Annotated in this window: 92 protein-coding genes and 1 other RNA gene; 35 read left to right on the top strand and 58 right to left on the bottom strand. The window is 39.3% G+C overall.

Going from position 1 to position 86,343, the window contains the following annotated elements; genetic code table 11:
* Window positions 1-264: 264 nt before the first annotated feature.
* The gene (katG, locus tag ACXIUD_RS17860; RefSeq protein WP_458054009.1) at window positions 265-2,496 is read right to left on the bottom strand and encodes a catalase/peroxidase HPI; all 2,232 of its coding nucleotides are present in this window, start codon (window positions 2,494-2,496) and stop codon (window positions 265-267) included.
* Between the two features lie 266 nt (window positions 2,497-2,762).
* Between katG and xseA the strand changes: the two genes are divergently transcribed.
* From xseA to ACXIUD_RS17845, 3 genes are all read left to right on the top strand, one after another.
* Entirely contained in the window at window positions 2,763-4,085 is a 1,323-nt protein-coding gene (xseA, locus tag ACXIUD_RS17855; RefSeq protein ID WP_458054008.1) for an exodeoxyribonuclease VII large subunit, read from the top strand.
* Complete coding sequence (gene xseB / locus ACXIUD_RS17850) at window positions 4,060-4,263, top strand: exodeoxyribonuclease VII small subunit (protein ID WP_458054007.1); 204 nt, start codon at window positions 4,060-4,062, stop codon at window positions 4,261-4,263. The genes xseA and xseB overlap by 26 nt, the downstream gene beginning before the upstream one ends.
* A 119-nt stretch (window positions 4,264-4,382) precedes the next feature.
* A complete protein-coding gene (locus tag ACXIUD_RS17845) occupies window positions 4,383-5,087 on the top strand; it encodes a DUF6089 family protein (RefSeq protein ID WP_458054006.1) in 705 nt (234 codons plus the stop codon).
* Window positions 5,088-5,091: 4 nt separating this feature from the next.
* Here ACXIUD_RS17845 and ACXIUD_RS17840 read toward each other — a convergent pair whose 3' ends face one another.
* Window positions 5,092-5,568 (bottom strand): DUF2147 domain-containing protein, encoded by a 477-nt coding sequence (locus ACXIUD_RS17840; protein ID WP_458054005.1) that lies wholly within the window; start codon window positions 5,566-5,568, stop codon window positions 5,092-5,094.
* A 63-nt stretch (window positions 5,569-5,631) separates the two neighbouring features.
* On the opposite strand from ACXIUD_RS17840, the gene pdeM reads away from it, so the two are divergent.
* Genes pdeM through ACXIUD_RS17800 form a run of 8 tightly spaced genes read left to right on the top strand, consistent with a single transcriptional unit; the run spans window position 5,632 to window position 11,241 of the window.
* Window positions 5,632-6,285, top strand: coding sequence for a ligase-associated DNA damage response endonuclease PdeM (pdeM, locus tag ACXIUD_RS17835; protein ID WP_458054004.1), 654 nt, complete (start codon window positions 5,632-5,634; stop codon window positions 6,283-6,285).
* A gap of 52 nt (window positions 6,286-6,337) precedes the next feature.
* Window positions 6,338-7,228, top strand: a complete 891-nt coding sequence (locus ACXIUD_RS17830) for a cell division protein FtsX (RefSeq protein WP_458054003.1) — start codon at window positions 6,338-6,340, stop codon at window positions 7,226-7,228.
* Between the two features lies 1 nt (window position 7,229).
* Window positions 7,230-7,439, top strand: a complete 210-nt coding sequence (locus ACXIUD_RS17825; protein WP_458054002.1) for a DUF3098 domain-containing protein — start codon at window positions 7,230-7,232, stop codon at window positions 7,437-7,439.
* Window positions 7,440-7,441: 2 nt separating this feature from the next.
* Window positions 7,442-8,236: an undecaprenyl-diphosphate phosphatase gene (locus tag ACXIUD_RS17820; protein ID WP_458054001.1), complete on the top strand. Its 795-nt coding sequence runs from the start codon at window positions 7,442-7,444 to the stop codon at window positions 8,234-8,236.
* A gap of 19 nt (window positions 8,237-8,255) precedes the next feature.
* Window positions 8,256-8,930, top strand: a complete 675-nt coding sequence (truB, locus tag ACXIUD_RS17815; RefSeq protein ID WP_458054000.1) for a tRNA pseudouridine(55) synthase TruB — start codon at window positions 8,256-8,258, stop codon at window positions 8,928-8,930.
* Window positions 8,927-9,874: a bifunctional riboflavin kinase/FAD synthetase gene (locus ACXIUD_RS17810; RefSeq protein ID WP_458053999.1), complete on the top strand. Its 948-nt coding sequence runs from the start codon at window positions 8,927-8,929 to the stop codon at window positions 9,872-9,874. Before truB ends, ACXIUD_RS17810 begins: the two co-directional genes overlap by 4 nt.
* A gap of 3 nt (window positions 9,875-9,877) precedes the next feature.
* Window positions 9,878-10,576: a CoA transferase subunit A gene (locus tag ACXIUD_RS17805; RefSeq protein ID WP_458053998.1), complete on the top strand. Its 699-nt coding sequence runs from the start codon at window positions 9,878-9,880 to the stop codon at window positions 10,574-10,576.
* A gap of 5 nt (window positions 10,577-10,581) precedes the next feature.
* Window positions 10,582-11,241 (top strand): 3-oxoacid CoA-transferase subunit B, encoded by a 660-nt coding sequence (locus tag ACXIUD_RS17800; RefSeq protein WP_458053997.1) that lies wholly within the window; start codon window positions 10,582-10,584, stop codon window positions 11,239-11,241.
* A gap of 57 nt (window positions 11,242-11,298) precedes the next feature.
* Here ACXIUD_RS17800 and ACXIUD_RS17795 read toward each other — a convergent pair whose 3' ends face one another.
* The 18 genes from ACXIUD_RS17795 to ACXIUD_RS17710 form a co-directional block, all read right to left on the bottom strand.
* Window positions 11,299-11,523: a CDGSH iron-sulfur domain-containing protein gene (locus ACXIUD_RS17795; RefSeq protein WP_458054014.1), complete on the bottom strand. Its 225-nt coding sequence runs from the start codon at window positions 11,521-11,523 to the stop codon at window positions 11,299-11,301.
* A 71-nt stretch (window positions 11,524-11,594) separates the two neighbouring features.
* Entirely contained in the window at window positions 11,595-12,152 is a 558-nt protein-coding gene (locus ACXIUD_RS17790) for a fasciclin domain-containing protein (protein WP_458053996.1), read from the bottom strand.
* 181 nt (window positions 12,153-12,333) lie between these two features.
* Window positions 12,334-13,551, bottom strand: a complete 1,218-nt coding sequence (locus ACXIUD_RS17785; RefSeq protein WP_458053995.1) for an ATP-grasp domain-containing protein — start codon at window positions 13,549-13,551, stop codon at window positions 12,334-12,336.
* Between the two features lie 3 nt (window positions 13,552-13,554).
* A complete protein-coding gene (locus ACXIUD_RS17780) occupies window positions 13,555-14,979 on the bottom strand; it encodes a leucyl aminopeptidase family protein (RefSeq protein ID WP_458053994.1) in 1,425 nt (474 codons plus the stop codon).
* 27 nt (window positions 14,980-15,006) lie between these two features.
* On the bottom strand, window positions 15,007-16,176 hold the full coding sequence (locus tag ACXIUD_RS17775) for an alpha/beta hydrolase-fold protein (protein ID WP_458053993.1): 1,170 nt from the start codon (window positions 16,174-16,176) through the stop codon (window positions 15,007-15,009).
* A gap of 29 nt (window positions 16,177-16,205) precedes the next feature.
* Window positions 16,206-16,694, bottom strand: coding sequence for a hypothetical protein (locus ACXIUD_RS17770; protein ID WP_458053992.1), 489 nt, complete (start codon window positions 16,692-16,694; stop codon window positions 16,206-16,208).
* On the bottom strand, window positions 16,691-17,407 hold the full coding sequence (locus tag ACXIUD_RS17765) for a 16S rRNA (uracil(1498)-N(3))-methyltransferase (protein WP_458053991.1): 717 nt from the start codon (window positions 17,405-17,407) through the stop codon (window positions 16,691-16,693). Before ACXIUD_RS17765 ends, ACXIUD_RS17770 begins: the two co-directional genes overlap by 4 nt.
* A gap of 177 nt (window positions 17,408-17,584) precedes the next feature.
* Window positions 17,585-19,336 carry a DEAD/DEAH box helicase gene (locus ACXIUD_RS17760; RefSeq protein WP_458053990.1) on the bottom strand — a complete coding sequence of 584 codons (1,752 nt, stop codon included), beginning with the start codon at window positions 19,334-19,336 and terminating at the stop codon, window positions 17,585-17,587.
* Window positions 19,337-19,709: 373 nt separating this feature from the next.
* On the bottom strand, window positions 19,710-19,970 hold the full coding sequence (locus ACXIUD_RS17755; protein WP_458053989.1) for an acyl-CoA-binding protein: 261 nt from the start codon (window positions 19,968-19,970) through the stop codon (window positions 19,710-19,712).
* Window positions 19,971-20,116: 146 nt separating this feature from the next.
* Window positions 20,117-21,403 (bottom strand): citrate synthase, encoded by a 1,287-nt coding sequence (locus tag ACXIUD_RS17750; RefSeq protein WP_458053988.1) that lies wholly within the window; start codon window positions 21,401-21,403, stop codon window positions 20,117-20,119.
* Window positions 21,404-21,703: 300 nt separating this feature from the next.
* On the bottom strand, window positions 21,704-22,123 hold the full coding sequence (locus ACXIUD_RS17745) for a BrxA/BrxB family bacilliredoxin (protein ID WP_458053987.1): 420 nt from the start codon (window positions 22,121-22,123) through the stop codon (window positions 21,704-21,706).
* Between the two features lie 19 nt (window positions 22,124-22,142).
* Window positions 22,143-22,484: a DUF59 domain-containing protein gene (locus ACXIUD_RS17740; RefSeq protein WP_458053986.1), complete on the bottom strand. Its 342-nt coding sequence runs from the start codon at window positions 22,482-22,484 to the stop codon at window positions 22,143-22,145.
* 1 nt (window position 22,485) lies between these two features.
* The gene (locus tag ACXIUD_RS17735; RefSeq protein ID WP_458053985.1) at window positions 22,486-22,923 is read right to left on the bottom strand and encodes a SufE family protein; all 438 of its coding nucleotides are present in this window, start codon (window positions 22,921-22,923) and stop codon (window positions 22,486-22,488) included.
* Complete coding sequence (locus ACXIUD_RS17730; RefSeq protein WP_458053984.1) at window positions 22,920-24,143, bottom strand: SufS family cysteine desulfurase; 1,224 nt, start codon at window positions 24,141-24,143, stop codon at window positions 22,920-22,922. Before ACXIUD_RS17730 ends, ACXIUD_RS17735 begins: the two co-directional genes overlap by 4 nt.
* A 5-nt stretch (window positions 24,144-24,148) precedes the next feature.
* A complete protein-coding gene (sufD, locus tag ACXIUD_RS17725) occupies window positions 24,149-25,420 on the bottom strand; it encodes a Fe-S cluster assembly protein SufD (RefSeq protein ID WP_458053983.1) in 1,272 nt (423 codons plus the stop codon).
* 11 nt (window positions 25,421-25,431) lie between these two features.
* Window positions 25,432-26,193: a Fe-S cluster assembly ATPase SufC gene (sufC, locus tag ACXIUD_RS17720; RefSeq protein WP_458053982.1), complete on the bottom strand. Its 762-nt coding sequence runs from the start codon at window positions 26,191-26,193 to the stop codon at window positions 25,432-25,434.
* Between the two features lie 31 nt (window positions 26,194-26,224).
* On the bottom strand, window positions 26,225-27,670 hold the full coding sequence (gene sufB, locus ACXIUD_RS17715; protein WP_458053981.1) for a Fe-S cluster assembly protein SufB: 1,446 nt from the start codon (window positions 27,668-27,670) through the stop codon (window positions 26,225-26,227).
* 248 nt (window positions 27,671-27,918) lie between these two features.
* Window positions 27,919-28,386 carry an Lrp/AsnC ligand binding domain-containing protein gene (locus tag ACXIUD_RS17710; protein ID WP_189583264.1) on the bottom strand — a complete coding sequence of 156 codons (468 nt, stop codon included), beginning with the start codon at window positions 28,384-28,386 and terminating at the stop codon, window positions 27,919-27,921.
* Between the two features lie 247 nt (window positions 28,387-28,633).
* Between ACXIUD_RS17710 and ACXIUD_RS17705 the strand changes: the two genes are divergently transcribed.
* Both ACXIUD_RS17705 and ACXIUD_RS17700 read left to right on the top strand, forming a co-directional pair.
* Window positions 28,634-29,209 carry a hypothetical protein gene (locus tag ACXIUD_RS17705; protein ID WP_458053980.1) on the top strand — a complete coding sequence of 192 codons (576 nt, stop codon included), beginning with the start codon at window positions 28,634-28,636 and terminating at the stop codon, window positions 29,207-29,209.
* A 108-nt stretch (window positions 29,210-29,317) separates the two neighbouring features.
* Window positions 29,318-31,225, top strand: a complete 1,908-nt coding sequence (locus tag ACXIUD_RS17700) for a M14 family metallopeptidase (RefSeq protein ID WP_458053979.1) — start codon at window positions 29,318-29,320, stop codon at window positions 31,223-31,225.
* A gap of 281 nt (window positions 31,226-31,506) precedes the next feature.
* Here the strand turns inward: ACXIUD_RS17700 and ACXIUD_RS17695 are convergent, their stop codons facing one another.
* Window positions 31,507-32,979, bottom strand: a complete 1,473-nt coding sequence (locus ACXIUD_RS17695; RefSeq protein WP_458053978.1) for an FAD-binding domain-containing protein — start codon at window positions 32,977-32,979, stop codon at window positions 31,507-31,509.
* Between the two features lie 37 nt (window positions 32,980-33,016).
* On the opposite strand from ACXIUD_RS17695, the gene ACXIUD_RS17690 reads away from it, so the two are divergent.
* A complete protein-coding gene (locus tag ACXIUD_RS17690) occupies window positions 33,017-33,304 on the top strand; it encodes a TIGR03643 family protein (protein ID WP_458053977.1) in 288 nt (95 codons plus the stop codon).
* A 61-nt stretch (window positions 33,305-33,365) separates the two neighbouring features.
* On the opposite strand, the gene ACXIUD_RS17685 is transcribed toward ACXIUD_RS17690, so the two are convergent.
* The 3 genes from ACXIUD_RS17685 to ACXIUD_RS17675 form a co-directional block, all read right to left on the bottom strand.
* Window positions 33,366-33,932, bottom strand: coding sequence for a DUF3109 family protein (locus tag ACXIUD_RS17685; protein ID WP_458053976.1), 567 nt, complete (start codon window positions 33,930-33,932; stop codon window positions 33,366-33,368).
* A 56-nt stretch (window positions 33,933-33,988) separates the two neighbouring features.
* On the bottom strand, window positions 33,989-34,453 hold the full coding sequence (locus tag ACXIUD_RS17680) for a DUF4442 domain-containing protein (RefSeq protein ID WP_458053975.1): 465 nt from the start codon (window positions 34,451-34,453) through the stop codon (window positions 33,989-33,991).
* Window positions 34,454-34,643: 190 nt separating this feature from the next.
* On the bottom strand, window positions 34,644-37,091 hold the full coding sequence (locus ACXIUD_RS17675) for a TonB-dependent receptor domain-containing protein (protein ID WP_458053974.1): 2,448 nt from the start codon (window positions 37,089-37,091) through the stop codon (window positions 34,644-34,646).
* A gap of 324 nt (window positions 37,092-37,415) precedes the next feature.
* Here ACXIUD_RS17675 and rnpB point away from each other — a divergent pair.
* Window positions 37,416-37,805, top strand: an RNA gene (gene rnpB, locus ACXIUD_RS17670) — RNase P RNA component class A.
* A gap of 24 nt (window positions 37,806-37,829) precedes the next feature.
* On the top strand, window positions 37,830-38,987 hold the full coding sequence (locus ACXIUD_RS17665) for a sigma-54-dependent transcriptional regulator (RefSeq protein WP_458053973.1): 1,158 nt from the start codon (window positions 37,830-37,832) through the stop codon (window positions 38,985-38,987).
* 187 nt (window positions 38,988-39,174) lie between these two features.
* On the opposite strand, the gene ACXIUD_RS17660 is transcribed toward ACXIUD_RS17665, so the two are convergent.
* A complete protein-coding gene (locus ACXIUD_RS17660) occupies window positions 39,175-40,170 on the bottom strand; it encodes an acyl transferase (RefSeq protein ID WP_458053972.1) in 996 nt (331 codons plus the stop codon).
* 70 nt (window positions 40,171-40,240) lie between these two features.
* Here ACXIUD_RS17660 and ACXIUD_RS17655 point away from each other — a divergent pair, with 70 nt between their 5' ends.
* Entirely contained in the window at window positions 40,241-40,915 is a 675-nt protein-coding gene (locus tag ACXIUD_RS17655; protein ID WP_458053971.1) for a hypothetical protein, read from the top strand.
* A 7-nt stretch (window positions 40,916-40,922) separates the two neighbouring features.
* Here ACXIUD_RS17655 and ACXIUD_RS17650 read toward each other — a convergent pair whose 3' ends face one another.
* The 4 genes from ACXIUD_RS17650 to ACXIUD_RS17635 all read right to left on the bottom strand — a co-directional run bounded on the left by ACXIUD_RS17650 (window position 40,923) and on the right by ACXIUD_RS17635 (window position 44,982).
* On the bottom strand, window positions 40,923-42,077 hold the full coding sequence (locus tag ACXIUD_RS17650; RefSeq protein WP_458053970.1) for a methionine aminotransferase: 1,155 nt from the start codon (window positions 42,075-42,077) through the stop codon (window positions 40,923-40,925).
* 266 nt (window positions 42,078-42,343) lie between these two features.
* On the bottom strand, window positions 42,344-43,279 hold the full coding sequence (locus ACXIUD_RS17645; RefSeq protein WP_458053969.1) for a hypothetical protein: 936 nt from the start codon (window positions 43,277-43,279) through the stop codon (window positions 42,344-42,346).
* Window positions 43,280-43,335: 56 nt separating this feature from the next.
* A complete protein-coding gene (locus ACXIUD_RS17640; protein ID WP_458053968.1) occupies window positions 43,336-44,226 on the bottom strand; it encodes a mechanosensitive ion channel family protein in 891 nt (296 codons plus the stop codon).
* 51 nt (window positions 44,227-44,277) lie between these two features.
* Entirely contained in the window at window positions 44,278-44,982 is a 705-nt protein-coding gene (locus tag ACXIUD_RS17635) for a murein L,D-transpeptidase catalytic domain family protein (RefSeq protein WP_458053967.1), read from the bottom strand.
* 414 nt (window positions 44,983-45,396) lie between these two features.
* Between ACXIUD_RS17635 and ACXIUD_RS17630 the strand changes: the two genes are divergently transcribed.
* The 10 genes from ACXIUD_RS17630 to hemL all read left to right on the top strand — a co-directional run bounded on the left by ACXIUD_RS17630 (window position 45,397) and on the right by hemL (window position 54,361).
* Entirely contained in the window at window positions 45,397-45,810 is a 414-nt protein-coding gene (locus ACXIUD_RS17630; RefSeq protein WP_458053966.1) for a 6-pyruvoyl trahydropterin synthase family protein, read from the top strand.
* A complete protein-coding gene (folE, locus tag ACXIUD_RS17625) occupies window positions 45,767-46,465 on the top strand; it encodes a GTP cyclohydrolase I FolE (protein WP_458053965.1) in 699 nt (232 codons plus the stop codon). The genes ACXIUD_RS17630 and folE overlap by 44 nt, the downstream gene beginning before the upstream one ends.
* Before the next feature lie 97 nt (window positions 46,466-46,562).
* Complete coding sequence (locus ACXIUD_RS17620) at window positions 46,563-47,243, top strand: SDR family NAD(P)-dependent oxidoreductase (protein ID WP_458054013.1); 681 nt, start codon at window positions 46,563-46,565, stop codon at window positions 47,241-47,243.
* Between the two features lie 76 nt (window positions 47,244-47,319).
* The gene (locus ACXIUD_RS17615) at window positions 47,320-47,583 is read left to right on the top strand and encodes a hypothetical protein (RefSeq protein WP_458053964.1); all 264 of its coding nucleotides are present in this window, start codon (window positions 47,320-47,322) and stop codon (window positions 47,581-47,583) included.
* Window positions 47,584-47,601: 18 nt separating this feature from the next.
* Complete coding sequence (locus ACXIUD_RS17610; protein ID WP_458053963.1) at window positions 47,602-48,045, top strand: hypothetical protein; 444 nt, start codon at window positions 47,602-47,604, stop codon at window positions 48,043-48,045.
* Window positions 48,042-48,674, top strand: a complete 633-nt coding sequence (locus ACXIUD_RS17605) for a flavin reductase family protein (RefSeq protein WP_458053962.1) — start codon at window positions 48,042-48,044, stop codon at window positions 48,672-48,674. Before ACXIUD_RS17610 ends, ACXIUD_RS17605 begins: the two co-directional genes overlap by 4 nt.
* A complete protein-coding gene (locus ACXIUD_RS17600; RefSeq protein ID WP_458053961.1) occupies window positions 48,671-49,678 on the top strand; it encodes a ligase-associated DNA damage response exonuclease in 1,008 nt (335 codons plus the stop codon). The genes ACXIUD_RS17605 and ACXIUD_RS17600 overlap by 4 nt, the downstream gene beginning before the upstream one ends.
* A 68-nt stretch (window positions 49,679-49,746) precedes the next feature.
* Window positions 49,747-51,276: a glutamine-hydrolyzing GMP synthase gene (gene guaA / locus ACXIUD_RS17595; RefSeq protein ID WP_458053960.1), complete on the top strand. Its 1,530-nt coding sequence runs from the start codon at window positions 49,747-49,749 to the stop codon at window positions 51,274-51,276.
* A gap of 126 nt (window positions 51,277-51,402) precedes the next feature.
* The gene (locus tag ACXIUD_RS17590; protein ID WP_458053959.1) at window positions 51,403-53,058 is read left to right on the top strand and encodes an ABC transporter substrate-binding protein; all 1,656 of its coding nucleotides are present in this window, start codon (window positions 51,403-51,405) and stop codon (window positions 53,056-53,058) included.
* Between the two features lie 10 nt (window positions 53,059-53,068).
* Window positions 53,069-54,361, top strand: coding sequence for a glutamate-1-semialdehyde 2,1-aminomutase (gene hemL, locus ACXIUD_RS17585; RefSeq protein WP_458053958.1), 1,293 nt, complete (start codon window positions 53,069-53,071; stop codon window positions 54,359-54,361).
* 66 nt (window positions 54,362-54,427) lie between these two features.
* Here hemL and ACXIUD_RS17580 read toward each other — a convergent pair whose 3' ends face one another.
* A complete protein-coding gene (locus ACXIUD_RS17580; protein WP_458053957.1) occupies window positions 54,428-55,471 on the bottom strand; it encodes a DUF3667 domain-containing protein in 1,044 nt (347 codons plus the stop codon).
* Between the two features lie 137 nt (window positions 55,472-55,608).
* Between ACXIUD_RS17580 and ACXIUD_RS17575 the strand changes: the two genes are divergently transcribed.
* The gene (locus ACXIUD_RS17575; protein ID WP_458053956.1) at window positions 55,609-55,953 is read left to right on the top strand and encodes a Spx/MgsR family RNA polymerase-binding regulatory protein; all 345 of its coding nucleotides are present in this window, start codon (window positions 55,609-55,611) and stop codon (window positions 55,951-55,953) included.
* Between the two features lie 266 nt (window positions 55,954-56,219).
* On the opposite strand, the gene ACXIUD_RS17570 is transcribed toward ACXIUD_RS17575, so the two are convergent.
* Window positions 56,220-57,167, bottom strand: a complete 948-nt coding sequence (locus tag ACXIUD_RS17570) for an NAD-dependent epimerase/dehydratase family protein (protein ID WP_458053955.1) — start codon at window positions 57,165-57,167, stop codon at window positions 56,220-56,222.
* A gap of 142 nt (window positions 57,168-57,309) precedes the next feature.
* On the opposite strand from ACXIUD_RS17570, the gene kbl reads away from it, so the two are divergent.
* Both kbl and ACXIUD_RS17560 read left to right on the top strand, forming a co-directional pair.
* Window positions 57,310-58,506 (top strand): glycine C-acetyltransferase, encoded by a 1,197-nt coding sequence (gene kbl / locus ACXIUD_RS17565; RefSeq protein WP_458053954.1) that lies wholly within the window; start codon window positions 57,310-57,312, stop codon window positions 58,504-58,506.
* Between the two features lie 128 nt (window positions 58,507-58,634).
* Complete coding sequence (locus tag ACXIUD_RS17560; protein ID WP_458053953.1) at window positions 58,635-58,898, top strand: DUF6364 family protein; 264 nt, start codon at window positions 58,635-58,637, stop codon at window positions 58,896-58,898.
* A 77-nt stretch (window positions 58,899-58,975) separates the two neighbouring features.
* On the opposite strand, the gene ACXIUD_RS17555 is transcribed toward ACXIUD_RS17560, so the two are convergent.
* The 6 genes from ACXIUD_RS17555 to ACXIUD_RS17530 all read right to left on the bottom strand — a co-directional run bounded on the left by ACXIUD_RS17555 (window position 58,976) and on the right by ACXIUD_RS17530 (window position 68,697).
* Window positions 58,976-59,575, bottom strand: a complete 600-nt coding sequence (locus ACXIUD_RS17555; RefSeq protein WP_458053952.1) for a hydrolase — start codon at window positions 59,573-59,575, stop codon at window positions 58,976-58,978.
* Between the two features lie 5 nt (window positions 59,576-59,580).
* On the bottom strand, window positions 59,581-61,848 hold the full coding sequence (locus ACXIUD_RS17550; RefSeq protein ID WP_458053951.1) for an efflux RND transporter periplasmic adaptor subunit: 2,268 nt from the start codon (window positions 61,846-61,848) through the stop codon (window positions 59,581-59,583).
* 280 nt (window positions 61,849-62,128) lie between these two features.
* A complete protein-coding gene (locus ACXIUD_RS17545) occupies window positions 62,129-63,658 on the bottom strand; it encodes a TolC family protein (protein WP_458053950.1) in 1,530 nt (509 codons plus the stop codon).
* Window positions 63,655-64,047, bottom strand: a complete 393-nt coding sequence (locus ACXIUD_RS17540; protein ID WP_458053949.1) for a four helix bundle protein — start codon at window positions 64,045-64,047, stop codon at window positions 63,655-63,657. The genes ACXIUD_RS17545 and ACXIUD_RS17540 overlap by 4 nt, the downstream gene beginning before the upstream one ends.
* A gap of 132 nt (window positions 64,048-64,179) precedes the next feature.
* Window positions 64,180-68,052, bottom strand: a complete 3,873-nt coding sequence (locus ACXIUD_RS17535; protein ID WP_458053948.1) for an efflux RND transporter permease subunit — start codon at window positions 68,050-68,052, stop codon at window positions 64,180-64,182.
* A 264-nt stretch (window positions 68,053-68,316) separates the two neighbouring features.
* On the bottom strand, window positions 68,317-68,697 hold the full coding sequence (locus ACXIUD_RS17530) for an HYC_CC_PP family protein (RefSeq protein ID WP_458053947.1): 381 nt from the start codon (window positions 68,695-68,697) through the stop codon (window positions 68,317-68,319).
* Between the two features lie 198 nt (window positions 68,698-68,895).
* On the opposite strand from ACXIUD_RS17530, the gene ACXIUD_RS17525 reads away from it, so the two are divergent.
* Window positions 68,896-69,135, top strand: a complete 240-nt coding sequence (locus ACXIUD_RS17525; RefSeq protein ID WP_458053946.1) for an AbrB/MazE/SpoVT family DNA-binding domain-containing protein — start codon at window positions 68,896-68,898, stop codon at window positions 69,133-69,135.
* Between the two features lie 14 nt (window positions 69,136-69,149).
* Window positions 69,150-69,455 (top strand): type II toxin-antitoxin system PemK/MazF family toxin, encoded by a 306-nt coding sequence (locus ACXIUD_RS17520; RefSeq protein WP_458053945.1) that lies wholly within the window; start codon window positions 69,150-69,152, stop codon window positions 69,453-69,455.
* Between the two features lie 20 nt (window positions 69,456-69,475).
* Here the strand turns inward: ACXIUD_RS17520 and ACXIUD_RS17515 are convergent, their stop codons facing one another.
* The 10 genes from ACXIUD_RS17515 to ACXIUD_RS17470 form a co-directional block, all read right to left on the bottom strand.
* Window positions 69,476-69,700, bottom strand: coding sequence for a nuclear transport factor 2 family protein (locus ACXIUD_RS17515; protein ID WP_458053944.1), 225 nt, complete (start codon window positions 69,698-69,700; stop codon window positions 69,476-69,478).
* Window positions 69,701-69,769: 69 nt separating this feature from the next.
* Window positions 69,770-69,904 carry a hypothetical protein gene (locus tag ACXIUD_RS17510; RefSeq protein ID WP_458053943.1) on the bottom strand — a complete coding sequence of 45 codons (135 nt, stop codon included), beginning with the start codon at window positions 69,902-69,904 and terminating at the stop codon, window positions 69,770-69,772.
* Window positions 69,905-70,007: 103 nt separating this feature from the next.
* Entirely contained in the window at window positions 70,008-70,922 is a 915-nt protein-coding gene (locus tag ACXIUD_RS17505) for an energy transducer TonB (RefSeq protein ID WP_458053942.1), read from the bottom strand.
* Between the two features lie 152 nt (window positions 70,923-71,074).
* Window positions 71,075-71,638, bottom strand: a complete 564-nt coding sequence (locus ACXIUD_RS17500) for a GNAT family N-acetyltransferase (protein ID WP_458053941.1) — start codon at window positions 71,636-71,638, stop codon at window positions 71,075-71,077.
* 88 nt (window positions 71,639-71,726) lie between these two features.
* Complete coding sequence (locus tag ACXIUD_RS17495) at window positions 71,727-72,203, bottom strand: hypothetical protein (protein ID WP_458053940.1); 477 nt, start codon at window positions 72,201-72,203, stop codon at window positions 71,727-71,729.
* Between the two features lie 79 nt (window positions 72,204-72,282).
* Window positions 72,283-72,834: a DUF6557 family protein gene (locus ACXIUD_RS17490; protein WP_458053939.1), complete on the bottom strand. Its 552-nt coding sequence runs from the start codon at window positions 72,832-72,834 to the stop codon at window positions 72,283-72,285.
* A gap of 116 nt (window positions 72,835-72,950) precedes the next feature.
* Window positions 72,951-73,178 (bottom strand): Fic family protein, encoded by a 228-nt coding sequence (locus tag ACXIUD_RS17485; protein WP_458053938.1) that lies wholly within the window; start codon window positions 73,176-73,178, stop codon window positions 72,951-72,953.
* 365 nt (window positions 73,179-73,543) lie between these two features.
* Entirely contained in the window at window positions 73,544-73,960 is a 417-nt protein-coding gene (rhuM, locus tag ACXIUD_RS17480; protein ID WP_458053937.1) for a RhuM family protein, read from the bottom strand.
* 35 nt (window positions 73,961-73,995) lie between these two features.
* The gene (locus ACXIUD_RS17475; protein WP_458053936.1) at window positions 73,996-74,328 is read right to left on the bottom strand and encodes a hypothetical protein; all 333 of its coding nucleotides are present in this window, start codon (window positions 74,326-74,328) and stop codon (window positions 73,996-73,998) included.
* 250 nt (window positions 74,329-74,578) lie between these two features.
* Window positions 74,579-75,907, bottom strand: a complete 1,329-nt coding sequence (locus ACXIUD_RS17470; RefSeq protein WP_458053935.1) for an ATP-binding protein — start codon at window positions 75,905-75,907, stop codon at window positions 74,579-74,581.
* A 197-nt stretch (window positions 75,908-76,104) separates the two neighbouring features.
* On the opposite strand from ACXIUD_RS17470, the gene ACXIUD_RS17465 reads away from it, so the two are divergent.
* The 3 genes from ACXIUD_RS17465 to ACXIUD_RS17455 are packed head-to-tail and all read left to right on the top strand — an operon-like array spanning window position 76,105 to window position 77,865.
* Complete coding sequence (locus ACXIUD_RS17465; RefSeq protein WP_458053934.1) at window positions 76,105-76,548, top strand: transposase; 444 nt, start codon at window positions 76,105-76,107, stop codon at window positions 76,546-76,548.
* The gene (locus tag ACXIUD_RS17460; protein ID WP_458054012.1) at window positions 76,545-77,375 is read left to right on the top strand and encodes a transposase; all 831 of its coding nucleotides are present in this window, start codon (window positions 76,545-76,547) and stop codon (window positions 77,373-77,375) included. Before ACXIUD_RS17465 ends, ACXIUD_RS17460 begins: the two co-directional genes overlap by 4 nt.
* A 22-nt stretch (window positions 77,376-77,397) precedes the next feature.
* Complete coding sequence (locus ACXIUD_RS17455) at window positions 77,398-77,865, top strand: transposase (protein ID WP_458054011.1); 468 nt, start codon at window positions 77,398-77,400, stop codon at window positions 77,863-77,865.
* Window positions 77,866-78,123: 258 nt separating this feature from the next.
* Here ACXIUD_RS17455 and ACXIUD_RS17450 read toward each other — a convergent pair whose 3' ends face one another.
* The 11 genes from ACXIUD_RS17450 to ACXIUD_RS17400 all read right to left on the bottom strand — a co-directional run bounded on the left by ACXIUD_RS17450 (window position 78,124) and on the right by ACXIUD_RS17400 (window position 86,184).
* The gene (locus ACXIUD_RS17450; protein ID WP_458054010.1) at window positions 78,124-78,354 is read right to left on the bottom strand and encodes a protein NO VEIN domain-containing protein; all 231 of its coding nucleotides are present in this window, start codon (window positions 78,352-78,354) and stop codon (window positions 78,124-78,126) included.
* A 601-nt stretch (window positions 78,355-78,955) separates the two neighbouring features.
* Window positions 78,956-79,339, bottom strand: coding sequence for a hypothetical protein (locus ACXIUD_RS17445; protein WP_458053933.1), 384 nt, complete (start codon window positions 79,337-79,339; stop codon window positions 78,956-78,958).
* 4 nt (window positions 79,340-79,343) lie between these two features.
* A complete protein-coding gene (locus ACXIUD_RS17440; RefSeq protein WP_458053932.1) occupies window positions 79,344-80,351 on the bottom strand; it encodes a virulence RhuM family protein in 1,008 nt (335 codons plus the stop codon).
* 2 nt (window positions 80,352-80,353) lie between these two features.
* The gene (locus ACXIUD_RS17435; protein ID WP_458053931.1) at window positions 80,354-80,524 is read right to left on the bottom strand and encodes a DpnD/PcfM family protein; all 171 of its coding nucleotides are present in this window, start codon (window positions 80,522-80,524) and stop codon (window positions 80,354-80,356) included.
* On the bottom strand, window positions 80,511-81,290 hold the full coding sequence (locus ACXIUD_RS17430) for a DpnI domain-containing protein (RefSeq protein ID WP_458053930.1): 780 nt from the start codon (window positions 81,288-81,290) through the stop codon (window positions 80,511-80,513). Before ACXIUD_RS17430 ends, ACXIUD_RS17435 begins: the two co-directional genes overlap by 14 nt.
* Window positions 81,291-82,262 (bottom strand): DNA adenine methylase, encoded by a 972-nt coding sequence (locus tag ACXIUD_RS17425; protein ID WP_458053929.1) that lies wholly within the window; start codon window positions 82,260-82,262, stop codon window positions 81,291-81,293.
* A complete protein-coding gene (locus tag ACXIUD_RS17420) occupies window positions 82,252-82,452 on the bottom strand; it encodes a hypothetical protein (protein ID WP_458053928.1) in 201 nt (66 codons plus the stop codon). Before ACXIUD_RS17420 ends, ACXIUD_RS17425 begins: the two co-directional genes overlap by 11 nt.
* The gene (locus ACXIUD_RS17415; RefSeq protein WP_458053927.1) at window positions 82,449-82,739 is read right to left on the bottom strand and encodes a helix-turn-helix domain-containing protein; all 291 of its coding nucleotides are present in this window, start codon (window positions 82,737-82,739) and stop codon (window positions 82,449-82,451) included. Before ACXIUD_RS17415 ends, ACXIUD_RS17420 begins: the two co-directional genes overlap by 4 nt.
* Window positions 82,740-83,079: 340 nt before the next feature.
* The gene (locus tag ACXIUD_RS17410; protein ID WP_458053926.1) at window positions 83,080-84,393 is read right to left on the bottom strand and encodes a hypothetical protein; all 1,314 of its coding nucleotides are present in this window, start codon (window positions 84,391-84,393) and stop codon (window positions 83,080-83,082) included.
* A 169-nt stretch (window positions 84,394-84,562) separates the two neighbouring features.
* Window positions 84,563-85,531, bottom strand: coding sequence for a RhuM family protein (gene rhuM / locus ACXIUD_RS17405; protein ID WP_458053925.1), 969 nt, complete (start codon window positions 85,529-85,531; stop codon window positions 84,563-84,565).
* Window positions 85,528-86,184, bottom strand: a complete 657-nt coding sequence (locus ACXIUD_RS17400) for a hypothetical protein (protein ID WP_458053924.1) — start codon at window positions 86,182-86,184, stop codon at window positions 85,528-85,530. The genes rhuM (ACXIUD_RS17405) and ACXIUD_RS17400 overlap by 4 nt, the downstream gene beginning before the upstream one ends.
* Window positions 86,185-86,343: the final 159 nt, after the last annotated feature.

The following is an 86,343-nucleotide window of genomic DNA, read 5'->3' as shown; positions in this document are numbered from 1 at the left end:
AGGGAGTACACGAAAATTAAAAATTAAACATAAACAAATAATATCACACCCGAATCCGACCTCGAAGAGATCAAATGTTTATAGCTAATTTCAACCCAGATAGCCACATTCGACCCTGCCTTTTGCCGGCAGGCGGGCCCATTCGGGGTCGTACCCTATCCTAGACATATCCCTATGATAAACATGTGATTCCACTGGGATCGGTAGAGAATAAAAAAGACGGCCTCTCAGCCGTCTTTTTTATTACCAATTACTTACCATGAATTACTTCACATCAAAGCGATCCAAATTCATCACCTTATCCCAGGCTTTGATGAAATCTTTGACGAATTTCTCTTTGGAATCATCCTGAGCATATACCTCGGCAATGGCTCTCAACTGAGAATTAGATCCAAATACCAAGTCAACTCTTGTACCTGTCCACTTCACTTTGCCAGTCTTACGATCTCTACCTTCGAAGGTATCAGGCTCCTTGCTGGAAGCATTCCAAGCAGTGCTCATATCCACCAAATTCACAAAGAAATCATTGGTCAATTGACCCGGTCTATCGGTGAATACCCCGTGAGTAGAACCATTGTAGGTAGCACCTAAAGCACGCATACCACCCACCAAGACAGTCATTTCAGGCGCACTCAAGGTCAACAATTGTGATTTATCCAACAACATTTCCTCATCAGGTACCGTGAAAGCAGCTTTTCTATAATTTCGGAAACCATCAGCCTCAGGATTCAATACGGAGAAAGACTCCACATCCGTCAATTCCTGTGTGGTATCATTTCTGCCAGCTGTAAATGGTACAGTCACATCAAAACCAGCATCTTTTGCTGCTTTTTCAACCGCTGCACAACCACCCAAGACAATCAAATCTGCCATGGATACTTTTTTATTGCCAGTCTGAGAAGCGTTAAATTCCTGTTGTACTTTTTCCAATGCACCCAGTACTCTATTCAATTGATCAGGCATATTCACTTGCCAGAATTTCTGAGGAGCAAGTCTGATTCTAGCACCGTTGGCACCACCTCTCAAGTCCGAGCCTCTGAAGGTAGAAGCAGAAGACCAAGCTGTATACACTAATTCGGATACAGACAAACCTGTTGCCAAGATTTTTCCTTTCAATGCCGCCACGTCTGCATCATTGATTACTTCAAAATCAACCGCAGGAATTGGATCTTGCCAGATCAAATCTTCTGCAGGCACCTCAGATCCGATATAACGGGTTTTAGGCCCCATATCTCGGTGAGTCAGCTTAAACCATGCTCTTGTGAAGGCATCTGCAAATTCCTCTGGATTTTTGTGGAAATGCTCGGAAATCTTACGATAAGAAGGATCCTCACGCATCGCCATATCTGCGGTAGTCATCATAATACCAACTTTCAACGATGCATCCTCAGCATCCGGCGCATGATCTTCGGGCTTTAGATTTTTAGGAACCCATTGATGAGCACCCGCGGGACTCTTGGATAATTCCCACTCATAGCCTAGCAACACATCAAAGTAACTCATATCCCAAGTCGTCGGTGTTGGCGTCCATGCACCTTCAATACCAGAAGTGATGGTATCTCTACCCATTCCACTCTTGTGAGCACTTTTCCAACCAAAGCCCATTTGCTCCATCGGCGCACCTTCTGGCTCCGCACCTACCAAAGCTGCATCTCCGGCACCATGCGCCTTACCAAAAGTATGTCCACCTGCTGTCAGAGCTACTGTTTCGTAGTCATTCATCGCCATACGGGCAAATGTCTCACGGATGTCTTTTGCAGAAGCCAATGGATCAGGATTGCCATCCGGTCCTTCTGGATTCACATAAATCAAACCCATCTGCACCGCTGCCAATGGATTCTCCAAATTTCGTTCTCCTGTATAGCGCTTATTGCCTAACCAAGTATCCTCAGCACCCCAATAGATATCCTCTTCTGGCTGAAATATATCTTCTCTACCACCTGAGAAACCAAATGTTGGAAGTCCCATAGACTCTATCGCCACATTTCCTGCAAGGATAAACAAATCAGCCCAAGAAATTTTATTACCATATTTCTGCTTGATTGGCCATAACAATCTTCTAGCCTTATCCAAGTTGCCGTTATCAGGCCAGCTATTCAAAGGAGCAAATCGCTGATTACCCGTGTTAGCACCTCCACGACCATCACCGGTACGATAGGTACCTGCAGCATGCCATGCCATCCGGATCATAAATGGTCCATAATGTCCGTAATCTGCCGGCCACCAGTCCTGAGAAGTAGTCAGTACTTCCTCCAAATCTTTTTTCAACTGTGGAAGGTCCACTTTCTTAAATTCCTCCGCATAATTGAAATCTTCTCCAAGCGGATTGGATTTCGGAGCATGCTGATGCAAAATATTCAAATTCAACTGATTGGGCCACCAATCTTTGTTCATGGTGCCACCTGCTCCTAATTTTGTGTTTGCTCCGTGCATCACAGGACATTTTCCTGCGGCTCCATTACCTGTTGCTGTGGCGTAATCGTGATGTTTATCCATATTTTTTCCGTTTATAAAGGGTTTATGTGTGCTAAAATATTAATTATTTTTCTGTATGCAATTTAAAACTCAATTGATAAAATCTATAAGTGATCATGCTTTTTCTATCATTGCTCGATAAACTGATTAAAAGATGTACTTCAATACTTACGGGAAAACCCTAGTGTAGGGTTTGGGCACTTAAAACTTCCTGAAATAGTTGTGGCACTATCAAAATCCTTCCCTTAGACTTCCAAGTTACGAATAAAAGACCATATTTTTGTTCTATGCAAGAAGCTATTTCATTGGTTACGCTCAATAAAATAATCCGAGACACCCTCGATACACAATTAGAACCTAGCTATTGGGTTATTGCTGAAATCGGAGAGTTGAAAGCGGGTCCAAATGGGCATGCTTACTTGGACTTATTGGAAAAAGAAGGAAACCAAACACTAGCAAAAATCAGAGGTACCATCTGGTCATATTCCTATCGAACGGTTGCTTCCAAATTTCAACAAGCCACAGGGCAACGATTACAGGCCTCTATGAAAATCCTTGCCTCTGTTACCGTAACCTTTCACGAGGTTTACGGAATCAGTCTCAATATCAAAGACATAGATCCTGCCTATACATTGGGGGAACGGGCCAAACTCCGACAGGCTATCATAGACCGATTGACACGAGAAGGTTTGATGGAGCAAAACAAGCAACTCAGCCTACCAATCGTACCTCAACGGATTGCAGTAATCAGTTCACCACATGCGGCCGGATATGAAGACTTTATCAATCAACTGCAACATAATAGTTACGGCTACCGCATTCATACAACACTCTTTCCATCTGTGATGCAAGGAGCGGAAGCGGGTAATTCTATCCGTGCTGCGGTCAATCTAGCTATTGCCACTGCAAATTTTGAGGCGATCGTACTAATCAGAGGTGGAGGAGCAGCCTTAGACTTGGAATGCTTTGACGATTATGCATTGGCTAAAACCCTTGCTGAGAGTCCTATACCTGTCCTGACAGGAATCGGACATGAGCGGGATGAGACAGTCGCAGACATGGTGGCACATACCAAACTCAAAACACCTACAGCAGTGGCGGCTTTTCTTTTGGATGGTTTTTTGGAATTTGAAGAAAACTTGCTTGTACTGCATAAGCGGATGGAACGCACTGTCTTTTTGCATTTACAGCATCAAGGCAAATTACTGGATCAGCATGAATTGCGAATCCAAAACCATAGCCGTCAAGAAATCAAACGCAGTCAACAACAACTGCAACAGCTACAGCATTCCCTCAAACTATGGACTGGGCAGGCGCTTAAGATTCAGTCCCTCCATATTCGGGAATTACACACAGCGGTTCAAAAATCTTGGAAGCGATTAGTAGAAGGTAAACAGCAACATTTAGAACAAATCGCTAAAGACATCTTTCGGCTGGATCCCCAAGAGCACTTCAAAAGAGGATATACCCGGACTGAGATCAACGGGACACCACTTCAACAACAAACACCCGCCGCAGGAGACTCCATGGTCACCTACACCGGTAAACAACGCATTGAAAGTATCATTCAACAAATCAACACAGATGAACCCACAGGAACTAAGTTATGACCAAGCGCTCATGCGACTTCAAGAAATCGTAGAAGCTCTGGAAAAAGGAGAAAAAGGCATGGATGAATTAACCACCTTGGTAAAAGAAGCTTCTGAACTGATGAAATTTTGCAGAAAAAAACTCCGCATGACCGAAGAAGAAATCAATCAGGCCCTGCAAGGAGATGCTGAAAATTAATTCCCAACTGTCACTTGACCAAAACGGAGCAATTTCAAATGAAATATCGAAGAAATTTGGGTGAAAAACTAGATTTTTTCGGCATGTTTGTAAATACTCGGCAAAATTCAAGTGTACGCATGAAATCAGTGAGTTTGATAAACAGAATCTTGTTTGCTTGTATAATAGTCTGCATCAGTCTATCAGCGCAAGCTCAAAGCTTTCACAGGGAGTTGATGCCCAAAACAGGGGTTTTTTCTATCGGCCTAGGCCCCTCATTTATTTACGCTGACAACGGAGCACAGTACCATCAACGAAACTTTGAAATCAATCCTGCATTCACAGTCGCTTACAGCAATCGCTTTTCTGAGCGCTGGGCATTAAGAGGAACTGGAGGATTGCAAATCATTGAGAGCGGTGGTGATCCAAGTCAAAATGCACAAAGAAGATGGCAAGAAAGCGGAGGGGCTTTTAGATTTAATGGGATGGCATACTTTGCGGATGTGATGCCTGTATTCTATTTCATCCCCTTTCTCAATCATATGAACCGTCCTCAAGTGAATTTCTATACAGGTGCGGGACTGGGAGTAATACACGTCCGACGCACAGAATATTTTAGCTTCGACCCCTCAGAAACAGGTTCTCAAACAAACATCACAACAGGCTATGTACCAGTAAGATTAGGTATTGATTTTAGAGTGGGTTCGCTTGATGATCTATCCTTAGAGTTAGGCGTATTGCTTTCATTTACCGACTATCTGGACGGAAATGCCGGTTACAATGAATTTTACGATCACTTGATCCATGGACAAATCAAATACAAGCGATTTTTAAGGAGTCGTTGAAATTTTACTTGGCTTTGTACCATTCCACTGTTCTTCCAATCATAGAAAATCCCACAAAACCACGTACCTCTAACACATCTGAATTCTTCTTTTTGATGGTACTAGAATAGTATTTACCATTGCGCGGATCATAAATCTTACCCTCTTCCCATACCCCGTTTTTATATTTAAAACCTTCAATCAGCTTTATACCTAAAATAGGTTGGTTGCGCTTACTTTTGTCCGCATTATTAGCGTCTAAAATAGGTTTACCATTTTCTGTTGGCTGCTCCAACCAAACAACCTTACCTGAATAAGTACTCCCTTCTTTATAAATTTCAATTTTAGCATCCCGCTCCGTGGTATACCATTCCCCTAAGATTGCATCTGCCTGTTGTGCGTAAATGGTGAATTGAACCAAAAAGAATGGGAGAGTAAAAGCAATTTTCTTAAACATATGCATAAGTTTGTGGTGTAAAAAAGAAGTTTTTCCTTCTTTCAAACGGAGAACTATTCAAATTGTTGAATGGAAAAACAGGAAGTTCTCCAAAAGTAGTTCAAAAGCATGCAAACAGTTACGTGGGAGAGAATAGCATTTAATTTATTACCCGAGAAAGCTATTTTCATACCTCAGGAAAAAAGTCTCTTGATCGCCGACGCTCATTTTGGTAAGGCCGCACATTTCCGCAAGGCAGGAATTCCTATTCCCGAAACCTTGCATGAAGAAGATTTAGTCAAAATCCAGTCTCTTATCCATCAATGGAATCCAATAAAGGTGTACTTCTTAGGAGATTTGTTTCACAGTGATCTCAACGAATCTTGGTTTGCTTTGGAGAATTTTTTAGCACAATTTCCAAGCGTACAATTTGTCTTAATCAAAGGGAATCATGACATCCTCCCTCCTGCCATCTATCAAGCCTCTAATTGGGAAATTATCCCGGAACAATTGGAATTGGGCAACTTGCTTCTGACACATGAACCATTGGAAAATATTCCGTTAACAAAGTTTAACCTCTGTGGACACATTCATCCAGGGATCCGGCTACATGGAAATGGGCGTCAAAAAATAGCTCTACCTTGTTACTTTTTCAGTCCAAATCAGCTCATACTACCTGCATTTGGAAGATTTACAGGTCTTCATATATTGTCATGCACCAAAAACAATCAAGCCTACGTTGTAACAGGAAGTCAGGTGATAGAAGCTAATTTAAAGTCTTAGTGTTTGTTTAATCGCCTTTGCTGAGTAATTTTGACATTTATATCACTATAACATGAGCCGCAATCAACGGAAGAAAACGAAACTAGGTAGATTCAAATTTACTTCTGTGCTATTCAGCACGACGCTCTCACTTTTTATTTTGGGCTTGTTTGGGGTGATTGTAATCCAAGCAAAGACCTTGACAAAAATTATCCGGGAAAACATTGAGATCCAAGTTTTCCTAAACAAGAATCTGGAAGAAAAAGATATCCAACGCATCAGTACTACCTTAAAAAACAAACCCTATATCATCCAAAAGGAGGATGGTTCGGGCTTTAAATACATTTCACAAGAAGAAGCTGCCAAAGAGTTTTTGGAAAACACAGGGGAAGATTTTACTAAGTTTTTGGATGACAATCCACTCCGGGACTCATTTACTTTGGCCATTGCAGAAGAATACCAAACATCCGAACTAATTGCCGACATCGTAGAGGAGTTAAGACTTATCGAAGGAATTTTTGAAGTTACCTACATGGCAGATTTGGTGGACTCCATCAATCAAAACCTAACCAAAGTAGCCTTGGTATTGGGTGGCTTCGTATTGATTTTGATCTTTACAGTGATCATGTTGATCAATAATACTATAAAATTGGCCCTGTTTTCACAGCGTTTCCTTATCAGAAGTATGCAGCTTGTAGGGGCTACACGAGGATTTATACGAATGCCATTTATTTCAAGAGCATTTTTATTTGGGATTGCCTCTGGAGTATTAGCCTCAGCTTTACTATATGGAATTATAGAGTATACCAAAGCGAATATAGATGGTTTTGCTTTGTTGCAGGATTACACTTTGCTCTATGCCTTATTTGGAGGGTTGGTAGTGATAGGTGCAATCTTATCGGTCTTGAGTACCTTGCAAGCAGTTAACAAGTATTTAAACATGTCTTTGGACGAATTATATTAAGATGGAAAATTCACACATGCCTTTTTCAAAAAAGAACTACCAATTGATGTTGATTGGACTTGGGATCATCACCTTGGGTTTCGTCCTCATAGGTTTGGACAAAGAACCTCATGGGTTTGGATTTTTGGGCTTAACCCTTGGACCAATCGTGACACTTGCTGGATTTATTTTTCAGTTTTACGCTATTTTCCACAAACCGAGTAATAAATAATCATGGATTTAATCGATGCTATCATCCTTGGAATTATTCAAGGATTGACAGAATTTTTGCCTGTTTCGTCCAGCGGACATCTAGAATTAGCCGGGGCCTTACTTGGAGAAAGTAAGCTACCGGAAGAAAGTCTGTTATTTACTGTAGTCTTACATGCAGCCACCGCCTTGGCGACGATAGTGGTTTTCAGAAAAGACATTGGGGAAATTTTAGCTGGTTTGTTCAAATTTCAATGGAATGAAGAAACCCAATTCTCTGTAAAAATCATCTTGTCCATGATTCCGGCTGTGATCATCGGATTGTTTTTTGAAGAGCAATTGGAACAGTTTTTTGGAGGACAAGTCATGTTTGTGGGCTTTATGTTATTGGTCACGGCAACCCTACTATTTTTGGCCGATAAAGCCAAGAATACAGATAAAAGCGTTAGTTTCAAGAACGCTGTCTTGGTAGGACTTGCACAAGCCGTTGCCATGCTTCCTGGTATTTCTCGTTCGGGAGCTACTATCTCAGCTTCCGTGTTGTTGGGAATTGATAAAAGTAAAGCAGCTCGTTTTTCTTTCCTGATGGTTGTTCCCTTGATTTTGGGAAAAATGGCTAAAGACATTTTAGATGGAGCACTTGCCTACAACAGCGATAGCTTCGGCTATCTTTCTGTAGGCTTTGTAGCTGCTTTTATTTCAGGTTATTTTGCCTGTACCGTGATGATCGCATTGGTGCGCAAAAGTAAACTGACGTACTTTGCCATTTATTGTACCATTGTCGGTTTAATTGCCATAGCAGCTGGATATTTTAATTAATCAAGTAATCCCAAATTTGATGGAACAAATCCCCTACGGAGAAGTATTCTTGATTAATAAACCTTTGGAATGGACCTCATTTGATGTGGTCAAAAAAGTACGCAATGCACTCAAGATTAAAAAAGTGGGGCATGCAGGCACATTAGACCCTTTAGCAACCGGTCTATTGATCGTCTGCGCCGGCAAAATGACCAAGTCCATCGAAACCTTTATGGGGCAGGAAAAAGAATACACGGGCACCTTCGTCATCGGAGCGACAACCGAAAGCTTTGACCTAGAAAAGGAAGTCATTCCTGTTGCAGACCCCTCTCATATTTCCTTAGAAAATGTGATGGATGCCGCAGCCCAATTAACCGGCGAAATCATGCAAGTACCGCCCATGCACTCTGCTATCAAAGTAGATGGCAAACGTGTATATGAAGCAGCACGAAAAGGACAAGAAGTCATCATTGAGGCCCGGCCTGTCAAAGTTTCGGTTTTCGAAATCACCAAATTTGAAAACCCTGTCATCCATTTCCGTATAGTATGCAGTAAGGGTACATATATCCGAAGCCTTGCTCGGGACTTGGGGGAACTGTTGGGTGTAGGCGCCTATATGTCTTCCCTATGCCGAACAAGAATCGGTGAATTTCTGTTGGAGAATAGTGAGGAATTGCCCGAGCTTATTACCAAAATTAAGGAACGTACTTCATGAAGATATACGAGGGATTAGCAGATTTTGCCCCAATCACCAACGCTGTTGTCACGAGTGGAACCTTTGACGGAGTTCATTTGGGCCACCAAAAAATCCTTCAGCGCATCCGCAAGATTGCAGATGAAATACAAGGTGAAACAGTCATGATTACTTTTTGGCCTCACCCACGATTAGTTTTAAAGCCTGACGATCATCAATTGCGGTTATTAAGCACTTTTGAGGAAAAAGCCAAACTACTCCGAGAAGCAGGCATTGACCATTTGCTCACCATCCCTTTTACCAAAGAGTTTTCCAACCTCTCCTCAGAGGAATTTATTCAAAAAATACTCATTGAAGGCATACAAACCAAGCGGTTGGTGATAGGATACGATCATCGCTTTGGAAAAAATAGAGAAGGCGGTTTTGATTATTTGAAGGCAAATTTGGCCAAGTATCCATTTGATTTAGAAGAAATTGCAAGGGAAGATGTAGATAATGTGGGCGTATCAAGCACCAAAATCAGAAAAGCATTGGAGTCAGGACGTGTGGATATCGCCAATGAATATTTGGGTAGAGATTACGAGTTGAATGGAATCATCATCAAAGGGCAGCAATTGGGTAGATCCATTGGTTTTCCAACAGCCAATATCCATATTCCTCATGATTATAAATTGATTCCTGCTGATGGTGTGTATGCTGTGGAAGTATGTGTAGAAGGTGAACGGTATCAAGGAATGTTGAATATCGGCAACCGTCCCACAGTCAATGGTGACACACGGACGATAGAAGTGAATATATTTGAATTTAGCGGAGATTTATATGACAAACGTGTAAGCGTTTATTTAAAATCTTATCTTCGCTCAGAAGTAAAATTTGAAGGATTGGATTCATTAAAAGCTCAGTTGGAGCAGGACAGGATAGCAGCATTGCAAGTATTGACCAATCATTTAACTAAATCCAAATAACACATGATCAATAAAACTGTAGCGAATGCAGCAGAGGCGGTGAAAGATGTTTTCTCCGACGCTGTGCTGATGTTTGGCGGTTTTGGGTTATCCGGTCTTCCGGAAAATTCCATTGCTGCACTCCTCGAAAAAGACCTTAGCGGTCTTACCTGTATTTCCAACAATGCCGGTGTGGATGATTTTGGTATCGGTCTGATGCTCAAAAAACGCATGGTAAAGAAAATGATCTCTAGCTATGTCGGAGAAAATGCTGAATTTGAACGTCAACTCCTGAGTGGGGAACTGGAAGTAGAATTGATCCCTCAAGGGACCTTAGCTGAGCGTGTACGTGCCGGAGGAGCAGGAATTCCTGCTTTTTTCACTCCTGCAGGCGTAGGAACAGAAGTAGCGGAAGGAAAAGAAATCCGTGAATTTGACGGGAAATTATACTTAATGGAAAGATGGTTGAGAGCCGATTTTTCATTTGTCAAAGCGTGGAAAGGAGATACTTCCGGAAATTTGATTTTCAAAGGAACTGCCAGAAACTTTAATCCTATGATGGCAGCAGCTGGTAAAATCACCATTGCAGAAGTAGAAGAATTAGTTCCTGCAGGAGAGTTGGATCCTAATCAGATTCATACACCTGGAATCTACGTACAACGGATCTTCCAAGGTGTGAACTATGAGAAGCGAATCGAACAACGAACCATCAGAAAATCCTAAAAGCCATGTTATCAAAAGATCAAATAGCCCAACGCATCGCACGAGAGGTGAAGGGTGGACAATATATCAACCTAGGCATTGGAATCCCTACCTTAGTAGCCAATTACATTCCTGAAAACCTAGAGGTGGTTTTACAATCAGAAAATGGTCTATTGGGAATAGGTCCATTTCCTACGGAGGCTGAAATAGATCCTGACTTGATCAATGCAGGAAAGCAGACCATTACCATGGTTAAAGGTTCTGCTTTGTTCAGTTCAGCGGAGTCTTTCGCCATGATACGTGGTGGTCATGTACAGTTGACTATTCTAGGTGCCATGGAAGTATCCGAAAATGGAGATATTGCCAATTGGAAAATCCCTGGAAAAATGGTGAAAGGTATGGGAGGAGCAATGGATTTGGTGGCTTCTGCAGATAACATTATTGTGGCCATGCAGCATTGCAGTAAAGATGGTAAATCTAAATTGCTAAAAGAATGTAGCCTTCCGATTACGGGTATCCGTTGTGTAAAGAAAATTGTATCCGATTTAGCAGTTCTCGATGTACTGCCTGAGGGAGGTTTCAAATTATTGGAAAGGGCACCGGGAATTAGCGTAGATGAAATCATAGCCAAGACCGAAGGCAAACTGATAGTAGAAGGAGAAATTCCTGAAATGAAGTTTGACTAAGTGGTTTAAAATATTCATTAAAAAATCCCAAGTTAAGATAACTTGGGATTTTTTTGATTAGACTTTTTTAGGAGGTAAATCAAATGCAACTGCGGTATGTTCAAAACCATTGCGATGAGAGCCATCACAAAATGGTTTATTGTTGGAAAGTCCACAGCGACAAAGCCCTAAGACTGTTCTTCCTTGAAGACCATAGGCATTCCCTTGATTATCGACTATTTCAAAATCTCCCTCAATTTTGAGTGAGCCATTTGGATTAACTGTTATTTTTGTTGACATAATGCGTTTTTTCTTCAAATACGCTATACAATCTCAAATTTCAAATAGTTCATGTAAAATATTTATTTGCTAACTTATACTGGCCTCGGAACTAATATCCTAGAAGTCAAGTATGCAATCCCATTTTTAAAACTTGCTCCATTGAGGTTAACAACGACCTCCCCTCCAGAACCATCTACAATAAAGCCTCTAGGAGGATTGGTTGTTCGTCGAAGTATAATCGGCAAGTCAGTTATAGTTCTAAAAAGGTTATCCCCCTCAGGAAGACTTTGAAACCTTACCACTTCGTTAATAACATGGTAGGATAAGAACGCCTCCAAAACATCTTTTCCTGCTATTTCAATAGCCTCCTCCAATGAATTTGTATTATATGCCTCACGAAAAGCTGTAAAAGCACCTGGAGAAGGTTCCAAAAATGTGATATCTTCCATTTGTTCTAATGATTCCCAAAATTCAGGGATAGCATCGAGGAGCACATCCATATCAGGATTTTGAATATTTCTTAGATACTCTATTAATGTCATGGCCTCTTCTTCCACCTCAAGCTGAGGTTCCTCCTCTGAAACGCAAGAAACTATTGTGGCAAATCCGAGAATTACCAGTAAAACGAAGTATTTCTTTAGGTTTAGCATACTATTTTTTCGTTGGTTTATAAATTAACAATCGAATAAAATAGCAAAAGGTTACAAAATAGACTAAAAAAAACACCAAATCTAAATTAACATCCTAACAGAATACTAATTATGACTTGGTGAATTATCAAATTTAAAGAGACAATTAGAGTTTACATTTCAACTGCCTCAAATGCTGGTTTTAGTGGAATTTCTTTACTTTCTCTTGCTCTGCCACCGTCGAAAAATCTCTACTCAATCGCTCTGCATATTCATCTAATAACTGTAGCACACGTTCCTTTGAATCTGACTTCACAATCAGGCCAGCATGATAATCCAAAGGCACTCTGAAGCACACTTCAGGATCATTAAAATTAGAGAGATCTGGATCCTGGAACTTAGAAAGCGTCAACACAATACCCGCATAGCCTTTTTTCACGGATGGTAATTGATAACCTAAACCTTTTGCTTTAGCATCCTCAATCAAGGCCCACTCGGACCATAAATTTACATCAGAAGCTGCATCCACCATTTCCGCCAAATGCGCCCCTCCTACTCTTGAGGAAGTTTCCAAGAAGTAAATCTTTCCATCTTCCCGTCCTTTGATAAATTCGGTATGTGCAGCACCAGTTTTCATCCCGAAGGCTTTCATAACTTGTTTATTTGCCTTTTGAATGGCTTTGTCATCGGCAGAACCGTATGGAATGTTGGCACTTCTGAAAATCCCCCCACCTTGGGAAATCTCCATAGGTGTAGCCAAATAGCGTGAAACCACGCAGAATATCACTTTATCATCCAAATTTAAGCTATCCGCATGGTAAACATCTCCGGGCATAAACTGCTCTACCAGATACCTTACTCGGTTGTCTCCCAACTCATGGATATTAGCCCATAAACTATCCTTATCATGTACTTTGATGATTCCGTGAGCGGAAGCCTCTGAGCGTGGTTTGAGCACCCAAGGAGCGGGAACAGTATCTGCAAAATGATTGATTTCTTCGTCATTGAACAAGGGAGAAAAAGGGGGAACCAAGACTCCCTCATCCTTGGCTTTCATACGCATGGCCAACTTATCACGGAAGTAGCGCCCAGTGGTCTGACCCATACCTGGAATTCTAAGGCTTTCTCTCAGAAAGGTTGCCTTCTCTACATCATAATCATCCAGGGCTACAATTGCATCGATTTTATTAGCTTTCATAACACCAGCTACTCCGATCAATAGCCTGTCCAAATCCCAATCTAAATCCTGACCCGGCATATAGAAAATCTCATCTATATATTCGTGCGGCCAAGCACTATCGCGTAATTTTTCAGATGTCACCAAGAATACTTTATTCCCGGCTTTTTTTAAGGATGTCAAAAAGGCACCTCCTTTAAAATAGTTAGAGATGCACAAAAAGGTTTTAGGTTTGCTGCTCATGGTTTAAAGATTTTTCAACAATTTAAGGAATAAATGCACACCATACGCAGTAGCATGCTTGGTTTTTGCAAATTCAGAATCTCCAAAAGCTGTCCCGGCAATATCTATATGTGCGTAGGCCTCATGCCCTTCGGTGAAAAATTCCAAAAATTTGGCTGCAGTAATAGCCCCTGCAAAAGGCTTTCCATGATAATTCTTGATATCTGCGATGTCCGAATCCATCTCTGACTGATAAGTGTCCCACATCGGTAAAGGCCACATGCGCTCACCCACTGCATCTCCAGCTTCTTGCAATTGCTTGAGCAATGCTTCATTCTTTGAAAATAAGGCTGCACAGGAATACCCAAAAGTACCCACAGCACTACCTGTCAAGGTAGCAAAGTCAATCAAGAGCTCAGGCTTATAATTTCTAACCATATAAGTCAGGCCATCGGCCAAAATCAAGCGCCCTTCAGCATCTGTATCTATGACCTCAATTGTTTTTCCACTGTAACTACCAATCACATCTGATGGCAGATAAGCGTTTGAATCCACTGCATTTTCCACACATGGAACAATAGCTGTTACTCGATGAGGAACGCTCAAAGAAGCTACCAATTGTATGGCTCCCAAAACGGTGGCGGCTCCTCCCATGTCGCATTTCATGTGAACCATCCCTTGGGTTTTGATATTCAGACCACCCGTATCAAAGGTAACCCCTTTCCCAACTAGACCTACATGCTTTTGTGCATGCGATGGATGATAATCTATGATAATAAATCGCGGTGCCCGCTTACTTCCTTGTCCGACCGAAAGAAACGCTTTCAAGCCCTGTTCTCCCGCCTGAACCTCATCCAAAACCTGCACCGAAACACTCGCTAGCTTACCTAGATTAAGTGCCCAATCTGCCAAAAACTGTGGAGTCACGGTATTGGCAGGTAAATCTACCATTCGGAACGTCTCCAACTGGGCCGCTGCAATCTTCTCCGCTTGAATCAATAATGCATCTGCGTTTTCTAATTCGGTTTTGATTACAAAACTCAAGGAACTCCAATCCTTCAGACCCAAGTCTCCACTTTTGAAATGGGACAAACGATAAGTCCCTAATTTAAGACCTGTTACCATTGCCTCAAGCATCCAAGCATCCGACGCAGATGACAAATCGAGTACATGAGACCCGTTGAGAAGATCAGAATTTTTTGCAGTTAATCGTCGGAAACTGTTTTGAACAGACTTAAAATCCGGTTCTTTTCCTAAGCCAACCAAAATAAAAAGTTTTCCCAATGACTCAAAGGAGTACATACTGTCTTTCTTGCCTGCAAAAAGGTTTTTATTGATCACAAAAGAGTTGTCTTCCCAAGAAAACCGAATGCTTTCTGACTCCAAAAATGGCACAATTATTCCCGAAATATCGAAAGAGGTACTTGCAGACTGAATTGAAAATTTCATATAAGATTTATTTATTTGAATCACTAATTATTCCTCCTCGGAATCTTCTAGGACATCCCCCGCCCGATCTGCAAAAAACAACCACTCCACAGCCTTAGGGAATTCATCGGACCAATAGGTTTCAGAATGTTTTCCTTCCATATTGATGGATAATTGGATATTCATCTTGGACTGAGCCCCTTCATGTTTGAGCAGTTTCTTTCGGAATTTTTTTACGTGCTTGACCATGGTCTCAGACTCGTCTCCACCTGCATACAGGTATATTTTTGTTTCCATAGGTTCAAAAAAATCCAAAAAAGAAAATTTGAGTTTTGGAATAACCCATAAGGAGGGTGAAAAAACCATGAGCTTTCCAAAAACTTCTGGATACATTAACCCTGAGAAAATCGTAATCAAGCCCCCCATGGAACTCCCTCCTATCCCTGTATATTGACGCTCTGGTTTGGTTCGGAAATTTTTATCTACAAAAGGCTTCAGTGTGTCTGCCAAAAAACGCATGTACTTCTTTCCTTGCCCTTCTCCTAGCAGCGTTTTTCCAACATTGTACTCTACAATACGTTCCTTTTCGGCATGTTCAATGGCAATCACGATGATTTTTCCAATACCATAATCAGACATGACGGCCAATTTCTTATCAATCTGCCAATTCCCATAGGGAGAATTTTCATTAAATAGATTTTGGGCATCCTGCAAGTACAAGACTGGGTATTGTTCATCCGAAGTATCATAATCATGCGGCAACAATGCCCAAACTTTACGCTTTTTGTTCAGTTGAGGAATCTCAAACTCTTCGGATATCAAGTGAACCTTCGGTAATTGAGAGGGTCTATAAGGCAACCAGTTTTTCCTCCATCGGGGCACATATTCTTTCTGTGTACCACTCTTCTTTTGACAGAAACGATTGGGGGTTTTGTTTCCATAGCGATCGATCTCTACCTCAGACCAATCTCCTTTTGTGAATTTATATACCAATTCTTCCGGAAAATGAAAGTCGGACGAAAACTGGTATTGATACTGCCCTTTGGTCAGGCGCTGCATCATAAATCGCCTGTCCTGAGTTTGCCAGTTATTGAAATTTCCGGAAAGATATACAGGCCTAGGATCATCCTCATCTGTCTGAAGCAGAATGGTCAAAGAATCTACCGATAATGTTTCTTCCTCGGTAGACTCCAAAGGCTGTTGACTATCTGAATGCATGTGTAAGTACCTGTGAATAATTTATTTAGTTAAAATCTTACGGGAGAAAGTCGCTGCAATGGTTCTTGGATCATAATATAGGACTCACCTTCTTTGGCGTGGCAAGCATTACAGGCAGATGTAAAAGCTCGGAAACCGATGATAAATTCTTCTTTATTTTTCTTCTCGATAATTGCCTCTATGGCAGGAATAGCTTCTTCCATAAATGCTTCGGCTGATTCTGCCCTAACAGGTCTTCTTTTCAAGCCATCCTCCATCGCTTCGATGATGTGCTCTATTTGATGCTCCGCATAGCCCCAGTTTTCATCCATACCGGCCCAATAAAGTTCAGAATAACGGTAGGAAACTTCCACCATGGTTTTGCTAAACCCACCTAACTGATGGGCGATCTCATCAAATTTTTCCTGATTAGTGCCTGTAAGCCACCCATCTTCTCCATGTGAAGAGTTAGTGTCTGCTGGTGTTTGGCAAAATTGAAATAGAGCAAGAGTAATGCCCGCTAGTATAAATTTTTTCATGGTATAAATGATGTGTTTTTTAACTGCAAGGTATGCACAGCTGCTACACCAGCTGTCTCGGTCCGTAAGCGTGATTTTCCCAGAGAACATGGCAAGAAGTGATACTGAAATGCCATTTCGATTTCTTCTTTAGCAAAATCCCCTTCTGGTCCAATTAATACCATATAGGATTGATTTGGTTCAGCTTTTTCAAACAAATGTCTGGTATTTTCCTCATCAATATAGGCAATAAATCGCTGATATGTATCAAAACGTGCCTCTTTCAATACTTCCTCCAATGGTTTTAAACCATTGATCTTAGGAAAATGGTATTTCAAACTCTGCTTACAAGCTGCGATCACCTTTTTTTCCAATCGATCCATCTTGAGAAAAACCCGCTCCGAGTGCTTGGATTCGATAAAAGTAACCTCATGAACTCCAATTTCTGTGATTTTTTCTAGCATCCATTCCATTCGATCTAGATTCTTCGTAGGACAAATGGCCAAATGAATATGGAAATCATCTTCCGGCTGATAGTGACGTTGCTCTACCTGTATCCTTGCCTTTTTGGGATTAGCATCGATGATAGCCCCATGGAGCAAACATCCTTTCCCATCAGTAAATTGTATTTTATCCCCTTTGCTTTTGCGAAGCACTTTAATGAGGTGTTTGGATTCTTCAGCATCTAAGTCAAAGGTATTATCCAACGTTTTTTCGTGGTAGAAAAGCTGCATAAGCCGTATTTCAAGTCTTCAAATGGTTGGCTTTACTGTTTATCAGTATGGAGAGTTAAATTTACATAGTCTTGTCGGTAGTGCCAATCAATTTGACAGATAAAAAAAGCACAGCCCCTGCGGAGCCGTGCTTTCTATCACTAACCTTTATAAACTAATTAACCTATAATGAATTTCTTAGCCTTTGGATATTTCCATGTTTACAGACTTACCTTTGATGGTATTGTTTTTCATCACTTTAATGATATGGTCTGCATCCTTGGAAGGTACATCTACGAAAGAGAAGTTATCAAAGATATCGATACCGCCAATGCTTCTTCCTGGTACCCCAGCTTCACCTGCAATGGCTCCTACGATGTCATTTGGTCTAACACGGTCTTTTTTACCTAGATTGATAAATAAGCGTGCCATTCCTGGCTCTCTTGCGACTTTTTCTCTCGGTCCTCTTCTCTCAGAACGGTCACCACCTCTATCGGATCGCTCGGATGTTCTTTCGCGACGTGCACCTCTTTCTGGTCTACCACCTCTATCAAAACGATCCCGCTCTCTACCACCTCTTTCTGTACGCTCTCTTCCACTTCGCTCTCTACCAAGATCGATTTCAAAGTTTTGATCTTCCATTTCATGAACAGCATCAGCCATTTGAATTTTGATCAATCCCATCATCACTTGCTCCATGGTCAAACCTTCAGCCAACATCTGACCGATCGTTTCTTCATAGAAGCTATTATCTTCTTCCTTACTCAATTGCTTATAGACATCCTTAATTAATTGATCCTTTTTCAAGGCAATCAAATCTTTTACAGATGGTGGAGACATTTTGGTAATGGAAGTCTTGATGAATTTCTCCAAATCTCTCAGTTTGAATAAATCTTTTCTTCCAGTAGCAAAGCTAATAGCAGCTCCAGATTTACCAGCACGACCGGTTCTACCAATTCTATGCACATAATTCTCCTCATCCAATGGTAGATCAAAATTGAATACTGCTTCTACATTGTCCACATCTATACCTCTTGCCGCTACATCAGTAGCTACTAATACAGACACATGACCTTTACGGAATTTAGCCATTACTTTGCTTCGCTGGGCTTGAGATAAGTCCCCATGCAATGCTTCTGCCATAATGCCTCTTGCAATCAGTTCTTCTGTCACTTCATCTGTGGTACGCTTGGTATTACAGAAAACCACACTTAACGCAAACTGATTTAAATTGATCAAACGTGACATCAACTCAAGTTTTAGAGGTGATTTTACCTCATAATATACTTGAGAGATATTTTCAACTGTCAATTCTTTTCTTAAAACTTTAACAATCTCTGGATTAGACTGGTACTTTTTAGTTAAGTCCATGATTGGCTTAGCCATCGTAGCAGAGAAGAATACTGTCTGTCTTTCATCCGGACATTCGCTCAAGATGGTTTCGATATCATCTCTGAAACCCATGTCCAACATTTCATCTGCCTCATCCAATACAATGATTCCTACATGATCCAATTTCAATGTACCACGTTCCATGTGATCCATGATACGACCAGGAGTACCAACGACAATATGTACACCTTTTTTCAAGGATTTGATTTGTCTGTCGATAGCTTCTCCACCATAAATACAAGTAGAAGAAAGCCCTCTTTTGTATTTTGATAATTTTACAATTTCACCTTCTACCTGAACGGCTAACTCACGCGTTGGGCATAAGATTAGCGCTTGAGGCTTGTTGAAGTCTGTATCAACCTGATCGATGATTGGAATAGCAAAAGAGGCTGTTTTACCAGTACCAGTTTGCGCCTGTCCAATGACATCACGGCCACTAAGCAACAAAGGGATAGATTGTGATTGAATGGTAGAAGGATGGGTATAGCCCATATCTTCTACTGCCTTAAGGATCTCTGCAGATACCCCAAGGTCTGAGAATAATAATTCTTTTTCCATGAAATTTGCCTTACTTTTCTGAACCATGAGCTCCTGAAGTAACCCAAGTCAAGCGACAGTAAGGAAACCACGGTTAGAAAAATGTTATTGTTTAAATCGGGTGCAAAGATGTGGGAAATAAATTGGAAAACCAAATTCCATTCAAAAGTTTTTGAAACAATGTAAGGGAAAACTCTGAATATTTTTTATAAAATTCGGCAGTACTCCTTTTTCAAACCAACAAAACGAAATATAATTCCTTAAAAGAAGGTAAAAATCAGGTAAATTATTCTGATAATTCAAAAATCCCACAGAGCTATTGAAACACAATGTTCTGTGGGATTTTACTTATCCATCGTTGGATATATTCATTCTATTAAATGAAAAATTCCAATTACATGTATTTTCCTGCGAGCGTATTGACCAATTCAATGTATTCGGAAGCTGCCTCATCCTTCTCTTTTCCTTTCAAAGCCAACCAAGCATTATACTTGGCAGCGGCTACGAAGTCGAAACCTCCTGGTCGTTCGCTTGTGTTATCTCCTTCCGTGGCTTGTTTGTACAAACTGTATAATTTCAACAACTCCTCATTACTTGGTTTGCTGGTAAATTTTTTGGTTAAAGCTACTGCTTCATCTAAATTAGTTGCATTCATAAGAAACTCATTTATTAATTTTGGGTTTCCAAATATACAGAAAAAAGATTTCACGTAGGCATTAAACGGACCATAAACTAAAAAAGAGACCAAGTTTTTCAACCGGTCTCTTTTTTAAAGTAAAAGGCTTGCTTATCAAAGCATTATTACCTCTTGTTCATAGAAACATAATCGCGTTCTGTTTCGCCTGTATAAATCTGACGAGGTCTTCCGATTGGTTCTCCATTCTCTCTCATTTCTTTCCACTGCGCAATCCATCCTGGAAGACGCCCCAAAGCAAATAGCACCGTAAACATGTCTGTTGGGATACCTAAAGCTCTGTAGATGATTCCTGAGTAGAAGTCAACGTTTGGATATAAGTTTCTATCGATGAAATATTGATCATTCAAAGCAGCGTATTCCAATTCCTTGGCAATGTCCAATACTGGATCATTGACTCCAAGTTTACCTAATACATCGTCGGCAGCCTTCTTAATGATTTTCGCTCTTGGATCAAAGTTTTTGTACACCCTGTGTCCAAAGCCCATCAAACGGAATGGATCATTTTTATCTTTTGCTTTATTCAAATATTTCTGAGCATCGCCACCATCAGCTTTGATAGCTTCTAACATCTCAATTACAGCTTGGTTAGCCCCACCATGCAAAGGACCCCATAAAGCATTGATACCCGCAGAAATCGCTGCGTAGATACTAGCTTGAGAAGAACCTACAATACGAACGGTAGAGGTTGAACAGTTTTGCTCATGATCTGCATGCAAGATCAATAATTGATCCAAGGCTTTGGCAACAACTGGATCTACATCATAACGCTCAGCTGGCAGCGCAAACATCATTTTCAAGAAGTTGGAGCAGTAGTCTAAGCTATTATCTGGATAATTCACAGGGTGCCCAACTTCATTTTTGTAAGCCCAAGCGGCGAATGTTGGCATTTTTGCCAAAAGACGGATAATGCTAAGGTTAACTGCCTCTTCATTTCTATTTGGGTCCAATGACTCTGGATAGAATGCAGTTAAAGAACAGATCAAGGAAGACAATACGCCCATTGGGTGAGAATTGGAAGGAAAACCATCCAAGATCTTCTTGATATCCTCATGCACCAACGTATGTGTAGTGATATCTCTGCTGAATTTTTCGTATTCCTGCTGGGTAGGCAATGAACCATATATCAATAAATAAGCCACCTCAAGGAAAGATGACTTTTCAGCCAAATCCTCAATTCTGTAACCTCTATATCTTAAAACTCCTTCCTCTCCATCCAAAAAAGTAATAGAGCTGGTAGTTGAACCCGTATTTTTGAAACCTGGGTCAATGGTAATTAATCCGGACTGTGCACGAAGCTTTCCAATATCGATCGCTTTTTCGTTTTCCGTACCTTCAATAACAGGGAGTTCGTACTCCTTGCCTGCATAAGATATCTTAGCAAATTCAGACATATATGTTTTGTTTATTTACAGTTTATTGTTTTCCTGATACTTTAACTTAATCTGAGCCCTTAAGTTAGTAAAATCGGGTATTTTTTGCACGATTAATTACACAAGTGACAAGCATCTGTGTACAAGTACAAAATACACCTATATTTAACGTTTTGCTTAGTCTCCAACAAACCTGCTGATTTCAGCGAAATTTAGCTGATTTCATAGGCTACGCAAATCAATTTACCAACGAATCTCTTTTAAAAAGGTTAAGTGTTTGCTATAGTTTTTTAGCATAAAAAAAGCCCCGTAGGGCTCTGATTACTTACAGAAATGCTCGAAAACCTCCACTAAATGGTCGCCGATCATTTTAGCATTTCTACCTTCGATATGGTGCCTTTCGATGAAGTGAACTAATTCACCATCTTTGAACAAGGCCATGGAGGGAGAAGATGGAGGATATGGCATGTGCATCTCTCTCACTTTTGCTACTGCATCGCGATCGTTTCCAGCGAAAACGGTTGCCAAAGTAGTTGGCTTTGCATCACTTTGCTCCAATGCATAGCGAACACCCGGTCTGGCAGCACCTGCTGCGCAACCGCACACGGAATTGATAACAATAAAGGTGGTTCCTTTATGGTCTTTCAAATGATTTTCTACATCTTCGGCAGTCCTGAATTCTTCGAAACCCACATTGGTCAATTCAGAACGCATGGGGGCAATTAAATCCTCTGGGTACATATGCTACTGTTTTTTATATTTAAAGAAATCCTAATTCTAATTTTGCTGCTTCGGACATCATATCCTGAGAATAGGGAGGATCAAAAGTCAACTCCATCTCTACATGATTGACACCTTGGATATGCTGTATCTTATCTTTGATCTCGGAAGGAATGAATTCTGCGGAAGGACAATTAGGTGAGGTCAGCGTCATCAAAACGTACACATTGTTGACTGGGTAAATACTGATTTCATAAATCAATCCTAACTCATACACATCTACGGGTATTTCAGGGTCATATACCTGCTTGATTGCGGCAATTACCTTTTCTTTCAATTCCTGAGAAGGTATCTCTTTGACTGTCGTTGTGGTTTCTGGCATATTATATTCCTGCGTTTAATTTGGCATCAAATGCCAATGCATACAATTTCATTTGTTTGATCATCGCAGACAACCCATTGGAGCGTTGTGAACCGATGATTGAGCCCATACCGATTTTGTCAATAAAGTAAAGATCAGCAAAGGCAATTTCTGAAGGTTTCCTGCCAGATAATACCCTGATCAATAAACTGATCAATCCTTTGGTAATATCTGTATTGGAATCTGCATGAAAATGTACTTTTCCATCTTTCTCACTGGCTGTCAACCAAACTTTGGATTGACAGCCTTTGATGATATTATCCTCTGTTTTTTGTTCATCGGGAAATACATCCAAATTACCTCCCAATTCCATAATATAGAAAATGGTAGATTCTTTGTCATCCCCTAGTATCTCAAATTCACTGATGATTTCTTCCTGAACTTCCTTGATATCCATCATTTGTTTTTGATTCGTGCGATTTTTTGAACAGCATCTGCCAAAACATCGATTTCCGATTTGGTATTGTAAACAGCAAATGAAGCTCTAACAGTTCCCTCCAAACCCAATCGTTTCATCAATGGTTGTGTACAATGATGTCCTGTTCGCACAGCTATGCCTCTCGCATCCAACATCACCCCAACATCAAATGGATGCATTCCATTAATACAGAATGAAAGTACACTCACCTTATCTTTGGCTACCCCAACAGGAATAAAGCCTTTGATTTCTGAAAGCTGTGCCACTGCATGTTGAAGAAGTTCATCTTCATGGGCCTTAATTGCATCTTTTCCTAATTCTTGAATAAAATCTAAGGCCTTTTTGAACGCAATCACATCTCCAATATTTGGGGTACCTGCTTCAAACTTGAAAGGAATCTCATTATAGGTAGTTCCATCGAAACTTACTTCCTTGATCATTTCTCCACCACCTTGATAAGGAGGCATAGATTCCAAGACCTCCCTCTTACCATACAACACGCCCAATCCTGTAGGGCCGTATAATTTATGTGCAGAAAACGCCAAGAAATCACAATCTAACTCCTGCACATCCACCTGTAAGTGAGATGTGGATTGCGCCCCATCCAACAACACCTTCGCTCCTACCGCATGTGCCTTTGTGATAATTTCCTTCACAGGATTGATTGTGCCCAAGGCATTGGACGCATGTACAATACTCACCAGTTTGGTACGATCAGAGAGCAATTTCAGAAACTCCTCATATTCGATCTCCCCAGCATCGTTGATAGGGATTACTTTGAGTATAGCACCTTTTTCCTGACAAAGCATTTGCCATGGAACAATATTGGAATGATGTTCCATGGTGGAGATAATGATTTCATCTCCTGCACCGATAAACTTGCGGCCAAAAGTAGCGGCCACGAGATTGATACTCTCGGTAGTTCCTTTGGTCAGGATGATTTCTGCTGCTTCTTTAGCGTGAATAAAATCCCGAACTGCTTCCCGTGTACTTTCGAAGTATTGGGTAGATCGGTCAGCCAAAGCATGTGCTCCTCTATGGATATTGGCATTATCATGCTGATAATATCCTGTTAAGGCATCAATCACCGCTTGTGGCTTTTGTGTAGTAGCAGCGTTATCAAAATAAACAAGAGGCTTGCCATGCACTTCCTGATGAAGTATAGGGAACAAGCCTCTTAACTTTTCTATATCTAGTGACATTTCTCTTAAAACTGAGTTCCCAATCGCTCCGTTACCAATTGGGTAACGTAAGCTTTGAAAGGCTCATCGGAAATAAATTCCAACACCTCTCCTGCAAATGCATAAAGCAACATGCCCTTTGCCTGCGTCTTATCCAACCCTCTCGCCTGTAAATAGAACAAGGCTTCCTCATCCAACTGACCTGTAGTGCATCCGTGGGAACATTTTACATCATCTGCCCAAATTTCCAATTGTGGTTTCGTGTTGATGATGGCGTTTTCAGAAAGCAAAATATTATTGTTTTGCTGAAATGCATTAGTTTTTTGGGCATCTTGTCTAACGAAGATTTTCCCATTGAATACGCCACGCGAACTATCTGTCAAAATACCTTTGTACAATTCGTTTGAGACCGCATGAGGCATGGTATGGTCTACATTGGTATGATTATCCACATGAGTCTTGCCATTCAACAAATACAAGCCATACATATTTCCCTCACAACCCGAGTCCAATAGATTCAAGGTCAAGTTATTCCGAATCATATCCGCAGCTAAAGAGATTTTTACCGAAGTAAAAACCGCATCTCTATGGATATCCGTTTCTAACGTATCCATAAGGATAGCTTTGGAAGACTGATTTTGTAAACGGAAGAATTTAACATGACTTCCCGCAGCCACCTTTACTTCTGTCAAGGCATTGGAGAAATAAACTTCCTCATCCAAGGAAACTGCATATTCCAATAAAGTTACCTGAGCAAGCTCATCCACCTGCACCAAGAGACGAGGTACAACTAATTGACCTTCATTCGCCTGATTGAAATGAATCAATAGGATTGGTTTTTCAATAACTTTTCCTTTCGCTACCGATATTTTGATAGCTTCCTTAAAAGTGGCAGTATTAAGATCTGCAAATGCATCTTTCCCTGGCTTGGAGATTGTACCCAACAAACCATCTTCGGAAACCACATCCACTGTGTAGTTTTGAGTGATTTTAGAAAGCGTTTGATTCCATTTTCCATTGGTAAACACCAATATATCACCTTCAAAGTCAGCAAAAGTGTGAGCATACAAAGTTGCTTGATCGATAGAAAAAGGCTGAGCAAAACTTTCGCTCGTCAGGCTATTCTCTACTTTCTTACTCAGATTGGTAAACTTATACTCCTCTGCTTTTGCAGCAGGAAAACCTTGATTCTCCAAGTTCTCGATCGCCTGCTGACGGATAGAAGTAAAACCTCCCGAAGTCTGAAACAAAGATTGAACTTGTGTAAATAATTTACTTGTTGTCGCTGTCGTCATCATTGATAGTAGATTTATACAGAGGCAGATTCAACTTCTTCCTTAATCCAATCGTATCCTTTTTCTTCCAACTCTAAGGCCAACTCTTTGCTACCGGATTTTACGATTCTTCCTTTATATAACACGTGTACATAATCAGGAACAATGTAATCCAACAATCGCTGATAGTGTGTAACCACGATGGTGGCTGTTTTATCTGACTTTAATTTGTTTACTCCATTGGATACAATTCTCAAAGCATCGATATCCAAACCGGAGTCAGTTTCATCCAAAATTGACAATGTTGGCTCTAACATCGCCATTTGGAAAATTTCATTTCTTTTTTTCTCACCACCTGAGAAACCTTCATTCAAAGATCTGCTTAATAATTTCTGGTCAATTTCCACCAACTTCATCTTCTCCTTCATCAGTGCCAAGAACTTTACTGCGTCCAATGGATCTAGACCTCTGTATTCTCTTACTTGATTAACCGCAGTTCTCAAGAAATTGGTTGTAGATACTCCTGGAATCTCAACTGGATATTGGAAAGCCAAGAAAACACCTTCTCTTGCACGATCCTCGGGAGCCATATCCAACAAATCTTTATCTTGGAACACAACCTCACCATCAGTGATTTCATATTCTTCTCTGCCTGCCAAAACAGATGCCAAAGTAGATTTTCCAGAGCCGTTTGGACCCATGATGGCATGAACTTCTCCTGCTTTTACTTCCAAATTGATACCTCTCAATATTTCATTTCCATCGATAGAGGCATGAAGATTCTTTATAGATAACATAGGTATGTAGTTTTCAAATATATAGTTTAGATTAACCGACTGAGCCTTCTAAAGTCAAGGCAAGTAATTTTTGTGCCTCCACGGCAAACTCCATAGGGAGCTGATTCAATACTTCTTTTGCATAACCGTTGACGATCAAGGCTACTGCATCCTCAGTAGAAATCCCTCTCTGATTACAATAGAACAACTGATCTTCGCCGATTTTGGAAGTAGTAGCCTCATGCTCTACTTTGGCAGTCGAGTTTTGAATATCAATGTAAGGGAAGGTGTGTGCACCACACTTATCTCCCATTAATAAAGAGTCACATTGGGAGAAGTTGCGCGCATTATCAGCACGTTTCATCACCTGAACTTGGCCTCTATAGGAGTTTTGTGATTTTCCGGCAGAGATACCTTTGGAAACAATTCTAGAGCGGGTATTTTTTCCGATATGGATCATTTTCGTACCCGTATCTGCCTGCTGATAATTATTAGTCACCGCAACTGAGTAAAACTCACCTACAGAATGATCCCCCTTCAAAATACAGGAAGGATATTTCCAAGTCACGGCTGAACCCGTTTCAACTTGGGTCCAGGAAATTTTTGAATAATCTCCTGCGCAGATCCCACGCTTAGTTACGAAGTTGTAAATACCACCTTTGCCTTCCTTGTCTCCCGGAAACCAATTTTGAACAGTTGAGTACTTTACTTCTGCATGCTTGTCTGCATAGATTTCAACTACTGCTGCGTGCAACTGATTTTCATCTCTTTGGGGAGCTGTACATCCTTCCAAGTAAGAAACATAAGAACTCTCTTCAGCTACAATTAGTGTACGTTCAAATTGCCCTGTATTTGCTGCGTTAATTCTGAAATAGGTAGAAAGCTCCATAGGACAACGAACACCCTTAGGGATATAGCAAAACGATCCGTCAGAGAATACAGCAGAGTTTAAGGCTGCATAATAGTTATCACCTACAGGAACAACTGAACCAAGGTATTTCTTAACCAATTCGGGATGCTCCTGTACAGCCTCCGAGAAGGAACAAAATACAATTCCTAACTTAGATAATGTATCCTTAAAAGTGGTACCCACAGATACAGAGTCTAAAACAGCATCCACGGCAATCCCTTGTAGTCTTTTTTGCTCATTGAGATTGATACCCAATCGCTCGTATATCTGTAACAATTCCGGATCAATTTCATCTAAGCTTTTTGGTTTTTTAGCCTGCTTTGGGGCAGAATAATAACGAATAGCTTGAAAATCTACTTTTGGATAATGAACATTTGCCCATTCAGGTTCTTTCATGGATTTCCACACTTCAAAAGCTTTCAATCTCCACTCCAACATCCATTCCGGCTCTTCTTTTTTTGCTGAAATCCAACGGACGATATCTTCGTTGAGGCCGAGTGGTGCTTCATCTGCTTCTAATGCAACAGACCAGCCATGCTCGTATTCCTTAGAGGTTAATTCTTCCAGTATTTGATTATCCTTGCTCATTGGGCTGAATTATTTAGACTAATTACATTTTATGGTGTGAAGATACAACACAAATGAAAAATTTATTGTTCACTACTGTTAAAAAATTCTTAAAAAAAAGTAATACATGTCACACAAAGTAATTATTATCAGTGGTTTAAAAAACAAAAGAGTCAATTTTATCTAAATTGACTCCTGAATTAAAATTACACGATTTATAGGAATAATACAAAATATTTTTTATTTAGATTTAATCCAAATAACTAGTTTTACTTGTCAAAAAACTGTATTGGTCGGTTAATACTTTCTTCCAATACAATTAGTGTTTCCGTACGGTCTATACCATCCACCTTTTGAATATTATCCAAAACAGTCCGCAGATGATTTGTGTCTTTGCAGATGATTTTAGCGAAAATAGAGTAATTGCCAGTTGTATAATAAGCATTAATAACCTCCGGAATCTGTTTGAGCATTTCAATGACATTATCGTACAAGCTACTTTTCTCCAAATAAATCCCCAAGAAGGCAGAAATGTCATAACCAAGTTTAGAGAAATCTATATTAAGCGTGGCACTTTTAACCACTCCCATATCTTCCAACTTACGCATTCGTACGTGAACTGTACCAGAAGATACAAATACTTTTTTGGCAATCTCTGTATAAGGAGTCTTAGCATCCTGATTCAACAACGAGATGATTTTGAGATCCACATTGTCAATATCTAAAATTTTATCCATTTTTTTTAGGTGATTTTGAAGTCATGTTAATAAAACCATGCGTAAATTATAAAACAGTTAAAAATTAACAAAATTTATTTTTCAATTTGCAAATTAAATTAAAACCTATTTATTTTGACATTGCTTTAGATTCAAATATTTAATTTGAACAGCAAAATGATTAACCAAATTAAGTATTGCTAAAAAATAAATTGCTTCATTACGAAGCAAAATTCACGATTGAAACTTTTAATCTCTAAAGTTATATTTGGGTTTATATTCTGAAAAGAGTCTTGTCGCTGGCAAGACTTTTTTGTTACTTATTTTTGAATATAAAATACAAATTTATTTGTTTGAAAAGTTTTTTGATGTATATTTACATCATCAAAGAGCAGAAAAACCCATGACACTCTTCATCAAAATACTGACAGCAGGATTATTAGCCACATTAACTTCGTTAAGTTTGCTTGCATCCGACATAAAATCAAGCGTTTCTAAAAAAGAGACTATGATTGAATTGAAGCCAGTAGCTCAGATGAATGCTAGCAATTCAGATAGCTATATTTGTGAATGGGCTTGGCCTGAGTTTACTTTGGATGTGATTGATAGTCATATCCCATTTATATTCAGAACAAAGAAAGCTGCTGATTTAGAAGAATTAAAAGTATTAGTAAACATCAACGGAAAAGGTAAGATTGTTGGTTTTGATGTACTAACAGAAAATGTTGACAAAGGGACTAAAGAACGAGTTGCTCATGTGTTGAGAAAATTACCTAAAGCTCAACCTGTACCTGGATTTACAAGCTACAGCGATACATCTTTTGAATTGCTCATCAGTTACTAAGAGTTAAACTCACCAATTAATCCCCGACGAAAGTTGGGGATTTTTTTTTGAATGGTTATGAAAGCTTTTTCCATCGTCTTATTTTTAAGGGATATGTAAACCTATCCTATGATGAACAAAATTTACGGTACACTGCTTGCATCCCTGATGGGACTTGCAGCCACCCAAGCACAGGAGTTTGGAAAGATATTCCCAGAACAAAACAGCCAATCTAAATTTTACACCGTTTCAGGTGAGCGGCATGGTCAATCCTTTTTTAAAAAATATGAATTTCCTGAAGTGGAATATACTCCAGGAGAAACCTTGACCTTTGATATTTATCACACGCCTGATGTCATGTATCATTGGTACCGCCTTTGGGCAGAACAGTACCCTGATATCACAGAATTGTATGAAGTGGCACGTTCTTTTGAAGGCCGTCCTATTCTGCAAATGACGATTACCAATAAAAAAACTGGAAAGCATACCAACAAGCCAGCGGCCTTCTTTGAAGGAGGACGCCATGGAGGAGAGGTTACTGCAAGTGAGGCTGTATTATGGTTGACACAGTATTTGTTGGAAAATTATGGTAAAGATCCTGAAATCACCCATCTGATTGATACCAAAACTATTTATGTTCGCCCACAAAACAACCCCGACGGAACAAACATGTACCTCTTCTCAGAACAACGGAATAGAAGTACGGTACGTCCATTTGATGTAGATGGAGATGGTCTGTATGATGAAGACCCGGAGGAAGATTTGAATGGAGATGGTGTCATCCACATGATGCGCAAAAAAGCAGTCACTCCGGAAGAGAAAGAGAAAGCCAATTACATCATTGACCCGAGAGATCCTAAAAAACGCTTGATGAAGCGAGTGCTGGATGGTAAAGGTGATTACTTGATGTATACGGAAGGAATCGACAATGATGGAGATGGCAGATTCAATGAAGATGGTATAGGTGGTTTGGATTTACACCGAAACTATCCAGAAAATTGGAGACCAAACTCTAGAGAAGATGCAACTGGAAGAGGCTACACCCAATTTGGTGCTGGAGAATATCCTTTAAGTGAAATTGAAACGCGGGCAACCTTCCTATGGTTGATCAAGCATCCAAACATTTCAGTGGTCAACTCTTTAGATACTCGCGTGCCTATGCACTTGAGACCACCGTCCACTTCCAGCAGTGTAGAATCTATGTTTGAAAAAGATCGTAAAATCTATGAATACTACGATAGCTTGGGTATGAGCATTACTGGTTATCCTTGGGCAGGTGATGTGTATGAAACTTATAGTACCCGAGGAGGCACCAATAGACTGACAGGAGATCCACTTAAACCAAACCCACTATTTGGTCACGGACCTGATTTTGGTTATTTCTATTATGGAGCTATATGGTATGGTGACGAACTTTGGAATAACGGGGCCATGAAAGATTATGATGGTGACGGAGTATTGGATGATTACGATGCGCTTCGTTGGGATGATGAGGAAAACGGTAGCAGGGGCTTTAAAGTATGGGAAAAGTTTATGCACCCACAATTAGGCGAAGTTGAAATCGGTGGTTTCCATCCCAAATTCTTCTCTCAAAATGGCCCACCTTGGCAGTTGGAAGGATGGATTAAAAAACAGTCCTTGTTCAATGTGGCTATGGCTATGGACTTACCTGAACTCATCATGGAAGATCCTGTCGTCCAAAAAATCGGTAATGAATATGAGGTAACTGTCAAGTGGAAAAACGTGGGTAAACTTCCTGTAGCCCTAGATCAAGCCAAACGAGTAAAAATCGTACAAGAAGATCGCGTAATGTTGGAGTTTGATAAAGAACTTACCAAAGGCCACGAAAAAGCCATTGTGCAGATCAGCCAACCAAGTTTGTATGACAAAACCATCTACGCTGGCTATACAGATGCCGGAGAAGAAAAAGAAGTAAAATTCCGTGTGAAAGTCAACCAAAAAGAGCCTGTGAAAGCAAAAGTGAAATTGCTTTCAACTAGAGGGGGTTACTTAGAGCAAGAAGTTACGCTTCAATAATTAAAAAACCTTTGAGACTGGAAAGGTTTCAAATGTAAGCGCCTTTTAGAGCTTTGGGAGTTCATAAAATCCTGAGGTTCTAAAAGGCCTTTCTATACCTATTTCTTTTCACTTTCCTGCACGGGCTTTTTTTCTGAAACCTTAATCAAACGATCCATACTATTTTCTGAAAGAAACTAATACACAATTTGTTCTCTACAAAAGCAGTTTATTTCAGGACATTATTCTATCAAAACTTTGCTTTCGTGGGGTAATTCTGTGCGCCTGCTTCGAGAAATCCCTCATGGCCACCGATTAGGCACTGTATGTTTTCCCAAAATCCTCAAAGCATCCTCTTGCACAGCCAATAACTTTTGTGCCTTCCAAATAGTGTCTCGGGCAAATCTTCCTGCTTCCTCAACATCCACTATAGGAAAAGGATAATCCACCCCAAGAGTAAATCCCATCATCTGCTGCTCCAAAACCGTCAATTTCCATGGTTCGTGTATGTAGGGTATCTGTAAACTTGCCAATTCAGGAACCCATTTTTTGATAAAAGTCCCTTCTGGATCGTGTTCCTGCGATTGTTTGACAGGATTGTAGATGCGAACTGTATTGATGCCTGTCACTCCTGCCTGCATTTGAAACTGCGGAAAATGGATTCCGGGTTCAAAGTCTAAAAACTGTTTTGCTAAATGCACCTCTCCTGCCCTCCAATCCTGCCAAAGATGATGGGTTAAAAAAGATACCAACATGGCACGCATACGGAAATTCAAATAACCGGTTTCTACCACACAACGCATACAAGCATCTACCATGGGAATACCTGTGAGCCCTTTTTTCCATGCGTCTACTTTTCTCTTATCCAAGGGTTTTACTAGCTCATCAAAGCCGCGATTGACGTGCTCAAACTCCATTCTACATTCCGATTCAAACTTCTGGATAAAATGACAATGCCAACGAAGCCTTGACTGAAAATTCGTTAGATTCCGTACAAATTTTTTGGTCTTTTTGATCCGTTCGGCCTCCTGATAGACTTGCCGAATGGATAAATTACCCCAAGCCAAATATGGGGACAAGCGGCTGCAACCCCTCCTACTCAATTCAGGCTTGGAAATATGACGATTGTAATTAGCTGCTCTTTCAGAGAAAAAAGAGTCGAAATACCGTTTGGCGGTACTTGGGCCACCTTTTTGCATTTGAGGAACAGGGGTTTTCCAAGAATCAGGAATTGGTAAACTTTCAATACTTTCTAAAACAGCTTTTGGTAAGGTATAGAAAATTGCATTCTTCAAATTTGGGTGAACTTGTGGAGATGACATTTGTGCATACCATTCTTGGGACCATTGGGAGCGATCTTTTCTTCCACGCTTAACTCCTTGATGCCTGAATTCTTTCCAAATTATACCTTGCTCAGCAAAATATCGCTTCATCCGTTTATCCCGATCAAAGGTTACTCGGAGTCCTGTTTCCAGATGGGAGAATACGAGTGTTAGTTGATATGCTTTAGCTAACTTCTCAAAAACTTGCAGCGGATCAGCATAGAAGATATGTACTCGAGTATCCATACTAGCCAATGATTGATTAATATCCTGCAAACTCTCCCATACGAAACGCCAATGTCGCTCATCACTTTGAGGTGCATTCACGAGTTCGGGTTCAAAAATATAGAGCAAAATAACTGGCATTCCTGCTTGACCTGCTGCCGATAAGGCTTCATGATCCTGTAAGCGTAAATCACGCTTAAACCAAACAATAGAAACTTTCTGCATCATGAATCAAACAAATAAATGAATTCAAAGTTTTGAAAGCATGGAAAAGATCAAAGAAATCAGCCCCGAAGACATTGATAGAATCATAGAAATGGCATGGGAAGACCGGACCCCTTTTGATGCCATAGAGAATCAGTTTGGTGTATCTGAACAAGAAGTCATAGAATTGATGCGCCGTGAAATGAAAGCCAGCTCCTTTAAAATGTGGCGCGAGCGTGTTCAAGGTCGTAGGACAAAGCATATAGCCAAAGCGCCTGATAATCTGTTACGATTTAAATCAAATCAACAACGAAAGATAACTTTTAATAAAATTAGCAAACGGAAGTAATATAGAAAAAACCCGACAGGTTTTTAAAAACCTGCCGGGTTTGGTCCATAAATCTTAGGCACTACTCCCCCTCAATCTCCTTAACCAACTCCATATACCAATCTGGTCCAAAATGACGGATCAATGCATCTTTCAGGAAAATATATAAAGGTACCCCTAGCTTTTTACCCAAAACACAGGCAGCACTGCAAATATCCCAGCGATCATAATTCAAAGCTTCGTACTCATCGTATTTTTTGATCCGGATGGGATAGAGATGACAACTGATGGGTTTTTGATAATCTGTTTTCCCATCCAAATACGCTTGCTCAATACCGCACTTGAGTACACCTTTTTCATCATATAAAGCATAGGCACATTCTCGGTTATCTCCAATGGTTGGCGTGCCCTTGTCTCCATCCTTATCAATTACCCAAGTACCTTGTTGCTCGATCACTGTTCTTCCTTCGGGAGTAATGTAATCTTTGATAGCAGGATAGATTTTTTCCAAAATCTCCGTCTCATGATCTTCCAGTGGAGCCCCTGCATCTCCTTCCACACAGCATGCGCCCTTGCACTTTTCCAAATCACATACAAAAAACTGCTCTTTTATATCATCGCTGATCACAGCGTTACCAACCAATATCATAATTCAAACTTTTTGCAAAGGTAAAAAGAAATCCAACACCTGTTCTACTCTAAAGTTTATCCTGTTTTTTTCCGCACATAGACATCCTTTGTTAATCGAGCGATGGTATTTCCATATTCATCCACTACTTGACAGGGAAATGTGAAAACTTTTTTCCCTAAAGAATCGACCTCACGCTTCATTTCCTCTATCGCTACGGGCTCCAAAGAAAATTCAGCATACACCGTCCCTTTTCCAGGCTTTAGAAAATCAATACTCGCTGCCTTATCCCAGACAATGTAGTCTTTGCCTAAATTGATGATTAGGATAAACATGAAAAAAGGATCACACATGGAATACAAAGAACCTCCAAAAGCTGTTCCAACGAGATTGCGATTATACCAAGTTAATTTCAGACGTACTTTAAAATAGGTAAATGACTCATTGTAATCAATCACCCGAATACCTGAAAACAAATACGGTGGGTAGAAATTCAAAAGCTTGATTAAACGAATATATTTTTTCTTGGCTTTCGGGTTCATAAAATTACTTGAAAATGAAGATCAAATATGCAAGAATTGTGAATGTATACTAAAAAAAGAACCGCTCCAAATGAATGGAACGGTTCAACCCAGCACTATGAAGAAAAGCTTTTAAAGCCTTTATATATGTATAAACATGCGTTTGATATTTTTGTTTCAAAAGATTTACAAAAAAAATCAATATTTTTTTTTAGAACCTAAATTCGTAACCAGCTGTGATAAATCTAGGCAATCCTAAACGAATGCCTTCTGGTCTTCTAGAGGCAATAAAACGCTCATTGGTTAAATTTTTGATTGTTAGATTATAGCGTGAATTCCACTTTTTTACATCATAAATCAAGGTAGCATCGATGGTAGTAAATGCAGGCATCAATCCAATCCGACCATCAAAGCGAGGCTCAATTGTATTTAATTGATCCGTAAATTGCTGTCCAACGTGGTTTAAAGTCAAGCGACCACCAAAACCCATTTCAGTTTCTAATGTCAATGCTGTATTGATTAACCATTCAGGTGCATAAGGAGTGCGAAGCCCTTTAACATTAATTTCATTGATAATTCTATCAGCACCAAAAACAGAATTTACATACGTGATATTTGCATCGTAGAACAAATTAATCTTCTCCCAATTCAACAGCCTGGAAAGCTCCAAATTCACCATAGCCTCCACACCCTCATGAAGTGTACGCCCTGCATTGACCACTCCAAAACCAGCTCCTCCCAAGGATTGTGCTACCGGAATAATTTGGTTGCTGAAATCCATTCTGAAACCTGCTACTTCAACAAATAACCATGGCGTAAACTGTGATCGCAATCCCAACTCTATATTGACAGATGATTCTGCATCCAAGTCCAATGCTTGCCCTTCACCTGTCACAGCATCCTGTACTCTTGGAGGACCAAATCCTCTATGTACTCCTCCAAAGATATTTACTTTGGTAGAAGGACGATAATTAAATCCCGCACCAGGGATAAATTCACTTACTACATTTGTTCCGATCAATACAGTATCCTTCACCACTCCTCCAAATCGTCCTCTAAGAATATCTCTGTCAGCAACATAATTTTCATACCTCAACCCTACATTCACATCAAACTTTGAGGAAACATTAGTCGTATTTTGAAAATATGCACTGAAAGCATTACCGGTACGAATTTCATCTTCTACTAATAAGCCACTTCTCACACCAGCTTGGGTACCATTCACTCTTTTCACAAATGCTCTTTCATAATGCAAACGGACTCCTGTAATCAGTTCATTTTTCAGGTTAAACAAATTATGATTAGCTTCTATTCGGGGTTCTATACCAGCTACCTCATAAGAGCGATCTCTGTTGCCTGTGCTGTTTCGCATAAAAATTGCTCCACCCGGCACATCCAAGTCTCCCCAATATACCCCAGTCCAATTGGCGGGAGGAGTGTTCGTAATGTTTTGTGCAAAGTCCTGTCTGCTCCAGTTTCGAGTAGTGGTATACCCATAAGCAATGGTTCGGAGCTTAACATTTTCACTAATCCTGTATTTGTGAGACAAACTCAAAGAAAGTCTCCTTACCTCCAATTTATCATCCGGAGCTAAAGGCTCAAAATCATTCTCTGCACGATCAAACATCAACTGATTCATGCCAATATAGGTAGTATTCGATACCTCGTCATAAATACCAATCTTCATCCCCAATTCAGAGCGATCGCTCAAATCGAACAAAAACTTAGCATTTAAATCTGTTAAGCTAAAGGTTGTTGGTCCCAAATTCTCTGCACTTCTTCTCAATAAACTCACATGATAACCAGTATTACCTACCGTATTGCCATAGTTAACCAAACCCGAAAAATAGCCACCTTGACCTCCTTGGATATTAATCCTTCCTTCCGAAGACTCCGGAGGATTAGCTGTAATAAAGTTTACCACCCCACCCACTGTTCGGGGTCCATATAAAATCTGTCCTGAACCTTTCAGGATTTCCATCCCTTCCATTCGATCTACCGGAGGTGTATAATACATCTCAGGCTCTCCATAAGGATTCAAGGCCACAGGTACCCCGTCTTCCATAATCAATATCGAACGGCTCATGTTAGGATCCAAGCCACGGATACCCATACTCAAACGCATACCTGTAAGATCATCCTCTACCACATTCACACCCGGAGTACGACGCAAAGCCTCTGCAATGCTGATCGGATTAACAAAATCAAGTTCTCTTCTATCGATATAATTAACAGATCCCGGGGTTTTAGAAAACAAACGATCTTTACTGGAAATAATGGTAATTTCTGGCATATCTACCCCCATCTCTGAAAATATTACCTCTAATTCCTGAATTTGACCATTGATGATTTCCACTGATCTTGTAACTGAACGATATCCCACCGCAGATATTTTGATTTGGTAAGTACCATTTGGAATATTGACCAAAGAAAATTTTCCCTCTATATCAGCCACAGCTCCTTTGATGGTACCCAATACCTGAATATTGGCAAAAGGAACCGGATCACCACTTTGGGCACGGATTACCCCTTTCACAACCTCTTCATCCTCATCAGCAGAATAATATACTGGATTAGCATTTAATTCCCCCCCTATTAGAAAAGGGAAAACACCAAGTATCCACATCAACAGTAATAAATTTGGGACCTTAAGACTCATCTTATTTAGATTAAATTTAATTAACAGCGCAAAAGTAAAATCTATTTAAACTTAATCCAAATAAGAGCTCGAGCAATCTCATTGATTATTCCTATTCATAAAAAATTCTTATGGATAAAATAAATATTGTTGAAGTATTTCATCGCTAATCAAGAGATAACTCAACAATCATTTATAAAAGGCTCATAAATAGAAAATGAACTGAACCAAAACGGCGTTATTAAGACATGTGTGATAAATCTTAAACAGACAGCTCATGGGTACTTTTGGTGTATATGTCGAAATATATACCTATCAAAAAGAAATATTTATCTTAATTTGCAGCATGCAAGCCGATCTGTCGCTGTCCCGTCTGACGGGAGAGAGGAAAGTCCGGGCAACACAGAGCGCCATACTTCCTAACGGGAAGGGGGCTTACTGGTGACGGTAAGTTCACAGAAAGTGCCACAGAAAATATACCGTCCCGATAGCTATCGGGATAAGGGTGAAATGGTGGGGTAAGAGCCCACCGGGTCCTTGGTGACAAGGATTGCATGGTAAACCTTATGGGTTGAAAGACCAAATAGGTCCTGCGCCGGATTAAGTTTCGGGAAAGGCGGCTCGTCTTTGTGCAGGATGGGTAGGTCGATGGAGTCTTGGTGTGAATCAAGACCTAGATAAATGACAGATGCCTCGTAAGAGGAACAGAACCCGGCTTATAGGCTTGCATATTCTTTGTTAAATACCATACACAACTATATGTCAAAAATCTTGATCATAGATGACGAACGCGTCATTAGAGCTACATTAAAAGAAATATTAGAATACGAAAAGTATCAGGTAGACGAGGCTCCGGATGGTGAGGCTGGATTGAAGAAGATTATGGAAGAGGACTATGACCTTGTACTCTGTGATATCAAAATGCCAAAAATGGATGGTTTAGAAGTTTTAGAAAAAGCGAAAGAACTGGAGAAAAATCCTCAATTCATCATGATTTCTGCCCATGGCAGCATTGAAACTGCTGTAGAAGCCACTAAAAAAGGAGCCTTTGATTTTGTCCCCAAACCACCAGACTTAAACCGTCTATTACTTACCGTACGCAATGCCTTGGACAAAAAGAACCTCGTTTCAGAAACCAAGGTATTGAAAAAGAAATTATCCCAAAAATTGGATATGGTAGGAAATTCCCCTGCTATTCAGGAGGTCAAAAACACTATTGAAAAGGTAGCTCCGACCGATGCACGGGTATTAATTACGGGACCTAATGGAACAGGAAAAGAATTGGTTGCTCATTGGTTGCACACCAAAAGTAATCGAGCACAAGCACCTTTTATTGCAGTCAATTGTGCTGCTATTCCAGCTGAGTTGATTGAAAGTGAATTATTTGGCCACGAAAAAGGAGCCTTTACTTCCGCTGTCAAACAACGGGTAGGTAAATTTGAACAAGCCAGTGGTGGTACCCTTTTCTTAGATGAAATTGGAGATATGAGTTTATCCGCTCAATCTAAAGTTTTGCGGGCTTTGCAAGAGCACAAGGTTACTCGAGTGGGCGGAGATAAAGATATCAAAGTGGATGTAAGAGTTTTAGCCGCAACAAACAAAGATCTAAAAAAGGAAATTGAAGAAGGCCGATTCAGAGAAGACCTCTATCATCGATTAAGTGTCATTTTGATACAAGTACCGGCATTGAAAGACCGCGTGGAAGATATCCCTGAGTTGGTAGACAAATTTTTAGGAGACATTGCTGCTGAATATGGTACGTCTAAAAAAGGGATCAGTGAAGAAGCACTGAGAGAATTACAGAAGTTTTCCTGGACTGGAAATATCAGAGAATTAAGAAACGTTGTAGAACGTCTGGTAATACTTGGAGATAAAACAATTTCATTGGAAGATGTCAAAAAATATGCTGACTATTAATGGTCAGCATATTTTTTACCCTTTTACTTCTTGGTTATCAACAGCTTTTGCGTAAGCTGGACAAGGCTTGCTAGATGCACACGAAGACAGTGCGAAGATAGCCATGACTGCAACAATTATTCCTAATCTTTTCATATGGTATGGATTTACCTTCAAATATGTCCAATTACTCCAAGAATTACAAGAATTAATTGACCATTAAATTGCAGCCTCGAGTTTCGCTGTTGTCAAATCTTCCCAATACTTCCAAATTTCCTTTGGTATCCATTCTTCCCAAATCCTGGGTTTCAATAAAAGCACAGGAATGAAAATTCGCCAAATCAACCACATTGATACCTCCTGAGGAGCGGGTTGTATAAGATAATGGATCATTGATATCTCTCAAAAAAACACGCATAGTTTCAGGTAATATGTATTTCCCCTCCCCTTGGGAATAGGCCTGAGAGAGTAACTCTGTCATTCCATACTCCGAATGAATAGCTGGAACTTGAAACGCTTCTTTCAAGATGTCATGTACCTCTTCCCGAATCATTTCTTTTCTTCTCCCCTTCATCCCTCCTGTTTCCATCACGATTAGATTATTCATGGACGGAATATGATCTGACTTTTCTGCCAAATCCAACAAAGCAAATGTCACTCCAAGAAGTAGTACCTTTTTTTTACCCTTTCTCAAATCATGTAATTGTGCGAGTAACTGCTCATGATTATAAAGATAAAAGCCTGAAAATGGACTCTCAGAATGTTGGATGAAGTCCTCTGCCATAGCTACCAATGAACTACCCTCCCGCTCCAGGTAAGCTGGTAGCAAGGCCAGCACATGAAATTCTTTCAGTGAACCATAAACTTGTTCAAAAATACGACGAGCATGCTTTAGATAAAATTCTTTTGACCAATAATAATGTTTGCTTGTAATCATTCCAGTGGTACCTGAACTGGAAAAAAAACCCTCAGCGGGAAGACCACCTTCACAATATACTTCATAATCTTTGAAAAATTGAATGGGTAAAAACGGAATAGCCTCCAAAGACTGAATGGACTGAGGATGAATTTTCCGATAATGTAGATATGTGCGATACACGGGATTATGGACAGCCTGAAACTGAAATACCTTTAATGCCAGGTTTTCAAAATTTTCTGGTGTGAGATTAATTAAATCAGTCTCAAAACTTTTGAAATAATTCATCGTTTTATAATTTGTCCTCGGAAATTTCAGCAATTTTACGTTTAACTTGACAATGTAAAGATACAAGCGCATGCGTAGCCTAAAAAATTATCTTTTGATATTCACTTTTGCCCTCCTTTGGATAGGTTGTATGAATGCACCTGAAAACTTCCCCACTGTGCCTGAAATCAGCTTTGAGCGCATGGAATTTGTTTCTAGCCCAGGAGGTGATTCATTGGTCGTAGTTGTAGGTTTCCGGGACGCAGAAGGTGATTTAGGCCTGAACCCAACCGATATTGATCCTCCATTCAATTCTCAGAATTTTCTAAGAACTCCTCAGGGTCAGTTAATTACTTTCAGTAATAGACCTCCAGATGCACCCAATTTCAATCCTATTGATTGGGCTATCAATCCAATAGTAAACAATGTAATCGTCAGAGACACTATTTGGGTGCAGCCCAATGAAAATCATTTCAATATTTTTGTCCGCTTTTTCATCAAAAGAAATGGACAATTTACCGAATTTCGTTGGCAGGATCCTCCATTTTTCACCACCTTCAATGGTAGATTTCCCAGATTTCTAACAAGCAATGCAGAAAGAGCCGTTGAAGGTAATATCCGATATGCCATGATTTCTTCAGGTTGGGAGTCTATTTTCAGAAATGACACTATCCGTATCGATGTACAAATTCAGGACCGTGCGCTCAACAGAAGTAACACCGCATCTTCTCCAGAACTCACCCTCAATCAAATCAGGCGTAGGTAAAATCGCATCAGTGCATTTCCTTACTGAACATGATCAGCCGATCGATTGCTTCTTCTAATATATCATCCTCTTTGGCAAAGCAAAAGCGAAGGACTTTGTTATCTTTTTTGTTATGGTAAAAGGAAGAAACCGGGATAGCTGCCACTCTAGCCTGCACAGTCATTTTCTTTGCCAATTCATAATCTGCTTCCTTGCTCAGATGCTTATAGGAAACAGTTTGGAAAAAGCTTCCCTCAGCAGGTATGAACTCGAATAAGGTTTCATTCAACCCTTTGATAAATAAATTCCGTTTGGATTCATAAAATTCTCCTACATGCAAATAACGTGTAGGGTCTACCATAAAATCCGCCAATGCAAATTGAAATGGAGTTGCCGTACTGAAGGTAACGTATTGATGGATTTTTCTAAATTCTTTGGTCAAGGCTGCTGGTGCTAAGCAATACCCAATTTTCCATCCTGTCACATGAAAGGTTTTCCCCAAAGAACCGCATACAAACGTCTTAGATTTCAGCGAATCAATCATGCATGGAGAAAGGTGCTTACGCTCATCAAATAGGATATGGTCATAAACCTCATCACTTATGATATAAATTTCCTTTTCCCCTATCAATTCACTTAAGGTTTTGAAGTCTGATTCTTTCCAAACATACCCACCTGGATTGTGTGGATTATTGATAATGATGGCTTTTGTTCGATCAGAGAGTGCATCTTTTACCTTTCCCCAAGAGATACTGAAGTCTTCCTCTTCCAGGGAGACAAATACTGGTATACCACCACTCAATTGTATTGCCGGAACGTAACTATCGTAGGCCGGTTCCAACACAATCACCTCATCACCAGGTCGCACCACTGTGGTGATTGATACAAACAATGCTTCTGTAGCTCCTGAAACCACCGTAATCTCGGTATCCAAGTCAAAATGGATACCGTACAAATGATGCGATTTCTCCTCAATGCGCTGCCGCAATAGCCCAACCCCGTGCATGGGGGCGTACTGATTGTAGCCTTTGCGCATATATTCAGACACGAGGTCCTGTAAGTACGGATAACAATCAAAGCCAGGGAAGCCTTGCGCCAGATTAATGGCCTCACAGGAGTTGGCTAAATTAGTCATAACCGTAAAAATGGTCGTCTCTACTTGGGGTAACTTAGAAAGCAGCATGGATGATCTTGGGTTAATACTTCCCTAAAGGTAAAAAATGCATTTCGCTAAAAAAATACCGCTGACAATCTTAAACGTTTAACTGAAAATTGAGAATGAAGGTGAAGTGAATAGTGTGACAGTGAACAATGAGGGATCAACAGCTAGTTTTATCTATAAAAGAAAAACTTTAAGCCACTAAAAACTCTAAGCTCTGATTTTATATTTCTTGACTCTAAACCTAATATTCCACTTTTAGGTGTGCTCCACCTTCTACAAAAAACCTTCTACCAGAATCTGAATCGCTTCTCATTGATTCTATTTCGAAAGATCCAGTTGTCAAAAATGTCATTAGACAAGTATAGTTCCACTCCGAAGTTGATGGTAAGGTAACCGTCATAGCGCTCGTTAAGGCCAGAACCTCGTCTGATACGACCACGGTTTTCGAGGATCCTTTGAACATCAGGCTCCCCTGTGATATCATTAATAAAATCTGGATTTCTCACTGCTAAACTTAGTCGGTCCGGATTACCTGTACCGTCAGATCGATAATCCCTGATCAAATCCATATAGAATTCACTGATATTAAAAGCTGAGATATCGTCCAAATAGTCTGTTAAAGTCCAGCGATAATTCACTTCAATAAAAAAATCAGACCATACATTGGCCTTGTATTTCATACCAATTCCTGTGGGAAATACGATGATATGTTTGTTGTAGGGGTTATTTTCAATTTGTAGAGGTCTTAGATCTACCCAACGACCATTCCATTCGGCCTGAGGATCATTGGTAGACACACCTACTCCTGCAAAGGCATAAAAGTTAATAAAATTACGAGTAATATTATAGACTTTGACCGGTTTCAAATGGATTTCTCCTATTAAAGACGTCTCCCAGTTACGAGCCCTGAAATGCAGGTTTCGGGGAGATCTGAAACTTCGAGGATCAGCAGGTGGATCCTGACCGGACATGCGTACATGGGAAACTTCCCAGCGTAGTTTTGTGTAGGTACCAACTACTTTTCTGACAGCAATATTGGCATTCCAATCTGGCTGAATCCCTTCATTGTATCTCCAAAGGGAATAAAGTTCACCAAAATATTGAGTCATCCCTCCAGAAGCCGATACCGACCAAGGGGCATCAAAGCGATAGCGATAAAAACTTTGGGAAAAAGCAATTTCACCCGCAAACATACATACAACCAGTAAAATAAGCTTTTTCATCGAGGGATTAATCACATATCGGTTTACTTTTCGGGAATAAAGAAATACAAAAATCTTTATTTATTCAATTTTTCTCCACCACTTATTATATGAATATCTCGTTGAGGGAAAGGAATTTCTATATTTTCTTCCTTGAAACGTTTGAAAATCTCAAAATACAATTCTGATTTTAAAACTTTGGGCTTATTGATGTAATCAATTGTCCATACTCTAAGAATAAAATTTAAACTGCTATCATCAAATTCTTCAAACAGAACATCTGGCTTTGGATCTTGAAGAACACCTGTATGGGCCATCGCAACTGCGATCAAAATATCTCTAACTTTTTCTGGATCTTCTTTGTAGGAGACTCCAACTGGAAAGTTAAATCTCACCTTACGCTCATTGTAGGACCAATTGATTACTTGAGAATCGATGAATTGGGAATTGGGGATAATGACAGAAATATTGTCATTAGTAATGACTTTAGTCGAGCGAGCGGATATGGTGACTACATCCCCTGAAATTTCCCCTACCTCAATACGATCCCCAACTTTTATGGGTTGCTCAAATAAGATAATCAACCCACTTATAAAATTATTGGTGATATTCTGAAGACCAAAACCAATACCAACACCCAATGCACCGGCCAAAATCCCGAAGGCACTTAAATCAATTCCGTTGGTCTGTAAAATGGAAAATAATCCAGCTATAATTAAAATGTACTTAACTATTGTTCCAACCGACTGACGGGTACCCATTTCTAAGGAATAGCGAGTGAGTACCCTATTGACCAATACCCTTCTACTCCATTCAGCTACTACAAATAAGATAAAAATAGAAATGGTTATTGTCAACAGGAGGCCTACTGTCAAGGAACTTTCACCAATGGAAAATAGCCTCAAACTCAATATTTCATTAAAAAAATCGACGATCTCTACTATCTTTTCTTTTTTAAATTCCCACATGGATTTGATATAGCTAGCCCTTTAAGTAAAGACAAGGTAATTAAAAATTGTTTAAATATTGAGCAAATTGGACTGACTTAAGTAATCCTCATCCTCGGCAAAAATAAACAATAAGGCCCCTTCTTTGACTATATCAATGAGATACTTACTTTCTTCGGTAGGTAATGCAGGGCAACCCAAACTTCTCCCCAAACGCCCAGTCTCCTTAATAAAATCTTCTCTTGCATAATCTGCGCCATGGATAACAACCGCTCGCTCTCTTGCCTGATCATTGAATCCTTTCTCCAAACCATCCAAGCGAAGGGAATAGCCATGTTTACCTTGATAGGTTTCGGCTGTGCGATAGAAGCCCAAACTACTCATATACGAAGATTGACGATTAGAAAAGCGCTCTGCCATCAGTTCTCCTGAATTTCTCCCATGAGCAACATATCCATGATGAATCAATCTTGCATTGCTGATATCTATTATCCAAAGACGTTTCTGAGAAGAGGGTAATGAAAAATCAATTACCGCCAACGGCTTACCTTCATCTATGGCCTCTGATGCAACTAGATTGAGGTAACCTTTAATTCCTAACTCCAATACATCCTTGGAAGGTAGCTCAAATGGTTGTTCTGTAGCTTGAAGTTGTTCCCATAGTTCATCGACAACAGAAATAGAGTTTGACTCATCTTTTGCTGTAATTGGATTGTAAATAGGTTGGGTGAAGGAACTTCCTAAAAGAAGTATCCAACTAAGGGCGATTATACGCATGTATCGGAGTGGTTTTGCTGTTGAATAAAAACATATACAATAAACAACCGCTAACTGAAGTACCTAAGTTCCAAATACTTCATAAAAAATCCTACTCATTTACTAATTTGATTTTTTTCAAGGAATGAGCTCTTTTAAAATACTGAGAGCAATACTATTTCATGTAATAAATTGACAACCTATCTCAACAAATGTTGCTTGACAGGTTGATTACCTTTTTTCGACATTCAACTTGATTTTATCTAGGTACTAGGGGAACTGACGAGACCATTTTATATGTTTGACAGACTAATCCACAAACTTATTGCGGATAAGTATATTTTAAAATGATTGATTTTCAAATAATTAGATTATTTGTTTAAACATTTCAAACGAATATTAAACAAAAAATTCAAAAGCGCTGTTCTTAAATTGATGAAAGTAGCCGTTTATAGAAAAGAGCATTTTAATGCTGCACATAGATTACACAACCCTAATTGGTCTGATGAGCAAAATGAAGCTTATTTTGGGAAATGCAATAACAAATATTATCATGGACATAATTATGATTTAATTGTTAAGCTGATTGGTCCTGTTGATCCAGAGACAGGTTACGTATTTGATATGAAAGTATTGAGTGACCTTATCAAGGAACATATCCTCAATAAATTTGACCACAAAAATTTGAATCTTGATACCGAAGAATTTAAAAATCTTAATCCCTCTGCCGAAAATATGGCAGTGGTCTTTTGGAATATTCTGAGGGAAAAAATTGATCACAAATATGAACTAACCATTCGACTTTATGAAACAGAACGAAACTATGTTGAATACGATGGAAATATCTAATTCTGAACATTTAATTGACGAAATTGGCGATGAACACATCGGAACTTCAGCAGACACACCTCTGAGAGCAGATGCGTTCGAAATGGATGATGAGCTGAAAATGGAGCTGATCGAAAAACACTTCCGTGAAATTATGCACGTACTTGGTCTAGACTTAACAGATGACAGTCTGAAGGGTACACCAAGAAGAGTTGCCAAAATGTACATACAGGAAATTTTTAGTGGATTAGACCCTAAAAACAAACCTGATGTCAAACTCTTTGAAAATAAATATAAATATAACGAAATGCTCGTTGAAAAGGACATTACCTTCTTTTCCAACTGTGAGCACCATTTCGTGCCTATATACGGCAAAGCTCATGTGGCCTACATTTCAAATGGTCAGGTAATTGGTCTTTCCAAAATCAATAGAATCGTACAGTACTACGCCAAAAGGCCTCAGGTGCAAGAACGATTGACTATGCAGATAGGAAATGAATTGAGAGAATTACTTGGCACAGATGACATTGCAGTTATTATTGATGCACACCATATGTGCGTAAGCTCGAGAGGTATTCAGGATGTCAACAGTTCAACAGTCACCTCCTTCTACTCAGGAAAATTTGAGCAAGATGAAAAAGCCCGTGAGGAATTTATGAAATACGTAAGTTTATAACATATTTCGAATTACTAAACCAACTAAACCGGGGCAAAAGTCCCGGTTTTTTTTTAAACAATTTACCCAAGATTTGATTGTATTAAGTATGGAAAATTTGGCAAATAAACACATTGTTATCATCGGAGGAAACTCTGGAATAGGTCTTCAGGTAAAAGAAATCTGTGAAGCACAGGGAGCTAAGGTATATGCCTACAGCCGCTCGGGAGAAGCAGGAAACACCTTGGATATTACAAGTGATTTTACTACCATCGAGGGCTTACCTGAACAGATTGATGGCTTGGTCTATTGCCCAGGCACCATTAATTTGAAACCATTTCATCGTTTTAGTATTGCCGATTTCCAGCATGATTATGAGATCAATGTCTTGGGAGCAGTAAAAGTTTTGCAAGCTTGTATGAAAGCGTTAAAAAAATCAACCTCTGCATCTGTAGTGCTCTACAGTACAGTTGCTGTAAAAACAGGTCTTGGTTTTCATGCATCTATTTCTTCTGCCAAAGGCGCTGTGGAAGGTCTTGCAAAATCCTTGGCTTCTGAATGGGCTGCGAATAAAATTCGGGTGAATGTCGTAGCCCCTTCTCTGACTGATACCCCATTGGCAAATGCTCTATTAGGTACGGATGATAAAAAAGAAGCTTCCAATAAGAGGCACCCTTTAGGTCGCTATGGTCAAGCTACAGATATTGCAGCAGCTACAGTATTTTTGCTTTCGGATGGCGCAAGCTGGATGACAGGACAGGTTTTGAATGTAGATGGCGGTATGAGTTCACTTAAATAAAAGTGATTTTAAACAATCGGGTTAGAAATGTGTAGTAGAAATGGGAACTTTCCCAACTGAGTAAAAGTATAAGATTATGAAGACTCCACCGGAATCATATTTGATTTTCAAGGAAGAACTGGAAAAGGCCAGGCTCGAGAAAGAGCGACTGGAAGCAGAGTATAAATCCAAGTTGTCTGAAATGAATATAGAATTATCCAGACTTAAAGAACAAATTCAGTCTCAACAAGAGTTGATTAAGACTACATTGGAATATGCTATCAGGCTTGAAGAAAATTTAGGTTCCTTCAAAGATGAGGTAACCAACAACAAATCATTAAAAAATCGTACATTTCACTAAACCAAGAACAACCGACTCATGAATATTGCTGCTAATACCAAGGATTATCAGGGTTTTGTCATTGCATTCGAGGAAAGGTACTCCAAGGTCTACAACAATCCTGAAAAAGGAATAATCATCTGTGAATTGTTAACAGATTATATCCCTATTGAAGATTTCAAAGAAACATTTTATAAAATCTCTGCCATTGTTGAAAGTGGTTCTTACAAAAAATTTATTTTCGATAAGCGAGCATTAAGAGCATTCCATCAACCAAGCATGGAGTGGTATTTCCTCAACTGGAAAAATAAAATGCTTGAATTAGGCTTGGATACCCATAGAAAAATCCTGCCCGAAGAAAAGTGGTTTGAAAAAATGGTTCAAATTGCTAAGGAGCAAATTCTTAAAAATAATCCAGACAACATTATTCACCTGTTGGATATCAAATATTGTTTGAGTGTAGAGGAAGCTATTGAAATATGATCGTACATGTTTCCAAAGAACAGCTGTTGAAAGCTGAGTCTGCTTACAGAAGAGATTTGGTCAACTCATTGGCAGGGTATAAAAGTCTTAATCTTATCGGTACAAAAAATGAAAATGGGGTAACGAATCTCTCCCCATTTTCGCAAGTTTTTCATATTGGAGCCACTCCCCCATTAGTGGGCATTTTATTCAGACCTCATACAGTAGAGCGACATACTTTTGAAAATATCCTAAAAACAAGATATTTCACCCTCAATCATGTAACTCCATCTTTCTATAAGGAAGCTCATCAAACCGCTGCCCGATACGAAGGTTCTGAGTTTGAAAGAACAGGCTTGGAAGAGGAATATCTTGGTGAATTTTATGCTCCTTTTGTAAAACTTAGCCCTCTGAAAGTGGCCTGTAAATTGGCTGATAGGGTAACCTTGCAAATCAATGGGACGGAACTTATCATTGCTGAAATTCAAGACATTTATGTAAATGACAAAGGCTTGAGAAAGGATGGTTCCTTAGATTTGAATGCCCTAGAAACAGTTACTAACACAGGTCTTGATGAATATCACATTGGTCAAAGGCTTGCACGATTGAGTTATCCAAAGCCAGGTAAGCCTTTGGAAGAGTTGCTATGAGTTTATTGGAATTGACTCCCAAAGGTCTTTTTTGTCCTGCCGCGGCTATTTTTATTGATCCATGGCGTCCTGTGGACCATGCAGTCATCACACATGCTCATTCAGACCATTCCAGATGGGGAATGAAGCATTACTTGGCCCATCATGAATCTGCTGAAGTGATGAAACTCCGATTGGGAGCAGAAATTTCCCTGCAAACCATTTCTTATCATGAGCCCCTAATGATCAATGGGGTAGAGATTACGCTAGTTCCTGCCGGGCATATCCCTGGTTCGGCACAGGTAAAAATCTCACATAAAGGCCGAACAGTCGTTGTTTCTGGAGATTACAAAACGGAAGATGATGGCCTTTCCACCCCTTTTGAGCCTGTCAAATGCCATGAATTCGTATCCGAGTGCACCTTTGGTATGCCTATGTATGATTGGGAACCCCAATCTGTGACCTTTGAAAAAATTAATCTGTGGTGGGCACAGAATGCTGCACAAGACCGAAATTCAGTGCTTTTCGCCTATTCTCTTGGCAAAGCACAACGGATTATTCAAAACATAGACCCTGAAATTGGACAAATATTTGTGCATGGAGCTATTTGGAACACCAATGAAGCGTTGGAAAGAAACGGTGTGACCTTACGAAAAGTGGAAAAAGTCAGTGCAGAGATTCACAAATCCCGATTTAAAGGCTCTTTGATTATTGCTCCGCCAAGTGCCATGGGAACTCCTTGGATGAAAAAATTCAGTCCCTACCGAACAGGGATTTGTTCGGGTTGGATGAGTATTAGGGGAACCAGAAGAAGAAGAGCTGCCGATGCAGGTTTTGTGCTTTCCGATCATGCAGATTGGAAGGGGTTGATTTCCGCCATTCAAGCAACAGAAGCCGAAACTGTGTACCTTACCCATGGATCCAAAGCTGTTTTTGCTCGGTATTTACGGGAAGAAAAGGGAATACATGCAGTAGAATTGGAAACCTTGTTTGAAGGAGAAAACAGCAATTTCACAGAAGAGTAAACAAAACAATATTTCGAAATTTTTTTAGATTCTTTTTCCATATCCTAATTGCCTGCGTACCTTTGCGCATGGCAGAACAAATACTCATTCTTGACTTCGGTTCCCAATACACACAATTAATTGCCCGCAGGGTAAGGGAACTCAATGTTTACTGTGAAATTCACCCCTACAACAAAATCCCTGAAATTACTGAACACATCAAAGGTATCATCCTTTCTGGAAGTCCTTGTTCCGTACGTGATGAAGGATCACCCGATCTTGATCTTGACAGTCTTCGTGGCAAATTACCAATTCTTGGTGTATGCTACGGTTCCCAATTATTAGCTCAAAAATACGGAGGTGAAGTGCTTCCTTCCGAAATTAGAGAGTATGGGAGAGCTAACCTGGATCATATCGATCTGCATTATGATCTCTTAAAAGAAATGACTCATGGCTCTCAGGTTTGGATGTCCCACGGAGATACCATCAAGGAATTACCGGATGGCTTTGACGTCATTGCCAGTACGGCTTCTGTTCGGGTAGCGGCTTTCAAGGTTCAAGGAGAAGAAACCTATGGAATTCAGTTCCACCCGGAAGTCACCCATTCATTAGAAGGTAAAAATCTATTAAGAAACTTTGTGGTAGGTATTTGCGGCTGTGCACAAGATTGGACATCAGACACTTTTATTGATAGCACTGTAGCTGAATTGAAAGCTAAAATTGGTAATGATAAGGTGGTCATGGGACTTTCAGGGGGGGTTGACTCCTCTGTTGCCGCTACCTTGATTCACAGAGCCATTGGCGACAATCTGACCTGTGTATTTGTTGATAATGGCTTACTAAGAAAAAATGAGTACGAGGAAGTATTAGACTCTTACAAAACTCTTGGACTGAATGTGATCGGTGTAGATGCCAAGCAACGATTTTATGATGCTTTAGCAGGATTAACAGAACCTGAGTCCAAGAGAAAAGCTATCGGACGGGTATTTATCGAGGTATTTGATGATGAAGCGCACAAAATCGATGGTGTCAAATGGTTGGGACAAGGCACAATTTATCCGGATGTGATTGAATCCGTCTCTGTGAAAGGCCCATCAGCCACCATCAAATCTCACCACAATGTGGGAGGTTTGCCTGATTTCATGAAATTATCCGTAGTCGAGCCTCTAAATACTTTGTTCAAGGACGAAGTAAGAGAAGTGGGCAGGGCTTTGGAGATTCCTGAAACCATCATTGGAAGGCATCCTTTTCCAGGTCCGGGTCTCGCTATCCGTATTTTGGGAGATATTACTGCTGAAAAAGTAAAAACACTTCAAGAGGTTGATTATATTTTTATCCAAGGACTGAAAAACCACGGACTATATGATCAAGTATGGCAGGCAGGCGCTATTTTACTTCCTATCCAATCCGTTGGTGTAATGGGCGATGAGCGAACCTATGAAAAAGTAGTTGCACTACGGGCAGTTGGTTCTGTGGATGGCATGACTGCTGATTGGATTCACCTTCCGTATGAATTCTTAGGAAAAATGTCTAACGAAATCATCAATCGTGTCAAAGGTGTCAATCGAGTAGTTTACGACATTTCATCCAAGCCACCTGCAACGATAGAATGGGAGTAAATTCCTGTTAATAAAGCTTAAGCCACTCATAACGGGTGGCTTTTTTCTTTTATTTTGGCTTTAAATAGGCTAAATTCGAGGCCGATTTGGACATCGATGCAGGTCTTTTCCTTACCCAAAATATAGATGAAAGCACTTATCCCTTTTTTATGTTTGTTATTGCTGAGCAGTCACCTGTTTGGCCAAAATGAACTAGCCAATTACAATCGAGCAAAAACGCTAATTAGCTATGGTAATTACGAGGATGCGATGGAGGCTTTACGTCCCTATCTAGATGAACAAGCCTTTGGAAGCCTTTCCAATTATGCAGCCTACCATTTTGCATTTGCAGCCTATCAGAGGGGGCAATTCAGTTTGGCTGAAGAAGTGCTTTCCTCTAAAATCAATAAAGGCACTGCCTCTCAAAAAGATGAAGCGCGCTATTTATTGGCTTTGACATACTTCAAACAGGGTCAAAAGCTGACTGCCCTCCGGACTATCGAATCAATCAAAGACACTGATTTATATCAGCAGGCGGAAAATGCAAGCTTTGATTTTTTACAAGATACCGAGCTTTCCTTTTTCAAGGAAAACACTAACCTTGGTACTAAAAACCGAGGCTTTAACTTGGCCTTTTTGAAGCAATTGGAAAAGAAACAACGACTAAGTTCCGAAGAAAGAACCTTACTAAGCCAACTTAAAGAACAGCTCCAACGAGAATCATCTGGTAATCTGATCAATAAAAACACTGATTATCTTGATGTAGCAGTCATTCTCCCTTTCAATCAAAGCGGTGGTAGAGGTGTTCGTGAGTTAGCTTCCACTAATTTTATTTTGGAACTATATCAAGGGTTAAACTTTGCAACGGAAGAGCTCAAAAAGCGAAATGTACGGATTCGCGTGCAATCCTATGATACCGAGCGCAATACTGATAGATTACAGCAAATATTACAAGATCAATTTGTCATCAATGCAGATATAATCGTTGGACCGATTTATCCAGAAGAGGTGGAACTAGTAGCCAATTTTTCGGAGCGCTACAAAATCCCATTTATCAATCCTCTATCAAATGTTGATGATCGTATACGGGATTTGGATTATGCTTATTTGTTCAGACCTTCTACAGAAGAGTTGTCCAAAGGAATTATGGAATTTGCCAGAAGAAATCTTGATGGACGTAAAATAGCCTTGGCTTATTCCAGTGCTTCAAGGGATGAGTTATTAGCCAAAGAACTAGAAAATCAGATACGAAGCCAAGGTTTTAACCTTATCCGCTCCCAAAAAATTAATAGCCGAGAGGTTGTCCCATTTTTTGATATCCTTCAAATTAGAAATGACTCTACTTCCAGAGCTGATTTAGTTATTATCCTGAGCGATGATCCTAATACTGCTAATGCTGCTGTAGGTTTTATGGAATCGAAAAACATCAAGACCCCCATCTTAGTTATGGATTCTTGGTTGTATTTCAATTTTGCCAATTACGAAATGCTAGAAGGTCAAAACTTCCATTTTATAGGCAATAATCCACTTCGATTAAACTCCCCTGCGTACGATCGATTCAAAGAGGATTACCTCAGTAAACATTTGGTATATCCATCACTGAATGTCAGTTTGGGCTATGAATTGATGTATTTTATCCAAAGCACATTTAACCAATCCAATAAGCGGGATTGGAGAGATGGACTTGACAGGTCAGGTTTTAGAGAAGGCAGCATCAGTCATGGCTTTAATTTCTCCAAATCCCAAAGCAATACATTTGTTCCGGTCTATAGACTGGAAAATGGAACCTTAGAACTTAAATAATTAGATATACATGCAGATTTCAACAAGTAAAAGCCTCTTTGAGCGGGCTAAAAACTTTATACCTGGAGGTGTAAATTCTCCTGTCAGGGCCTTTCGAGCAGTTGGTGGAGATCCTATTTTTATAAAACGTGCATCTGGAGCATACATCTATGATGAAGACGACAACGCCTACATAGAATTAATCAACAGTTGGGGTCCAATGATCTTAGGCCATAATCACCCCATGATCAAAGAAGCGGTTATGAAAGCCATGGAAAATGGCACTTCCTTTGGCGCCCCTACTGCGCGGGAAATCGAAATTGCTGAATTGATTATCTCTATGGTTCCTTCTGTGGAGCGTGTAAGAATGGTGAATTCCGGAACAGAGGCCACCATGTCTGCTATCCGCGTTGCCAGAGGATACACGGGTAGAGATAAGTTCATCAAAATGGAAGGTCACTATCATGGTCACGGAGATTCCTTCCTGATTTCTGCCGGTAGTGGAGCGATTACTATGGGTAATCCTGATTCTCCAGGAGTAACAAAGGGTACGGCAAAAGATACACTATTGGCTCCTTACAATGATCTAGAGGCCATCGAAACACTCGTTGCTGCTAACAAAGGTGAAATTGCCGCCATTATTTTGGAGCCTGTTCCTGGAAATATGGGATTAGCCATTCCTAAAGCAGGCTATTTACAAGGCTTGCGTGATATTTGTACCAGGGAAGGCATAGTATTGATTTTTGATGAAGTCATGACAGGTTTCCGATTGTCAAAAGGCGGGGCTCAGGAGTTGTTTGGCGTAACTCCAGATATGACTACTTTAGGAAAAATCATTGGAGGTGGAATGCCTGTCGGTGCGTATGGTGGCAAAAAAGAAATCATGGATTGTGTATCTCCTGCTGGACCTGTATATCAAGCAGGAACACTTTCAGGGAATCCAATTGCCATGGCAGCAGGTTTAGCTATGTTAAATCACTTGAATGAGCATGCAGAGGTATATACTCGATTAAATGAAATCGGGAGCAAGCTGAACTCAGGTATTCAAGATTCCTTGGATAAATTAGGCTTGAACTACACCATCAATCACTTGGGAAGTATGTACAGCTTATTCTTCACGGATAAAGAAGTCTTTGATTTTGAAAGTGCCAAACATTCGGACACTGCACTCTTTGGAAAGTACTTTCAAGGAATGTTGAAAAGAGGTATTTATCTAGCTCCTTCACAATTTGAATCTTTATTCTTGTCCACTGCTTTGACAGATGAATTAATACAAAACATTGTCGATGCACACCATGAGACAATGAAAGAACTGATCGCATAAAAAACTGTCTCTCAACCTGCCATCACCAAGGCTGTAAAATCTATTTTCTAGATTTTACAGCCTTTTTTATAACAACAAAAGGGTGATGTATATTTCTACAATCAGACCTAACAATAAAAACAACAAATAGAAAGACCCTAGGGTCAGAAACTTGAGTAATGTTTTGAACCAGCCTTGCCCATATACTTTTTTCATAGAAAAATAGGCATAGATGGATACGAGTATAAAAGCCCACCCCAACACTTGCTCATTGTAATGGTCCACAATAAATCCCCAAGAAATAGCCAACCCATAAAGAAAATAAGCAAATGCATGTAAATGTAAACCATGGATGAGATGCTCTACGAAATAAAAATCTCCTCTTACATACAAGAGCTGTAAGATTAGAGCGAAAAAGGGAAGTATAAAAAACATCATTACCGGAAGATTGCGTGCTACCCCATTGATGAATACATTGGAGTTAGCTATAAAAGCTCTGATTTTGGAGGTAGTGAAATTGAAATCAAAATAAAACTTGGACTTAGCATAAGCAGTTTGAAAATCCTCATCGGACACATCAGGATCAATAGCTAAAAGCTTTAATTCACGCCAATCTACACGTTCCTGATTCAAAGAGTCTGTTACCTGAGGCCAGATTTCTTGGATCGTTTGTAAAGCTCCTTTATTGATCAAGCTATCAAATTCCAGCTGTTCCTGAGCGCTTAGATTTTTCCGAATTTCAGCTAATCTACCGTCCACTCCTGCTGTAAAAGAGCCCACCGTATTCATCAAGGCTTGATCCAATAAATTCCCAGGAATCACTAGCCCAAAAACAAAAAAATAAAACAAGGACATTAACAGGTACAACTTAATTGGTTGAATATAATGCTTTCTTCTCCCCTCATTAAAGGCTAATGTCAAAGCGCCTGGTTTGGTGATAAATGCCGGTGCTGTTCGAAGAAAAATAGTATCGAAGTTGAGAAATGTAGAAAAAAAATCCTCTATGAAAACAACCAAAGGCATGCGGGAATCTTTGTTCTCTTGTCCGCAGGATGGGCAAAAATTTTCATCCTGATGAAACTCCTCACCGCAATTCAAACAGTAAGGCAATTTTCTATCGTCTGCTTTCATATCAATTCTAAGTGCTTTGGGTTTGAAAATTTATCAATTTCTGCTGTCAATTCAGTATTTACCATTAAAAAAATAGACTTCTCCCCTGCAATTCCTTAAGTTTGATAAAAGTTACGGAATTAAAACTAAAGTTTTATATGAAAGTTTACGGAATCAAAAACTGCAATACGATGAAAAAAACCTTCGATTTTTTGGAATCAGAAGGTATCAAATACACATTTGTCGACTATAAAAAACAAGCTCCTACCACAGATTTACTGAAAAAATTCGCTGCCATCGTTGGCTTTGAAGCCTTGATCAACAAAAAGGGAACCACCTACCGAAGACTCAGTGATGCAGATAAGGCACTCCTAGAAACCCAATCATCTGCCATCGAAGTTCTTTGCCAAAACAGCAGCATGATAAAGCGTCCAATTCTCGACAATGGAAAAGGTAAACTTGTGTTAGGGTTTGAACCAGAGGAGATTGTAGGTTTGAGATAAGTTTTTCTTTGTACCAAGTATGGGTGGAATTCGAGATAGACAATTGCCAATTTCGCGAAACTAATAACCAAAATACCTGGCAGGTTTTAAAAACCTGCCAGGTCTAACTCCTGTAGCAGAAACTCGTCCCTCACTTCAAAATTATTTCAACTTTATTTCTACCTTATTTCCGCTCTATTTCTACCTTATTTCAATTTATTTCTACCTTATTTCCACCTTATTTCAATTTTTTCTGCGTCTTCAGCGCTTTCCGCGAGCAAGCAATCCTAGAAGGTAAACGTAGGCAAATGCTTCAAAATATCATCCGTCATCTCTTGTAAGCCATACTGAGGCTTCCATCCCCAATCCTCTCTGGCACGCGTATCATCGATGCTATCCGGCCAACTATCAGCAATCGCCTGTCTAAAATCCGGTTCGTAGGAAATCGTGAAATCGGGATACTGTGATCGGATACTTTCAAATATTTCTTTTGGAGAAAAACTGATAGCCGCCAAATTATAACTGGAGCGGATCAACACCTGCTCCTTGGGTGCATGCATCAAATCCAAGGTAGCTTTGATTGCATCCGGCATATACATCATCGGCAAATACGAATCTTCCTTCAAAAAAGACACAAAATGCTCCCCAGCAATCGCTTTGTGGTAAATGTCTACCGCATAGTCCGTCGTACCTCCACCTGGTAAAGATTTGTAGCCGATCAACCCAGGGTAGCGTAAACTTCTCACATCCACCCCAAATTTTTGGAAATAATACTCACACCAACGCTCACCTGCTTGCTTGGAAATACCATACACGGTGTTCGGCTCCTTCACACAATATTGCGGAGTATTGACTTTAGGTGTATTGGGACCAAAAACAGCAATGGAAGAAGGCCAATAAATCTTATCGAGCTTCAACTCCTTCGCCAATTCCAACACAAAAATCAAACTATCCATATTCAAGTTCCAAGCAAACAAAGGATTTTGCTCGCCAGTCGCCGAAAGCACAGCCGCTAAATGATAGATTTGCTTGACATGCTGATCGATGACCAATGTTCTCAACGAATCTTTGTCCATCACATCCAGTACACGTGTTTGGCAGTAGTCAAATTTCGTTAAAGCTTGAGGATTAATATCTGTGGCAATCACATTATCTCCACCATACATCTCGGCCAAGGCCAAAGTCAATTCCGAACCGAGCTGTCCAGCAGCGCCGATGATTAAGATTCTTTCCATGCTAAACTATCTCCGGGCAAACAAAGCCCCTATTTTTTGATTATATTTGGGATTCAATATTCGAAACAAAAATAATGATTTCGGGACAGGAATTTCATTATTTTCGAAAATTGGAGTTAAAAACCTTTACTTACCAAATATTATGTACGATACCCTTAAACCCAAATTAGAACAAGAGTTAAAAGATATTGAAGCTGCAGGATTGTATAAGAGAGAACGCATCATCACATCTCCCCAATCCGCAGAAATCACCATCGAAGGCGGAAAAAAAGTATTAAACTTTTGTGCTAACAACTATTTAGGCCTTTCCTCTCATCCCAAAGTAGTCGAAGCTGCCAAAAATGCCATTGATACTCACGGCTTTGGGATGTCATCAGTACGCTTTATCTGCGGAACGCAGGATATACACAAACAATTGGAAGATAAAATCTCCGAATTCCTAGGTACCGAAGACACCATCCTCTATGCTGCTGCTTTTGATGCCAATGGAGGTGTATTTGAACCTTTATTTGGCCCTGAGGATGCGATTATCTCTGATTCCTTAAATCATGCTTCCATCATCGATGGGGTGCGCTTGTGCAAAGCCATGAGGTTCCGTTACTTACACAACGACATGGCTGACTTGGAAAAGCAATTGCAAGATGCGGATGCTAAAGGTGCGCAGCAGAAAATCATCGTAACCGATGGCGTCTTTTCCATGGATGGAACCATCGCTCAATTGGATAAAATTGTAGCCTTAGCTGAAAAATATAATGCCTTGGTCATGAGCGACGAGTGTCATTCTACCGGATTTATGGGTAAAACAGGACGAGGTGTTCACGAACATTGTGGTGTAATGGGCAAGATGGATATCATCACAGGAACACTTGGAAAAGCGCTAGGTGGTGCATCAGGAGGTTTTACTTCTGGAAGAAAAGAAATCATTGATCTTTTACGTCAGCGCTCCAGACCGTATTTATTCTCCAACACATTGGCACCTTCGATCACGGGCGCTTCCATTGCAGTATTTGATCTACTATCCGAGACAACCGAACTTCGCGATAAACTAGAATCCAATACCCAATACTTCCGTGCAAAAATGACAGAAGCAGGCTTTGATATCAAGCCAGGAGAACATGCCATTGTACCAATTATGTTGTATGATGCAGTTCTTTCCCAGCAGATGGCGGAGAAATTGTTGGAAAAAGGCATCTATGTGATCGGCTTCTACTATCCTGTTGTGCCTAAAGGACAAGCAAGAATTCGTGTTCAGATCTCAGCAGGACATGATAAAGAGCATTTGGATCAAGCGATTGCAGCATTTATTGAAGTTGGAAAAGAGTTAGGAGTGATTAAGTAAATCAAAAAGGATAACCTTAATAAGAAAAAATGAATGAGCCCAATATGATTTTATTGGGCTTTTTTTAAAGGTAAAGTACTTGTGAAATTGTTAAATTTACACGTATACTTGATAAGACACCTGTTATTATGAAGGCTAAACTAACCTTTACAATAAAAAAAAGTGTGATTGACTCTGCCAAGAAGAAAGCAAAAGAAAGAGGTATTTCACTTTCAAAAATGATTGAAGAAATTTTTGAAGCGTCTGAACAACCTAGTATTCAGACTGAAGAGCAACGAGCAGCCCAAAGACTATTAGCAAGATTAGAACATGCACCTACTTTGGAAACAAAATTCGATAAAGAATTGATAAAGGAACATATTAAAAAGAAATATGCCCGAAGTTTAGCTTGATACAAATGTCGCTTTTGATAGTATCTCAAAAAGAGGTCCACATTTTGAAACAAGAGAATTTTTAAAACTCTTTTAAACTACCCCCTCAACTGATTGTCAATCACAAACTGAATCAGTTCCTCCACGGATAGGCCTGCCCGTGCTGACGCATCGGCAATATCTTCTCTGCTAACTTGCGCAGCAAAACTTTTATCCTTCAGCCGCTTTTTAACACCTTTGATTTCCATTCCATCATACCCTTGAGGACGCATCAAGGAGTAGGCATGTACAAATCCAGAAAGCTCATCAAAGGCATACAACATTTTATCCATTTCCGACTCAGGATCCACTCCAAAATAGCGTGGGCCATGAGAAGCGATAGCTTTGATCATACGCGGGTCTTGATTTCTAGCCTCTAATTCTTCAATGATCTTTCTACAATGATCATCCGGCCATTGATCCCAGTCCGCATCATGCAACAGCCCTGACAAATGCCAGAGCTGTTGCATATATGCATCGTATCCGTTAGCAATCGCATAAGCCTTCATCAAATGTCCCACCTGTTGCATATGAAAAACGAGTTTATCATTTTTCACCCAATCATTAAGCAGAGTTTCGGCCTCAGCGAGTGTCATCAAATTCCCTTCATTGGCAGGATTACCAAAAGTTGTTCTATGGAGTGGATGGGTTAAGGTCATGAGTTTTAAAAGCTTTTTAAAGGAACTTCAATGGAACGATCACTCCAAGCAAAGCGAAGTTTCCCTTCATTTCCTTTGGTGGAGATCACTTCAAATGTCAATTTTTCAACAGATTCTTTCAATACCACCGGTGTAATTTCCCAGCGGGCTACATCTTCTTTTTGATCGTAATCATCTGCCAAGTGCTGATCGAAGTTTTTGTTGAGAATCAATGTCCATTTATCCGCTCGAGGAATTGTAAAGATGGCATATTTACCGGCGGGGATACGCTTTCCCCCAATTTCCAACTCCTGATTAAAAGAAATACTCGTAGCCGTATGGGCACCCGTCACCCAGACATCTCCATACCCAACCAAACCTCCAAAGATCTCTCTCCCTCGAACACTGGGAGCTGAATAGTCAACGTGGACATGGTTTTTACCAATATTGGCCATTGCAGCAGTTCTCGGACTCTTGGAAGCAGAAGGGCCTGCATGCGCACTGTGATCGTGGCCACTATGGGCAGCATGATCGTGTACGTGGGCAGGAGCTGCTTTTTGCTCCGTACTTGTTCCCGATGCAGCTACACGCTTACCTGGTTGATAGGTTTCCTTAACCTCCCCACAGGTTAGCATCATATCTCCAAAATAGGGGTTTCGGATCTCCTTTTCACTACTTAACCAATAGGCACCTTGATCTTTAAATGCCATTGGGCAGTATTGACGGTAAATGGTATTCTCCACAATTCCAAAATACTCAACAGCATCAATCAAATTATCTGAAAGAATCTCAAATTGCTTGCGTTGCTCCTCCACATTGGAAGATTGAGCGATTTTATCCAAACTACCTCGGATTGGCGTGAGCAGCTTATTCCAAATCTCCAATGCTTTGCCATCCAACAACTTCGAATCCACGCTAGCCAAGCTGGTTTTTGCAGGATTAACCGCCTGCTGGGTAGCTTGTGCGTTCGATTGGACCAAGGCATCCTTGATAGGTAGGTAGCGCTGAATGAAGGTTGTTAATTGTTTTTTAAACTCTTCAGAAACCTCTATTGTCTTCACTTGAGGCCGCATCATCATGCTGTAGTTCCCACTCAACTGAGCAGCAGCATCAATCGCAAACACCCCGTTACTAACTACTTGTTCACCCTCTTCAACCCCCGAAAACACCAAATAATCATCACCTACACGTGGTCCCAATTCAATCTCCCTCATCTCAAAAGCAGGTGCTTCCCGATTACCCACTTGTACATAGACCACCGAGCGTGGGCCTGTCCATAAAATAGCGGTTTTAGGAATCATCAAGCCAGCTTGAGCTGCTTGCTTGGTCGCAATGCTAGCAGAGACAAACATCTCTGGCTTCAATTCAAAATTCCGATTGACTGCTTCTGCACGGATACCAACGGTACGGGTATCAGGGTTTAAGATAGGATCAATGTAGGTCACTTTACCTGTAAATTCCCTTCCCGGATAGGCGGAAACTTGAAAAGATAACTCATCACCTTTTCGGATAACTCCCAAATCTGATTCGTAAGCATCCAATATGACCCATACATTGCTTAAATCTACAATTTCAAACAACACAGTACCTCTGCCTACAAAATCACCCACCGCTACATTTCTGGCCATCACTACACCTGCTACATCCGCATATACATCAAACTGGGTTTGAATTTGTCCTGATCTTTCTATGCTAGCAATTTGCTCTTCGGAAATTTTCCATAAGCGTAATTTCTCCTTCGCTGCTTGGTAAAGCACTGGCTGACGGTCTTTTATCTTGACTGTTTCCAATAATTCTTTCTGCGCATTCACCAAATCAGGAGAATATAAAGTTGCCAACTTCTCTCCTTTTCGGACTTCCTGACCAGTAAAATTGACAAATAACTGATCCACCCGGCCAGCAAAGTTGGCAGTAAGGCTTTTCATCCGTTGTTCATTGATTTGAATTTTGCCAGTTAATGTTAACTTGCCATTACCTGCGCCGGATTTTACGCGAGTGAGTTGCACATTTGAAAGAGCAACGGCCTCTGGAGTCATTTCCATAACAAAAGGACTATTACTACCCGAACCACTACTTACAGGAGTTAAAGCCATTCCACAAAGTGGACATTGACCAGGGCCATTTTGCCTAATCTGTGGGTGCATGGAACAGGTATACTCTACCCCATTTTCGTCAATATGGGTATGTTCGTGGTCAGGATGTTCTTCCCCCCCTCCACGAATCAAGTATCCTCCCACTGCTCCAAACAGGAGACAGCCTAGGATGATGATGAGGATATTTTTGTTGTTGTTCATATTTTTTTAGAGACAAGAGACAAGATTCAAAGCCTGTCCCGAAAATCGGGAAGATAAGACTTAGATTTTCTTTGAAAGACGATTTGTTGCTTTGGTTCACGCAAAGGTCGCCACGAGTTTCGCTAAGAGCGCTACGGTAATCTTGGCGTGCGTTGCGTTCATCTTTGCGTGCATTGCGAGAAAATAGAATTTGATATTAATGGATATTGGATATTAATGGATATTGGATATTTACCCTCACAATAATATCTATCAGTATCTAGTATCAATAAATATCAGATCAAATCCCAACCAATGTTTCCATTCGAGCAAATCCAATTTCACGTTCAATTTTTGTATTTAATAAATTCAACCGAAAGTCTAATAGCTCTCGTTGAATATTGAGAATTTCCTCGAAGGAACTACCTTCGGTTGCGTAGGAAGTCACGGAGAGTTCCAAGGTTTGTTCGGTCAATTCAATTTGCTCTTCCAGCAGACGAATTTTTCGATCGCTATCCTTAATGAAAGCTAAAAGACTTTCGAATTCACTTTCCAGATTTCTTTGCAAATCCTCCTTTTGACGCTCATTGGCATCCCAGTACAGTTTGGATTCAGCTTCCATAGCCTTATATTTTTTACGATAGATAGGCATAGAAACCGTAGCCATAGGCATCACCATATTATTTCCCATACCTGCAGGCATATAATCCATACCTCCCATGCCACCGGGTACGCCCATTTCTGCTCTCGGAGAAAAAACCATGTAGTTCAGCCCCAGCCCAAACATAGGTTTTCCTTCCAGTTTGGCCATTTCACCTTGTTTTTGATAAGCCAACCCCTCCTTTTCAAGCATCAGCAACATGGGATTGGTTGCTAAGATTTGCTCTAACATAGCGAGCTCCCAATCCATATCCCTTCGGCATTCTAGCGGTTGCTCCATAGTAACCATTTCATTTTTATCCCTACCCAATAGCTGATTAAATCGCACCACTAAAGGCCGCTTATCCACTTCCAACTGCTGCAAATCAGACTCCAAAGCCTTAATCTGCACTTGTAAACGCAGTACATCGGTGAGTTTACCCGAACTTCCACCAGAGCCCATACTCGACATGGATGCAGAACTTCCTGAAGATGAACCAGAACCGGAGGAGCCTCCTGCTCCATTACTCCCCATCCCCATTCCATCCGATCCACCACCTTGTTGTGTTCCCCGCGTAGGTCTTCGTACTGCTGTTGAAACAGAGGAAACGGCCTCAGCTGTATTTCCACCCTGAAAACGGATAACGGCTAATTGTTCCAGAGACCGTAAAATCTCCAAATTGGAGATCGTAATTTCAAGCGTATTCTCCAATTGCTGCAACTGAAAATACGTCTCCTTCACCTGATATAGGAGAAGATTGCGTTGTTGTCTAAACTCCTCGTACTTGGCCTCTGCCATGAGTGTAGCCTCATCTTTTTGTGTCTTCAGCATTCCAAACCAAGGGAACATCTGCATCACCGATGCCTCTGCCCGCTGATTCCCCATCAACAATTCCATAGGTCTCGTAAACACACCGATATTCAACTGAGGATTCTCCAAACTCACCTGATTTGTCTTCTCCAAAGCCGCCTGATATTGTTTGAAGGAAGCTTGGAGAGCAGGGTTGTTTTCGGAAGCTATATCTAAATAGTTTTCGAGAGATTGAGCATTTGATTGAAATATGGTAGAAATAAATAGCAAATAAAGAAGTGGATATTTATAGATATTAGATATTCGTGGATATTGTTTTGAGCTGCGAATATCTTTCCACAATTTAGTATTGAACGGTAATTTGGATTTGGTCCTTTTCATTTCAACTCATGTTTAGAATTGTAAATAGACTTGATGTAATTATTCAATTTTAGCCCTAACTTCTCAGCTATTGCGTTGAGCTCATCAAATTGTTCTTTGGAAACAATCTGACGTTCATGCATGATACTCAACCAATGATTGACTGACTCGAGCTTAGAGCCTCTGCTGTTATACAAAAATCGAATTCTGTCTAAATAATGGTATCGGCCATAGGATTCTGCAATATTTGCCCCTATGGAATCAGCGGATTCAATAAACTGATCTCCCATGGTACGTTTTTGTTCCCAAGTTAATTTGGAATAAATATCCCATGCTTTTCTAGAAAGCTCTCTGGACAATTGATACAGCTCCAAATCCTCCAGCTTTATATAACCTTTCCTGTTTTCCATTTCTCGCAATAATTAGTTCTGATCTTCTTTTAAATATCATTTTTCTTCGACAAGAGTTTTCTACTAAATAAAATTCTTGCGTACAAATCCAATATCTATCAATATCCAATATCAACTAATATCTAAATACAGTTAATCTCTATTTTTAAGTCTAATTTCCATATACTTTCCATACAACACCGGCACAATAAACAACGATATCAAGGCCACCGTCATCCCTCCAAAGGCTGGAATGGCCATAGGGATCATGATGTCGGAGCCTCGACCGGAACTGGTTAATACAGGAAGCAATGCCAACAAAGTGGTCGCTGTTGTCATCAGACAAGGCCTTACCCTTTTCAGTCCAGCTTCCAAAACTGCTTTTCTCACTTCTTTGACATTTTCGGGTTGGATCTTTTCAAAACTCTGTTTGAGGTAAGTTCCCATCACCACACCGTCATCAGTTGCGATACCAAAGAGGGCAATGAATCCTACCCAAACAGCCACAGAGAGATTGAATGTTCGCATTTGGAAGAGTTCCCGCATATTGGTTCCCAAGAAACTGAAATCAAAGAACCAATCCTGCCCATACAGCCAAAGCATCATAAAGCCCCCCGAGAAAGCCATAGCTATCGCAGAGAAAATCATCAAAACCATCGCCGTGGAGCGGAATTGAAGGAATAAAATCAAGAAAATAACTGCTAAGCATAAAGGAATCACGATAGCGAGACGCTTCTCTGCACGTACTTGATTTTCATAACTTCCAGAGAAGGTATAGGAGACCCCTGCCGGAACTTCCAATTCACCCGAGTTAATTTTTTGCTGAATAAAATTACGTGCATCATCCACTACGGAACCCTCTGCAAAACCATCTCTTTTATCAAAGAGCACATATCCCACGAGAAAGGTATTTTCCCCTCGGATCATCATCGGTCCCGGACGGTAATTAATCTCGGCCAATTGCCCCAAAGGAATCTGACCACCACTTGGAGTGGAAACCAAGATACGCTTCAAGGCCTCCGGATCATCTCGGTATTCTCGGGCATAACGGGCACGGATAGCATATCGCTCCCTTCCTTCTACCGTAGTACTCAAGGTCATTCCACCTATCGCCACTTCAATAAATTCCTGCACATCAGCTACATTCAAACCATATCTTCCCAGTTGGGTTCGATCTAAATCAATTTCCAAATAGGGTTTCCCAAGCGAACGATCTGCGAATACTGCCTCCGCCTTCACCGAAGGAACTTCCTTCAGAACAGACTCCAATTTCAAGCTAAAATCCTCAATCGTTTCTAGGTTAGGCCCGTACACCTTCATCCCCATAGGTGCCCGCATTCCTGTCTGCAACATGACTAAGCGGGTTTCAATAGGTTGAAGTTTGGGCGCCGAAGTTACCCCGGGAAGATTGGAAGTTCTTGCTTGGATTTCATCCCAAATATCATCTGGCGTGCGAATTTCATCCCTCCACTGACGGAAATATTGCCCTTTTCTATCGTCAGCCACCAAATAGTTGACAATGGTACGTGCAATTGTCCTACGCTGGGTTTCTTCCATGTAATTTTTTTCCTCATCCCATATAGCACCATCCTCACGATCATACCACCAATTTTTTCCATTGACGAGAATTTGATAATTTCCTTCCCGGTCTACTTTGAAGCGCAGTTTTCGGGCATTCTCATCCTGCACATATTCGGTTTTGTAATTGATGATATTTTCGTACATAGACATGGGTGCAGGGTCTAGGGGACTTTCTGCCCTACCCGCCTTGCCAACCACCATTTCTACCTCAGGGATGGCTTGTACCAGCATATCCAATTGCTTGACAATTTGCATATTGGCCTCCACACCGGAATGCGGCATAGAAGTAGGCATCAAGAGAAAGGAGCCCTCATTGAGTGCAGGCATAAATTCCTTGCCCATCCCTGGAAATGCATGGACCATTCCCGACCAAATCGAAGTAGTACGGATATTTACCCCAAGGGTATCAAAGCCAGAAGCCACAAAACCGAAAATCTTTCCAAATCCCAGCCAAATATTGAGCGCAAGCAAGATAACTGTAAGCGGGATCAACAAGAAAATGCGGGCATGTTCCAAACACCATTGCAGTAGCTTGGCATAGAATCGAATAAACAACGCAAAAACACCCAGTACCAAGCCCAACACCAAGCCAATAAACAAGAAGTTTGCAAAGACCGATTGAGTCAATCCCAAAGGTCTCCATTCGACTGCTAATAAAACAGACACAGACACCACTGCAATCAGCATGGCAATCTGATTTTTATAGATACCCCCTTTCGTCTGCTGAGGGAAGAAATGATGGGCCAGATGATTGATAGCAAATGCTAGCAATACAAGTCCAGCCCATGGAATGTAGAACAACAGGACCAATCCCGCTATCCCCATCAAGCTATTCAAAAGGGTTTTATAGTTTTTCGATTGGATAGATGCGCCAAATACCCAATGGGCAAAGGCAGGCATAAACACTAAAGTGAAAATCAAAGCAGCCACCAAAGCAAAGGTTTTGGTGTAGGCCAATGGACCGAAGAGTTTGCCTTCTGCTGCCTGAAGTGTAAAGACAGGTAAAAAGCTGACGATCGTGGTCATCACTGCGGTTAAAATTGCCGAACTCACCTCTGTAGTAGCCTCATAAATGAGTTGCAATTTGGTTTTTTTACCATCGGAGTCTTCTAAGTGCCGTAAGATATTTTCATTCAGAATAATACCAAGATCAACCATCGTACCGATGGCAATGGCTATCCCAGATAAGGCCACAATGTTGGCATCTACGCCTACATACTTCATCATGATAAAGCACATAAGCACGGCTAGAGGCAAGAGTGCAGATATCAACAAAGATGCACGAAGATTGTAAACCATCACCATGATGACAATGATGGTAATCAATATTTGTAAGCTGATGGCTTCATTCAAGGTATTCAAGGTCTCCTTGATCAATCCCGAACGATCATAAAAAGGCACAATGGTTACTTTAGAGATGGTGCCATCCTCCAAGGTTTTACTTGGTAATCCTGGAGAAATTTCCTCAATCTTAGATTTGATCGCATCAATAACAAGGAGGGGATTATCGCCATAACGTGCTACCACTACTCCACCAACAGCTTCTGCACCTCCTTTATCCAAGATTGCCCTTTCCGCCCGGCTTGCGGGCCCTATGTTGACTTTAGCGATGTCTTTGATACGTAGTGGAACATTGTTGCTCATCTTGACCACTGCCATCTCTATATCTTCCAATGACTTCACATATCCCAAACCACGGACGATGAATTCCACCTGATTGATTTCCATGGTATTCGCACCAATATCAAGGTTAGACTGTTTGACAGCATTCATCACCTGCATCATGGAAACATTATGTGCCTTCATGGCCACAGGATCCAGATCAACTTGATACTCCTTCACATGACCTCCTATGCTAGCCACTTCGGAAACTCCCTCCGCCCCTGCTAATCCGTAACGTACATAGTAATCTTGGATGCTTCTCAATTCATGCAAATCCCAACCTCCTGCGGGATTCCCCTGTTCGTCTCGACCTTCCAAAGTATAAAAATAGACTTGCCCTAAGCCAGTGGCATCTGGTCCGAGTTTGGGTTGTACCCCTTCCGGTAATAATCCAGCGGGAAGCGAATTAAGTTTTTCCAAGATCCGTGAACGACTCCAGTAAAACTCCACTTCATCTTCAAAAATGATATAAATGGAAGAAAAGCCAAACATCGAGGTACTTCGAATAGACTTTACTCCAGGCATTCCCAAGAGGGATGTTGTCAAAGGATAGGTAATCTGATCCTCCACATCCTGCGGAGAGCGCCCCATCCAATCGGTGAAGACAATTTGCTGGTTTTCTCCGATATCTGGAATGGCATCCACCGGTACAGGATCATTGGGTAAGAAACCTGTATTCCAATTAAACGGAGCCGTAACAATCCCCCAACCTATTACGAGTAAAAGGAGAATTACTGTGACCAGCTTATTTTCGAGGAAGAATTTGATGATATTATTTAGCATAAATTCTGAATTTAGCTTAAATCATCTGCACATCTTTTGAGTGATAGAAACAGATATTATGGATATTGGATACTTATGGATATTGAATCCCAAAGCAAATCTTTACTTTGATAATGGGATAAGGATGGGAAAATATAGGCTATACCTCCCAGATTTTGTAAAACCTGATAGGTCCTTATAACAGTCGATTATAAAGTAGAAATCTTAATTATTCTTTGTGCCTTCGTGCCTTTGTGGCAATCCCTTTCTAACTAGAGTAAAAAATCATATCAGGAACACCTGACAAAAAATATAAAGCGGGGTAGATTGAAATATGGGTGGGGAAGAATCAGCAAAAGCTGTCTTCTCTTCTCCTAAAACAGGAATAAGTGCTAGTTCAAAAGGGATATGAATACTGTGAAAATAAACTAAAAGAGGCTGAAAATCCACTAAATAGGATAATTGCTGATCAGTGTTAGGCAACTCTAAATTTGAGATATCCTCGCAGCAACCCGGCATGGGTGTGTTAGATTCGCAGCAGGTTTTGTATTCAGCAAAAACATTGATCCGCTGAAAGTCATCTCCACAAAAATGCATAGAATAGCTCAAGCCTGCGTTGAAAAACACATAGAATAGGAGGAGAGCTATTTGGATGCTTGATTTCACGAAAGTTAATAACGTAACAAAGATAAGAATGTTTAACAATTCTAATGTAATGATTTTTCCGAAGAAAAAAACACATGACAACTTTAGCAATTAAAATCCTTGTACGAATGCGCGTGAGATGAAGAACGATTAAAAAAGTTAAAAGTTTTTGCAATCTGATTTTTTGTAATTACATTGTAGCAACATTTATGTATTGAAATGGAAATAGCAGTCATCAATATTGGGAATTCCAAGGGAATACGGCTCTCAAAAACCATCCTTGAAAAATATCAAATAACTGATAGGGTTGAAATCATCTTGGAAGATGAACAAATCATTCTTAAACCAAAAACAAAACCTCGACAAGGTTGGGAAGCTGCTTTCCAAGAAATGCATGAGCAAGGGGATGATTCACTTTTGATAGATGATGTTTTTGAAGATGAGGATATTGAAGAATGACGATCACTCAGTACATGATTATATGGGTCAATCTTGACCCAACTGTAGGCTCAGAGATGAAAAAGACGAGACCTTGTTTAGTTATTTCTCCCGATGAAATGAATAAATTTTTGCAAACAATCGTCATAGCACCTATTACCAGCAGTTTAAAACCTTATCCCACAAGGGTACAATTACTCAATCAAAAAACTACTGGTTCTATAGCACTCGATCAAATCCGAACCATTGATCGGAAAAGAATAATTAAAAACATAGAAACTTTACAAGTCAGTACGATTGAGAAAGTAAAGGCTGTAATCAAAGAAACTTTTGTGGATTAACCCAAATTAGCTTTCACTGATTAAAACATCCCATGCTCATTCTCCATCTCCTTCGGAACTCCCTGCTCTACACCCCATAATTCTGCTATTTTTTTCCCATCAAACCTAAAAAAATGAGCAAGCACAAACATGTCTGCATCAGGTTTTTGCTGAATGGTGGAGTGAACAGCGACTAGTTCTCCATCTTCCAATACGCGTAGGATTTTGAAAACTTTCAATGGGTTCTCTCGTGCATCAGCTTCCATAGCTTGCATGAGGGATACACCATCACCTTTGAAATAGGGATTATGGTGTTTGAAGTCTTTCGAAACGTATTAATCAAAGGCTAATTTTACTTGTCCTGAAGCCACTAACCCAAGAAAGTCTGGTGCGATGTCTTTTCTTTTCATTTCCTTGTTAAAATCCTTGATATCAATTCTTCGAAAGTTGTGGTTTTCTTGCTGTTTCACTCATCGCATACACTTTTATACTCATCTGCGAGCTTCTTCTTGATGGAAACTGTTCTGGCGATGAAGGTTCTTAAGAGTCAATGAATATCGTTTCAACTAGTAATCAGAACATTACTTCTTTTTTTTCCTGGACTACTCCTACCGCAAAAACCTCCACTGCTGTTAACATTTTGGAAATCGGCAAGGGCTCTTTACTTGTCTTTTTAGGTTTACCTACTGATTTCCCATCTAATTGAATTCCAAAAGAAACAGGAATAGCAAATCTCGAATCATAGGCATTCCCATCAACCATTGCTGGAATCCATAAATTTGGTACTTGCTTGATTGCTTCGATGGCTGCGTCTCCACATCCATCACCGATATCATTGAATACTTTAAAATTTTGTGCCTGCCCAGTAATATCGACTTCGAATAAAACATAAAGTGTTCCAACGGTTGACTTTTTTCTAGCTATCGTAGGGAATAGCAAGTTTCTTTGGATAATACCGTACATTTCATGCATACTACCCATGTAGCGGGCAGGACGATCTGCTTTCATCTCTACATACTCATGTTCGTGCTTTATGGCATAAGTTGAGGTATCAGGCTTAAAATAGAGTATTTTGCTAGTATCATAATCTACAATAAGGGAAAGCTCCTCGGGCTTGTCAAAATATTCCCAAATACCAATCTTAACGCCGTCTAATGCTACTCCTTTTTCATACTCATTTGAAATTACTATAGCATTTGAGGGTATGGATTTTTCAATTTTGATCAAAAACTTATTTTCGGAAGGTATTTTTATTTTACTCGTTAAGTACCCCTCTTTTTCAATCAATAAGTGATCTTCGGGATTTACCAGCAACTGAAAATATCCAAGATGATTGGTTGTGGTGAATAAAGAATCTCCTTCGACACTAATCACCACTTGATCAATAGGCTTTTCTGTTTTGGCATCCACTACTCTTGCAGTAATAAGCTCCTGACCAAAAATCAAATTGGAAGCTATCATGAACAACAAGGTTAGATGCTTTTTCATAAAAACTCATGTTAGGATTAGAAAATATACGATAACGAGCGACTTCATACATTTGAAGGGGATTATTCCTACCATGTGGCCCTCATACAACTAATAAAATTACAGTTTTTATCTAACCTCCCTCTTTTCCACGTCTAAAAAGAAGAGATTTTTTATAGATTATTACTGTATTGAAGATGCTCCATCGCTTTCCCTACCAATGTTTTGTCTCCAACAGCTTCAAAGCCTAATTTCAGGTAAAGATGTTTAGCTTTAGGATTGTCTTTATCGACTAGCAATCCAAGGGTTTGTCCTTTTCTGTGAACGTACTCATCGATTAAAAACTGAAATACCATAGTACCGATGCCTTTGCCTTGCTGATTGGGATTGACCCCAACACAATCAATGTAATATTCACCTTCCTGTGTTTCATCTTCCGGAGTGAAATCTCTTTGAAAAAGTGCTCGAATTCTTTCTGCTACAGGCTTTCTCAGCTCTTGTAATTTAGCACCATCATACACAAGGGCAACTGCCGTAATGTCATTTTCAGCTACCGCTACCCAGCAATATTCATATGAATATTGGTTACCTTTTTCATGGATTAAACCATTTAAAAAATCGATGGCTTTTTCGTAAGACTCTTCTCCGATAAAACGGTATACGATATCTTCCATTGCCAATAGGATCAATTTGGCGATAATCTTTGAATCTTCTGGAGTAGCTTTTCTGATTAACATATGTTTCTTTTGACCGTATCGCTTTTTACATTCTCCAAGCGAACTGGTTTTTTGCTTCTTTTCTCCCTCTTTCAATCATTTAATTGACTTACCGAGAAAGATTAAATGATACTGTATCCCGCACGTGTGGATGATCTTCGTCTTCGATGATTAATAGAAGACTGAGTAAACTGTCTTTCATGTTGAATTTTACCATTTTAGGATAGCAATCTATTTTCGCCAGAATATCTCCTTGACCATGATCTTCAAAATGAATAGTCCTCGCGTATGTATTCATCATTTTACCGCTGGATTGAACATTTACGACCTTTCCTTGACAAGCTTTAGTTGTGTCATTATCCAATTCTTTAAACTGTATACTATCATCCAATGAAGATAGGTAATAAATTATTCCATCCTGACCAGAGTTATTGATTTGATTGTTCCCAGATTGACTTCTAGTAATTGTCAACTTATTTGGCTGTCCTACTTTCATGGTTTCGCCTGCATGAATTTTTAATTCAAGGTCTTGGGAACAGGAGCTAAAAATCAGGAGTAGTGTCAAGATTAAAACTTGCTTTTTCATACAATTTTTGCTTTCTATTGACGTATGTCGTGGTTCAGCTTGGATTCAACAGGCCTGTCTTCCGCTAGACAGGCTGTATTCAAGGTGATCTTAGCTGCCGCCTATATTTTTGATCAAATCGCCTCTTAAGTTCATCAAGCGAAATTGTTTTTTGTTTCTTTTCTTCGCCTGTTAGCCGCTTATATTCTTCCACTCTGGCATTATGTGATTTTAATTGTTCTTGAATTGCTTCTTCGTCATAGTCAATGAAAGTCATTTCGAAAAGGCAATGAGCAATTATTTCTAAGTCCGAAAAGTTTTTAGTTGTCTCTATTGCCAAGTCCATTCCGAGCCATTTATTCCACTTTAAAAACTCTATTGCGTAACCGTTTGTAATGTCGCTTGGGTCTGGTGTTTTTTTCTGTCCCGAAACGTCAACGTATGTTTCATTGTCGCTTTCAAAGTTTGGGTCGCAGTCATATTCTGTCAATATTATCTCTAACTTGTCATATTCTTCTGGTTCTGTATTTTTCAGTTTTTCAAACACATTTCTGTATTCGTCAAGCATTTTCTCGTGGTCAGGATATAGTCGAAGCAAAGTCAGCTCAACGCTTAGCCAGTTGTATGATTTTATTAAGTCGTTCAATTTCATTTTGCTACTTGTATGTTTTCAAATTTTTAATCTTACTTAAAGATACTGAACTTTCTATTTACTCAGAACCGCCCGCCTGCCTGCGGAAGGCAGGCTGCATCCAAGGTGATGTGGACTCAGTTTTTTATTAGGTTTACTATCAGTTTAATTATCAAATCCCTTTGCTCAGGTAAACTTTGTGCTACTGCCAATGCCAATGCAACCAAAGTATTTTCATTTATTTTTCTTATTCCTCTTTCATCCAAATGATAACTGTTCTGTTCCAAAAACCACACAAACAGAAAGGATCCAATTCTCTTGTTTCCATCGCTGAAAGCATGACCTTTAACAACTGAATATAGCAATTTGCTGCCTGCTCTTCAATGGTTGGATATGCCAATTCTCCATACACCGTTTGGGAGATACTTCCCAATATTCCCCGGAATGAATCATCTTTCTCGTTTCCGAAAAGCTCTCCGGCTTCTCCTTTCTGAACCAATTCCCTCTTTAATTGGTAAATGGCTTTCTTGACATCATCATAGTTGATGACATAAATTATTTCTTTTGAAAGGTTATCGAGCTGAAGATCTTCTGAATCATACCTATTGAGCAATTCAAAAGATTTGGAATACTTTGAAATAATATCCAAAAATCCATCAGTCAATACTCTTTGTGACTCAAATGTTCTTTCCCTTAAAATATCAAGTTGGTTTTCTAGCTGAATTATTTTTTAACCTTGTTTGCTCAATAATTCGCTGGTGATGGCATTACCCTGCACTAAGTAATCTTTGAGTCTTTGGGTTGCCCATTTTCTAAATTCAATCCCAACAGGTGATTTTACCCGGTATCTAACCGAGATCACTACATCCAAATTATAAGCTGAAACTGCCCTTTTTACTTTTCTTTCTCCTTCTTTTTGAACTTGGCGGAAATTCCGCCAAGTTGACTCTTTTTCCAATTCTCCCTCTTTATAAATATTTCGGATGTGCTCACCAATCGTTCTCCTAGCTTTGCCAAATAACTCAACAAGCTGCTGTTCGGTAACCCACACTGTATCATGCTCCCCATCCAATATGATTTCAAATTCATTATTCCCTTGGGAAGGTTTGAAAACTACTATTTCAGAAATGAATTCACCTGTTTCCATATTGGAAGTTAAAGTTTTTTGATAAAAATATTAGTTCATTGTTTCAAAAAACCTTTGATTTCAAAATTACCTGGATCTCTAACAGCATATTCAATTAAAACCTTTGATCCAATTTCCTTTTTATCGATTCTCAGAGAAAGTTTTTTCTTCTGAACATAAACCGAATCGTCAACCAGATAGGATATCGTTATAATTTGAGTAAATCCCATTCCTTTAGGTCCATACCCAAGTGCATTATCTTTGATTTCAGCTTTTGTCTCTGCCGTTTTCGTCCATGGAGCAAAAGGAATTTCAAAATTATTCCATGCGAGGTAAAGAAAAATTCCTATACCTAATATTCCAAATATCCATGGGTTCTGCTTTGCCATTTTAGAATTGAGTCCAACGTGATTCAGCTTGGAGACGGCGGGCCTGTCTGCCGCCAGGCAGGCATTTGGAAACGTTCCCTTCCAACCTACTCCAAGCTTCTTAAAGATACTAAACTTTCTATTTACTCGGAACCGCCCGCTGTATCCAAGGTGATGTTATCGCCTCGGTGTTCTTTTCTGCTCATTTGATTCTTCCATTTGTTTTATCCTTTGAGCCAACCTTGAGTCCATTGTGAGCCAACTGAGCCAACTATGAGCCAACTCCTAGTTTGTAAATTGCACTCGATCCCTTTGTCCCAATATTTTTTAATAACCCCTTGTTTTCTAACTCCTTAATGTCTCTCGTAGCCGTTGCTTTTGAAACATCAGCTATCTCCTGATACTTCGAATTAGTAATTTCTCCATATTTTTTAGTGTACAGGATCACTTCAATCTGTCTTACAGTTAGTCCGGCCTTCTTCAACTGCTCTTCGGTAAATCGGTCTTTGAATATCATGCTAAGGAATCCTCCTTGTTCTTCTTTTAAAACGGGTTCAGGCAACCCTGCATTTTTACAAGCTTCAATGATTTTGATTGTTCCCCTTCCCCAAGAGTCAATATAGCCTGCTTTGAAACAAACATCTGCAAGCAATGGGTTTCTGGGTTTCGATCGGTGTACTTTCTTTAAATCTTCTTCGGAAATTCCTTCTGGCAAACCGCCATCATTCCAAACACTGAAATTATCCTCATACAATCGAATTTGTATGGGTGCTCCCATATAGTTCCGATGCACTAAAGCATTGAAGAGCATCTCTCGGACAGCAGCAACTGGATATTCATCCAGTTCCACTCTTTGCATTCCCATAAAGTCAATCGGGTGAATGAAGAACTTGGCGTTAAGCATTTCTCCTATCCTGTCTTTGAGTTGTATCAGATTACCTTCTATTACCTCATGAAATTTCAGGTCGGCATCCGTTTCCCCGAATTTACCGATCTTAACCGCCATGTTCGGGTAGAATTTCCCAGGCTCTTTTCCAAATAAGACAATGGCTGCTCTTTTCAAATGTCCATTTTCAAGCAAACGCAATTTATCAAGCAAGTTAGATATGCTGATATCGTCTTCAACATTTATTCGTTTAACGATCTTTGAATCTTTCAAAAATTGCTTAATGCTCGATTCATCAATGTCACTGAGGGAAGCCCTTTGTTCAGGAATATCATCCCATGTCTTTCCTGTTCTTCTTAAAATAAATTCGTTCAAAGCCAATCCAGTTATTTCCTGAAGAGTGCTTCCGGTACGCACATAATATTTACCTCTTACAGAAATCGGCACATCATACCGTGGAACAATAATTTCAAGATAGTAATTGTCCATTTCTTCTTGAAGGTTCACTTCTGCATACACGCCCAGAATATCCCGAAACTTATTGGGCAAATCTTCCAATAGTTTTTTATGGTTTTCAACACCAGTAACCTTGCCTTTATCGTCAATACCAATATACAGTTTACCTCCATTCGCATTGGCAAAACCACAAATCCATTTTAGGTATTCGTCTCTCCAGGATACTTTGAACTCAATATTTTGCGATTCTGATGTCACTAGCAGTTATTGATAATTTTTACACTACAAATTTAATCTTTCCCTGAATATCTTTCTGATGGTTGGTTTTTCTACACTGAGCGATAACGTCAGACCGTGAAAAAAGTCTCTCCTCTTTCTTAGTTCAACGGTTCTGGTTTTCATCTAAAATTAGTAATTTTAGTGATAGTTAGTTGGTTGATTACAAACTTATTTCTATGAACCACATCCAAGGAATAGACCGGTTTCAAATGACCTTCTCCAGTTTGGAAGATGCCATACCCAAGGACAATCCCGTCAGAGTAATCGATTCCTTTATCAATAAACTCGACTTGGACTTACTCGGCTTCGTCGCTAAACCCGACAAACCCGAACAGGAACCCAAACAACCCAACCCTCATCTCGACGGTAGGCCTTCTTTTGAGCTCCAAGTCTTTCTCAAAATCTACTTCTATGGATATTTCAATGGGATCCGCAGCAGCAGAAGACTTGAAAAAGAATGTCTGCGAAACATTGAAGTCAGATGGCTCATCAATGGTCTTACCCCAAACTACCACTCCATCGCCGATACTTCGACAAGCTCAGTACAGGCTTTCGGAAAAACAACCCAAAAGCTCTCAAAAACTGCTTTAAACTTTACACCGTCTTCCTTCATGATATAGGTCTCATCGGCGGAAAAACCATTGCTGTCGATGGTAGCAAATTCAGAGCTTCCAATAGCAAGAAAAACAACTACAGCCAAAATAAAATAGATAGACACCTCAGCTACATCGAACAGAAACTCGAAGAATACCTCCAACAACTCGACCAAGCCGATAGCCTCGAACTTTCCCAGCAAAGCATACAACTCATCGAACAAAAAATCCAATACTTCAAAAACAGTAAAATCAATTACGAGCTCCTTCAGGAAAAACTCAGCCAAAGCGGTGAAACACAAATCAGCACCACCGACCTTGATTCCAAAGCTTTGCTCGTCCAGGGACAGGTAGTCGAGGTGGCTTACAACGTTCAGGCTGCTGTAGATGACAAACATAATCTTGTGGTAGCTACCCACGTCATCAACCGAAATGATCGGAATGCACTCCATGACATCGCTTCCGAAGCTAAAGAAAACCTCTCCTCTGATGGATTTACTGTATTAGCCGACAAAGGATACCACAACGGAAGAGAGTTACAAAATTGCCAGAACAAGGGAATCCATACCATCGTAGCTCCCAACGAAATCGTCAACTCCAATAAATTCGGAACCACAGAAAACTATCTCGTTACAAAATTCACCTACAATCCAGCTAATGACTCCTACACATGCCCTGAGGGTAAAACACTGACAACAACAGGAACAGTGCATAAAAAAACCAGAGAAAGGGACAGCCACTTATACAAAAAATATAGAACATCTGATTGTAAAACATGCCCTGTAAAACACCTCTGTACTGGAAGAAAGGACGGTGGTAGAGAATTAAGCGAAGCGAATCACGAATGCCATTAAAAAAATTTACTAACATGAGTAAATAGAAAGAAGCGAATATGCAGAGGCCGTAGAAGCAAACCTCAAAAACCTACAAGAAAACAAAGAGCTCTACAAAAGGCGCCAGATGATCATCGAACACATCTTCGGAACTGCCAAAAGGAAATGGGGATTTAATTTTACCGACCTACGGGGATTGGAAAAAGTAAATGGTGAGTTTGCACACATCATGACCGTCTATAACCTCAAACGGACTATCAACATCCTCGGAGTACCTGATCTCCTCCTGATAATCCAAAACTGGAAACCCGACTTCGAAAGGGTTTCTTTTGTTATCAAATCAAGCCTTTTTAGCCTATTCAAAGCCTTATTGAACAATAACAACCTAAAAATAAAAACTAATCACCTAAAGGAAAGATTGACCGAGGTTCAGGAGTTGGTTCATGTGAAACCCCTATACGCCTCAGAAAAGCACTTTTTTCAAAAAACTGAAAGTTTTTTCACAGCCTGACGTTGTGGCGCTTGGCGCAGTGGCGGATTTCGAAGCACAAAACTGTCAATACACCACAAAAGTTGATGCGAGGTAGAATGTTCAATTAACCACTTCACCCGCCATTGAGCCAAACGCCTGTTATGCCTTCGTTGTTCTTCTCGGTCGTCTGTTGGTCTGTCTGTGGTGCGATTGGGTAGGCATACTCTTTTACAAGCTTTGGATTGACCTTGGCTTGTTATGGCTTGCAAATGTGTATGACTCTACGAAGCGTTGGCATTAATTACTTTTGTTTGGTTTTGGATAGGCAATAAATACTAAAGCGTCTAATGTTAAAGAATTAGTCAAGTCGCCAGCAATTACATAACACTTCCCTCTATTTAAATTTGAATCAAAGTCAAATAGGCGATATAAAAAATAATTTTCAGGGTTTTTAGATGAAACTTCTAATTCGTTTCTTGTTAAATAGAACGGTCGAGAAATGTCACTTCTTGTTGTTTTAACCTCGATTTTTTTTTCGTTTCACAAAAGATCGTATGACAAAATATCAAACCCCAAACCATCTCCAATCTCAACTGAAACGTGTTGAATCTTGTCAGCTAAATCAGCTTTACCATTTGATTTTAAAAATTCAATCTCACTCTTAAGAATAAATAATTCACCAAGCAACCCAAGATGTTTATTTCTAATTTCTTTTTCAATGAAATCTATCTTTGAAGGGGTAATAATTGAATTGACTTGGTTTTCTTTAGGATTAGGAGCAGAAACAACCTCAATAGTAATGCCTTGAATACTATTTTCTAAAACACCAACTTCAAAACCTTGCTTAAACGCACAGTTTGTGCACTTGTGTCTTCCAGTTCCTCCTTGATTGTCGCCAAGGTTAGATAGAATATGAGAAGGAGCAATTGACCCAATTTGACAAATTTCTGAATCCTCTAAAGAGTTACAATATTCGTCATAGCTATGCCAATTACCACTGCTCCCTAAATTAAAACCTTGCTCATATGCACAAGTTGGACAACGATGTCTTCCACTACCTGCTTGGCTATGATGTAACTCTGCTAAAAGTGAAATGGGCGAAACGCCATATTATTCTGGTTTCATTTTATCAACCAAGAATTTTTACTGGAATCGTTTTAGGTGTTTCAACTCTTTCCAATTGAATTTGGTCTAGTTCAAAATAATTATTTGCAGCTTCAAAACCAAGTTTAAATGCACATGCAATGCAAATTCCTTCTACAAACTCACTTTTATTATTTTCTATTATTTCAAATTTTGATTTACTGAATTCAGTACCAATACTACATTTTGTTTTTTGAAGTTCTGAAGAAATATATTCTTCAAAATTATTCCATTTTTTACTGCATCCTTCAAGAAAGCCGATTTCATAAGCACAAACCGGACATATTTCTTCCGAAACTTCCAAATGTAAACAATCTTTTAAGTTTATTGGGGCAACTCCTTGATGAGAGCAAGTTTGGTTATTGTTCATTTTCTTATTTTTTTCTTACTTTTTTAATTTGATTGTCAAAATCAGAAATAAACTTTTGGTCTTGAATTATTCTGAACTTTGAATATTCTGATTCCGCTTTTTTAATTGCCATCTCGTGAGATATTTTACCAGGATTATTTAATAAATCGTAACGGTTTATTTTTAAAAATGAATCCAATGCTTCAACCCATTCATTCATTTTCATTGGAATATTTCTTTCTGCTTGTAATTCAGCAAAATTCAAATAAAGTTCTACAAGTCTGTTCAATTCGCTTATTTCCTTTTCCGATAAATAGTTTTTTGCAATGTTTATATCTGACTTTAGAATTTTTCCATCTGGCGAATTTTTCCAAGTAGTTAAGCCCATATTAGGATTGTTAGCATTTGCTCTACTTTCAATGATTTCAGCAGCTGTATTTCCTGTAATTGCCCAATGAAGTTTATTTTGAACTGTTTTGTAAAAATTTTGAGTTGTTTCAGAATTTGCATCATAATCAATACTGCATTCAGCATAGATATCAGTAATTTTTTGATAAAAACGTCTTTCAGAAGCTCGGATTTCCCGAATTCTTTCGAGTAATTCCTCAAAATAATCCTTGCCAAAAACTTGACCTCCTTGCTTCAATCGTTTGTCATCTAATACAAATCCTTTGATAATAAATTCTTTGAGTGTTTTAGTTGCCCAAATTCGAAATTGGGTACCTCTCTGAGATTTGATTCTGTAACCAACAGAAATTATAACATCAAGATTATAGTAAGAAACCTCATAATCTTTTCCATCATCGGCAGTTGTTCGGAATTTCCGAACAACTTGATTTTCGTCCAATTCTCCTTCCTTAAAAACATTGCTAATATGTTCACTTACAGTTGATTTTGACCTATCAAATAAATCTTGCATTGCTTTTTGAGTAAGCCAGACTGATTCGTTATGAACAAAAACATCAACTCGTACTTCACCATCTTGTGAAGTATATAAAATAAAATCAGAGTTATGGGGAACTAGGTCTGACATAATTATTCTTGAATTTTTAGAAATTCGGTTTCAATAAAATCATCGGCATCTAGAACAATTTCTTGATTTTTGTACAAATCTTCAATTTTTAAAAGGGCTTCTTCATTTGAATTGGCTTCAATTTCAATAATCCTTGAAAGCGTTTCTTTTACTTCAATTTTAAATGTTTCCATATTTTACTTTTTTATAATTTCCTCGACCAACAAACTCGATAATTCCTTTGTCTCTCAGTACTTGAAGTTGCTGTCTGATTTTGTCTTTAATGAAATTGTTATTGGGATATTTTAGTTTTAATTTATTTTCAAACCGGTAGATTTCGTCCAAAGTAAAATCATTCTTTTTGATTGCATCAACACAAAGCATTATATCTAAAATCCAACCTTTTGAATCGCTTGATTTTTCTCTTAAAAACAATGTTTGATTGAATGAATTTTCAACTACTTTTCTATCTATAATCTTAGTGTTTTTTACCAGAAAGACTTTGCCGGCTTCTGCAACATTTGAAATATCAATATTACATCCAATCCAACCTGCACGTTTTGCTGATGCAGAAAGTGGTTTTCGTTTTACAATGATTTCAGGTGTAAAAAATTGTTTTGGAATAATTAAAAAGTTTTCAACTGACCAATTCTTCGAATAAGTTAAAAAGAAAAAGTTTGGATTCTGATTTGAGTTTATTCGTTCAATCATTGTTGAATAAGCTCCGTCATTAATTGTTGTTGAAAATTTTCCGTTTTTACTTTTCAATTCAAATTCTTCAGCACATTTTTTACAATAGAAATCTGCTACAGGTCGATTGTTTTCAAATTCATTTAATGGAACTTCCCCACAACAAGGGCAATACGAATTTTCTTTCACCCAATTTTCGGTTAGAACTCTTGCAATTTGTGAGTTACTTGAATATCCTTCCGCAAGTTTTGTGTTGAAACTCAAATTCATTTATGCAGCGAATTTTGCGTTAGGGATTGAAGTGAAAATCCTTCTGTGAGGAACGAACAAAAGATTGCAACGGAAAGCCCGCCCCGATAGGGAAACGCCCCAATAATGAATTTCAGGGTTTGCATTGATACTTCTTCTTGCTTTCACTCTCGAAATTGAAAACTCTGAATATATCTCGTCAAAGAAGTTATCATTAGTGTCTTTACCTTTTACATCAGAATTACTTAGCATCCATTTATGCCCCAATTTTGCCAATTTTGAGCAGAAATTTCGTAGACGAATTTGTTCTTCATCATTGAATTCATCTTTTGCATAAGAGTTGAAGCTTGATGTATTGCTCAAAGGTTTATAAGGTGGATCGAAATAGAAGAATGAATTTGTAGTTGCCTCATTTAATGTCTTTTCGTAGTCGCCACAAAGAATTTCAACTTTTTGCAAAGCATTGCTAACTGCTAAGATGTTTTTATCATCACAAATGGTTGGTTTTTTATAACTTCCCATTGGCACGTTATATCCGTTATTTTTATTTACACGATACAAACCGTTAAAACAAGTACGATTGAGAAAAATAAACAAAGCGGCTTGTCCGCTTTGTTCTTCTTTTCTTGTATTGTACAATTCTCTTTTTTGGTAATAGTACTCTTTTTTTTCTTCGGGTTTGTTTTCCAAAGAATGAAATTCATTTTGTAATTGTTGGAGAATTGCAATCAATTCTTTTGGTTTTGAAGCTATGATTCTGTAGGTGTTTATTAAATCCTCATTTATGTCATTAATAACAGCTTTTTCCAATTTTGGAAAGTTGTTTAGCATCCAAAATAAAACGGCACCACTTCCAACAAAGGGTTCAATGTATGTGAAATTTTTATTTGTAATTTCATACGGCAATGACTTTTCAATCTCTGTTATGAGTTGTGTTTTTCCGCCTGCCCATTTTAAAAATGGCTTTGCTGATTTATCTAAATTATTTTTCATTCGTTTCATTTTCAAAGGTTTCAACAAACTCAACAATTTCTATTGAGTTCTTAACTGCATATTTTTTAGCTTCTTTTTCCGAACTAAAGTAATTTTCAAGCATATCAAATGTCTCTGCATTAATCAAATGATATGTTTTGAATTCAGCTTTTCCTTTTGTTCTGATAAAATATTTATTGGTTATGTTCATAACATTGTCTTTAATATGGTTTTTGCTTTGTTTAATCCTTGCATTGCGAATGGATCGCTGTCGATTATATCCAGAACTTTGTCACTAAGCCAAAGAGTAAGCAACTCTTCGTCTGTTACATTGTAATAATTTGCAAGTTTGATTACTTGACCTCTTGTTAGTCGTCTTTCGCCTCTTTCTATTTTGCTAATCAAAGCGGTGTCGATTTCTAAATATGCAGCAACCTGTCTAAGCAGTATGCCTTTAGATTCACGTAATGTTCTTATTTTTTCTCCAAGTGAGTTCATTGTACAAATTTTGATTTGTCAAGTTGTGTCAAATTTAAGAAAGATATTTGTTTTGATGTCACTTTATTGTCTTTTAATTATTCATAGTCTTGGTGCGTTGTCTAAAAATGGCTCTTTTGGTTTTTTAGCATTAGGCTGTGTGTCGGTAAAAACCAAATGTGCCATTTGTGCGGTTGGCTGTCCTTTTTCAATGAGGCATAACGTTTTGCGTGTATGAGAAGTAGCGGATTAAAGAGCACTTCACTTTCGGTTTGGCACTGTCTTTCATTAAAAGCACTGACCTTCGATTTAGCACTGAACCCGCTATTTCTTATACACGCTGTTACAGGCTGGCTTTATTTTAGAATGTCTTGATTTTTCCATTTTCTAGCCAGTCAGGTATTTCAAAATCTCTTGCTTTTGGATGTTGATGAAATATATTTCTTAAATTTCTAAATACTGAATAAATGTCGTCCATAATTATTTTCTGTTTCTCAATAAGTTGTCTGTCGTATTGGTTTTCATTAATTCTATGTGCCGGACTTTGTCTTTCCTTTCTTATTTTTCTAAGAGGCTTAAAAAGTTCACTTACTGTTCCATCACCTTTTACATTAAAAACAGAAGTCAGCCATTCTTCAAATAATTGAAGAGTTCCTTTTGATTGTCTTTCAACTAATCCGTTTTCTAATTCTTTAAATTCAAAGAAATCAACTTTACCTTCAAAAAAGTCTTTATTTATATTTTCGGAAATCATTTTGTCAAGTAACAAGATGAAATCATTATAGTTTTTTAATGTTGGTGTAAAGAAAAACGTAAATTCTTTTGGTCTGTTTTCTTTTTCAAAGGACTTTCTAAATAAAGGCTTTGTAAAGATTAATTCAGTCAAGTCATTAATACATTTTTGCTCTCCAATAAATCCAGAAAAGATAGAATATGAAAAAGTCCAGTTACCTTGAATCGTATTTTGATGATACTCTTCAAGCATTTTACAGTTCCCTGTTTTCTGTCTGCTTTTCCAATAAATTTGATGTTCAGGTGTTAAATCTTTTAAATATCTTAAATAAACGACCGCTAACCTATCACCATTTTCATCAAAACCTAATCCGAAGGTTTTTAAAAATATTTGGTCTTCTTCTCTTACAATTGGATTTTCTTTTTCGTCATATAAGCAAGAAATTTGACCTGAATAATCTTCAAACTTGAAATCAAACCTTGGGTCATTGAAATATCTATCTAAAACCTCAATTTCAAAGAAAATTGGTGTTAAGTGTGGCTCCGCAAGTGCAAGTTGTTTTGTGTAAAGTGCATTGCCAAATTCGGCTAAATTTCGTTTTTTTTGAAGGTAACTTTTGCTAGGGTAAAGGCAAATAGGATATTCGGTATCCTCAGATGAAATTGTAATTTCCCCAAATGAATGAACAACTTCTTTTATCTTCTTTGCTTCTTCTAAAATATGAATTTGACTGTCGATTGGATAATGTTGAAAACCAATAATATGTGGATTAGTGCTTGATTGAATTGAAACAATTCTGTCCCTAACTAATTCCTTAATAATATCAATTGAATTTTCATAGTCAATGTTTAATTTTTCAGAAATATTACGCAAAGGGATTCCGTTGAAGTCCGAAGAGGCTACAAAAAAGTCATAAACGATATTTTCAATTCTCTCTTTCATTGCAGTGTCGTCTCTTTAAGCTTGCCTGTAACGTGATTCAGCTTGGAGACGGCGGGCATTTGGAAACGTTCTCTTCCAACCTACTCTAAGCTTCTTAAAGATACTAATCTTTCTATTTACTCTGAACCGCCCGCTGTATCCAAGGTGATGTTATGGGCTTTTCTTATTTCTATGATCTGTTTATAAGATTTACAACTACATTAATCATCATTTCCTTTTCTTCAGGTTTACTTTCAGCAATTAACAAAGTCAAAGCGACCAATGCGTTTTCACTGATTCTTTTAGTACCATCTGGATAATACAAACTTTTGTTCTTTTCCAAATACCAAATGAATAGCCAGGCTGCAATTCTTTTGTTTCCATCTGAAAATGAATGGTTTTTGACAACAAAATATAAAAGGTGAGCAGCTTTTTCTTCTAAACTTCGGTATAGTTCTTTTCCATCGAATGTTTGGTCTATGGCTGAAATCGAACCCCTAAAAGATTGATCTTTTTCATTTCCAAAAAGACTTGACCCACCGAATCTTTTCTTTAATTCATCCACAGCATGTTTTGCTTCCTTGTAGGATATTCTAAAAGTTGCTACTATGGGGGTATCCGATATGCCTAGTCTTTGATGGTCATAATCATCCAAAATATCCAAAGCAGTGGAAAATTCGGATAAAACTTCAAATATACCTTTAGTCTGATCGTCTGAACCAAGACTTTGGATTGTTCTATTAACCAGTTTAATTGTTTTTTGAAGCTCCAGTAACCTCTTTTCGTTTATCGTATAGCCTTTCACCAAATGATCTTTGATGATCTTGTTGGCCCAAATTCTAAAGGCTGTACCCTGTTTGGAATTAACTCGATAACCCACAGAAATAATCAGATCCAAATTATAGATTTTTATCTGTCGCTTTACCGTTCTTTCTCCTTCCTGTTGAACTTGTGTAATTTTTGCACAAGTTGTCTTTTCATCCAATTCAGAAGTTTTGTAAATATTTCGGATATGCCTGACTATTGATGTCCGATCTGTACCAAACAATTCAGAAATCTGATATTGATCCAACCAAAGGGTGTCATTTTCAAAAAGCACCTGAATAGTAGGTGCGTCTTGCCCTGACTGATAAATTACTATTTCACCTGTTTGCTTCATGAACTATACTTTGATTGCTGGTTTTCAAGATACTTAATTTTGGCCTTTTTGAGTTCTTGAATCTCTTTATATTCCAAGTTTAATCCTAGGTAGGTAGTAGAGAGATCAATTCGGTCATTAAAAAATAGTAACCGTATCATTCTACTTAGCTCAACTTTCTGTGAAGGACTTTCTAATTGGAAAAAGACTTTAACTTTATCGCCATCAAATTTGAATTCTATGAAACTATCTACTCCTTGAGAATAAGCTGGACCTCCGTAATATCTAGCAATTGGATAAGTATCAGGCCACAACTTTTCACCAAGTATTGCAAAAACACAAAATTTTACTTGATCTATTTGACTCCAGAAGTATTTAGTATTATTTAAATCTATCGAATCTAAACTGATTCTCACTTCACCTTCTAACTTTCCGAATTTCTTTTCATTTTCATTAGCACCCCAATAGCTTGCATAGAGAATCAATCCCAATAATGAAAAAAGTAGGGCTCGAATTAAAAAATCTATGGATAAACTTAAACTTAACTGACTAGCAATAAAACCAATTGTTATTAGCAAAATAAAACCTCCATACATTAACCTAGATGAATTGATCCTCCAATTGATTCCTTTTGATGGTATAAAAATTTGTGCTTTAAATGCAGGATACTTCATTTGGTTCTTAGAATTGCCCATAACGTGATTCAGCTTGGAGACGGCGGGCAATTAGAAACGTTCCCTTCCAATCTACTCTGAACTTCTTAAAGATACTGAACTTTCTATTTACTCGGAACCGCCCGCTGTCTTCCAAGGTGATGTTAGTGGCTGATTATT

The sequence above is a fragment of the Mongoliitalea sp. genome (genome assembly GCF_054166905.1).
This window is presented reverse-complemented; position numbering and strand designations above follow the sequence as displayed.

Excerpts from the sequence above, each read along its gene's own strand:
- ACXIUD_RS17730 (WP_458053984.1), bottom strand. The coding sequence starts at position 24,143 with ATGTCACTAGATATAGAAAAGTTAAGAGGCTTGTTCCCTATACTTCAT.
- ACXIUD_RS17650 (WP_458053970.1), bottom strand. The coding sequence starts at position 42,077 with ATGCTGCTTTCTAAGTTACCCCAAGTAGAGACGACCATTTTTACGGTT.
- ACXIUD_RS17760 (WP_458053990.1), bottom strand. The coding sequence starts at position 19,336 with ATGGAAAAAGAATTATTATTCTCAGACCTTGGGGTATCTGCAGAGATC.
- rhuM (WP_458053937.1), bottom strand. The coding sequence starts at position 73,960 with ATGGAAACAGGTGAATTCATTTCTGAAATAGTAGTTTTCAAACCTTCC.
- ACXIUD_RS17780 (WP_458053994.1), bottom strand. The coding sequence starts at position 14,979 with ATGAAATTTTCAATTCAGTCTGCAAGTACCTCTTTCGATATTTCGGGA.
- rhuM (WP_458053925.1), bottom strand. The coding sequence starts at position 85,531 with ATGAAGCAAACAGGTGAAATAGTAATTTATCAGTCAGGGCAAGACGCA.
- ACXIUD_RS17560 (WP_458053953.1), top strand. The coding sequence starts at position 58,635 with ATGAAGGCTAAACTAACCTTTACAATAAAAAAAAGTGTGATTGACTCT.
- ACXIUD_RS17430 (WP_458053930.1), bottom strand. The coding sequence starts at position 81,290 with ATGAATTTGAGTTTCAACACAAAACTTGCGGAAGGATATTCAAGTAAC.
- guaA (WP_458053960.1), top strand. The coding sequence starts at position 49,747 with ATGGCAGAACAAATACTCATTCTTGACTTCGGTTCCCAATACACACAA.
- ACXIUD_RS17630 (WP_458053966.1), top strand. The coding sequence starts at position 45,397 with ATGAAAGTAGCCGTTTATAGAAAAGAGCATTTTAATGCTGCACATAGA.
- ACXIUD_RS17490 (WP_458053939.1), bottom strand. The coding sequence starts at position 72,834 with ATGAAATTGAACGACTTAATAAAATCATACAACTGGCTAAGCGTTGAG.
- katG (WP_458054009.1), bottom strand. The coding sequence starts at position 2,496 with ATGGATAAACATCACGATTACGCCACAGCAACAGGTAATGGAGCCGCA.
- ACXIUD_RS17775 (WP_458053993.1), bottom strand. The coding sequence starts at position 16,176 with ATGCATTCAGATAGTCAACAGCCTTTGGAGTCTACCGAGGAAGAAACA.
- xseA (WP_458054008.1), top strand. The coding sequence starts at position 2,763 with ATGCAAGAAGCTATTTCATTGGTTACGCTCAATAAAATAATCCGAGAC.
- ACXIUD_RS17660 (WP_458053972.1), bottom strand. The coding sequence starts at position 40,170 with ATGAATTATTTCAAAAGTTTTGAGACTGATTTAATTAATCTCACACCA.
- ACXIUD_RS17420 (WP_458053928.1), bottom strand. The coding sequence starts at position 82,452 with ATGAACATAACCAATAAATATTTTATCAGAACAAAAGGAAAAGCTGAA.
- ACXIUD_RS17445 (WP_458053933.1), bottom strand. The coding sequence starts at position 79,339 with ATGAACAATAACCAAACTTGCTCTCATCAAGGAGTTGCCCCAATAAAC.
- ACXIUD_RS17745 (WP_458053987.1), bottom strand. The coding sequence starts at position 22,123 with ATGTACCCAGAGGATTTAATTGCCCCCATGCGTTCTGAATTGACCAAT.
- ACXIUD_RS17845 (WP_458054006.1), top strand. The coding sequence starts at position 4,383 with ATGAAATCAGTGAGTTTGATAAACAGAATCTTGTTTGCTTGTATAATA.
- sufB (WP_458053981.1), bottom strand. The coding sequence starts at position 27,670 with ATGAGCAAGGATAATCAAATACTGGAAGAATTAACCTCTAAGGAATAC.
- ACXIUD_RS17540 (WP_458053949.1), bottom strand. The coding sequence starts at position 64,047 with ATGGAAAACAGGAAAGGTTATATAAAGCTGGAGGATTTGGAGCTGTAT.
- ACXIUD_RS17550 (WP_458053951.1), bottom strand. The coding sequence starts at position 61,848 with ATGAACAACAACAAAAATATCCTCATCATCATCCTAGGCTGTCTCCTG.
- hemL (WP_458053958.1), top strand. The coding sequence starts at position 53,069 with ATGCAGATTTCAACAAGTAAAAGCCTCTTTGAGCGGGCTAAAAACTTT.
- ACXIUD_RS17710 (WP_189583264.1), bottom strand. The coding sequence starts at position 28,386 with ATGGATAAAATTTTAGATATTGACAATGTGGATCTCAAAATCATCTCG.
- ACXIUD_RS17515 (WP_458053944.1), bottom strand. The coding sequence starts at position 69,700 with ATGGAAGCTGATGCACGAGAGAACCCATTGAAAGTTTTCAAAATCCTA.
- ACXIUD_RS17520 (WP_458053945.1), top strand. The coding sequence starts at position 69,150 with ATGATTATATGGGTCAATCTTGACCCAACTGTAGGCTCAGAGATGAAA.
- ACXIUD_RS17475 (WP_458053936.1), bottom strand. The coding sequence starts at position 74,328 with ATGGCAAAGCAGAACCCATGGATATTTGGAATATTAGGTATAGGAATT.
- ACXIUD_RS17575 (WP_458053956.1), top strand. The coding sequence starts at position 55,609 with ATGAAAGTTTACGGAATCAAAAACTGCAATACGATGAAAAAAACCTTC.
- ACXIUD_RS17690 (WP_458053977.1), top strand. The coding sequence starts at position 33,017 with ATGGAAAAGATCAAAGAAATCAGCCCCGAAGACATTGATAGAATCATA.
- ACXIUD_RS17785 (WP_458053995.1), bottom strand. The coding sequence starts at position 13,551 with ATGAGCAGCAAACCTAAAACCTTTTTGTGCATCTCTAACTATTTTAAA.
- ACXIUD_RS17615 (WP_458053964.1), top strand. The coding sequence starts at position 47,320 with ATGAAGACTCCACCGGAATCATATTTGATTTTCAAGGAAGAACTGGAA.
- ACXIUD_RS17400 (WP_458053924.1), bottom strand. The coding sequence starts at position 86,184 with ATGAAGTATCCTGCATTTAAAGCACAAATTTTTATACCATCAAAAGGA.
- ACXIUD_RS17505 (WP_458053942.1), bottom strand. The coding sequence starts at position 70,922 with ATGAAAAAGCATCTAACCTTGTTGTTCATGATAGCTTCCAATTTGATT.
- ACXIUD_RS17765 (WP_458053991.1), bottom strand. The coding sequence starts at position 17,407 with ATGCAGCTTTTCTACCACGAAAAAACGTTGGATAATACCTTTGACTTA.
- ACXIUD_RS17810 (WP_458053999.1), top strand. The coding sequence starts at position 8,927 with ATGAAGATATACGAGGGATTAGCAGATTTTGCCCCAATCACCAACGCT.
- ACXIUD_RS17680 (WP_458053975.1), bottom strand. The coding sequence starts at position 34,453 with ATGAACCCGAAAGCCAAGAAAAAATATATTCGTTTAATCAAGCTTTTG.
- ACXIUD_RS17820 (WP_458054001.1), top strand. The coding sequence starts at position 7,442 with ATGGATTTAATCGATGCTATCATCCTTGGAATTATTCAAGGATTGACA.
- ACXIUD_RS17655 (WP_458053971.1), top strand. The coding sequence starts at position 40,241 with ATGCGTAGCCTAAAAAATTATCTTTTGATATTCACTTTTGCCCTCCTT.
- ACXIUD_RS17750 (WP_458053988.1), bottom strand. The coding sequence starts at position 21,403 with ATGTCTGAATTTGCTAAGATATCTTATGCAGGCAAGGAGTACGAACTC.
- ACXIUD_RS17495 (WP_458053940.1), bottom strand. The coding sequence starts at position 72,203 with ATGAAAAAGCAAGTTTTAATCTTGACACTACTCCTGATTTTTAGCTCC.
- ACXIUD_RS17535 (WP_458053948.1), bottom strand. The coding sequence starts at position 68,052 with ATGCTAAATAATATCATCAAATTCTTCCTCGAAAATAAGCTGGTCACA.
- ACXIUD_RS17410 (WP_458053926.1), bottom strand. The coding sequence starts at position 84,393 with ATGAAAGAGAGAATTGAAAATATCGTTTATGACTTTTTTGTAGCCTCT.
- ACXIUD_RS17555 (WP_458053952.1), bottom strand. The coding sequence starts at position 59,575 with ATGACCTTAACCCATCCACTCCATAGAACAACTTTTGGTAATCCTGCC.
- ACXIUD_RS17770 (WP_458053992.1), bottom strand. The coding sequence starts at position 16,694 with ATGAAAAAATTTATACTAGCGGGCATTACTCTTGCTCTATTTCAATTT.
- sufC (WP_458053982.1), bottom strand. The coding sequence starts at position 26,193 with ATGTTATCTATAAAGAATCTTCATGCCTCTATCGATGGAAATGAAATA.
- ACXIUD_RS17645 (WP_458053969.1), bottom strand. The coding sequence starts at position 43,279 with ATGAAAAAGCTTATTTTACTGGTTGTATGTATGTTTGCGGGTGAAATT.
- folE (WP_458053965.1), top strand. The coding sequence starts at position 45,767 with ATGAAACAGAACGAAACTATGTTGAATACGATGGAAATATCTAATTCT.
- xseB (WP_458054007.1), top strand. The coding sequence starts at position 4,060 with ATGAACCCACAGGAACTAAGTTATGACCAAGCGCTCATGCGACTTCAA.
- ACXIUD_RS17635 (WP_458053967.1), bottom strand. The coding sequence starts at position 44,982 with ATGCGTATAATCGCCCTTAGTTGGATACTTCTTTTAGGAAGTTCCTTC.
- ACXIUD_RS17610 (WP_458053963.1), top strand. The coding sequence starts at position 47,602 with ATGAATATTGCTGCTAATACCAAGGATTATCAGGGTTTTGTCATTGCA.
- ACXIUD_RS17740 (WP_458053986.1), bottom strand. The coding sequence starts at position 22,484 with ATGCCAGAAACCACAACGACAGTCAAAGAGATACCTTCTCAGGAATTG.
- ACXIUD_RS17830 (WP_458054003.1), top strand. The coding sequence starts at position 6,338 with ATGAGCCGCAATCAACGGAAGAAAACGAAACTAGGTAGATTCAAATTT.
- ACXIUD_RS17695 (WP_458053978.1), bottom strand. The coding sequence starts at position 32,979 with ATGATGCAGAAAGTTTCTATTGTTTGGTTTAAGCGTGATTTACGCTTA.
- ACXIUD_RS17600 (WP_458053961.1), top strand. The coding sequence starts at position 48,671 with ATGAGTTTATTGGAATTGACTCCCAAAGGTCTTTTTTGTCCTGCCGCG.
- truB (WP_458054000.1), top strand. The coding sequence starts at position 8,256 with ATGGAACAAATCCCCTACGGAGAAGTATTCTTGATTAATAAACCTTTG.
- ACXIUD_RS17675 (WP_458053974.1), bottom strand. The coding sequence starts at position 37,091 with ATGAGTCTTAAGGTCCCAAATTTATTACTGTTGATGTGGATACTTGGT.
- ACXIUD_RS17425 (WP_458053929.1), bottom strand. The coding sequence starts at position 82,262 with ATGAAAAATAATTTAGATAAATCAGCAAAGCCATTTTTAAAATGGGCA.
- ACXIUD_RS17525 (WP_458053946.1), top strand. The coding sequence starts at position 68,896 with ATGGAAATAGCAGTCATCAATATTGGGAATTCCAAGGGAATACGGCTC.
- ACXIUD_RS17685 (WP_458053976.1), bottom strand. The coding sequence starts at position 33,932 with ATGATATTGGTTGGTAACGCTGTGATCAGCGATGATATAAAAGAGCAG.
- ACXIUD_RS17665 (WP_458053973.1), top strand. The coding sequence starts at position 37,830 with ATGTCAAAAATCTTGATCATAGATGACGAACGCGTCATTAGAGCTACA.
- kbl (WP_458053954.1), top strand. The coding sequence starts at position 57,310 with ATGTACGATACCCTTAAACCCAAATTAGAACAAGAGTTAAAAGATATT.
- ACXIUD_RS17735 (WP_458053985.1), bottom strand. The coding sequence starts at position 22,923 with ATGATGGATATCAAGGAAGTTCAGGAAGAAATCATCAGTGAATTTGAG.
- ACXIUD_RS17415 (WP_458053927.1), bottom strand. The coding sequence starts at position 82,739 with ATGAACTCACTTGGAGAAAAAATAAGAACATTACGTGAATCTAAAGGC.
- ACXIUD_RS17500 (WP_458053941.1), bottom strand. The coding sequence starts at position 71,638 with ATGTTAATCAGAAAAGCTACTCCAGAAGATTCAAAGATTATCGCCAAA.
- ACXIUD_RS17440 (WP_458053932.1), bottom strand. The coding sequence starts at position 80,351 with ATGTCAGACCTAGTTCCCCATAACTCTGATTTTATTTTATATACTTCA.
- ACXIUD_RS17580 (WP_458053957.1), bottom strand. The coding sequence starts at position 55,471 with ATGAAAGCAGACGATAGAAAATTGCCTTACTGTTTGAATTGCGGTGAG.
- ACXIUD_RS17640 (WP_458053968.1), bottom strand. The coding sequence starts at position 44,226 with ATGTGGGAATTTAAAAAAGAAAAGATAGTAGAGATCGTCGATTTTTTT.
- pdeM (WP_458054004.1), top strand. The coding sequence starts at position 5,632 with ATGCAAACAGTTACGTGGGAGAGAATAGCATTTAATTTATTACCCGAG.
- ACXIUD_RS17805 (WP_458053998.1), top strand. The coding sequence starts at position 9,878 with ATGATCAATAAAACTGTAGCGAATGCAGCAGAGGCGGTGAAAGATGTT.
- ACXIUD_RS17545 (WP_458053950.1), bottom strand. The coding sequence starts at position 63,658 with ATGAAAAGGACCAAATCCAAATTACCGTTCAATACTAAATTGTGGAAA.
- ACXIUD_RS17825 (WP_458054002.1), top strand. The coding sequence starts at position 7,230 with ATGGAAAATTCACACATGCCTTTTTCAAAAAAGAACTACCAATTGATG.
- ACXIUD_RS17755 (WP_458053989.1), bottom strand. The coding sequence starts at position 19,970 with ATGAATGCAACTAATTTAGATGAAGCAGTAGCTTTAACCAAAAAATTT.
- ACXIUD_RS17605 (WP_458053962.1), top strand. The coding sequence starts at position 48,042 with ATGATCGTACATGTTTCCAAAGAACAGCTGTTGAAAGCTGAGTCTGCT.
- ACXIUD_RS17590 (WP_458053959.1), top strand. The coding sequence starts at position 51,403 with ATGAAAGCACTTATCCCTTTTTTATGTTTGTTATTGCTGAGCAGTCAC.
- ACXIUD_RS17800 (WP_458053997.1), top strand. The coding sequence starts at position 10,582 with ATGTTATCAAAAGATCAAATAGCCCAACGCATCGCACGAGAGGTGAAG.
- ACXIUD_RS17435 (WP_458053931.1), bottom strand. The coding sequence starts at position 80,524 with ATGGAAACATTTAAAATTGAAGTAAAAGAAACGCTTTCAAGGATTATT.
- ACXIUD_RS17790 (WP_458053996.1), bottom strand. The coding sequence starts at position 12,152 with ATGCTAAACCTAAAGAAATACTTCGTTTTACTGGTAATTCTCGGATTT.
- ACXIUD_RS17700 (WP_458053979.1), top strand. The coding sequence starts at position 29,318 with ATGATGAACAAAATTTACGGTACACTGCTTGCATCCCTGATGGGACTT.
- ACXIUD_RS17570 (WP_458053955.1), bottom strand. The coding sequence starts at position 57,167 with ATGGAAAGAATCTTAATCATCGGCGCTGCTGGACAGCTCGGTTCGGAA.
- sufD (WP_458053983.1), bottom strand. The coding sequence starts at position 25,420 with ATGATGACGACAGCGACAACAAGTAAATTATTTACACAAGTTCAATCT.
- ACXIUD_RS17465 (WP_458053934.1), top strand. The coding sequence starts at position 76,105 with ATGAACCACATCCAAGGAATAGACCGGTTTCAAATGACCTTCTCCAGT.